This window comes from Pandoraea anapnoica (genome assembly GCF_902459765.1).
Taxonomy (GTDB): Bacteria; Pseudomonadota; Gammaproteobacteria; order Burkholderiales; family Burkholderiaceae; genus Pandoraea; species Pandoraea anapnoica.
Genome location: NZ_CABPSP010000001.1, coordinates 450,408 through 565,221 on the forward strand (window position 1 = coordinate 450,408; position 114,814 = coordinate 565,221).

The window sequence follows — 114,814 nt, forward strand, 5'->3', positions numbered from 1 at the left end:
TGAGCGTGGCTGACATCGCGCAGGCCGTCACGTTGCAGGAGTCCGGACGTCTGACCAAGATCCCGGGCATCGGCAAGAAGACGGCCGAGCGTCTGCTGCTCGAACTCAAGGGCAAGCTCGGCGCGCAACTCGGCACCGTCGCCGGGGCCGCAGCACCGCACGATCACAAGAGCGATGTCGTCAACGCGCTGCTCGCGCTGGGCTATTCCGACAAGGAAGCGCTCGCAGCGGTCAAGACAGTGCCCGACGGCACGAGCGTGTCGGACGGCATCAAGCACGCGCTCAAGTCGCTGTCGAAGGCCTGAGCGGTTCGCCTGGGCGAGCGCGCACGGGCCGGACACGATTCGTCTGACGCAAGCACGGGAGCGGCAAGGGAGTGAACAGAGAGTGAGGAGGCGGCATGCAACTGCGATGGCTTGAAGACTTCGTCGAACTGGCACGCACGCGCAGCTTCACGCGGGCGGCGGAGAACCGATTCGTCACGCATCCGGCATTCGGTCGACGCATTCGCGCGCTCGAAGAGTGGGTGGGCACGCGTCTCGTCGAGCGGAGCAAACCGCTCGAACTCACGGCCGCTGGTACCGTATTTCTCGACGCGGCCACCAACGCGCTCGACATTCTTCACAGCGCTCGCACGCAATTGCAGGACGCCGCGCCTACGCTTGAAAACAACCTGAAGATCGCCACCGGTCGCACCTTGGCCGCGACGTTCTTCCCGGATTGGTACGACGAGACCGTTTCGCGCATCGGCTTCTTCACGGCTACGCTGTCCACTGGCGGGGCAGAGGAGGCCATCCTTCGGCTGGCTGCGGGCGAGGTCGATCTGCTGATCGTCTATTCCAGCGCCCACACGCGGCTGCTGATCGATCAGGACCGTTTCGACTGGCTGAGCGTGGCGCGCGAGGTGCTGGTGCCGGTCAGTGCGCTCGATGCCAAGGGGCGGGCGAAGTATCGGCTCGCGGCCGGACCGTCACCCATTCCGTGGTTGGCATTCACCCGTACGCTGACGCTGCGCGCCGTGCTCGCGCGGCATCTCGCGGAGATGCCGAACCGTCCGACGCTCAAGCCGGTTTATCAGGCCGATTCATACGAAGCGATTCTCGCTATGGCGCGGCGCGGTGCGGGCATCGCCTGGCTGCCGCAGCGTCTGGTGGCCGACGACGTCTCACGTGGCACGCTCGCCATCGTCGGCGGAAAGGACTGGCAGATCGGCTTCGACATCGCGCTCTACCGGCGTCGCCATCAGCCGCACCACGTGCTCGACGCCATCTGGCAGAGCGCGCGCCTTGCCGCTGGCGAAGACGCCTGATCGTGCGGCTTACCTCACGCTCATCGCCGCCGCCACGCCCTGCTTCACGTATTCCAGCAGGGGCATGTCGATGAACGACCCTTCCATCAGTTCGGGTTCGAGACGATGTGCTTCGCGGATCTTCATATGCGTGGCGGGGTTGTCTCCGGCGTAGGAGCGGAAGTACGTCAGCCATTGACGGATGAGCGCCTGCACTTCCGGCGCCTCGGGCGGCGTGCCAGCTTCCATTTGGTCGCGCATCGCCCCGATGAGGATTGGCCAGTCGTTGGTATGGTTGAGGTAATTGGCCGCGAGGAAGCGGTATTCGGCGTCGTCGAGATACTTTCGGTAGATCCGCAGCTTGCTCTGTCCGAAAGCTTCCTTGACGTACTGCATCACATCGTTTGTGATGCCCGTCTGCGATTGCATCGACGGCTCGCTGAGGTGCATCAGATTGAGCTTGGCGAGCAGACGCGCATCTCCGCCCGTATCGCGCTTGATCATCGCCATCCACCGGCGAGCGACCGCCTGCGCCGTCTCTCCCGTCGAGGGCTCACCCCGTGCTATCAGATCCCTCACCTCGGCCACGATGGCTGGCCAGTCGGATTCGTGCGCCTGCTTGTTCTGATACAGCGGGAAGCGGGCGAGTTCGTCTTGCGAGAAGTATTTGTCGTACATGTTCATCAGCTCCAGCGTCGACAACCATTCGGCAAGTTCCGGGGCTTCGCCCGACGCCAACTGCGATTGCAGTCGGACGAGGCGTTCGCGCAGGCGGCTCGCATCGTCGATCTGATGCGTGAGCATGTCGATCTGTCGCGCGATAAGCGCATCAAGCCCGTCATAGGCGCTTTGCCTGTCGCTGCTGCCGTTCGATGCATCCCGGCTTGCCAGCCATTGGCCGATGTCGGCGAGCGACATACCGAAGCGACGCAGCGCCTGAATCTCATGCAGACGGGCGATGTCGCTCAGGTCATAGAGTCGATAACCGGCATCGGAGCGCGCCGAAGGCGGGAGCAGGCCGAGCGTGTCGTAGTGGTGAAGCGCGCGCACCGTCAGGCCGCTACGTTTGGCTAATTCACCGACTTTGAGCCGCATGGAAACTCCCGTGATCTTCTGGCGTGTGACAAGGCTGAAGCCTCACGCAACGTGAGGGTCAAGCGATTTTAAGCGGGACGGGGGGATGTGTGGCTCTCACCGGACGTGGTGGAATTCAAGACGTTGCGCGTCTTGCGCAAAGCGCAGGCCTGAAAGCAAAGGAGGCGCAATATTGCGCCTCCCTCGTATTACCGCTGTATCAGCACACGATCAATGCTCGTGATGCAGATACTTCGCCTGACGCGGCAGGCGCAAGCTCACAACGAATGCCAGCACCATCATGCCGGTGACGTACCAGTAGAACGTCGGCTCCATGCCCGCCTTCTTCAGACCCAGCGCCACATACTCTGCCGAGCCACCGAAGATCGCGTTGGCGACCGCGTAGGCCAGCCCCACGCCCAGTGCGCGCACCTCGATCGGGAACATCTCGGCCTTCACGATGCCGCTGATCGACGTATAGAAGCTCACAATGGCAAGCGCCAGACAGATCAGCACGCCCGCAGCGATCGGGCTTTGCACCGTCTTGAGCGCCGTCAGGATCGGTACCGTGGCGATGGCGCCGAGTGCACCGAACAGCAGCATGTTGTTGCGACGGCCAATCTTGTCCGAGAGCATGCCGAAGATCGGCTGCATGCACATGTACACGAACAGGCAGACGGTCATGATGTAGCTCGCCGTCTTGATCGGCATGCCCGCGGTGTTCACCAGATACTTCTGCATATAAGTGGTGAACGTGTAGAAGATCAGCGAACCGCCAGCCGTATAGCCCAGCACGGTGAAGAACGCGGCCTTGTGATGACGGAACAGACCGGCGATGGAACCTGCATCGCGGTTGTTTCGGCTCGCGCTCGTCGACGTCTCGTGCAGCGTACGACGCAGCATCAGTGCCACCACCGCCGTGATCGCGCCGACCACGAACGGAATACGCCAGCCCCACGCCTTGAGTTCGGCTTCGCTGAGCAACTGCTGAAGAATCACAACCACGAGCACCGCGAGCAACTGACCGCCGATGAGCGTGACGTACTGGAACGACGAGAAGAAGCCGCGACGGCCCTTGAGCGCCACTTCACTCATGTACGTTGCCGTCGTGCCGTATTCGCCACCAACCGACAGACCTTGCAGCAAACGCGCGAACAGCAGCAGCGCGGGCGCCCAGTTGCCGATGCTGGCGTACGTCGGCAGCGCAGCGATCAGCAGCGAGCCCAGGCACATCATCATCACGGAGATGACCATCGAGTTCTTCCGGCCATTACGGTCGGCAATACGGCCAAAGATCCAGCCGCCGATGGGGCGCATCAGGAAGCCGGCCGCGAACACGCCAGCCGTGTTGAGCAACTGTGCGGTCGGGTCCGAGCTGGGGAAGAACGCAGGCGCGAAGTAGATCGCGCAGAAGGCATAGATGTAAAAGTCGAACCACTCGACCAGATTCCCGGACGACGCCGCGACAATTGCGAACACGCGTTTGCGGACTTCTTCGGGGGTGGGTGGCTTGTTGTCGATTCCGGCGTTGGATGTAGCTGTGTCTCTCATTTCTACTGACGATGGGGGCATCGCATTGATAACTACGTTTACAACATGACGCAGATCCGCTCGTTCGCCTCGATAACACTTCATATACGAAGGAATAAGCTTATCGCGTCGCGGGGGCGGGCCAACTATAGCGGGTCACAGCGGGAACAGACAATGCCCGGACGCCGGATTGATTATTGTGAATATAGAAACAATCGGGTGAATTGTTGCGTCGCAGCATGGTGATGACGCCCGCCGGGCGGTCGTTTGCGCAACGTTTTGAGCGTTTCGGCAGATGGGACGAAGCCCTGAAAATCCCCAAAATATTTTTACGCACGGGAAGTGACCCGATGTATCGGCGGTTCCCGTCCGGTGAGATCGCGCCCGGGCGGTGTCATCCGCACGACCTTATGCTTCGCCGCCGACGTGCATTCCCGTCGTGTCGTCATAAGCTATTCGATAACAAATGCTTAGTGGCGCGCGACACGCCCGGTAGGATGGGCTGCCGCTCTCTCCTGAAGCCCTGGCGTCCGACGTACCGACGCGAGGCACCCTCCCCCGAAGTCATGCAAGGCGACACGTTATTGATCAAGTCGGGCGGCGCTGCCGCCCTGACCGAATGGCAACACCATTTCGCGCGGCTGATGCCGGGCCTGCGCGTGTACGGCTGGGACGATCCGTTCGTCGATGCGCGCAACGTCAAGTACGCGCTCGTCTATCAGCCCGATCATGGACGTCTCGCCCACTACCCGCGCTTGAGACTGATCCTTAGCGCGGCGGCGGGCGTCGATCACATTCTGGCCGATCCTGCCTTGCCCACAGGGGTGCCCATCGTGCGCATGGTGACGGACGAAACGCGCGAGCGCATGAGCGACTTCGTCGCGTTCGCTGCACTGGCCATCGTTCGGGATATACCGGCGCTGATCACTGCGCAGCGCGACGGACGCTGGGCTAACGACCTCACCGGACGCCTCGCACGCGACACACGCGTGAGTGTGCTCGGACTCGGCGAGTTGGGAAGTGCCGTCGCCACGCGTCTGCGCGCGAACGGCTTTCAGGTGAACGGCTGGGCGAGGACGCCGCGATCGCTGGCAGGCGTCAAAGTCTTTGCGGGCGAAGCGCAGCTCGACGCGTTGCTCGCCGAGACCGACATTCTCGTGAATCTGCTGCCCGATACCCATGCAACGCGAGGCATTCTCGGGCGTAAGCTGTTTGCGCAACTTCCGGCCGGGGCCAGTCTGATACAGGTCGGACGCGGCGTGCATCTCGACCGGCAGGCGCTGCTCGATGCGCTCGATAGCGGCCGTCTGCGCTCAGCGGTCGTCGATGTCTTCGACGTCGAACCGTTACCATCGGACGACGCGCTGCGCCGTCACCCGAAGGTCCTCGTTACGCCGCACATCGCGTCGACGGTGTCGTATGCGGCGAGAGCACGTCAGGTGGCCGACGTGCTCGGCGCACATCTGCGCGGCGCACCGTTGCCATTCGTCTACGACGCCGAAAGAGGGTACTGAACATCATGGTTCCCGCCTCCCGCGACACCGAGGACACCGTTGCGATTGCACGCGGCGACGATGCCTACGAACGCATCCGGCACGATGTGCTGACTTGCGTCATCATGCCGGGCGCCATCATCACCGAGGCGGAGCTGATGCGTCGCTACGACATTGCGCGCACGAGTTGCCGCGTGGCGCTGGTGCGGCTGGTCCACGAGGGATTCGCGCGCGCCATCCCGCGACAGGGGTATCGGATCTCGCCGGTCACGCTGGCGGACGTCGAGGAGATTTTCAACTTGCGAGGGCAACTTGAACCGATGGCCGCGCGTCTGGCGTGCGGCAACGTCGACACCGAGCTCTTGCAACGACTTAACGAAGCGTGCGAGGTGCCATTTGCGCATGAACCCATCGACCATCAGATCGAGTGGTTTCTGCACACGAACCGCAAATTCCATCTGACGATTGCTGCGGCAAGTGGCAACGCACGTCTGTACCGCACGCTGGCCGGTCTCATGGACGACATGGCCCGTCTCGTCTCACTGGGTTTCGGGGTGCAGGGCATCCGGCCGCGCATCGAACACGATCACGAGAGCATCATCTCCGCGCTCGTGACGGGCAACGCGCCGCGCGCCGAAGCGCTCGCACGTCAGCACATCGAAACCTTCCTCCAACAGACGAAAGAGCACGTGTTCGCGAGCCTGTCGGCGTCGGGCACATGGTTGCCCTATCTGTCCATTGCCGATCTGCGTAAGTAGCGAGTGGTCGGAAGTCAGGCGGCAGACAGGGCCTGTGTGTCATTGCGAAGCTCGCGATTGCGGCCGGGAATCGCGTCGAGCAGCGCACGCGTGTACGGGTGCGAAGGCGCACGGAAGATCGCCGCCGTATCGCCATATTCGACCACGCTGCCCGATTTCATGACGGCGAGCGTGTCGCACAGTTGCGCGGCGATGCGCAGATCGTGCGTAATGAAAATCATCGACAGACCCAATTCGGCCTTCAACCTGGCGAGCAGTCGCAGCACTTGCGCCTGTACGGAGACGTCTAGCGCAGAGACGGGTTCGTCCGCGACCAGTACCTTCGGACGCATCGCGAGCGCTCGCGCCAGTCCGATGCGCTGACGTTGACCGCCAGAGAACTCGTGAGGGAAGCGGTCGAGCGAGTCTGCGCTCAGGCCGACGAGTTTGAACAGTTCGAGCGCATGCGCATACGCCTGACCCGGTGGCTCGCCGCGGGCTATCGGCCCCTGCGTGACGATGTCTCCGACGCGCCGACGCGGGTTGAGCGAGCTGAACGGGTCCTGAAATACCATCTGAATGTCTTGCGCGTCGCGACGCGACTGCGCATCGAGTGTTCCGTTGGCGAGGTCGATGTCGCGATAGAGAATGCGTCCGGCATCGGGTGTCATCAGCCGAAGGATCGAGCGCGCGAGCGTCGACTTGCCGGAGCCACTTTCTCCCACGATCCCCAGCGTCTTGCCGTTGCCGACGTCGAGACTAACGTCGCGCAACGCAGCCGTGCAGGCGTGCGTCTTCTTGCTGAGCCAGCTACGTTTCGCGTAGGTCTTTTGGACCTGCTCGATCCGTAACACGGGCGGTGCGGTGTCTTTCGGTATGGGCAACGTCACACTCTCGCGCGACGAGATCGATGCTGCCGATGGCAATGACGGCACCGCCGCGATCAGCGCGCGCGTGTACTCGTGCGATGGCCGCCGCAGAATCGTTTGCGCCTCGCCCTGTTCAACGATCTCCCCATGACGCATGACGGCCACGCGGTCTGCGATTTCCGCCACAACACCGAAGTCGTGCGTGATGAACAGTACGCCGGTCCCTTTGCGCTGTTGCAAGTCGCGAATGAGCGTGAGGATCTGCGCCTGTGTCGTCACGTCGAGCGCCGTTGTCGGTTCGTCGGCAATCAGCAATTCGGGCTCCAGCGCGAGCGCCATGGCGATCATGGCGCGCTGTCGCTGCCCGCCGGACAACTCGTGAGGATAGCGTTTTGCCGTTTCGTTCGGCGACGGAATCTGCACAGCGTCGAGCCATTCCAGCGTGCGTGCACGAATGGCGCTACCGGTCAATCGCGTATGCGTGCGATACACCTCGCCGATCTGGTCGCCGATGGTGCGCAGCGGATTGAGTGCTGTCATCGGTTCCTGAAAGATCATGCCGATGCGCGAACCGCGCCAGCGGCGGCGCTCGGCGTCGGGCAGCGCCAGCAGGTTGCCTGCGCCTTCCCAAGCGATGCGTCCCGAGCTCACTTGCACACCGGGCGGCAACAGGCCGAGCAGTGCGCTGGCGGTCATCGATTTGCCCGAGCCGCTTTCCCCGACCATACACAGGATCTCGCCACGCGCGAGCGAGAACGAGATGTCATGAAGCGCGTGCGCGCGATCGGCATTGGGCGGCAGATCGAGCGTAAGGTGTTCGACGTCGAGCAAGGGAGTCATTGGACGTGTCCGGGCAGTAGGCGTCAGTTTGGGAGTGCAGTGGGCTTGTGGTGGCGATGGGGATCAAAGACGCTGACCGCCGCTGGCATCGATGGCTTGTCCCGTGACCCAGCGGGCGGCGTCGCTGGCAAGAAAGGCGACGATGTCCGCGATGTCTCGGGGTTGTCCGACGCGTCCCAGGGCGACTGTCCGGGCGATGGCCTGACTGGCGACGGGATCGCTCGCGCGCTGGTTCAGATCCGTTGCCGTCGCGCCGGGTAACACGGCGTTGACGGTGATGCCTCGCGCCCCGAGATCGGCCGCCAGCGAAAGCGTCAGTGCTTCGAGGGCGGCCTTGGCGGGGGCGTAGACGCTCATCTCCGGATAGGCCGCACGTGTCCCGATGGACGAGACGTTGACGATGCGTGCGCCGTCCCCCAGATGCTTCAACGCGTGCTGGATCAGGAAGAACGGCGACTTGAGGTTGACTTGCAGTACCCGGTCGAAGTCCTCCGGTGTTACTGCGTCGATGCGTGCCCGGAGACCCACGCCAGCGTTGTTCACGAGAATATCCAATTGCGGCGGTAGGTCGTGTGCCGCCAGGGCGCCGATGAAGCGTTCGACCAGTGCACCTGCGCCGTCCTGCGATGACAGGTCGGCCTGCACCGCAAACGCCCGGGCACCGCTCGCACGCAGTTGCGAGACGAGTGTGTCGGCATCGGCGGACGCGGCGTTGTAGTGCACTGCAACGGTCGCGCCACGCGCGGCCAGCGCTGTTGCAATGGCGCGGCCAATGCCACGGCTCGCCCCGGTGACAAGGGCGACTTTGCCGTCGAGGCGAATCGGATCCTGAAGGTCGGACAGTTGAGTCATGATGCGATGGTTCCGGTAAGTGAGGCTGAGTTCTGACGTTGATCGCTCCATCCTTGCGTCGCTTCGAGGGATCGCGCCTGTTGGAGCAGGGAATGACGGTCGACCTTGTTGGTCCCCGCCCACGGCAGCTCGGTGACGAACGCTACACGACGCGGATGCTGATACGCGGGGCCGTTCGCGAGCGCATGCTGTCTGAGCGCCTCGACGCTCAGCGTGCTGCCGGGCTGACGCACCACGAAGGCGACCGGCACGGCGGCGCGCTCCTCGTCGGGGAGCGGCACCACGCTGGCCTGGCGGACTTCCGGATGCGCTTCGAGCACTTTCTCCACTTCCACCGGATAGATGTTCTCGCCCGCGCAGACGAACATGTCATCGGCGCGTCCCACGAAATAGAAGAAGCCGTTGGCATCGCGTCGCATCACGTCGCCGCTGTAGTACCACCCATCACTCAGTACTTGCGCCGATTTCTCCGGCAGACGGTGATATCCGTGCATGACCGCCGGGTTGCGCATGCACAGCACGCCCTCGTTGGCGTCGGGACCCTCAACGAGCTTCACCGTATCGGGAAAGAGTGGATAGCCCAGCGCCAGCGGTGGCAGAGGAATGCCATCCGGATGCGGGCCAAAGATGCTCGGTCCCGCTTCCGTCGTGCCGTAGCCGTGATGAATATGCGTGTTGGGAAACGCGGCCTGAATGCGGGCAAGCAGGGCGGCGCTCATCGGTGCGGAGCCGAGCATCAGGCGGGCGAGCGACGAGACGTCGCGACCCGCGAGCGTATGCGGATCTTTCACGATGCGCGCGAACATGGTCGGTACGGCGGCCAGCACGGTGATGCGGTAGCGCTCCAGCGCGTCGACGTACGTCGACACATCGAAGGACGGCAGGATCACCAGCGTGCCGTTCACGGAGAATGCGCGCTTGGCCATGAACAGCCCGTTCATGTGAAACAGCGGCTGCGCAAGTAGGAAACGCTCCGTCGACGGATGTGTCGGTTGGACGTACGTCGCGCCCAGCGCCCATAGCTGCCCGGCGTGGGTGAGCGGCACGCCTTTCGGTTTGCCCGTCGAGCCCGATGTATAGAGCATTTGTGCGACATCGTCGTGAGCAGGACGCACGGCATCGAAATCCGCAAGCTGAATCTGCGCAGCGAAGCCATCTGCACCTTCGTCATCGAAGTCGATGACCGGCACGCGTGCGCTCAGGGCGTCTCGACGCGGACCGTCGACGAACGCCAGCGAGATGCCCGCATCGTCGATAACGTAATCGAGGATCTCGCGCGATTGCTTGATGTTGATGGGCACCGCGACATATCCCCCTCGCATAATGCCGAAGTAGGCGATCAGATATTCCGCGCGATTAAGCGACGCGATCGCGACATGCGCGCCTTGCGGCAGACCGCGCGCACGCAGGGCCGTCGCCACGCCGTTCGCCAGGCGATCGATGTCGGTGTGCGTGTAGGTGCGCGGGTGGTCGCCGTCGCGCAAGTCGACGATAGCCGCTGCGTCGAGACTGAGGGATCGGTCGACGAGGTCGCCGAGGTTATGCCAACGGTGCGTCATAGCGTTTAGTGAAGCAAAAAGTGTTCTTGAGTGGTCGATCGACGGCGCTGGCGATCAGCGCTTGCGAAGCACCGGATTCAGCGCGTCGTTCAGGCCATCGCCCACGAGGTTGAGCGCGAGCACGGCAAGCATGATGGCGATGCCGGGTTCGGCGCACAGGTACCAGGACGAGCGGATCAACGTGCGGCCTTCGCCGATCTGGCGTCCCCAGCTGGCGACGTTCGGATCGCCAAGCCCGAGGAAGGACACGACCGACTCGTAGAGGATGGCGCCTGCGACGACCAGCGTGCCCATCACGAGCACCGGTGGCAACGCGTTCGGCAGCACCTCCCGCAGGGCGATGCGCCACGACGACAGTCCCACCGTTCGACACGCCTGTACGAATTCCCGCGACTTGAACGAGAGGCATTCGGCGCGCGTGAGTCGGGCAATTGCAGGCCACGACACGAGCGCCACGGCGATCACCGTGTTCTCGATGCGCGGCCCGAGGATGGCGACGACTGTCAGCACAAATACGACGTTCGGCACGATCTGGAACAGTTCGGTGAAGCGCATGAGCACCTCGTCGATCCATCCGCCCCACCACGCGGCGATGGCGCCTATCGACACACCGATGACCGTCGCGGCCACACTCGCGACCAGTCCGATGGCCAGCGTTGCGCGCGCGCCGTGCGCGAGCATGGCGGCGATGTCACGTCCCAATGCATCGGTGCCGAGGGGGTATTGCCACTGCTCGAACGGCCAGATTTCCGGTGTGGCCACGATGCGCAGCGGGTCGCCGGGATACCACCAACCAGCGCACAAGGCGACGATCACGACCAGCGTGAGCACCACCGCACCGGCGGCGGCCCCGCCATGTCGGGCGAATTGCTGCCACGTGCGCGAGCCACGGCGTGCCGGGCGTGCAAAGGCGGAGGGTGCGCTGGCATCAAGCGCGTCAGGAGTCGGAAGAGCGGGTTCGGCGGAAGACGTCATGTTGCAGACCAGTTCATTGCGGTAAGGCGAGACGAAGGCTCACGAGGCGTGTGTGCGGATACGAGGATCGAGGCGCGTGTAGATGAGATCGACGGCAATATTCGCGACGATGACCAGCGCCGAGCTGAGCACGAGCAGTCCCAGCACGACCGGGTAGTTGCGACTCATCACGCTGTCGAAAAGCACCCCGCCGATGCCCGGCCAGCTGAAGACCGCTTCTACGACGATGCTCCCGCCGAGGACGGTGCCGATTTGCAGTCCGAGTAGCGTGACGACCGGCAACATCGCGTTGCGCACCATGTGACGGGTGATGACCGCGCGACGCGTGAGCCCTTTCGCCTGCGCGGTGCGCACGTGATCCTGACGCGCCACCTCAAGCATCGACGCTCGCATGACGCGCGCATACGTCGCCGCGTAAAACAGTCCGAGGGTAAGCGCCGGTAGCGTGAGGTGGTGAAGCACGTCCAGCGAGGCATGCCACGCGCCGACAATGCCGGTGCCGTAGTCCATCCCGATGGTGGTCATGCCACCCACCGGGAACCACCCCAGCTTCACGGAGAACAGGATGATGAGCATGATCCCGAGCCAGAAGCTCGGCGCAGCGAAGCACACGACGGCTGCGACCGAGACGAACGTGTCGCGCCATGTGTTCACGTTCACGGCCGCCACAACGCCAGCGGCCACGCCCACGATCACAGCGACGAGCAGACTCGCGAGCATCAGCACGAGCGTTGCGGGAAGGTGCGCCATGATGACGTCGAACACTGGCAGGTTGTGCCGATACGAATAGCCGAGATCGAGGTGCGCCACAGCGTTGATGTAGTGAAGCAACTGCTGCCACAGCGGCTTATCCATCCCATATGTCACCCGCAGACGTTCGATGAGCGCGGGGTCGGTGACCTGCTGTTCGGCCGTCATCACGTCGAGCAACGTACCGGGCACCGACTGAATCAGGCAGAAATTCATGACGATCACCCCGAGCAGCAATGGAATGGCCTGAAGGACCCGGCGTAACAATAGACGCATCACCATGACAGCCGTCTCCTCATCCGATCACGAGGCCAGCCAGACGTCGGCCAATGCGTCGCCCTGCACGTTGGCGCTTGTCGTCGCATTGCGCACGTTAGTGCGCGAGAGCGTGAACGATTCCATCTCGACGAGCGGCACGAGAGGCACTTCGGTCGCGGCTAGTCGGGCGAAGTCGTGCGCGAGTTTCTGACGCTTCGCGTTGTCGGTTTCCACAGTCAGGCGGTCCACGAGCGCGTCCATGGCTGGATTCGAATAGCCGGTCGCGTTGCGGAAGGCCGCACCCTTGACGATGCCGTCCGTCGTGAAAAACTGCGTGACCACGGGGACGAGCTCCAGCGGCGCGGTGAAGTTCGAGATGGCGATGTCGTAGTCGTAATCGCTGTAAATGCGCTTGAGCGATGTCGCGCGGTCGAGAGAGTCGAGCTTTACGGCGATACCCACATCCTGAAGCGCCTGCTTGAGGTACTGCCCGAGCTTGGCGTTCTCCTCGAACCACGCGGCAGCCACGAGATTGACGGAGAAACGCGTGCCGTTCTTACGCGGCAGACCGGCGGCGTCGAGCAACGCGTTGGCCTTGGCGGGATCGAACGGGTACTTCGGGACGTCGTCCGTGAAGAACAGCGCGTTGGTGCGGAAGATCGGAGAGACGGCAGGCTTGCCGCGACCGAAGTAGACCGTGTCGATGATGAACTTGCGATCGATGGCATGCAGGATCGCCTGACGCACTTCCCGGCGTTTGACGTGATCGCGTCGCTGGTTGAATTCGACGGTCACGGTCCAGGCGGCATTTTCGTAACCGCGCGTGTCGACGGCGATCTTGCCCGTCTTTACGAGGCGGTCGATATCGCGCGCTGGCACCGGGTTCGAGAAGGCGACGCCGAGCTCACCCGTCTCGAGTGCGGCCGAACGCGAAGCGGGGTCGCCCCACCAGCGAACGATGAGCTTATCGGGGTACGGTTGTGCGACGTTCCAGTATTGCTCGTTGCGCGTGTACGAGACGTGGCTGCCGCGCACCCACTGACCATACTTCCACGGGCCGGTGCCCACCGGCGCGTTGTTGAGCGGGTTGGTGATGATGTCCTTGCCTGCGTATAGATGCTTCGGCACGACCACCTGATACTGCCCCGCAAGAATCGACTTGAAGAAGAACTCCGGCACCGGCGTGGAGAATTCGAGTTTGACGGTGTGTGCATCGGGCGCGCTCACGCGCTTGAGTGCCTTGAGCGCGACACCCGCCGAGATGGGCTTCCAGTGCTCTTGCACGTTGTAGACGACATCGTCCGCGGTGAACGGTTTGCCGTCGTGCCAGAGCACGTTCTTGCGCAGGGCGACGGTGTATGTTCTGAAGTCGGCCGACGCTTTGACGTCGGTCGCAAGCACGGGCTGAAAGGCGAGCTTTTCGTCGATCTTGAGCAGACGTTCGAGAATCTTGGTCGACGTCATGAACGGGCTGGAGCCGCCGCCGCCCGGCACGAACAGCGCCTGCGGTTCCAGTCCGCCCCAACTGGCCACGAGCGTGCCGCCGCGACGAGGCGTGGCGGCACTGGACGCATCTGCCGCGAAAGCGCGCGTCGGAGAGACGAGCCAGCCGGTCGTCCCCGCGAGGGCGGCGGAGGTGGCGGCCAGGGCGCTGCCAGCGCTGCGATACAGGAACTGACGACGTGAACGGGAATGGGACGAACCCCGGAACTTGCGCATGATGAACTCCGAAAAACGCGACGCCGGTGCGATCTCGCCGACGTCTTCAATCTGATGTCTTCAACCTGCTAAGCGGTAATGACCTGTGACCGGCGTAAAGCCGACGCCTGACATTTTTTACGCGGGCGGCAACGTGGCATAACTCGCGCGACCGATGGCGACGAGCGCGCCTTGCGCATTGACCAGATCGACGTCCGCCACGCCGATGCTCTTGCCGAGCCGTCGCACGCGGGCGATGGCGCGCAGATCGGTGTCGATGGCCGGGCGAAGGTAGTCGACGCGGAAGTTGACGGTCGGCAGGCCACGGCCGACGAGCATGCCGACGGCGAAGTCACCGACCGTGTCGATCACGGCGGCAAGCGGGCCACCGTGCCACTGACGCGTACCCGCGCCACGCTCGAACGCGTTCTGAAAGGGAATGTCGACTTCGATGGTCTGCGCATCGTGGTCGAGCGACGTGACGCGCATCCCGAGCCATGCGATGAACGTCGAGTTATCGAAGGCTTGCTGGACCTGTTCGACAGACAGGGTGAGGGTCGTCGTGCTCATGCGCCCACCAGTACCTTGCCGACGATCTGGCGGTTTTCGAGCGACGCGAGCGCCTGTGCGCCGTCTTCCAGCGGCCACTTCTTGTCGACCAGCACGCGCAGCTTGCCGCTGGCGACCAGTTCGAGCAGTTCGTGGAGGTCTTCGCGATCCCAGCCGTTCGAGCCGCGAATCTGCAACTCGAAGGTCCAGATGAAGCGCAGGTCTTCCTTCGGATCGAAGCCAGCCGTAGCGCCACACGTCAGCACGCGCCCGCCCTGACGCAGGGTGCGCAGCGAGCGTGTCCACGTGTCGCCGCCGGTGAAGTTCACGACGACATCGACGCCGCCGTTGTTGGCGGCGCCGCGACGACGAGCTGCCTTGCCGTAGCGCGCACGCACAACTTCGACGAAGTCTTCCTCGGTGTAATAGATGATGTCGTCCGCGCCCAGTTCGCGCAGGCGTTCGCCCTTTTCACGCGACCCGGCACAGGCGATGACTTCGGCGCCAGCGAGCTTGGCCAGTTGCACGGCACACACGCCCACGCCGCCACTCGCGCCGAGAATCAGCACCCGTTCACCGGCCTTGACCTGACCGATGCGCTGCATCATGCGCAGCGCCGTGCCATAGGCGACCGGCAACGCGGCGGCGTCGTCGAACGACACCTCGTCGGGCAGCCGCACGAGCTGGTGTTCGGGTACACGGCAAAGTTCGGCCAGACCGCCGTGCGTTGTCTCACCGACGAGGCCTCCCGTCACCCGGTTGATGGGATCGACGAGCACGCGATCGCCGACGGACCAGCCCTGCACACCGGGGCCGATGCTGGCGATCTCGCCCGCGACGTCCAGACCGATGATGACGGGGAACGGCAGCTTGATACCGGGCATGCCGCGGCGGGTGAACACGTCGTGGTAGTTCAGCGACGACGCGCGCACGCGCAGCACGACTTCGCCTTCGCCCGCGACGGGATCCGGGAAGTCGGTTTCGAGTTTGAGTGCACTGTTGTCGCCGTGCTCGCGCAATACGATGGCTTTCATGCTGGGTCTTCGGTCGATTTCAGGATGAACGAGCCCCTCGGGCCGCGCCGATCCTTGTTGATGAATGGAAAGAGGTGAGTGGCTTCGGGTGCTTACGCGTTCATACGCTCAGCGCCCGTTGGCCTAACCGGACGTCGCGAGGCCTTGCAGCGCCTGCGCCGTGATATGCAGCCCATGCGTGAGCACGCTGGTACGCCACACTGACGAGACGGGAACGAAAGCGTCCAGCACGTCAGCGCGCAGCAGGCGGTCACGTGCCGCGTCCGGATGGGCCGGTGCGCGTGAGCGCAGCCACTGGTCGAGGCGGTTGGCGACGCTTGCATTCGAGCCGCGCGTACCGAATTCGACGACAGCGCCGATCACCGGGCGTCCCTTGGCGAATTGTTCGACGCCACGGAACACGAGCCCCTGGTAGTCGGGACGCTGCAAGCCATGCGGGCGTTGATTCAGCACACGCTCGGCATTCCACCAGCGGGCGGCCTCGCGTTGTTCGTCACTACCCTCCGCGTTGAAGCACAGGAAGAACGGCTCGCCGTACTCGCCGATGCCCGTGTGCCAGTCGATCAGGCCGATGCGCTGCGCTTGCGACAGTTCGCGCTCGACGATGGTCTGCAAGGTGACGTTCGACCATTCGCGCGAGCGTCCGCCGTAGATGAGGCCGTCGGCGTGCGTGTGCTGACCGCTGGCGAGCGTGTTGAATAGCGCGTCGGCACCGTGCTCGGTGCGAAAGGCGTCGATGGCGCGCGCACTTTGCGCCAGTGCGTCGGACGTCCACTCAGCCGGAATCAGATGATCGTGCAGCGACGCATAGTGCGCGTTAACCGGATGTGGCTTGTCGTGGTCGATGAAGTTGCGATTCAGATCGACGTTGTGTTCGGTCGTGCGTGTGGCGTGTGCGAAGCCGTAGGGATTGATGGCGTGCACGAAGGTCACGGCGACGTCGGGCGGCAACGTTTGCGCCGCATGGGTCAGCCAGGCCGTCTGAACGGCCGATCCCGCCCCGCCTTCCAGGCCGTGAGTGCCGCTGATGGCAAGCAACTGATGCGGTGCGTGCGCCGGACCAAGTCGCGCGACGTCGACGGTCAGTTCGCTGCCGTCCGGGGCTTTGGCATTGGGGTGGACATATGAGGTCAGGCTCGCGCCGGCGTGGTCGGCAGCGGTGCGAAAGCGTTGACGGGCGTCTGCATAGTCGACGCCGAACGCCTGCCACCAGGTGGGCTGACGGCTCATGCTGCGTCCCCTTCGACGAACTGAAGCGCGACGTGGAAGCCGTCGGCGGCGGCCACGAGCACTGCGCCGTCGTCGAGCGTCGTCCAGGGCACGCCGTTTTCGCGCAGGGTGGCCTGGGTCTGGGCAAGGGAGCGGGTGCGCAGGATCAGTGCGACGCTGCGCTCGCTGCCGTCGTCCGTCGTCTCGACTTTGCCGAAGCGTTGCGCCGCTTCTGCGGGGGTGACGAAGTGGACGCGGGCGCGGCCAGCGGTGAAGGTATAGCCCTTGTCACCGGTTACGCTCAGGATGCCCGGGCCGAAGACACGGTCGTAAAGGGCGGCGGTGACTGCCGGATTCGGCGTCGAAACGACATAGCCGACGATGTCCGTCACGCCATTCGGGTGATCGCGCCATTCGTCGCGCCAGACATGCTCCGGCGTGAAGTGATGGCAGAAGAACGTGCGGCCGTTGCGAACCAGTTCGCTGGCGAGTCGCACGGTGCGAAAGCGGGCGTCTTGCGTAGTGCCGTCGGGCAGACGCACCGGGCGGAAGAACTCGGCCGGTGTCTCTACGCCAATACCGCGCTCCTGCAATGCGGTGAAGAGAGCGTGCGAGTCCTGCGTCTTGAAGACGAGACCGGTCAGCCCGAGCGGGGCTTGCGTCACGTCGGGGCGTGCGGTCGATTTGCCAGCTTCGAAGCCGAGCAGCTCAAGATAGTTTTCGCCGAAGATCGCCAGGTGGTTGCTGGTGCCGAGCGAGTGATGGCCACGCTCGGTCAGGGCGAAGCCCAGACGGCGATAAGTGTCGACAGAGGCTTCGAGCTCGCCCTTGACGTTGATGACGACGTGATCGAGAACCGGTGCGGGAATCTGACTCATGCCTGACCTCCGATGCGTTGATGAGAGAACGGGGCGAGGGAGGCGGTGGGGACGAAGGCGGACAAACGGCCCCCCGGGACATAACGACTGGACACGACAGCTCCCGACAGAAAATGGACGACCTGCCCATTCTAGAAGCGCGCCGGTCTTAGCCCAACTGATGCTTTTTGCTTTGCTTAGTGCGTGACGTGCGCTCGTGGGGGCCTCACGAGGCTGGCGTCGCATTGATGGGCTGCTCAGCCTTTCCTGACGGTCGTTCTCATCCTCTGAGACGTGGCAGTTTGGACCGGATCGGCGGAAGTTTCAATCACATTCAGAAGGTGATCCGAGAAGGCCTTGACCTTTTGCGTCAGGGCGCGCCGTGAAGGATAGACCAGATAAAGGCCCACCTGCGTATCGACGTCTGCGAACGGCAGGTCGACGAGCTTGCCGCTCGCGACGTCGGCGTCGCAGAGGTGCGCGGGGAGGACCGCTACCCCGGCGCCGTGCAGCGCCAACTGCTTGAGCAGGGCGAAGCTGTTGGTGGCGACCGCGTAGTCCGCTTGCGTCGCGATGAGCGCGGCCGAACGGGGGGACATTGTTGGGGCGCCGCGCGGTTTGAAGACGAGCGCCGGAATATTCTCTGGCACGCGTTTGCCTCGTCCGGGACCGAAGACGGGGCTGGCAAAGCGCGCGAAGCCGAACGTGGCGATGCGACGCGCAACGATGTGATCGCCGCCGGGCTGACCGCCGCGAATCGCCATGTCCAGATTGTCGTCGACGAAATCGCTCACGCTGTCGTCCACCAGCACGTCGAAGCGAACGCGCGGATGCGCTTCGCGGAATGTCGCGATGGCCTGACCAAGCGCATCGAACGGAAAGTCGAACGGCACGCCGATGCGTATCGATCCGCTCAGGGGACGGCGTCCGGTGGCATCGGTTTCATCAAATTGTTCGGCCTCGCGAAGCGTCCTGATCGCGGGGGCCGCACGCTCGAAGTAGTCTCGGCCGTCGTCCGTGAGCGCAATGCGCCGCGTGGTGCGTCGAAGCAATATCACGCCCAGATGCGCTTCGAGCGATGCGACGCGCGCACTGACCGTCGAGCGAGGAATTTCCAGCGCACGCGCGGCTGCCGAGAACGAGCCGCACTCGACGACGGTCACGAAAGCCAGCGTTCCATTGAGATCCATTGTCCATTCCATTGGCAAGTCTTGCCAATTTTAGACGTCTTTTCTCTCAGGTGAGCGGTCGCCAGAATGACGGCATTCCCCCTTATTTCAACCGTACGAAGGAGTTCCACGTCCCATGAAGTCCGAATTCAACCCGTCCGCCGATGTCGTGTCATTTGCCAACATGGATGTGCGGCTCATTGCCGGTGTGCGCGATCACGATGAGCGGGATCTCACGCTCATGGACATGACCGTGAACCCGCAAGGCGGCGCGCCGATGCACCGTTCGCTCGACGAGGAGAAGACATTTGTGATGACGCACGGGCGTTTGCGTTTCACCGTGGGCGACACGACGCGCGACGTTGTTGCGGGCGACACCGTGAACGTGGCAAAGGGCGACGTACATGGCTTCGTCAACGAGCAGGTCATGTTGGCGCGCATGCTGCTGGTGTCGACACCGGCGCGTCACGATGCGTTCTTCCGCGCCATGGCGGCGCTGCCCGTGCCGCACGACCCGCAGGCCGTGCGGGAGGTGTGCGAGACGTTCCGGCAGGAGATCGTCGGCCTCTGAGCACAGGGGGCGCAATGACGCCTTACCGGTCGAACGGCACCCCGGCGGCACGCAGACGTCGCATCGCGCTGTCCAGATGCGCGCGAGCGCTTTGCGGGTCGCCCGCGCGCATCTCCGCTGCAGTGCGTCGCGCAATGGCCTCGGGCACCGGGCGAAGCTCGCGCCCCGTGCTCATCGCCTTGCACTGCACTTCGCAGGCGCGCTCCAGATAGTAGAGGTCGTCCCATGCTTCGGCAATGTTCGGTCCCGCGACCATGACGCCGTGATGCTTCATGAAGACGATGTCGGCGTCGCCCATCGCCGCCGCGATGCGGTCACCTTCCTCGTTGCCGAGCGCGAGACCGTTGTAGTCGGTGTCGAGCACCGTTCGTCCGTAGAACTTGAGCGCCGTTTGTCCCGCCCAGACGAGCGGCTCGCCTTCGCTCATCGCCAGCGCCGTCGCCCAGGGCATGTGCGTGTGGAAGGCCGCCCGCACGCGCGGGTTCGCCTTGTGCAGGCGCGCGTGGATGTAGAACGCGGTGGCTTCCGGCACCCCGTCGCCCGCCACGACGTGACCGTCGAGATCGCAGACGAGCAGGCTCGACGCCGTGATCTCCTCGAAGGCCAGCCCGAACGGGTTCACCAGAAACCATCGGTCGCTGCCGGGCAACATCGCCGAGAAGTGATTGCAGATGCCTTCCTCGAAGCCATGCATTGCGGCTAGCCGGAAGCAGGCCGCGAGTTCTTCGCGCGCGGTGCGCACGGCGGGCGTGTCGAGATCCACGTCGTCGACGCGCAGCGACGCGTCGTCGGCGTTCAGCGAGAGGGTGTGCGCCATGTCGGTCTCCTCGTGATTGTCAGCGTTGGGCAGCGTTCGGTGGCGTTGAGCGCTTACCAGCCGAATCCGTCGAACAACGGTATCACGGTGTCGAGCGTGGCAATGGTCGCGTCCGGGGTGTAATCGGGCAGCGGCCGACGTCCCGTGCCGCGATCCACCCACACGCACCGGAAGCCGATGTCGCGCGCCGCCGCGTGGTCCAGATGCGGACTGGCGCAGATGTGGACGACGTCTTCCTTCGTCACGCCGAGTTGTTCGTGCGCGTAATCGAACAGGCGGCGATTGGGCTTGTACGCACCGGCTTGCTGCGCAGTGATGACACGATCGATGTGCCCGCCGAGTTGCGCGACATTGCCCGCGATGATGTCGTCGTCCGTGTTGGAGACGATGCACAGTCGATAGCCGCGCGCCTTGAGGGTCGCCAGCGTCGGCACGACTTCCGGGAACGGCGGCATGGCCGAGATGTTGTCCGTCAGCACGCCGATGTCCTGCGGCGATGCTCGCAAGCCGAGATCCTGCAACGCGAGACGAAGTCCCTCGCCTGCGACCTCGCGAAACGCGCGATGCGGTGGCGTCTGCTCGAGTGCGTGCTCGTGATGGTCGAACGTGGCGATCAGATCGGACGTGCCGATGTTGTGGCCGGGCTTACTTTGCAGGATGCGCGTGACCGCATCGCGTAGCCCTTCGTCCCATTGAATGAGCGTGCCATAGCAATCGAAGGTGAGCCATTGCGGACGTGGGCTGTGGCTCAACGACGCGGACGGTTGGGACATAACGAGTCTCCATGACGATAACGGGATGACGTCAGCGTAGTCGTTTCGACTCATATTCTGAAATTAAATTAAAATTCGATACTTATCGAAATTATAAATATGGTGCCGCCATGCTGGATCTCGGCTTACTCAAGACACTCGTTGCGGTCGTCGACGAAGGTAGTTTCACGCGTGCGGCGGAGCGTGTGCATCGCACGCAGTCGACCGTGAGTCAGCAGATCCGGCGTCTGGAAGACGAGCTTGGGCGGCAATTGCTCATGCGCGACCGCTCCGGGGTGAACGTCACGCCCACGCTTCATGGCGAACTCCTCGCACAGTACGCACGCAAGCTGCTTGCGCTGTCGATGGAAGCCGTCGACGCGATGGAGAATGACAGCCGTGTCTCGACGGTACGCGTGGGACTGCCCGAGGACATCGACGCGCGTCGCATGGCTGACATGCTCTCGCGCTTCGTTCAGGCGCACGGCGACATCCGTCTGGAGATCGTGGCGGGCATGAGTGCCGACTTGCGGGAGCGGTTGAGCGCGGGCGATCTGGACCTGGCGCTCGTCAAACGCGAACCCGGGCAGGGTGACTGTCTGATGGCGTGGCCGGAGACGCTGGTATGGGCGATGGCGGCGCAGTCGGCGGCGCGAGATGCAGACAGCCTGGCCCACGCGCCGGTGCCGCTGGCGCTGTTCCCGCAGGGTTGCATATACCGTCAGCGCGCGATTCGCAGCCTAGACGCCGCGCGACGTCCGTGGCGCATGGCGTTCGGCAGCCACAGCCTGACGGGTATTCAGGCGGCGGTGTCGTCAGGGCTTGGGGTGTCGGTCCTGCCGGAGATGGTGCTGTTACCGGACCACGCGGTTTGCGACACCTTGCCGCCACCGCCACCTTCGGAGATTGCGTTGGTGGATGGCGGCGGCCCGGCGTCGGCATCGCGTCGGGCGCTTGCCGACTTTCTCGCGGTGACTGTCGGCGAGACGCTGGGTGTCGCGACGGCGTAGTACGCCAAGACTTACGAAGCGCGGGACTCGGTGCAACGCTGGTTTCCTCGACCTCCGCACGACCCATGCTCAGATGCACCGCCAACGCGCACAGCACGGCGAATACACCGGCGGCGAGGAACGCGCCGCTGAAGCCGCTGGCGTACGCGCTGCGACCTGCGTCGAGCAGCGCATGGCCGAGCGAGTCGGGATAGAGATGCAACGCCTGCGAGAAGTCTCCGGCGGAGATCGCATCCGCGAAGTCGAGCCGTGTGGCCAGATCGCTTTGCGCGCTGCCGACCAGCGCAGGAACGTGCGCTGCGACGCTGCGATGCACCCCGGCACTCAGCACTGCACCAAGCGCCGTGTAGCCGAGCAGAATGCCGGAGAAGCGGAACGTCGTGCTGATGCCCGACGCCATCCCCGCGCGATCCCGGGCAATGGTCCCCATGATGGCTTTCTGCGTCTCACCGTTGAGCAACCCGCCGCCGCTGCCGAGCACGAACATCGCGCCGGTCAGCGACAGCGCCGAATGGGAAAGTCCCTGTACCGACACGTACGCCATGGCGGCATTGCCCAGCCCCGTCAGGGCGAGTCCCAGCACGAGAATCCGGTGCGACGGCAGACGTGCGGACAACCGCCTTCCGATCTGCGGAAGCAGCAACATGGCAATCGCGAAAGGCAGCATGGCGATGCCTGCACCGAGCACCGATTCCCCTCGCGCGTTCTGGAGAAACTGCGGCAGCAGCGAGGCCATTACTTGCGCACAGGCAGCGTACGAGAACATGGCGAGCGTTGCTCCGGCGAACGGCCACGAGCGGAACAGCGACAGATCGAGCATCGGCTGCGCACGCGAACGCTCCACGCCCGCGAAGATCGCGAAGAGCACGGCACCGGCGGCGAAGCGCGTCAGAATTCCCGGGCTGGTCCAGCCAGCGGCAGGCGCTGCGATCAGTGCCCACGTCACGCAGAACATTGCGCTCGCGAACAGAGCGATGCCGGGAATGTCGACACGCCGCTGGCCCTCCGCTTTCGACTCGGGAACGATACGAACCACGGCGAGTGCGAGCGCAGCGCAGATCGGCACATTGACGTGGAACGCCCAGCGCCAGCCGAGCGTGTCGCCAATCACGCCGCCGATGAGTGGCGAGAGCACCATCGTCAGGCCCATCACCATGCCCCACAGCCCCCACGCCCGGGCACGCGCCTCTTTTTCGTGGAAACCGTGGCCGATGATGGCGAGCGCCGGGGCCAGCAAAAACGCTGCACCGACGCCCTGCGCAGCACGCGCGATGTAGAGCCACTGTGCCGTGGGCGACAGACCGCACGCGAGCGATGCCGCCGCGAAGCCGGTGATGCCGCAGAGAAACACGCGACGGCGCCCGAAGCGATCAGCGATAGAGCCAGCGGGCAGTAGCAGCGCAGCGAAACACAGCACGTAAGCGCCGATTACCCACTGCACTTGCGCAAAGCTCGCATGCAATTGCGTCGAGATCGTCGGCAAAACGACACCAACGACGTTGGTGTCGAGCACCGTCATCGCGCAGCCAGTGGATGCGGTGAGTAGCAGCGCGAGGCTGCCCGTCGACGACGAGGCGGCGCTCGCGTTCGAAGCGTTATCGGGGTTTTGCGTTGACATAAATTCCACGTCGGACGACTGCGATTCGAGTGGGAGTATTCGACCACGCAGGGGGCTGCCGAGTCATTGCCGGGCATCGGCGAAGTTGTTAGGTAAAACCTAATGAAATCGACAATGACGCCCGCATGGCCGCGCGGTAGCATGGCCAGGCACGCTTAACAAACCGAGAGGATTTCGTGGAACTTCGGCACTTTCGCTACTTTGTGACGCTGGCGCAGACGCTGCACTTCGGACGCGCCGCGCAAGCGCTGGATATCGCGGCCCCGACGCTCACCGTGCAGATTCAGGACATCGAACGCATGCTGGGTGTGCAGTTGTTCGCGCGCAGCCGTCGCGATGTGCGCCTGACACCCGCCGGGGAGATGTTTCTGCTCGAAGCGAAGCAGGTGCTTGCGCAGGCCGAACGGGCCGTGCTGGCAGGACAGCGTGCCGGACGTGGCGAGACGGGGCGCGTCGAAATCAGCTACGTCGGCTCGGCGGTGTACTCGGGCGTTCTGCAATCGCAATTGGCCGCGTTCCGTCAGGCATGGCCGGGCGTAATCGTCACCGCGCGCGAGGTCTCGCAACACGAATCGCCCGCCATGCTCGTGGACAATCGTATCGATATTGCACTGGTTCGGATGCCGATCAATCTTCATAACCGGCATCGCGCGCACGTGTTGTTTCGGGACAGCTTCTGCGTGGCGCTTCCGGCAGGAAATCCATTGGTGAAGCAGTCCGGCGCGATCGATGCGGAGTCGCTCGACGGCGAGCGTTTCATCAATCCCGAACAAGCGCTGGGAACGTTCGAGGTGGCGCGTCGCGGGGGCTTCACGCCGGTGATCGGGTCCGCGCCGGGCTCGCTGGTCGCCGTGCTAACGGCCGTGGCGCTGGGCGAGGGCGTGGCCATCGTGCCGGACGTCCTCGTCGGTGCGACAGCGATTCCAGGCGTCGTCTTCAAGCCGCTGGCGGGGCCCCCGATCCATTCGGAAATCTCGGCGGTGTTCCGCAGCTTCGAGCCATCGCTGGCCGTCTCGAAACTCATCGCACAGATCACGCAGACCGCCGCTGTGACGTCGTACGCGCAATTCGATCAGCCGCAATGACTCACTCCCCCGGATGAAATTGCGCGAGCAGATCGAGAAAGAGATCCAGTGCTCGCGTGCGCGGCCGAGACGCTTCCGTGATCGCGCTGATCGCGTTCTCGTACTCCGGTCCTGAGGGCACGCGCGCCAGCGCATGCCGCTTCGAAAACGACGCTGCGTAGTACTGCGGCAACAGCCCCACGTAGTGACCCGACAGCACCAGCATCGCGACGGCTTCCAGCCCTGACGCCGTCGGTCCGCGCGTCAGTCCCAGCGTATTGAGCGCTTCGTGCACGAACGGCTGTGTCCGGTAGACGAGGGGCAACGTCGGGGCGTCCTTCATGCGGTGCCGCGCAACGTACAACTGGTGACGCTCGATAAACAACGGCTGGTAGTGAAAACCGGCTTCGCGCCGGTACATCCCGCGTATCGCGATCTGCACGCGACGCTCGCGCAGGGCGAGGTCGAGTTCGTTGAAGGTCATCACCGTCAACTCGACTTTCACGTCGGGCGCTTGCGTCTTGAGTGCGTCGAGCGCCTCGGCGATGTGGCAACCGACGTCCGACAGAATGTGTTCGACCATGCCGATTGAGAGCGTGCCCGAGAGCACGCCGCGCACGGCATCGATCTCCGGGCGGATGCGCTCCAGCGACTTCAGCGCATCGCGCGCCAACTCCAGTGCGACCTTGCCCGCGTGCGTCAGTACGAAGCCTGACGGCCCGCGCTCGCATAGCCGCGTGCCCAGCGTCTCCTCGACTTCGCGGATATGTCGACTGATCGATGCCTTTGACATGTTCAACTGCTTCTCCGCCGCAGCAAAGCCGCTCGCCTGCGCCACGGCACAGAAGATGCGCAACGAGCGCAGATCGCGCTCGCTGAAGTCCCTATTCGCCACTGTCTGCTCCCATTTGCCCTGTCGGTCGGCTCTGGCTGGCCCATGAAAACCCGCACAACCCGCGCCGGGCGGTCGGTTTCAAAAGGTTTCGTTTTTCGAAACCATACCAATAAAAAAATCATTTTTCATGATCTTTTTGCCCGCATACATTGAATTGCAGAGGCGCGACTTTCCCCGGACACAGACGCAACGACACCGACAGACCGGACGCGCCGGATCAAGACCCTACCCACATGACGCGAGGCAAGCTATGAAGACCTGGTCCAGACGATCCTTTGTAAAGGCGACGCTTGCATCGAGCGCCGCATTGGCGCTCCCAGTCGTGCCGACGCTGGCGTTCGCCGAAGGTGGCACGCTCGCCGACATCAAGAAGCGCGGCAAGTTGACGGTCGGCACCGAGGCGGCTTACGAGCCGTTCGAATATGTCGAAAACGGACAAGTGGTCGGGTATGGGCACGATGTCCTCGAACCGATGGCCGCGAAGCTCGGCGTCAAGCTCGAACAGATGAACCTGCCGTTCCAGGGCTTGCTGCCGGGCCTGATGTCGCACAAGTTCGACTTCGTAGCGACGAGCGTCGGCATCACGCCGGAGCGCGCCAAGCGCTTCGCGTTCAGCCAGCCGGTCGGCGTCGTGCGCTCGGTGCTGATGGTGCGCGTCGACGAGACCGGGATCAAGAGCGGCATGGATATCGCGGGCAAGACCATCGGCACACAGATGGGCTCGTCGTCCCAGCCGGTGGCGGACGAGTTCGAGAAGGAACTCAAGGAGAAGACGGGCAAGGGCTACGCGGGCACGCGTCTGTTCCAGGCCTATCCGGACGTCTCCAATGCGCTCGCCAACAAGACCATCGACGTGGCGCTGATGCCGTCGAACATCGCCGCTGTGCAGATGCGCAAGCAGCCGAATGCGTTCCGCATCGCGGGCACCATCGGTCAGCCGAAGCTGCTGGCATGGGTGGCGAATCCGAACGATCTCGAGATTCGCAAGTTCATCAACGACTCGCTCGACGAATTCCGCGCAAACGGCAAGCTCGCCGCGCTGCAGAAAAAGTGGTTCGGCGGCCCGATGGATACGCCGCGCGAGAACTACCTGCCGCAGGGGGCGATTTGACCTCCGCCGTCATCGTCGACGGCTTTGGCGGCATGGCCGGAGTGATTCAACCGTTTCTCGAAGGCGTAGTTTCGGGAACGGCGATCACGCTGGCCGCGTCGGCCGGTGCCTTCGCGATCGGGCTGGCGCTCGGGATCGTGCTGCTTCTCATGCGCATCTCGCCGTTTGCGCCGTTGCGCTCGCTGGTGGTGCTGTGGGTGAGTCTGATTCGCGGCACACCGGCGCTCATCCACATGCTCATTGCGTACTACATGGTGCCCGCGATATTCGATCTTTCGATCTCGCCCGTCACCGCCGGCGTGGCGGCGCTCGCCTGCAACACGAGCGCTTACATCGTCGAAATTCTGCGCGGTGCCCTCGGCACGATCTCTTATGGACAACGCGCCGCGGGTTACGCGATGGGCATGCGCGCGACGCAGGTGTGGCGACATGTGCTGCTGCCGCAGGTCATCTACCGCTCCATTCCGCCGCTGACCAGCGAGTTCACGATTCTGCTCAAGGCGTCGTCGCTGATGTCGATCATCGCCGTGCCGGAACTCGCGACGGTCGCACGCAATGCCACCTTGCAGACGGATCTGCCGTTGCAGGTCTTCGCGATCACGGCCGCCGTGTACTTCGTGTTGCTGTTCTGCATTTCGGCCGCGTCTCGTGTGTGCGAGCGCCGCGTATCGAGGATGTTGCCCCATGGCCATTGATTTCTCCATCGTCCGAGAAGCGATTCCCGTTCTGCTCGAAGGCCTGCGCGTCACTGCGCTCGTGAGCCTCGCCGGTATCCCCCTCGGCATCGTGATCGGCATTGCGGCCGCCTACGCCGCTCAGTCGCGCACGTTGCTGCGTCCGATAGCGCTCGGTTACGTCGAGCTGGTGCGCAACATCCCGTATCTGATCCTCGTCTATCTGTCGTTCTTCGGTTTGCCCAAGCTTGGCGTGAGCGCGTCGGCCATGACGGTCGCGGTGGGATGCACGGCGTTCTATACCGGCGGCTATTTCTGCGAAATCCTGCGTGCGGCCTTGCGCAGCGTGGCGCGCGGTCAGACGCATGCGGCGCTCTCGCTGGGCATGACTTACTGGCAGACGCAGCGTCACATCATCGCGCCGCAGTTGTTCGGCTTTCTGATTCCGCCGACGACAAGCCTCGTGATCATGATGTTCAAGGACTCGGCCATCTTCTCGGTGATGAGCCTGCCGGAGATGACCTATCAGAGCAATCTGCTCACCGCAAACACGTTCGCTTACGTCGAAGTGCTCGGCACGACGGCATTGATCTACTGGCTCAGCAGCGTCTTGCTGGCCGGTGTGGGGCGGCGTCTGGAAACCGTGGTCGGGCGACGTACCCGCACACCCGACGCCGTCGCTTTCTCGACACTCCCCGCCAAAGGAAAAGGACAACTCTCATGACGACTTACACCGTTGCCCCACGCACAGGCCATCCGACGCTGCTGTACTCGGAGCTTGATCTCGACATCGACAACCTGAAGGCCGATATCGCTGTGCTCGGTATGCCGTACGGCGCGCCGTATGCTGCGTCCGACTTCAGCAACGATCAGACGAATGCGCCGTCCGCAATTCGTCAGGCGACGGACCGTGTGGTGCGCCGTCCCGAACACTACGACTTCGATATCGACGGCCCGCTGCTGCAAGGACGCAAGGACATTCGTTTCGTCGACTGCGGCGACATCGTGCCCGACCTGTCGAAGCCGGGCGAACACTATGCACGCGCCGAAGCGGCGGTACGTCGTATCGCAGCGGGTGGTGCGATGCCCATTGTGCTCGGCGGCGACCACGGCATCACCACGCCCGTACTGCGCGGTCTCGATCAGAAAGGGCCGATCACGCTGGTGCACATCGATGCGCATCTGGACTGGCGCGACGAAGTGAACGGTGTGCGCGAAGGCTTGTCGAGCCCCATTCGCCGGGCGTCGGAAATGGCGCACGTGGATCGCATCATCCAGATCGGATTGCGTGCACAGGGCAGCGGCCGTCCGGCGGACCTGGCGGCGGCCCGCGAGTACGGTGCAGAGCTGGTGACGGCGTACGAATTGCACGACATCGGCATGGACGCCGTACTCGATCGCATTCCCGACGGCGGCAACTACTACCTCACCATCGACGCCGACGGACTCGATCCGTCGACCATGCCCGCGGTGGCCGGTCCGGCCCCGGGCGGCGTGACCTTCGTGCAGGCGCGCAAGCTGATTCACGGTCTGGTGCGCAAGGGGCGCGTGGTCGGCATGGACATCGTCGAGATTCAGCCGGAGAAGGATGACGCGAACCTGATTTCGTGCGTGACGGCCGGCCGTCTGATCCTCAACCTGATCGGCGCGTCGATTCGCGCAGGGCACTACGACAAATGAGCACCGCACAACCCATCATCGAGATTCGCGACGTCGACAAGTGGTACGGCGCGCACCACGTGCTCAAGCAATGCTCGACGCATGTCGGGAAAGGCGAGATCGTGGTGGTGTGCGGGCCATCCGGCTCGGGCAAGTCGACGCTGATCAAGACCGTCAACGCGCTGGAGCCGTTCCAGAAGGGCGACGTTGTGGTGGCGGGCACGTCGCTCACCGCGAAGTCGACCAATCTGCCGAAGCTGCGCAGCAAGGTCGGCATGGTCTTCCAGCATTTCGAGCTATTCCCGCATCTGGATCTGACGCGCAATCTCACGCTCGCGCAACAGATCGTGCTCGGGCGCGACGCCGATTCTGCGCGCACCAAGGCGCGGGCGTTGCTCGATCGCGTGGGGCTGTCGGCGCACGCGCACAAGTATCCGGGGCAATTATCGGGCGGTCAGCAGCAACGCGTCGCCATCGCGCGGGCGTTGTCGATGGACCCGATGGCCATGCTGTTCGATGAACCGACGTCGGCGCTCGATCCGGAAATGGTCAACGAAGTGCTCGACGTGATGGTCGAACTCGCCCGCGAGGGCATGACGATGATGGTCGTCACGCACGAGATGGGCTTCGCGCGACGCGTGGCGCATCGCGTGGTGTTCATGGAGGACGGCGCGATCATCGAGGACAGTCCGACCGACGTGTTTTTCAACGAAGCCGCCAGTCCTGCCGCAAAGCGCTTCCTCTCCAAGATTCTGGCGCACTGACTGCGCCGTCGACTTCAAACAGAAAGACGAGACAACATGACGCACACCCGCATCCGCAAGTTCAACACCCGCGAGACCTATCCGGAACAGAAGCTCGACAACGATCTATGTCAGGCGGTGATCGCCGGGGACACGATCTATCTGCGCGGGCAGATCGGACAGGATCTCGATACGCGCGAGTCCGTCGGCATTGGCGACGTGACGGCACAGACCGAACGCGCCATGGCTAACGTGAAGATGCTGCTGGACGAATGCGGCAGCCAGCTCGCGGATATCTGCAAGGTGACGGTGTATATCGTCGATCCGCGCTATCGCGAGGCCGTCTACAACGTCATGGGACGCTGGCTCAAGGGCGTGTTCCCGGTGTCGACGGGCATCGTGGTGCAGGCGCTGGCGCGTCCTGAGTGGTTGGTGGAGATCGATGTGACGGCGGTGAAAGCGTCCGCTTGAGTTGCAGGGGACGTATGAATGAAAAGCGGCCGACGCGTGTGCGTCGGCCGCTTTGCTTTGCGGGGTCAGACGGGCGGGCTAGAAGCGCCGTTTGACGTACACGGTCGCGCCGATGTCGTGTTGTCCGAGGAGTGGCACTTTAGCGCTGGCGGAAACTGTCCAGTCGTCGGTCTTCAGCGATATTCCACGCTTCGGGTCAGAGCCAAGCTTGTCGTCAACATTGTTCCATTCGACCATCGACAGACGCGGCGATCGGTTCGGGCCGATGGTTAGATAACTTTGTTGCGCCTTTCCGGCGGACGGGGCGGGCGACGTCTCGATCCAGTCCACACGCCGGCTGTCGTTGACAGGTGTCGCGCTGTTGATGGCCTCGATGCGCGTGTAGAGCAGAGCAGTGGCGTCGGCACGCGCCATCGCATCGATACGGTCTGGGGTTTCAGGCCCTTCGCGTCCGAAGGGATAGAGCGTGACGGGAACGGCCGGGACCGCTGCGACAGACACAGGGGGCGGTGGCGGCTCGACACGAACGGGCAGGGGAGACGGGCCAAGATTGGCCATCATCATCTGTTCGGATGAGCCCGTGCTGGCACCATCAGCAATCGCCACGCTGCTGAGCGTGGCGACACAGGCGCCGATCATCCATTTATTTAGGCACGTCATGGACATGCCTCCCGTGAAGGAATGGAAACGCTAGTTCGCTGGCCCCATTTTTACCTTCGGACGGCGTGCTTTTTTCACTTCACAAACTTTGTATTACGAACCGTCTTGCGCTGTTTGCCGCGCGCCGTATGCACTTAGGAAGTGTAGTCAGTCATTTGCATCGCGCTACCCCAATTTGTACGGGGTTCATGCTGCATTGCGGATAACGCCGTCGCTCAGGCCCGCCAGTCAAGACCCCGATGTATGAACTGTCAGAATGGCTTCGGGTATATCCCGACATTTTTCGGCTTCAGACCTTCTCGTCACGCGCCTTCAGCCAAAGCCCGAATTCCTTCATCACTTCGACCACGGGACGCAGTCGCTCGCCGTCGGTCGACAACGCATATTCGACTTTGACGGGCGAGGTCGGATACACGGTGCGAGTGATCAGTCCGGCGTCCTCCAGCGCACGAAGGTCGAGCGTGAGCATGCGCTGCGAAATGCCGGGGACATCGCGCCGCAGATCGTTGAACCGTTTGGGGCCGTCGAGCAGATACGACACGAGGAGCAGTCGCCATCTCCCGCCGAGAACACGCATGGATTCTTCCACCGAACAGCCGGACAGATTCTCTTTCATCAGGCACTCACATTTCTAAAAGTCGGTATATTTTTTGTACTTATATGACATTTTAGTGCCTTCTTTATTTTTTATACCATTTGCCTAGAATGACCCCCCGAACCACTACTTCGGGAATCCTCATGAAGCTTTATTACGTGCCGGGCGCTTGCTCGCTTTCGCCTCATATCGTGCTCAATGAACTGGAGGCGGATTTTTCTCTGGTGAAGGTCGACTACAAAACGCATACGACAGAAGACGGCCGGGACTTTTACGCACTCAGTCCCTTCGGCTATGTCCCGCTGCTGGAGTTGGCTGACGGCACCCGGCTTCGCGAAGGTCCGGCGATCGTGCAGTACCTGGCGGACCGCAAGCCTGAGCGGGCACTGGCACCCGCGAACGGATCGCTCGATCGCTACCGACTTCAGGAGTGGCTGAACTTCCTCAGCACGGAAATCCACAAGGGCTTCATTCCGCTGCTCTATGCTGTGCTCGCGGGGAAGTACGGCACCGAGTCGGCAAAGCCGAAGCTGGAGGCTCGCTTCAAATGGATCGACGAGCAGTTGGCGGAACGGGAATATCTGATGGGCGACGACTTCACCGTTGCCGATGCTTACCTGTTCACGCTCACGCAATGGGGGCAGGCGTCATGGCTTCAGTCCGTCTACAAGGCGAACATCCACTTCGACGATCTGCCCCATTTGCAGCGCTGGTACCGCCGCGTGCTGGCGCGTCCCGCCGTGCAGCGAGCGCTTGAGGCCGAGGGCCTCGCGATGAGGCCGCTGAATTTCGCTTAATGCCGCTTATTCAGCCGGTGCGACGCTCACGCCCGTGATGCTATGTCGCTTCATGGCGTTGGCCACGAAGCCTTCGCGCTTCATGTCTTCCACGAACGTTTTGAGGTAAGCCAACGCCGCTTCGCCGCGCGTGATCGGCACGCCCATCGCCTGACGAATGACCATGAAGCGTTCGTCCAGCAGGCGATAGCCGGTGAGGTCTGCCACATCCTGTTCCAATTGCTGCTTGACGCCGGCGGCCACTTCGCAGCCGGTGTCGATGAACGTCTTGATCACGCTCGGCGACGTCGGCGCACGCACGATTTCGGCGTGCTTGAGTTCGCGTGTCAGGAACAGGTCGTAGGCGCTGCCTTTTCCGACGACCACCCGAGTGCCTGCATGATCGACGTCCGCATTCGTTTTGAAGGGGGACGCGTCGCGCACAAGGTAATAGCCCTCGATGAGGACGTACGGCGAAGTGAAGCCGATCGTCGCAGCCCGGCGCGGATCGATGGCGAAGAAGCCCACGTCGGCCTGCTCGTTCGTGATCGTCTCCACGGATTTGGCTGCGGCGTCGACCACCACCAGTTTCAGTTCGACACCGAGCCGCTTTGCCAGTGCGCCCGCGAGATCGACCGAGATGCCAGCGGGACGCGATTGTGCATCGACACCCGCGAGAATCGGATTGCCGAGATTGATGCAGGCACGCAGCACGCCAGTCGGTGCAAACGCTTCGAGCAAAGTACGGTCAGGCGTCATGATGGACTCGGAAGAGGAAAGGAAACGTGAAAGGTGACGGTTCGAGAATATCGGCAATCATGCCGATGGCGTTACCTCATGCGCCGGTGAGCGCCTTTGGCACGACGTAGCGCGAACCGTCGTATTCGAGCGTGACGTTTGCGCCCTTGGCGGTGCGTTCTTTGCTGGCGCAATCGTTGCGCGTCGGCTTGTTGGTCGTGGTGGTGGTCTTCTCGCTCACGACAAGTTTCGCATAGCCGTTTTTGCCTTCAGGGCCGACAGACACCGCACGCGATGTGTCGTCGAAGCTGCCAGCACAGTTGCCGTCCCATTCGCCGCCGCTCTTTTGCGTGGCGAGGTTATCGACGACCTTGCGCAGCGTCGCGCCATCGATGACGTAAAGGCTGAGCGACGTCTGCGAGAACGGATTCACGCGCGACGACCCTTCGAAGTTCGTGCGCACACCGAACGCCACCGTCTGCGGCGTCAGACGCCAAGGCGCGGTGTCGAGGGCAATGCCGCGCAACATGATGGCGTCCGACGTAATCGCGGCCTTCTCGAAGCGGTGCGCCAGGATCTTGCCGCTCTGGCTGTCGGCGACGACGACTTCCACGTCATAGACCTTGTCGTCGTCTGTGCCGCCCGGCTGCGCCATCGGCAGGACGGCGAGCGTCTGTGCCGGGTTCGCGGGCCAGACCTTGCAAGTCGCGAAGTCAGCGTCGACGGTGCGTCCCGGTTGCAGCCTCTTTGCCCATTCGTTCAGACGATCCTTGCAGTCGGCATGGGCAAGCAGTGGCAGGCAGAACAGGGCGGCGGCCAGGGCACGGCGCGCCAGCGTGGGTGAAGTCAGGGCCATAGGGGCAGTTGGAGAAACGAAGAAGGGAAGATGCATCAATTCTACTGATACGGAGCGATGAACTCCGTAACTGTTTTCCAAGGCAAGCTTCCCCGTCAACGCGTACTCGGATCGATCAGTCAAGTTCGCTTACTGCAAGGTCGAAACCTTCGTCGAGCCATCCGGTAACACCGCCGATCATCACCTTCACTGGCCGTCCCAACTGGGCCAGCCGAATGGCGCCTCGCGTTGCACCATTGCAGTGCGGTCCCGCGCAGTAGGTGACGAAGAGCGTGTCGTGCGAATAGTCGGCGAGCTTCGACGCGATGATCTTGCCGTGCATCAAGTTCACGGCGCCAGGAAGGTGGCCGGAAGCAAACAGCGCCGGACTGCGAACATCGAGCAACACGAAGCCGGGCGATCCGCTTGCCAGCGCACTGGCAACATCGGAGCAATCGGTTTCGAATTGCAGCGACGCGCGAAAGTGGGTGAGTGCCGCAGTGCTCTCGGCGGCGGGGATGGCGGTAACGGCGTTATTCTCGATGAGGGTAGACATAGGTTTGGTCGAAAGAGGATGCGGTACGCGTGGTGCCCGGGGGGCGCGATTCGGGAGCCCTCATTTTGCCGTTTCACCGCTAAGCCGATAAGTGTCGCAAATGACAATAACCGGTAACATTACGCCATGGAAAATCGTCTTGTCGTTGCGCTGGCTTATGACCGGCTCTGTACGTTCGAATTTGGCTGCGTCACCGAATTGTTCGCTCTGGAGCGCCCCGAACTCGGCGTCGACTGGTACCGTTTCAGCGTTTGCGCTATCGAGCCCGGACCATTGCGTGCGGCCGGCGGCATCACCGTCACCGCGCCCTACGCGCTCAGGCGACTCGACAGTGCTGACACGATCGTGGTGCCCGGTTGGCGCGACCCGGATGAAGTGCCGCCTGAGGCACTGTTGAAAAAGATTCGAGCAGCTCATCGGCGCGGCGCACGTCTTTGCTCGATCTGTTCGGGCGTATTTGTATTGGCGGCGGCTGGCGTGCTCGACGGCAAGACGGTGACGACGCACTGGCGCTACGCCGAGAAGCTTCGGCAGCGCTACCCGAATGTGCGCGTGCAGTCGGACGCGTTGTATGTCGACGAAGGTCAGATCATTACGTCCGCCGGATCGGCGGCGGGGCTCGACATGCTCCTCCATCTGGTACGACGGGATTACGGCAGTGCAGTGGCCAATCGTGTTGCCCAGCGGCTTGTGGTGCCCCCGCACCGCGAGGGCGGTCAGGCACAGTTTGTGCCGCGGCCAATGCCACGCGACGAAAGCGGACGCCTGGCGAAGTTGATCGACTGGGCACGCCAACACCCGGCCTTACCGCACACTCTGCGCTCGCTTGCCGAGCGGGCGGCAATGAGTCCACGCACCTTACAGCGGCATTTTCAGGACGCTACCGGCATGGCGCCCTACGAATGGCTGACGCACGAGCGTGTGGCGGTGGCGCGAGAGTTGCTCGAAGCGCAGCCGTCCATGCCGATGCTGCGCATCGCCGAGCTGGCAGGTTTCGGGTCGGAAGAATCGATGCGCAGACACTTCCGACGCATCGCCCATACGAGTCCGGCCGCCTATCGGGAGAAGTTTGGCCACGACGCGCGGACGCGGAAGGTTTGATGGGTAAACCCCCGCCTTGCGCGGGCATGCCTTCCAGATCGCCCGCGCCGTGAGGGCGCAGGCCCGTTGTCGCTGGATCAGACGTTGTGCAGTACCTTGTCGAGTTCGAGCATGCTGTCGACGTTGAGGTCGAAGCGGCTATCGGGCGTGGCGTCCGGCTTCCCGTCCGGTCCCAGCTCCTTCGGGCGACGCAGGAACGCGGTCCGCATGCCGATGGCCTGTGCACCGGTCAGGTCGTTCTTGTGACAGGCGACCATCAGGATCTCTTCGGGTTTCAGGTTCAGGAAGCGCGGCGCCAGCTTGTACACGTCAGCGGCCGGTTTGAACTTCTCGACGATTTCACCGGTGAGCACCAGATCCCACGGCAGTTTGCGATAGCGCGACAACGCCACCATGCTGGCCATATCGGCGTTCGACAGGCTGGCGAGCGGGTAACGGGGATGCAGACGCTCAAGGCCGGGCAGCACGTCGTCCCACAGGCGCAGTTCGTTCCAGAGGGTATTGAATTCGGCGATCTGACGTGGTTCGAGCGAATAGCCCTGACGCTGCAATACGCGCGCAAGCGCCTCTTCGCGCAGCAGCGACGGACTTTGCCACGGACGCGCCCCGGAAACCACCTCGCGGAACGTGTCGGGGTACAGGCCGTACCACGCTTTGGCGACTGACGCCCAATCGACATCCACACCGTTCAAACGATTGAGTGCCTTGCCCTTGTCCAGAATCGTCGACCAGTAATCGGTGCATGTGCCATAAACGTCGAAGACCAGCGCTTTGACGCCAAGGCGATTCGGCGGCGGTGCATCTCTATGGGCGGGCGTGCCGGGCGACTCGGACGCAGCGACGACGACGGGTACGCAGGCGCTGGCTGCTGCGGCGCCAAGCCCCAGCAAGAAGGTGCGACGACGGTTGTTGTCCGGGAATGTGGACGAGGAAGGTGAGGCAAAGGCTGTGACGCGTTTCATGTTGCGCTGCTCGCTCGTGATTTGCCCTGAATGATCCTAAGACGCCCCCTTGCAAGGGGCACGATGACCGGGCGTAGTGACCCATTGCAGGAGCGTAGCGCGTGGGCGCGTCGTGCGTCGGACGGGGCCCCCACGTTTTCAGACACGGAGATAGGCGAGCTTTTGGGGCAACAGTTGAACCGCTTTGCCCGGCGACGTCCCGATCTGCTCGACGGCGTCAACCCGGTCCTTCGCTGCCTGCCGCGAGCAGCGGCACCAGCACGTTGCTAATAGGTGTAGCAATGCCGCTAAGGCGACCATAACGCTGTATCACGCCGTTACGGATATCCCACTCCAGAGGGCGGTTGGCCTGTCTGTCCGCGAGTATCGAAGTGCCCAAGTCCGCAGGGGCGTGTTGAAAGCCATCGACGATCTCTTTCGGAACACTATCGCTTAGTGATGCACCGCTCGCGCGCGCTACGGACAGGCACTCGTCAAGATAACTCAGGGCAAGTTCGGCTATGTCCTGACGCGAGAACATCCCGGCGCGGCGATTGGCGAGGACCATCAATCCCGCTGCCGCATTTTGCATCAGTTTGCGCCACGCGACGGACGCAAAGTCGTTGGACAACTCTACTGCGCAGCGTGTCCCGTCGAGAACGTCGGCCACCCGCCTTGCCTGGGGCAGATCCGGCAGGGTGAGGCGCGGCCTGGCGCGTAGGCGCACTGAAGCATCCGGCTCACGCTGCGCGGGGAACCATACGACCGATGGCAACACTGTGGCGCTGACGTAGGGGGCCAAGAGGGCTTCCTGCTCGATGCCGTTTTGCAGTGCGCACACTACGGTGTTTTCGTCGCATAGCGCCTTCAACCAGTCGGCGCAGTCGGATATCTGAGTGGCTTTCACTGCGATAAACACCAGACCGAACGGGCGACGTATCACCCTCGGGTCGACCAACACAGGACCGGGCACCACGATTTGACCGTCGTCGTGACGCAGTGTTAATTGCGAGTGCGCAGTGCGTCCGCAAAGCACGGGAGTCCGGCCGACCTCATGAAGTGCCGCAGCGATGGTGGTGCCGATTGCGCCCGGACCAATAAGTGCAACGGTGGCATGTTCAAGCATTGGTGTTCCCCGAATTTGATTAACCGATGATCAGCGTGCCGGTAGCGATCAGCGCGCAGGCCAGGATTTTTCTGCGCGTCAGCGTCTCGCCCAGAAACAAATAGCCCAACGCGGCAGCGAACAAAACGCTGGTTTCCCGCAGTGCAGAAACGGCGCCCATGGGGGCCTCGGTCATCGCATAGATCACGATGCCGTACGCGAGTAACGAAATCAGACCGCCGAGCGCCGCATGGACCATACCCGGGCGCCAGCGCAGCAAACTCCCGCTATCGCGCAACACGACATAGAGTGCGGGCATCAGAGCGCCCCAGAGTGCGCTCATCCATACGATGTAGGCAAGCGCGTTGCCGGCGATGCGTACGCCCATTCCATCCACCACGCTATAAGCAGCAATAAATGCGCCCGTCGCGAGGGTATATCGCAGGCCCGACGTCGCCAGCTTTCCCCCTTTCGTCGCAAGCATCAGAATGCCGCATGAGACCAGTGCGATGCCGCCAACGGTAGTGGCGCCGATGTTTTCTCCGGCAAAGAGTGCCGCTGCGCAGGTCACCATCAACGGCGAAGAACCCCTTGCAATCGGGTAAGTCTGCCCGAGATCCCCATGCTGATAACTGCGGACGAGACACAAGTTGTAGCCGACATGAAGCAAAGCGGAGAGAAGCGCGTATGGCCAACTGGCGCTTGCTGGCGTCGGGAAAAACAGCGCGATTGCCGCGCAGGTGACGGCAATCGTCAGACACATGACGGTCATCGACCACAATCGGTCGCTGCCACCACGCAACAACGTATTCCAGCCGGCATGCAGTAGCGCGGCAAACAACGTGAGGAAAATGACATATCTGGGCATGCGCCAATACTAGGTGTCACCTGCCCGGATGAAAAGTGAAGTGTCGTCATCATGGTATGAGCAAAAGCTCATGGCTTGTCATAGCTGTCTTGCGCTCGCTGTGACTCGGCCAATAGCCAGTTACGGAACGTCATGATGTGTGGCTGTGTTTCGATGCCTTTCGGGCACACGAAGTAATAGGCCGCCGGGGAAGGAAACGGGATGTTGAAAAGTCGCACCAGACTGCCGTCGCCGATCTCCTTTTCCACGTGTCCGCTGCGCGCCAATGCAATTCCCTGCCCGAGTAGCGCGGCCTCGATCGTCATATTTGTGTCGGCAAAGCGTACGCTTTCGTGCAGCACATCCGCATGGACGCCAATCAACTTGAACCAGACATCCCATTTCGGTACGAGGTCGGCGCCGTCTCGCGTCAGTAACGCATAGCGCAGCAGTTCAGCCGGTTCGGATGGTGTTCCGAAGCGCCCTAGCAGCGCCGGACTGGCGACGGGAAAAAGCTGTTCACGGAACATGAACTCGGTGTGCAGTGCGGGATAGTTGCCGTGGCCGAATCGGATCGCCACATCGGAGTCCCCATTGGCGAAGGTGATGGCTTTGTCCGAGCTCTCGAGTGTTACGAGAATCTCCGGATGCAAACGCGCCAGATCGGGCAGGCGTGGGAGTAGCCACTTCAACGCGAAGGAATAGGTGGTGTTGACGCGCAATCTCACCCGCCCTTTTTGCTCACGGAGTTCCGCAAGCGTTGCTTCCAGCTTGCCCAGGAACTCGCGAACCAAGGGGGCGAGCGCAGCACCGGCGGGCGTCAGCCTGAGCGTTTTGCCGCGCTCGAAAAGCGGTAAGCCCCAGCGTTCCTCCAGGTTCTTCAACTGATGGCTGACGGCGCTTTGGGTAATAGAAAGTTCCGCTGCGGCGGAAGTAAAGGTGGCGTGACGGGTGGCGACTTCGAAAGTACGCAGCGCAGCGGTTGCGGGAAGATCTCGCATCGTAGGCATCCTGTCGATGAGTTAATGCTCATGACACGATAGGTGGGAATGGATGAAAAAGATACCGATGCGAGATGAGTCGACAAATTTCTGCTGCGGCACCCGGGCGGACCGGCGGTGGCGCGCCGCATTGACGCAGGCTTCACTTCCCGAACGTGATATTGAGGCCGGCGAAGACTACGAACTGAGGGACTCCCCCGCCTTTGTGCGCCACCGTCCACTGTGGTTCGACAAAGGCGTTGAAGATATCTTTCCCGACTCGCCACGCTTTGCCGACGCCCAGGCCAAGTGGGATGTAATAGTTGTTTTTCTGCAAGTCAAAGGTCCATATTCCCGTCGAGCGCAAGTACCAGCCCTGAGGAAGGTTTCGAATGATAAAGGGCTGCAACGTCGCGGTGTGAACCGTCTCACGCTGGCTTTGACCCGCGAATGAATGTTGCCACTGAACAAGACCTCCCAGCAGTCCCTCCTTGCTGGCGTGCACGGCAACAGCGGCCAGTCCGCCCGACCACTTGCCTGTGCCCAGTTCGCGACTGGTGGCCGTTGGCAAAGTGATCAGCGGCCCTACGCCGATATCGAGCTCGCCCTGCTTTAGCAGGAGGATGTCGAATAGGTTGATGTCACCCAGGCCTGTTGTGTAGCCGCCATCGCCCGCAGGTCTTGTGCTGATAGGCACGGTCATTCGCAGAATCTGCGGATACCCGATGAGACCTCCGGGAGCAATTGGCAGCGTCGGGCGCACAAGAAAATCATTGGTGTGCGCCCGAGTGTCGAACAGCCTGGGCGTGTAGTAATTCTGAAAATTAAGCGAGGTAGCAAGGTTGAGCGGATTGTTGCTCTTGTTCGCATCGTCAGCCGACTGCGAAAACGCAGATTGGCAAAGGCTACTGACGAGGACCGCCATGATGCATCTGTTCAGCATTGCCGCACCTTGAAAAACGTCCGTCGTGCTCACGATGAACTCTCATGGCATTTGCCGGGGCAGGTTGCCCACTGATGCCCCGGAGAACTTGTGCCCAGGTGATTGAGCGGCCGGTTATGACTTATTTCACGGGCTCAAAGTCTCCCGGCTTCCAGCGCTTGTCGAAAGCGGCGGCTTCAGGGCCATAGATTCGGATGTAGGCGAACCAGCCTTTGCCCGGCGTCGTCTTTATCCAGCGTCCCTCGTTGCCCTTGGGGGCGGTCGGACCGAAGTAGAGATCGACCGGTTTCGAGGTGTCCACATCTTTCAATTCAAACAACGAACGCAAGGCCGCCTTGTCCTGATCGGTTTGCACTTGCGAGCGCGTCGCGGCGTCATACACCGTGACCGACCAAAACAGCTTGCCCGGCACGGGTTGAGGAATCGTCAACTTGTAAGTGCGGCCGCCTTCGAGGTATTTGCCGTCCTTGTCTCGTGCCCCCAACCAGTAGAGGGATCCTGCGCCAGCATCACGGCGAAACATCGCCGGGGATGCCACGATAGCCTGGGCGAACCATCGGTCCCGAGCATCCAGATCCATGCCGCCTGGCGTGGAGAACTGGGCATTGGTAGAAACCAGACTGGCCCACTCCCATTGGCGATCAGGCCAATTCTTGCGATCGGGGCGAGCGCTGGCAAAGGCGGAAACCAACATCTGTGCGCGACCGTCCTGCGCGGCGCGCGTCAGGATGGACTTCATCCGAGCATCCGGGGCAAAAGGCTTACCCTTCTCGATGCCAAGTTCCGCCAGCACGCCATACATCGGCAGGAACGACGGCACAGGAGGCTCTTCCTGAATCACCTTGTTGAGCACCTCCCAAAACTGCAAATTGTCTTCCCACTTGAGGGATGTGCTGTCCATCGCCCTTTGCGTCGTCTCGACGGCGGGCAGCGGTGTCGGATCGCTCGCCTGAGAGAGTGGATAGATCTTGATCGAGCGAAGACCATCAAGGGCCTTCTGGACATCGCCGCCCACCGGCAATGCGCGCACCGCCAAGAGATTCTTCAAAGACGGGGAGCGGCCGACGTAATAGCCATCGGGCACATTGCCCGTATATCCCGGGGGCAGCACCAGATGCTTGCCGCCCTTGCCGGCGTCCGGGCCGGGCAACCCCATATCCTGCACCCAGCCCTGGTTGTGATCGTCGATCAGGCCGATGAACTGGCCCGGCGGCAATTCGACCACCATTGGCCCGTTGGACAGATCCAGCACGCCTGAACCGTAGGGGGTGTCCGAATTCAGCGTGAACCCGACTTGTCGCGGGCCGGTCGATGCGATGCCCCATTGCTTGCCGTCTGCGATGCCCGCGACCCGATTGCCATTGAAGATGCCCTCTACCGACACCGTCGGGTACCAGAACCGGTAAGCGATCAATGCACGTTGAAAGTCCGCGTCATCGCTGGCTTGCTTCGCCGATTTCGCGGTAGGGAAGCCTTTCTCGAAAGGATAGGGGGTGCCACCGCCTGCGGCGGCAACGCCGGGGTTTGACACCAACGACAGTGCCAGACCGACTGTGCTAATGGAAGCGAGAATATGACGCATAGCGTGAGTTTCCGGTGAGGGGAGTGTGGCCATTTATCGAACCTTCTCTACGTCGCTGGGCTTCCATGTCTGGTCGAAGAATGCTTGCTTCGGCCCGTACAGTCGCAAGATCACGAAGAAGCCCTCGCCTGGCACCGTCTTCAGCCAATTCTTGCTTTGGTTGGAGGGCGGCGTCGGCCCGAAGTACATATCCAACGAACCGTCGGCGTTCATGTCGGGCTTGTCCATCGTGTTGATGGACGGGAAGGGCTGACCGTTAGCCAGTCCGGAGGCCGTGTCCGGTTTGTAGACGGTGACCGACCAGAAGATGCCCGCCGGAATATCCTTGGGCAGGTGAAGCTTGTACGATTTGCCGCCGGAGAGCGGATCACCGTCCGAGTCGGTAAATGCCACCGGATACTTCGCGCCCATGCCCGCCATGTTCACTGCCATTGCCGGACTCGCCGAATACGCCAGCGCAAAGAAGCCCGTGCGCAGGTCGAGATACTTGAACGACGGGCCGACAAAGTCGGTATTCGCGGGGAAGGGGTTCACCCATTTGCGATCGGGATACCAACGTGTGTTCGGCACGATCGGCGGCGGATCGTAGGCGATTGCACGACCGATTCGGAATGCCGTCTTACCGGCCTGATCCAGAATCTCGCGTGTATGGTCATCAGGTTTGAACGGCTGTCCCTTGATGATCCCGAGACTGGCCAGCATGCCTCGCATGTCCGCATCGGCCGGATCGACGTATTCGCTGTCGATAAAGCGCGAGAGCATATCGAACGCCGTGCCATCGGTGGGATAGAGCATGTACGGTGCTGCCGTCGATCCATCCGGGAATTGCATCGGCTTGGCGGTACTCTTCTTGCCAAGCGGATAAATTTTGGTTCGCATGATCAGATCGACCGGCTCCGACAAATTCGCCGGGTCTTTGAAGAACGCTCGCCAGAACACGAAAACGTTGTAGGTTCTGGACTTATAGACGATGTAACCCTTCGGAATTTCGCCTTGATAGTCCGGCGGGATGATAAGGTAGTTCGCCCCTTTTCCTTTGTCAGGTCCCGGCAAGCCAACGTCACCACACCAGATGTCCTTTGCATAGGGGGCGGGATACCAGGTTTTTTCCTTGACGGGGGCGGGATTGCAAATCGGGCGTTGGAAAAAATCGTCCAGAATGCCCTGCAATCCAGGCGGCACCTCAAGTACCATCGGACCATCCTGCTTCAGATCCAGATAACCCATCGCATAGATCACATCGGAGTTTGGCGTGGTGACCTGCGTCTTGGCATTCAGACGTTCTTTCCAGACCGGCAATATGTTGTAGCCCTTGCCGAATATCTTTTCCGATCCTTCCTTCATCGCAAAAATATTCAAGGCCGGCTGCGCCCAGAGATAAGACTGCACGGCACGCTGAAAAAGAAGTTCGTCTTTGAGTGTGCGCGAGTCGGCTTGCGATAGGTAACCCTCCGTGAGAGGAATACGAGCCAACGCGTCAAAACGTGAGGACTGCGCTTGCGCGCCGGCAGCGCCAGTCAAGATTGTGGAGACCATCAGCCAGCGGACAACCTTCGTCGTGTAAGACATGCTCACCCTCGAATATGTGACAGCAGACATATGAAGACGTACCGAGAAGTCACGGAATGCAAAGCGAACCATTGACCCCCCTTCGTCGATTGTTCCCGCGAATTAACCGGAACCTCGCCGTATTGCAAAGAGGCAATGGATCTTAGAAAGCTAACGTCGCAGTCGCCTGTACGGTGTTTGTGCTCTTCAAGCGATTGGTGCTCGATATGCTGGGAACCCATCGCAGACTCGCGGAGAGCGGATGTTTGCCCGCAATCTTTGTGTCGAACGTGATGATGGGACCCAACGTGAAATCTCGACCAACAAACCCGTTTAAACGGTCGGCAACCGGGCCGCTGTCGTTACCGAGCTGCTGAACAGTTCCCATCACGAGACCGAGACCAAGACCATTTGAGAATTTCTTGAGACCCATCAGGTCGAGCGTCATGAGTGGCGCATTTTGATAGTTCGTCGCGGTGTTTCGGGTATAAAACTGAAATCCCAGCACGGCATCGAACTCCCACCCATGCTGAGGAAAGAGCTTGGTGTAGGCAATTTACGGGACAAATGTCCAATTGTTCAGGCTGGGGTTTGCCAACGAATTGGAGTCATAGGTGCCCGTGGGCGCCCAAAAATTGAAGCTCAGAGCGATATGGTCTGTTTGGGAAAAATGATATCCGGCAACGACTGGCGTGAAGTACATATCGAACAGATTGGAAGCACGGTCGCTGTTCGAGCGATTCAGACCGCCGGCAGAGAAACTTGCCTTCGCCTCAGTCCAGACGTACGGAAGTGTCATCCCGCTGGCGAAGCTCCAGCCGCCCTTACTTCCCCATACCCGCAACACCGAGGCTAATGTAAAGGCAACTTTCGCATCAATTCCCAACGATGTCGTTCCTGCAATCGGAACTTGACGTCCCCCACTGACACTTCCATCGAGATAAATCTGCTGGAGGCTGAACAGAGTCATTGGCTCTGGCGGCACGATACCAACGCTCGAGAGCACGCTCGTGCCGGCTACGGGGCGCCCCAACGCGCCTTCTGTGGCTAACGCATGGGGTGCTAGAAGCGCCAGATCGATTGCAGCGAAAAGGGCGAATAGCCATCTCCGAAGAGACCGACTGCCGAATTGAGCGACGCGTCCAACATCCTCCACAAGCGGCCTCCACTGACCTCTACGCCTCACGAAAATGGGAGGCCGTTAAATGCCCCACTCATTAGAGATGGCCGAGGGGAACTCGCGCCAACAATAAATTCTTGCTGCTGCCAGAGGATTCAATCATTAGGGCAAATGGATTGCAATAATTTTTCATGCGGTATCTTCTGATGGTAATTTTTATTAATAATTTTCGATTTAAAAGATGAGCCTAAATCCGAGGAATATCAGGTGTGAGGAGTGAGTAATTTTAATTACCTGAGCATCGGAGTTTGCGTGACTGTGACTATGATTTCAGCGAGAGAAGAATTGGTTGGAATCTATCCGCGTCAAGGGGTGATATGACGGATTTTTTCGTGCCATTAACGATACGTTATGAAAATTGATGCGCCGCAATGAGCGCTCCGCCCTGGTACGGAGTTCATTGCTTTGCATCACGACCGGCGGTCCTCGCCCTCAATCAGCACCTTTGCGTGCCGAATCGGCACGGAGTTATATTTTTCGCCACCTACACTCCGCTTCCTGAGACTGGCAGATGGTCCCGGCTCGCCCTCGTTGCATGCTGTGCAACGGGCGTTTGCGGGGCGTCCAAACATCGACTTCCAACGCCAGCGATCCCGAGGAGCAGGAATGACCGGCAACACCAAACCCCACAACCCGTGGCGCGAAATCTGCGCGGCGAGTATCGGCAACGCACTAGAGTTCTACGATCTGCTGATCTATGGCTACTTCGCCATCGTGATCGGCCAGCTGTTCTTCCCCGCTCACGACGCCACGACCTCTCTGCTGCTCTCCGTGGGCACCTTCGGCATTTCGTTCGTCACGCGCCCTCTGGGCTCGATCATCCTTGGCAGCTACGCCGACCGTGCCGGTCGCAAGGCGTCGCTCACGGTGTCCATCGGCCTCATGATGGTCGGCACCGCCATGATCGCGTTCGCGCCCACGTATGCGCAGATCGGCATTTTCTCGCCGCTCATGATCATCGTCGCACGTATGCTGCAAGGCTTCTCGACGGGCGGTGAATTCGGCGCTGCCACAGCCTTCATGGTCGAACATGCCGACGCCAAGCGTCGCGGCTTCTTCGCCAGCTGGCAGATGTCCACGCAAGGTCTCGCAACGGTGCTCGCCGCCGGTGTTTCCGCACTGCTGAGCCTGCTGCTCACCGCCGACCAACTGAGCGCATGGGGCTGGCGTATCGCCTTCGCAGTCGGTCTGCTCATCGGCCCGGTTGGTCTGTACATTCGTCGCAACATCGACGAAACCGCCGACTTCAAGAAGCTCGGCGAAAAGCAACGCGAGAAGTCGCCGCTGCGCGAAGTGTTCGGGCGTGACCGCGCCAACATGCTGCTCGGCGCAGGCGTTGTGGCAGCGGCCACCGCGTTCAATTACGTCCACAAGCTCTACATGCCGACGTATGCCGTCAAGCAACTGCACATTCCGGCGACGTCGTCGTTCATCGGTGCGGTCGTGACCGGCGTGATGCTCATGATTGCTGCGCCCGTTGTCGGCCATCTTTCGGACCGCTTCGGCCGTATTCGCGTGATGCTCTACGCGCTGATCGCCGTGGGCGTGACGACCTATCCGTTGTTCGTGCTGCTCAACCGTTATCCGACGTTCCAGACGCTGCTGCTGGTGCAGGCACTGGTCGGTCTGCTGATCGCCGTGAGCCTCGCCCCGCTGCCCGCCCTGCTGGCGGACATCTTCCCGACGAGCACGCGTGGCACCGGTCTGGCGCTGTCGTACAACTTCTCGGTCACGCTGTTCGGCGGCTTTGCCCCGCTGATCGTGACCTGGCTGATCGACGCCACGCAGAACAAGCTCGCACCGAGCTTCTACGTGATGGCAACGGCAGTACTCAGCGTGACGGCCGTGACGGCGCTGGCCCGACGTGTGCGTGCTGGCAAGATCGCCGGGCTGACGAGCCAGCCGCACGCCTCGCCGCGTGCGACCAAGGCCTAAGGTTCGATTACGTAGTCCCGATATTCGATGTACTGATTTGAGCCGCAACGACGACGTCCGCCAATCCCCTAGGCAACGTCGTCTCTTTTTTTGCGGCATCCCTTGCGGAGCTTTACTCATGACCACGCTCGAAGCGATTCGCGCCGCCCTGCCGGCGTACCCCATCGAAGTCTCGTTCCCCGATATCGCCCGCTGGCGCGAAGGCAACACCGGCATCGACTATCTGCACACGTTCGATAGCGGCAAGCCCGGCAAGCACGTGATGATTCTCGCACTCACGCACGGCAACGAAGTGAGCGGCGCCATCGCCGTCGACGCGCTGCTCGCATCGGGACTGCGTCCGTCGTCGGGCCGCTTGTCGCTGGGCTTTGGCAACATCGGTGCGTACGAACAGTTCAGCGCAGAGAATGCGGACGCCACGCGCTTTCTCGACGAAGACATGAACCGTGTGTGGACGGCGTCGACGCTCGACGGCGAACGTCAGAGCCGTGAACTGACGCGCGCCCGTGCGATGCGTCCGTTCATCGATACGGTGGATTTGCTGCTCGACATCCATTCGATGCACGAAGCGTCGGCCCCGCTGATGATGACCGGTCCGCTGGAAAAGGCGATTGCGCTGGCGGCTGAACTCGGCACACCCGAGCACGTCATCATCGACAAGGGCCACGCCAATGGCACGCGCATGCGCGATTACGGTGGCTTTGGCGATCCCGCCAGCCCGAAGAACGCGCTGCTCATCGAGACGGGCCAGCACTTCGCCAAGAGCGCGCGCGATGTGGCGCTCGACAGCGCGGCTCGCTTCCTGTTGCATGCGGGTGTTGTGGCTGAGGCCGACGTCGCCCCGTTCCTCACGCAAACGCCCGCGCGTCAGAAGTTTGTGGAAATCACGCAGCCGGTCGTGGCGCGTTCGATGAACTTCCGCTTCTCGCAGCCGTTCACGGGACTGGAAGTGATCGAGAAGGCAGGCACCGAAATCGCCCGCGATGGCGACGAAGTGATCGTCACGCCGTACGACAACTGTGTGATCGTGCAGCCGTCGATGCGTCACCTCGGGGTGAACGTCACGATGATGCGTCTGGGACGTTTGCTGGATCGGTAAGACGGACGTTAGTTGCTGAGCAATTCCGCAAGGGCCGAGGATTCCCTCGGCCCTTTTTCGTGGGTATCGGAACGTTCAGAACGTCCCGACGAGCGAGCCGACGGCGATGACGGCGACGAGCGCGATCAGCGCACTGACGATGCTCGTCATGACGATGTCGAAGTAGCTCTCGCGGTGCGTGCTGCCGCACACCGCCAGCAACGTGACGACCGCGCCGTTGTGCGGCAGGCTGTCGAGCGTGCCGGACGCCATCACGGCCACACGGTGCATCAGCGCGGGATCGATGCCGTGCTGTGCCGCGAGGCTGACATAGGCGGGACCGAGCGCGTCGAGGGCAATCGTGAGGCCGCCCGAGGCGGAGCCGGTGATGGCAGCGAGCAGGTTGGCGGAAAGCGCCAGCGAAACGAGCGGACCGCCGTCGATGGACAGCACCCAGTCGCGTACCAGCTCGAAGCCGGGTAGCGCGGCAATCACGCCGCCATAGCCCACCAGACTCGCCGTACACATGATCGGCAGGACGGACGCGTTTGCACCTGCGTCCATCGTCTTGCGTAACGCGGGCAGGCGTCTCCATTGCAGGATCACGAGCACGAGGATCGCGCTCGCGAGTGCGACGCATACTCCCCACACCCCCGCCACGCTTTGCAGCGTGATGCCGCCCCATCTCGGCTCGGCGAGAAAGCTCGCGTTCAGACGCGGGAAGACGATCACGTTCATCACGAAGTTGCCGCCGATCACGACGAGCAGCGGCAAGGCGGCCGTCAGGATGCCCGGCAGCGCATCGTTGCGATGACCGGCTTCGATTTCCGCAGGATCGAATTCGCGCGCCACGCTGGCGCGTTCACGCACGACCGTCGGGTCCGCTTTCTTATCCCACACTTCGTTTTCCGCGTAACCGTGGCCTGCGCGACGCGCCTGTCCCTCTCGCCACGACAGCCACCAGAGGCCCACGCCGAGCATGATGGCCGAGGCCATCAGCCCCAGCCCCGGTGCGGCAAAGGGCGTGGTGCCGAAGAAGGGCATCGGAATGGCGTTCTGGATGGCAGGCGTGCCGGGCATTGCGGACATCGTGAAGGTGGACGTCCCCAAGGCAATCGCAGCGGGCATCAGTCGCACGGGAATGTTGGCTTCACGGAACAGCGCGTGCGCCATCGGTGCGAGGACGAAGAACGCCACGAAGAGACTCACGCCGCCGTACGTGACGAGCGCGCCGCCGAGCACCACCGCGAACATCGCGCGACGTGAACCCAGCTTGTCCGTGAGAAACGCGGCGATGGCGCGTACGGCCCCGCTGTCCTCCATCAACTTACCGAACAAGGCCCCGAGCAGGAACAGCGGGAAGAACTGCGCAATGAAGCGCGCGGCGTTCTGCATGAACGTCTGCGTCCAGTGTGCAAGGACGGGTTCGCCCGACAGCGCCGCAGCGAGCATGGCGGCGGCCGGGGCGAGCAGCAGGACGCTCCAACCGCGATAGGCCAGCCAGACGAGCAGCGCCAGGCCGATAAGAATGCCAGCAAGCTCCATTCAGAGGGTCTCCTGCAGCGCATCGAGATCGAGCGAGGAGCGTTTGCCCAGATCGGCGCCGTGTTCGTGCAGGAAGGCGTCGGCGCAGCGACGGCCCTCGTCGCGCAACATCACGAGGAAGTCCCATTCCGCCGAGAGCTTGGACGAGTAGCCGAGTGTCGTCATCATGTCGCTCGCGATCCGGTGCATGCGCATCTGCGCCCATCGCTTGCCTTCGTCACTCCCGGCATCCACGACCTGACGCAGCACCGCGATCATGCGCAACTCTTTGAGCAGCGTGGCGTTGAAGGAGACTTCGTTGACGCGATTAAGAATCTCGCGGGCCGAACGCGGTACCTCATTGCGTTCGACCGGATTGACCTGCACAAGGATGGTGTCGCACGACACGGTCTCGCGCACCAGCGGCGTGATCGACGGATTGCCCGCGTAACCGCCGTCCCAGTAGGGCTCGCCATCGATCTCGACGGCGCGATACAACATGGGCAGGCAGGCTGAGGCGAGCAGGACGTCAGGAGTGATCTCGGCGTTGCGGAAGACGCGACCTCGTCCGGTATGCACGTTGGTCGCTGTGATGAAGAGTTGAATCGCGTTGGCGTCGGCGGTTCCGGAGATGCCGTCGAAGTCGATGTGATCGGCCAGCAGGCGGCGCAGCGGGTTGAATTCGAGCGGCGCGAGGTCGTAGGGGGACACGACGCGGGCGGCGAGATCGAAGAACATGAAGAACGGCGAGTTATCGAGCGACCAGCGCCCGAGCACGATGTCGAGCGGCGTGCGACGCAACGGGCTGAAGCGTCCAGCATGCGCGACATCTCGCCAGAACTGTTCCAGCGCACCGCGTGCCGCATCGGGGCCGCCGCGTGCGTAACCGGTCGCAAGCACTGCGGCATTCATCGCACCAGCGGAGGTGCCGGAAATGCCCTCGATGCGGAAGGGGGCGTTGTCGGTGTCGTGAGAAACGGCTTCGAGCAGCCGGTCCAGCACGCCCCAGGTGAATGCGCCATGTGCGCCGCCGCCTTGCAGGGCGAGATCGACGGGGAGCGGGCCGCGGGAGGTGGCGCGTGCGCCGGACGGTGCGCGTGTGGCGCTAGCGGTCCGGCCAGATCGTGCGGCGGGGAGCGGTGGCTGCACCCGCGAGGTGGATTCGGAGCGTGGCATGATCCCTCGGCGATGCGGCGTCGCGCCGGTGGGCGTCAGCCGCGGGAGTCGTTACGAGAGTACGGTTGCAGAAGGTACGCAGTTTGCGCTGCAACATAACCACTGTCTCAGATAACCGTGAAATGGGCAACCTCGCCATCGGTGCCAACGTCGGCGAGGTCCTGCGACGGTTTGCCGCGACGCAGACTCAACTGCGCGAGCACGTCTGCATGCTGGTTGCCCCAGCGGTACAGCATCTCGATCGGCTCGATGAAAAGCTCGCCGAGCGGCGTCAGCGAGTATTCGACCTTGGGCGGCACCACGGGATACACCTCGCGATGAATCAGGCCATCGCGCTCAAGCTCGCGCAGCGTTTGCGTGAGCATCTTCTTCGAAATGCCCGGCAGACGGCGCTGGAGTTCGCCTGTGCGTGTCGTACCGCACTGCAACGCGTAGAGCACCATGCTCGTCCACTTCACGCTGAAGAGCTCCAGCACGCGGCGCGGCACGCAGGTTTCCTCGAAAACGAAGGGTTCGGGTTTGCTCATGGTAACCAAATGGTGACTATTCAACTAAAAGGTGCCTACTGGGGATTTTGACCCTTCGTCACTATACTTTGGCACCATAGTGCGCGTCACCTGGAGTGCGTCGATCAAACGCGATCTGGCACCGACCAACCGGCGGGCGACGCGCGCAAGCTAACGGAGAACCCCATGAGCAGTTTGTCGAAAACGGCTATCTCGATGCTGGATCTGGTGCCGGTGCGCGCTGGCGGCACGGTGGCTGAAGCCCTGAAGCAGTCCACGGAACTGGCCCAGCATGTCGAGCGTCTGGGCTTTACGCGTTTCTGGCTTGCGGAACACCACAACATGGATGGCATCGCCAGTTCCGCCACCGCGTTGCTGATCGGGCACATTGCCGACAAGACGTCGCGTATTCGCGTCGGTTCAGGTGGCGTGATGCTGCCGAATCACCCGCCGCTGGTCGTCGCCGAGAACTTCGGCACGCTCGCCGCGTTATACCCGGGACGCATCGACCTGGGCCTCGGACGCGCGCCGGGTGCCGATCAGGCGACGATGCGCGCACTGCGACGCGACCGTCTCGGCAATGGCGATGACTTCCCGGAACAGGTGGCCGAGTTGCGCGCGCTGCTCGCACCGTCGCAACCGGGGCAAAGACTGGTCGCCACGCCGGGCGCGGGCAGCGACATTCCTGTGTGGCTGCTGGGGTCATCGCTGTACTCGGCGCAGCTCGCGGCGCATCTCGGGCTGCCGTACGCCTTCGCATCGCACTTCGCGCCGCGTTTCCTGTTCGATGCGATCCGCATCTATCGCGAGATGTTCCGCCCGTCAGCCGTGCTCGATAAGCCGTACGTGATGGTTGGCGCACCTGTCGTCGCCGCGCCGACGGACGAGGAGGCGAAATTCCTCGCGACCTCGTCGCAGCAAAAGATCCTGGCACTGATGCGTGGGCAGAGCCTGAAGTTGCAGCCGCCGGTAAGCGATATGGACGAGCGCTGGGATCCGGCGGAGCAGCACTCGGTGGAGGCGTTCCTCGGCGTGGCCGTCGTCGGCGGGCCGGAGCGCATCAAATCAGGCCTGTCCGCTCTCGTCGAGCGCACGCAAGCCGACGAACTGATGCTCGTGACCGACATCTACGATCCGGCGCTTCGCCTGCGTTCGTGCGACATCGTCGCATCCGTCTGCAAGGGCTAAGCGCTCATCCAGCGCAAAGGCTGTGCCGCAGACGGTGCCGGATGGGACGGGGGCGACCGATGCGCTAGCGGAATCGCCCGATGGAGAACGGTGAGAGGTCGATGGACGGCCGCTCGCCGCTCACCAGCCCGGCGATCGTGCATCCTGTGGAGGCTGCCGCCGTGAGCCCTACATGGCCATGTCCGAAGGCGTAGAAGGCATTCGGCACTTTCGACGCCGCCCCCAGCACCGGTAGCGAATCCGGCGTGCTCGGGCGAAAACCCTGCCAGCGTGCACCGTCGACCGATTGCGTCGACTTCACGCCCTGCACCGCGCCAGGGAACATCTTGTGAAGCTGGCCCAGCAGCAGATCGGCACGTCGCCAATTCGGCGGCGCTTGCAGCCCTGCCAGCTCGACCGTGCCTGCCCCGCGAAGGCGGCCGTTCATCGGCGTCGCAAACAACTTTCCCTCCGCCCACATTACGGGACGCGACGGCATCTCGTGCGGCGTGGGAATCTCCACGTGATAGCCGCGCTCGGTGTCGAAGACGATGCTGTCGCCCAACTGCTGCACGAAGGGCGCCGACCACGCGCCGGCCGCGACGACGACGGCGCTTGCGGCTTCGCGCCCCTTGTCGGTATGCACTGCCACGGCCTGTGCGCCGTTGGTCTCGATGGCTGTCGCAGCGGCATCGACGAGGCGTCCGCCCCGCGCCACCACCTGAGCGGTCAGACGCGCCAGCAACGCGCCCGGGTCCGACGTGTGCCCTGTCTCGCTGATATAACGCGCGCCGATGAAATCGTTCGAGAGCGTGGGTTCGAACTCGCGAAGCGCTCCGGCGTCCAGCGTTTCAATCTGCACGCCGTTGTCACGCCGCAAGGCCATGCCGCCTTCATCGCCTGCCATGCCGCTCTGACTGGAGTAGGCAATGAGATACCCGCGACGGGTCACGAGGTCGTTGGCGTTGGCATCGTCAAGCAAAGGTTGATAGGCGTCGAGTGCCGGGCCGAGCAGGGCGCGCAACGCGCGTGCCTGTTGTGCCACCCGCGCGGGCTGACTCGCTGCGATAAAGCGCATCAACCACGGCACCATGCGAGGCAAATAGCCCCAGCGAAGCACCAGCGGGCCATCCGGTTGCATCAGCCATCCCGGCACTTGCCAGAGCACACCCGGCATGGCGATAGGGACGACCGACGAACCGTTGATACAACCGGCATTGCCCAGCGACGCCGCCTGACGCGCCGACTGCCGGTCGACGAGAGTCACGGCGTGCCCTGCGCGCTGAAGATATGCGGCGGTACACACGCCGACCAAACCGCCCCCGATAACGACGACGGGACGTGAATCGCTCATGAAGCCGTCCTGCGAAAATTCGAAAACACCTAGTGTACTGCGTCGAGCCTGCGCGACCGACGGCCCTCAAAATTCCCTTCCGTTCCCCCAGCCCACGCTCAGATCCGGCATCAGATCATTTCCAGCGGACGTTTGCGTGACGGCGCTTCGAAGTGGTGATCGAGCAGATTCAGTTCTTCGTCGCTCAGCTTGATGTCGTGCGCCGCACGGTTCGCACGCACGTGGGCCTCGGACCCGGCCTTCGGGATGGCGATGACGCCGGGACGGCTCAGCACCCAGGCCAGCGCAATCTGAAGCGGCTCGACGTGACGCTTTCGGGCGATCTCGCTAAGGACGCCGTTCGTCGGCAAGCGCCCTTGTTCGATAGGCGAGTAGGCCATCATCGGCAGTCGATTCGTCGCCAGCCACGGCATCAGGTCGTACTCGGGTCCGCGTCGCGAAAGATTGAATAGCACCTGATCCGTCGCGCACGCGGTGCCGCCCGGTGCGTCGAACAACTCGTCCATGTCGTCCGCATCGAAATTGCTCACTCCCCATTGGCGGATCTTGCCCGCGTCGATCAGCGCGTCGAAACCGGCGATCGTGTCTTCGAGCGGAACATCGCCGCGCCAATGCAAGAGGTACAAATCGATGCGGTCGGTACGCAGGCGCTTGAGGCTTCGTTCGCACGCCGCGATTACGCCACGTTGCGAGGCGTTATGCGGATACACCTTGCTCACGAGAAAAACCTCGTCGCGCAAGCCATCGAGCGCTTCGCCAACGAGGCTCTCCGTTGCGCCTTCGCCATACATCTCGGCGGTATCGATCAGCGTCATGCCAAGCGAAACACCCAGACGCAACGCGGCAATCTCGTCGCGACGGCGCTCGGGCTTCTCACCCATCATCCATGTGCCCTGCCCGAGCACCGGCACGGTGTCGCCTTGGGGGAAAGTGATGTTTCGCATGATCTGTCCTCCTGGATTTTGATAAACATTATCTGCCTGCAAGTCGAGCCGTGACCAGTGCTGTGAGGGCTTCACGCAACACTTCAAGGTGTCGTCCTATCTTTTCGATCGGATTCGTCCTAGACACGGTGCAGACGTTGCCGCTTCTGCATTCGTGCGCCCATTCTCTCGGATAGTTCACAAACCTTTCATGGCAGTGTCGCGATAGGCTGATCTCACCGATGCACATCGCGAATGTTGCTCCGCAGCGAGACGGCTCGGTGATGGCTCCTGCGATGTGTGTCGGGTCCCGTTAAGCGAAGCGGACGAATCAAATGAAAGATGGGAAGGAGAGAAAAAGAAAGCCCCGCGAACGGGGCTTTAAAGGCCGGCCGGGCGTGCGCCGGCCAAGGAGGTTCATCGATGTGGAACCGCAGCGAGTTTGTGCGCCGAGGGGGTATTGTCGGCACAGTCGGACGATCGATGGGAAGGAGGAATCCGAATGTCGAGGAGAATTTTTGCGTAACAAAATGTGACGATTTGCAGCCTGTTCGCGTCGGGAGGCGAGCGCGATAATGGGGGCTCGCCTAAAACAGCAGAGGAGTCCCCCCGAGATGGCCAAAGCGATCAAGTTCCGCTCACTCGGTTCACCGCTTTCTCCCGTTCAGCGCTACGCACCGCCTGCGATCTTTTTTCACTGGCTGGTGGTGCTGCTGATCGTGATTGCGTATGCCGCCGTGATCACGAAGGGATATCTGCCGAAAGGTAGTGGGCCGCGAGCGCTGAGTATGACGATCCACGAGTGGGCCGGAATCGCCGTCCTGGTCGTCGCCGTGCCGCGTTTGCTCTGGCGTCTGATCAAGGGATCTCCGGGGCCGCTACCCGGTCAGGGATGGCTGGTACGCATGGGGTCGTCACTCATGCATCTGTTGCTGTATCTGTTCATCTTCGTGCAGCCGGTGCTGGGCTATCTGACGCTGAACGCAGGTGGGCACGCGCTGACGATTCCGGGGCTGGATATTGCGCTGCCGCAGTTCATCGGCAAAGACGACGAGATGCTCCACTCCATCAAGGATATTCACGAAACGCTGGGAAGCGCGTTCTACTGGGTGATCGGTTTGCATGCGCTGGCGGCGTTGTGGCATCACTATTTCCGTCGTGACGACACGCTGCGTCGCATGCTGTGAGGGTTCGATCCGAGTTTATGCCTTCGACGCGAGAGGATCGCGCGCCCGAAGATTTTCCGAGCGCGCGTGAGGTCTGGTCAGGTTCGATCAGAACGCGAAGCGAACACCGGCAAACACGCTGCGGCCGTCACCCGGGTAGAACACGGCGGTGTTGGCCGTGCGGGCGTCGGTGACGGTGCTGAAATCCGACACATAACGCTTGTCGGTCAGATTGCGCGCATCGACGTAGAACGTCACGCCTCGCTGTATCAGATACGACGCCTGCAAGCCGATCAGTGTGTAGCTGGGCACGCGCATCGTGTTGGCGTAGTCGACCCACGCGCCAGTGGGCACCCAGTCGAGCGACGCCGCGATCTGGAATCGATTCGATAGCGCATAGCCGAGCGTTGTACGCAGCACATTGGTCGGCACGCCTGCAATGCGGTTGTTGCCGTATTGCGGATCGTCACGGAAGCGGAAGTCGCTGTAGTTCCAGATTTGCGTCAGTGTCACGCGGTCGCCGGTGGCCGCCACATTCCTGAACAGGTCGACGGACGCGCCGACTTCAAGACCCTGAAGCACGGTCTTGTTCGCATTGAAGGTCGATGCCGGAACGTCGGGAGACGTCGTGTACTGGAGCAGTTGGTCGCGCACCATCGAACGGTAGGCGGTGACGTCCCACGCCACGCGATCGAGCTTGCCGCGTGTGCCGACCTCGATCGTCCACGCATGTTGCGATGCCAGCGGCACGAATCGCGACGTCGCCCCGAACGTCTGCGACAGATCTGTGAAGTCGGGCACGTCTGCGCTGCGCGTGATGTCGATAAACGCCTGAACGTCCTTGCGCGGTTCCCAGAGCAGTCCGATCTTGGGATTCACGCCAGAGTAAGCGGCGCTGGTGGAGCGATAGTTGGCGTCGCCCGGCACACCGCCGTAATCGATGTACTGACGAACGTCGCGGTAAGCTTTCGCACCGACCATGAGGCCGAGCGTCGGCAGGAAGAACAGCCGGTTCTCGAAATATGCCTCGTAGTTGTAAGCGCTCTGACGCGAGTCGAGCGTCTGCGCGCCGCGATTACCGTTCACGTTGACGTATTGATCGGCCTTCGTATTGCCACCGAAGAAGCGCGCGCCCACGATCAGGTCGTTACGCATGCCCGCGAGCGTCAGGTTCGCCGTGTAGCGGGGGGCTATGCCGTAGGTCCAGCCATCCTGATCGATGACCTGGAAGATCGGGTGATACAGACTCTTGTGAATGACCCACGACGCGATATCGAGCTGGCCGACGTCGAAGCGAATCGTGGTCAGGTTGCCCAGTCGCTCGGTGCGGGTGTTGCGCGCTTGATCGCCTGAGACTGCGGAGGCCGCCGCCTTGGTGGGATTGTTCAGCGCGTCGAACAGCGACAACGTTCCCGGCAGCTTCTGGTCGACGATGTAAGCGCCGAAGAAGAAACGCGTTTCCACGCGCGGCGAGAATTTGTAGCCGATGTTCGCGTTGATCTGAGCATAGTTGCCCTTCGCGTGATCGCGATAACCGTCGGACCGGTTGAGCGTCACGGTCGCGAGCGCATCGAGCGGCCCGAAGATGCGCGACATCTGTCCGCTCGCGCGAACGGTGCCGAAGCTGCCGCCTTCGAGCCGGAACTGGTTGGGGGCCTCTGCCGTGTAGGCCGTGGGTGTGACGAAGTTCAGCGCACCGCCCAGTGTGGTCGAACCGTAGGTCAGACCGTTGCCACCCTTGTAGACCTCGGTGGAGCGCAGACCCATCGGGTCGATCTGATAGTAGTCACCACTGCCGTCGGCCGAGTTGGTGGGGATCCCGTCCTGCAGGATCTCGAGGCCGCGTACGTGATAACCGCGTGCGATACCGGAGCCGCGAATCGACACGCGCAGCTCTTGCCCATAGCGGTTCTGGGCATAGACGCCGGGACTGTCTTTGAGCACGTCGCGAAGGTTGAACGCGTAGGTGTTCTGGTAGCTGTCGGCGTCGACGAAGCCCACGGAGCCGGCGGTCTGGAAAAGGTTGGCCCTCTGCTCCTCCACGCTGGGGGACGTAAGCGACTCTGCAGGGGCGGTCACGTTGGTGACGGGCAACGTAGCGGTCGGTGCGGTCGTCGTGGCGACCGGGGAGGTGTCTGCAGCAAGGACCATGGGGGCCACGGGAGCCACAGGATTCACGGCAGCGGTGCCCGCTGAGGGCATCGATGCTGCGGGGTTCGAGGTGAGGGCGTGTGCTGCGCTGCCCAGCGAGGCGAAGGCGAGCGCGATGGCCGCTTGCAACGGCTTCTGCGTCATGAAACGTGACATGAATGTCTCTCTCGCGACCGGATGACGGCCGCCTGATGATCGTGAGTGCCGAACGTGTCCGTTGTCGGCCAGGCACGCACGACGCGCCACGCGTCCGCGAGACGAGCGCGAACGTCAGGGCAAGCCGGGAGATAGGCAGCGCAAAACGGGTTCGACAGGAGCCACCGGCATTGACAAGCAATGGCCGGAAGTCGGGAGGATCAGACGGCGAGGGACGGCGGAGCGCGCGCTAAGGCGTCGGAGAAACGGGCGCGCGGGAAATGCGGCACCGGAGCCCGGGGGGCGGCAACGATGCCAGCCGGCGCGGCAGGCGGGGGGAGATGGAAGGCAGTGGTGACGAGCGGCTGATGCGTCCACAAGGCGCAATAACCGCACTTCTCCCAGTGATCTGCGGAGTCGAGCGAGTGGCCGGCGTTGCCATGCTCGCTGTGCAGACCGGTGGGCTGGACGTGAGCGGGCGCGGGAGGTGCCTGCGCGTCGTCATGGCCGCTGTGGCCGTCATGCGACGGGTCGCGTTGGGCGTCGGCGCGCGGGGTGGTGTTCGTGCCCAGTGAGGCCTGCGTGCCCTGCACCGTGCAGTAGACCGCGAACGGATCCGTCTGCATCGCGGCACGCCATTGCGCAATCGCAGGCATGAGCGCAGCCAGCAGGATCGCCAGCAGGGCGATCCCGATTGCGACGCGATGCTGACGAAGCTTGCGCATGCTGGGCCGGATTAAACGGATTAAGTCGGATTAAGCGGACGGACGAAAAATACGGGAATCGCCGGGCTGTCGAGTGGATCAGCCCGCGAGAGCGTCCTGTGATTACGTCATAAGCTCATCACGTAATCAGCTAACCGCGCGGGTCGCCGCGAAGGCAAAGACGCGGATCAGGCGGCTCTCGGGAAAGCAGGCATTGTAGGGGGTCTTGTCGAGGGGCGTAAATGTTTTGCGTTCGCATGTAGGGATGACGCGACAATTTGCCGCATCATTTGATGGAACCAAAAAAAGGAGCGCCACGGCCCCCCGGCACGCGGCGCTCCACACTGGAATCAGAACTTCATGCCAACGCCGACGCCGACGATCAGCGGATCGATGTGCAACGTGCCGAGGTCGGTGCCCGCGAGCGACGTGTCGGTTTTCATCCAGATCTTCTTGATGTCGATGTTGAAGAAGAGGTTTTTCGTCATCTGAATGTCCACGCCAGCTTGTAGTGCAGGTCCGACGCTGTGGTTCTTGATCGAGATCGGTGTGCCGCCTGCATTCAGGCTGCTGTTCCAGAAGCGCGTGTAGTTGATGCCCGCGCCAACGTAGGGACGTACCTTCCCTGCGTGATTGAAGTGGTATTGCAGCAGGAGTGTCGGCGGCAGCACGTTCACGCCCCCGAGATGTCCGAGGCTCGACGTGAGTTGATGCCGGGACATGCCAAGAATGAGTTCGACGCCGACGTTGTCGAGAATCATGTACGTGAAGTCGAGTTCAGGCACGATGGCGTTGTTGACGGTGACGCCGAGCGTCGGCAGGACGCTGCCGCTCGCATGCGAGTCCGGCAGGATGCCGATGGCTCGCACGCGCGCAAGGATGTCGCCAGCGTAAATGCCCTGCGAGCTGTCCTTGATAAAGCCGAGCGTCTTTGCGGAGGCCGCATTGTCGGTGGCCGGTGTGGCGCTTTGTGCGAATGCAGATGCGCTGAAGAGGGCGGCACCGGTAGCCAGTGCGGCGGCGAGAACCGTGGCGCCGAGGGAGTGCTTCATGATGTTGTCCAAAGTCGTGTGTGAGCACGACCGATGGTAGAAGCACGATGCGCTGCGGAACTTGATGCGCGTCAAGCGAGAGACAGCGCGCACGCCAGATGCGACAAACTGTCGCGCGCCGAGGTTTTGGTAGGATGCGGACTTTGCCACGCATTCCCCCATCGTGAAGCGCCCGATTTCGTCGCTGTTTTCTTCGCTGCTGCAAGCCGTCGGCCAAGCGGGCCGGCGGGGTCTTCGCCTTTTGCAACCGCTGTCCCCGTATGCGGCGCGCGCCTGGCATCACCTGCGCCATCCCACGCGTCGCGGCGTGCTGATCGCCATGGCGGCGCTGCCTTGTCTGCTCGTCGCTTACACGCTGATTCTGATTCCGTTCACGCCGAGCATTCGTGACATCCGTCGGGCAAAAGTCGACCAGCCTGCGCAGGTCCTGTCCGCCGACGGGAAACTGCTGGCCGAGTTCCGTCCGTCGAATCGCGAGTGGGTGGCGTTGAAGGACATCTCGCCCAATGTCGTCAAGGCGCTCGTGTCGACGGAAGATCATCGCTTTTACGAACACCACGGCATCGATCTGAAGCGTACCGCGGGGGCGGCGCTGCGAACGTTCTCCGGCGACCGTCAGGGCGGCTCGACGATTACGCAACAGCTCGCCCGCAATTTGTACCCAGACGACATCGGCCGCGCTCCGACGCTCACTCGCAAACTCAAGGAAGCGATCACCGCGCTCAAGATCGAGGCGCTGTACACGAAGCCCGAGATTCTCGAGACGTACCTGAACACGGTGCCTTTCCTGTACAACGCGTACGGCATTGAAATGGCCGCGCGCACGTACTTCGACAAGTCTGCCGATCAGTTGGATGTCGTCGAAGCCGCCACGCTCGTCGGCATGCTCAAGGGCAACAGCTATTACAACCCGGTGATCAATCCCGAGCGCGCGCTGCAACGCCGTAACACGGTGCTCGCGCAGATGGTGAAGTTCGGTGACCTCGATGCATCGAAGCTCGCGGCGCTGCAAAAGCGGCCGTTGCGTGTCGACTTCGAACGTCAGACGGAAGAGCCGGGGCCTGCACCGCACTTCGCACAGCAATTGCGCAAGTGGCTCATCGGCTGGGCGGATCGGAACGACTACAACATCTACTCGGACGGTCTGGTGGTGCACACCACCATCGACGCACGCTTGCAGTCGATGGCGACGCAGGCGCTCACGCGTCAGGCGAATCAATTGCAAGGCATTGCCGACGCGAACTGGTCGGCACGCGGCGGTTGGCGCGACAGTACGGCGCTGGTCCAGTCGTTCGTGCGCGAGACGGCGGAATACCGCAATGCCGTGGCCGGGGGCGAAGCGCCCGAAGCGGCGATGAAGCGTCTGTTCGCCGACAAAACGTTCATGCAGAACCTGCGCACGACGAAGACGCGCGTGCAGGCCGGTTTCCTGGCCATCGATCCGCGTACTGGCGAAATTCGCGCGTGGGTCGGCAGCCGTGACTTCACGACCGACCCGTTCGATCACGTGCAGCAGGCGCGTCGTCAGCCGGGCTCGACGTTCAAGCCGTTCGTGTATGGTGCAGCTTTCGTCAAGGGGCGCAAGCCGGACGACACCATCGTCGATCAGGTGGTGGAGATTCCGCTCGCAGGCGGCGAAATCTGGCGACCCAGCGACGACACCACACCAACGAACAAGCCGATGAAACTGAGCGATGCGCTGGCGCAATCGCGCAACACCGTCACGGCGCAGTTGATGCAGGATGTCGGGCCGTCGCGCGTGGTCGGCCTCGCTCGCGCGATGGGCGTGCGCGAGAGCAAGCTCGATCCGGTGCCGTCGCTCGCGCTGGGCACGAGTCCCGTCTCGCTCAAGGAGATGGTCGCGGCCTACGGCACGATCGCCGATGGCGGCGAGTATCGCGAGCCGACGATGGTCACGGAGATCACGAACAGCGAAGGCGAAGTGCTGGCGACGTTTTCACCGGCGCGACCTGAGCGCGCGCTCTCGGAGAGCGACGATTACACGCTGCTCGACACCATGCGCGGTGTCATCAATCGCGGGACCGGCAATGCGATTCGCACGCGCTTCGGCATTCGGGCCGACGTCGCGGGCAAGACCGGTACCACGCAAGACAACGCCGACGGCTGGTTCATTCTGATGCAGCCGCAGTTGGTGGCGGGCGCATGGGTCGGCTTCAACGACAGCCGCATCACGTTGCGCAGCGATTACTGGGGACAGGGCGCACACAGTGCGTTGCCGATTGTCGGGGATGTCTTCTCGCGTGCGTTGCGCGCGAAGGTCATAGACGGCAGCGCGAAGTTCGAAGCCCCTGACAATCACCACTGGTACAGCGACTGGTGGACGCGCGCCTCGGACTGGGTGACGGGCCTCTTCGCCAAGAAGCCGGAGCCCAAGCCCCAAGCGCCGGTGAAGCGCCAACCGTCACCCGCTCCGGCCCCCACGCCGTCGGTCTCGACGCCGGATGCGGCCAGCGACAGCGGCCCGTTGCCGGTGCCGGTCGCATCCGCTGTGCTCGCTCAGCCGCAGTACATGCAACCCGCGAGTACTCCGCAAGGCACGACCATCCCGGGTGTGCCCGGCGAGTGGAACGGACCGGGCGGTTCGTCCGGGACGGGGGCGGGCGGGGCATCGATACCGGTCACGCCGTCGGTGCCTGCTGCACCGTCAACATCGCCCGGCGGGATCATGCTGTCCCCGTCGCCCGCACCGCAAAGCCCGGCCTCCACACAGTAACCGCTGCTCACCGGGCGGATTTTCCATAACAGTTATGCGCCTTTCTCATGACTGGTGTGTCATGGCTTGCGCTATATTCATCACGATATAGCGATGGCGGCAACTGTCGCCCGCAGCATCGGCGTCACTTTGAGGGCTGATGACAAGAGGAGGGGGGGCGCAAGCTATGTTCATCCGGCAATTGAGCTATCTCGTGGCGCTGTCGCAGGCGCGGCACTTTCGTCGTGCAGCGGAGCTATGCAACGTATCGCAACCAACGCTCTCCGGCGCGATCCGAAGCATCGAGGAAGAGTTCGGCCTGCCGATCGTGCGACGCGGACGCCGTTTCGAGGGCTTCACGCCGGAGGGCGAACGGGTGCTGGCGTGGGCGCGTCAGGTGCTGGCCGACTGCGAAGGGTTGCGTCAGGAGGCCAGTGCGAGTCGCCGCGAGGTCTCCGGATGCCTGCGCATCGGCGCGATCCCCACCGCGTTGCCGCTCGTCCCTCTGCTCACCGACGCTTGCCTGCGCGAGTTTCCCGGCATGCGTCATGAGGTCTACACGCTCTCTGCGACACAAGCACTGCGTCAACTCTCCGAACTCGATCTCGACGTCGGCCTGAGTTATCTCGATGATCCGCGCCTGCGCGAATTCGAAACCATCTCCCTGTTCCGCGAGCGCTACGTACTGATCGCGCGTGACGAGTCGGCGTTGTCGGGCAGCACGTCGCTGTCGTGGCACGAAGCGGCGAAGCTGCCGCTATGTCTGCTCACCGGCAACATGCAGTGTCGTCAGGGGATCGATGCAGCGCTGGCGCGCGCGGGCACGTCGGCGTCGCCGCGCGTGGAGACGGATTCGCTCATGGCGCTGTACGCGCACGTGCGCTGCGCGGGCCTGTTCAGCATCGTGCCGCACAGCGTGCTGTGTCTGGCGGAGATGCGCGACGAGTTGCACGCCGTGCCGTTGCAACCGGCGCTGCATCGCGAGATCGGTCTCATTCTGCGCGAGCGGCTGCCCCGTCCCCCCCTGCTGGACGCCGCCATCGCCGCCTTCCGTTCGGTGGATCTGCAAACTCGGCTGGATGCTTTGCTGCCTGCATAGCATTGCTCACATGGCAAGTGACCCGGCAAAAATCCCTTGACCTCAAGTCGGCTTGAATTGCCACACTGCGTGACATGCGCTACGCCGGGTGACGTTCGGGACATCGTGGGGATCGACCGACGTCCGCATTGGCATGCGCCACCATCGTATCGACGTGAGGAATGCCAATGACCGAAAACGCCAATCAGGATCAGTCCGAACTATGGAACGGCCGTTCGGGCAGTGCATGGGTGGACAACCGTGCCGCGCTCGACCAGATGTTCGTGCCGCTCGCGAGGTTTCTTATCGACCGCGCTCGCGACGTCGCGCGGCGCACGCCGTCGGGGCGCTTGCTCGACGTCGGATGCGGCACCGGCGGCGCTACGCTCGCGATGTCCACCACGCTGGGTCATTCCTGGCAACTCACGGGGGCCGACATCTCCGCACCAATGATCGAGACGGCGCGTACACGCGCGGCGAACGCCCGTGCACCGGTCGAATTTGTTTGCGCCGACGTGCAGACCCACGTGTTTCCGCAAGCCCACTTCGATCTCATCGTTTCGCGGCTTGGCGTCATGTTCTTCGACGATCCCATATCCGCCTTCGCAAATCTGCGCGTGTCGGCCCGCCCTGGCGCGACACTCCACACGCTCGTTTGGCGAGGGCCGTCGGAGAATCCTTTCATGACTGTGGCCGAGCGTGCCGCCGCACCGTTACTCCCCGGCGTGCCGCCCCGACAGCCGGGGGCGCCGGGGCAGTTCGGCTTCGCGGATCGTGAGCGCGTCGCGTCCATTCTGTCGTCGGCTGGCTGGGCGGATGTCCGGCTTGAGCCCGTGCACTTCGATTGCACGTTCGCGCAGGTCGATTTGCGCGACTACGCGTCGCGTCTCGGGCCGGTGGGACTGGCGCTCGCCGGTCTCGATCCGGCAAAGCGAGAGCCTGTCGTAGACGCCATCGTCGACGCCTACGCGCCCTTCGTCGAACAGGGCGAAGTGCGCTTCACCTCGGCGTGCTGGCACCTTGCGGCACGTGCACCGTCTGGCGACGTCTGACGCCATCGCGCGTCATCCACATCGCTTTGATAGGTCTCGCCGATCAACCGATCGACCGGAACGATTTTCCAGACGAAACGCATACACCGATCATTGGCCTCAATGCAGCGACGACAAGCGTCGCCAAGCAGACATCTTGCAGATAACCATTCAGGAGCGAGACACCATGGCCAAGATTGTTTGTGTACTGTACGACGACCCCGTTACCGGCTACCCGAAGACCTACGCCCGCGACGATCTGCCGAAGATCGAGTGCTACCCCGATGGCCAGACGCTGCCCACGCCGCGTGCCATCGACTTCCAGCCGGGCGCATTGCTCGGTAGCGTGTCGGGTGAGCTGGGCCTGCGCAAGTACCTCGAATCGAACGGCCATGAACTCGTCGTGACGTCGAGCAAGGACGGCGACAATAGCGTGCTCGACCGCGAACTGGCCGACGCCGAAATCGTAATCTCGCAGCCGTTCTGGCCCGCCTACATGACGGCCGAGCGCATCAAGCGTGCGAAGAAGCTGAAAATGATCGTGACCGCCGGCATCGGCTCGGATCACACCGATCTGCAAGCCGCGATGGAACACGGCATCACCGTCGCGGAAGTGACGTACTGCAACAGCAACAGCGTGGCCGAACACGTGATGATGACGACGCTGGCGCTGGTGCGTAACTACCTGCCGTCGTATCAGTGGGTGCTCAAGGGCGGCTGGAACATCGCTGATTGCGTCGAGCGTTCGTACGATCTGGAAGGCATGCACGTGGGCACGGTGGCAGCGGGGCGTATTGGCCTGCGCGTGCTGCGTCTGATGAAACCGTTCGGCACGCATCTGCACTACCTCGATCGTCACCGTCTGCCGGAATCGGTCGAGAAGGAACTCAACCTCACGCACCACACGAGTCTCGAGAGCCTCGCCAAGGTGTGCGACGTGGTCACGCTGAACTGCCCGCTGCACCCGGAAACGGAGCACATGATCAACGCCGACAGCCTGAAGCACTTCAAGCGCGGCGCGTACCTGATCAACACGGCGCGCGGCAAGCTGTGCGATCGCGATGCAGTCGCGGCGGCGCTCGAAAGCGGCCAGCTCGCGGGCTACGGCGGCGATGTCTGGTTCCCGCAACCGGCACCGGCCGATCACCCGTGGCGCAGCATGCCGCACCACGGCATGACCCCGCACATCTCGGGCACGAGCCTGTCGGCACAGACGCGCTACGCCGCTGGCACGCGCGAAATTCTGGAGTGCTACTTCGAGAACCGTCCGATCCGCAACGAGTACCTGATCGTGCAGAACGGCAAGCTCGCCGGCGTGGGCGCGCACTCGTACAGCGCAGGCAACGCCACGGGCGGTTCGGAAGAAGCCGCTCGCTTCAAGAAGTCGGCCTGATGCTCTTCATGCGTGAGCATCAGTCTTGCTGATTCACCGCAGTAGTACGGTTCCGGTAGTTCTTTTGCAGTTCCTGGCTGTACCCGCCGGGTCGTCGGTTCGACGCCCGGCGGGGTAGTACCTCCTCGTGCAACATCGCGATCTCAAACCGGTGCGTCTTCGGGATGCACCGGTCTTTTTTGACGTCGCGCTTTTTGACGTCGCGAAATGCACGTCACACCACGCTCAGGCAGGGCGCTTCGGAATCTCCAGTCCGCGAATCACCGCCGGACGCGCCACAAATGCCCCCAGCGCGCGCTGCACGCTCTTGAACTGATCGAAGCCGACGAGATCGCCCGCCTCGTAGAAGCCGACGAGGTTGCGAACCCACGGGAATGTGGCGATATCGGCGATGGTGTATTCGTCGCCCATCAGCCACTGATGGTCGGCCAGACGCGCATCGAGCACCGCGAGCAGGCGCTTCGACTCGGCGACGTAACGGTCGCGCGGACGCTTGTCCTCATACTCCTTACCCGCGAACTTGTTGAAGAAGCCCAACTGGCCGAACATCGGACCGATGCCGCCCATCTGGAACATCACCCATTGCAGCGTCTCGTAACGCGCGGCCGGATCGACGGGCAGCAGCTTGCCGGTTTTCTCGGCGAGGTACCAGAGGATCGCGCCCGACTCGAACAGCGGCAGCGGCTTGCCGCCGGGACCGTTCGGATCGAGGATCGCGGGAATCTTGTTGTTCGGGTTGAGCGAGAGGAATTCCGGCGTTAGCTGGTCGTTGGTCTGAAAATTCACCAGATGCACTTCGTACGGCAGCCCGATTTCTTCGAGCATGATCGACACCTTCACCCCGTTAGGCGTTGGCAGCGAATACAGTTGCAGGCGTTCCGGGTGCGCGGCAGGCCACTTGCGGGTGATGGGGAACTGGGACAACTCGGCGGATTGATCGGACATGGGGATCGACGCATTCGGGATGAGCGGCCAACAGCGCCGCGGGACGCCCAATATAACGCCAAGTGTCCGGACGTGCTGGCGGCTGCACCATCGGTGTGCGTGGCACGTGACACGCTGTCCTTCATGACAGCCGTGAGACTTGTTTCGTGAATGTGATTCACGCGCGCGTCAAAAAATCTCACCTTGTAATGGCGCTCATCGGGGCCTTAAATTAAAAGCCTTCGCTCACATCGGCCCTTTTGTTGGTGCACTAACTTTCCTCACCTAAGGATGACACCATGAGCACGTTCAAGACGAAGGATGGCACTGCGATTTTTTACAAAGACTGGGGCAAAGGCCGCCCGGTCGTGTTCTCCCACGGCTGGCCGCTGAGCGCCGACGCGTGGGACCCACAAATGCTGTTTCTGGTGCAGCACGGCTATCGCGTGATTGCGCACGACCGTCGCGGCCACGGCCGCTCGGACCAGCCCGGCACCGGTAACGACATGGACACCTACGCCGACGACCTCGCCGCCCTCGTCGAGCATCTCGATCTGCACAACGCCACGTTCGTCGGCCATTCGACCGGTGGTGGCGAAGTCGCGCATTACCTGGGCCGTCACGGCACGAAGCGCGCGGCGCAGGCCGTGCTCATCGGTGCCGTGCCGCCCGTCATGCTCAAGTCGGACAAAAACCCGGGCGGTCTGCCCATTGGCGTTTTCGACGACATTCGCGCGAATGTTGCCGCGAATCGTTCGCAGTTCTATCAGGATCTGGCGGTGCCCTTCTACGGCTACAACCGTCCGAACGCCAAGAAGTCGCAAGGCGTGATCGACGCCTTCTGGGCACAGGGCATGTGGGGTTCGCACCTCGGCCAGTACCTGTGCGTGAAGGAGTTCTCTGAGGTGGATTACACCGAAGACCTGAAGAAGATCGATGTCCCGACGCTCGTGCTGCATGGCGACGACGATCAGATCGTGCCGATCGACGATTCGGGCAAGCTCACCGCGCAGATCGTCAAGAACGCAACGCTGAAGATTTATCCGGGCGGCGCGCACGGCATGTGCACCGTCGAGGCGGACAAGGTGAACGCCGATCTTCTGGAATTCCTGAAGCAGGCGTCGTAAGCCTTTCGTCGCGTCAACGAAAAAGGGACGGCAATTGCCGTCCCTTTTCTATCTCAGCGAGCGCAAACTCAGCCGTTTCAGCCGTTCAGCACCTTGGCGATGCTATCGGCCACCACGGCAACGTTGCCCTCGTTCAGTCCGGCCACGCACATGCGGCCCGAGCGGATCAGATAGACGCCGTGGGCTTCACGCAGCACGTCGACCTGTGCGGCCGTCAGACCCGTGTACGTGAACATGCCGCGCTGCTCCAGATAACGCGAGAGCATGGTGTCCGGCACATGGCCGCGCAGACCGTCGTGAATCGCGCCGCGCATGCGCGTGATGCGCTGGCACATGGCCGAGAGTTCTTCTTCCCACGACTTGCGCAGTTCCGGCGTGCTCAGCACCTTGGCGACGATTTTCGCGCCGTGCGTCGGCGGGTTGCTGTAGTTCGAGCGCACGGCGCTCGTCAGCTGGCCCAGCACGCGATCCGCAGCTTCCGACGATTCGCAGATGACCGACAGGCCGCCGCAACGCTCGCCGTACAGCGAGAAGTTCTTCGAGAACGAGTTGGCGACGAACGCGGGCAGGCCCTGACGCGCCAGTTCGCGAATCACGAAGGCGTCGGCCTCGATGCCCGAGCCGAAACCCTGATACGCCATGTCGACGAAGGGCAGCAGTTCGCGCTTCTTGAGCACTTCGATCAGTTGCACCCATTGCGCGTCGTTCAGATCGACGCCGGTCGGGTTATGGCAGCAAGCGTGCAGCAGCACGACGCTTCGTGCGGGCAGCTTGTCGATGGCGTCGACCATCGCTTCGAATTGCAGGCCACCGGTCGCTTCGTCGTAATACGGGTACGTATTCACGGTGAAGCCGGCGCGCTCGAAGATGAAGCGATGGTTATCCCATGTCGGATCGCTCACCCACACTTGCGAGCCTGGGAAGTAACGCTTGATGAAATCTGCGCCGACCTTCAGGGCACCCGAGCCGCCGAGCGTCTGCACGGTGGCGATGCTGCCGTTCTTGCGCGCGGGCGAGTCTTCGCCGAACACGAGACCTTGCACGGCGTCGCGGTAGTTGGCAAAGCCCGCCATCGGCAAATACGGCTTCGGACCGACTTCGGCCAGCAGCAGCGCTTCGGCCTGACGAACCGCGTTCATGACCGGAAGACGGCCAGCGTCGTCGTAATAGATGCCGATGCTCAGGTTGACCTTGTTGGTACGCGGATCTTTCGCGAAATTCTCGTTGAGCGAGAGGATCGGGTCACCGGGATAGGCATCGATGTGTTCGAACATGGCAGTTCCTGGAATAGCGATGGAATAACGATGGGGTAACGTCTGATGATACCGCTAGTGCGGCACTGCCGGGTGTACGCCGGGCGTCGAAAGCCCGGCGTGCGGCGTTGACTTATTTAGCGCGTTGCGCTGGCCGGGACTGGCGCGGCCGCGTTTTTCTGACGCAGACGGTAGCCGACGGCCAGCACGACCAGCCACACGGGGATCAGATACACGGAGATGCGCAGATCCGGGATCAGATACATCACCACCAGAATGCCTGCAAGGAACGCCAGACACAGGTAGTTCGTGAGCGGGTAGCCGAGGCTCTTGAAGAGCGTGGTCTCACCGGCGCGTGCCTTGGCACGACGGAAGGCCAGATGGATCACGCTGATCATCGCCCAGTTGATGATCAGGGCCGACACGACCAGTCCCATCAGCAGTTCGAACGCCTTGCCCGGCATGAAGTAGTTAATCACCACGCACACGGCCGTCGCGGCTGCCGAGACGCCGAGGGCGGCCAGCGGAATACCACGCGAGTTCACCTTGAGCAGCGCGCGCGGCGCGTTGCCCTGACCGGCCAGACCGTACAGCATGCGGCTGTTGCAATACACGCAGCTGTTGTAGACGGACAGCGCGGCAGTCAGCACCACGGCGTTGAGCACGTGAGCGACGAAGTTGCTGTTCAGTTCATGGAAAATCAGCACGAATGGGCTGCCGCCTGACACGACCTTTTCCCACGGATACAGCGAGAGCAGCACGCCGAGTGCGCCGACGTAGAAAATCAGAATGCGGTAGATGACCTGATTGGTCGCACGCGGAATGGTGCGCGACGGGTCGTCCGCTTCCGCCGCCGTAATGCCGACCAGCTCAAGCCCGCCGAATGAGAACATGATGACCGCCATTGCCATGACGAGGCCGGACACGCCGTTCGGGAAGAAGCCGCCGTGCCGCCATAGGTTGGCCACGCTCGCTTCAGGGCCTGCATTGCCGGAGAAGAGCAGATAGCCGCCGAAGCCGATCATGCCGACGATGGCGGCGACTTTGACGATGGAGAACCAGAATTCCATCTCGCCATACGACTTCACGCTGGAGAGATTGATGGCGTTGATGACGCCGAAGCAAACGAGTGCCGAGACCCACGTGGGAATGCCGGGCCACCAGTACTGAACGTAGATCCCGACGGCGGAGAGTTCGGCCATCGAGACGAGGACGTAAAGCACCCAGTAATTCCAGCCGGAGACGAAGCCCGCGAACTGACCGCAATACTTGTTGGCGAAGTAGCTGAACGACCCTGCGACGGGTTCGTCCACGACCATTTCACCGAGTTGGCGCATGATGAAAAACGCGACGACGCCCGCAATAGCGTAGCCCAGCAAGACTGAGGGGCCAGCGGTTTTGATGGTTTGGGCGATGCCGAGAAAGAGGCCGGTGCCGATCGCGCCACCGAGCGCGATCAATTGGATGTGACGATTCTTCAGGCCGCGGTGGAGCGAGCCATCTTTTGCTGCGTTGGCGGACATGTCTGTTCCTTACCCTACCTTCGTATTCACGCGACGCGCTTCTCTGTTTTCATGCGGTGAGCACGAACCGGAAGCGTTGAGCCGCCACGGCGCGGTGCTTATGGCACCGTCGCCGTGTCCTTTGGGATCGTCCGTGCGAGCGGACGATCATGTCTCCCCGGAACTCAGACCTTGAGCGTGCCGCGCTCGATCTGGTCGCGCTCAAGCGATTCGAACAGCGCCTTGAAGTTGCCTTCGCCGAAGCCGTCGTCGCCTTCGCGCTGAATGAACTCGAAGAACACCGGGCCAAGCAACGTCTTCGAGAAGATCTGCAACAGCAGACGCGGCTTGCCGTTCTCGGTCGTACCGTCGAGCAGAATGCCGCGCGCCTTCAGTTCGCCCACCGGCTGACCGTGACCCGGCAAACGGGTCTCGAGCGCATCGTAGTAGAAGTCGTTCGGCGCGGTCATGAGATCGACGCCTGCCATTTGCAGGTTGTCGACGACCTGAAGCAGGTTGTCGGTGAGGAAGGCAATGTGCTGAATGCCTTCACCGTTGAAGGCCATCAGGAATTCCTCGATCTGGCCGCTGCCCTTTGCCGATTCCTCGTTCAGGGGAATGCGGATTTTACCATCGGGGGCGGTCATCGCCTTGGAGGTCAGGCCCGTGTACTCGCCGGAAATGTCGAAGTAGCGAATCTCGCGGAAGTTGAACAACTTCTCGTAGAAGTTGGCCCAGTAAGCCATGCGGCCACGATAGACGTTGTGCGTCAGGTGATCGATCAGGCGCAGGCCGTGACCGACCGGGTGACGGTCGACACCTTCGATGTATTCGAAGTCGATGTCATAGATCGACTTGCCTTCTTCGAAGCGGTCGATCAGATACAGCGGCGCGCCGCCAATGCCCTTGATCGCCGGAAGACGCAGTTCCATCGGGCCGGTTTCGATCTCGACGGGCTGTGCGCCGAGTTCCAGCGCGCGGGCGTAGGCCTTGTGCGAGTCTTTCACGCGGAAGGCCATGCCGCAGGCGCTCGGGCCGTGCTCGGCGGCGAAGTAGGCCGCTTCGCTGTTCGGCTCGCGGTTCACGATGAAGTTGACCTCGCCCTGACGGTACAGCACCACGTCTTTCGAGCGGTGACGCGCCACGAGCGTGAAGCCCATCTGTTCGAAAATGGGTTCGAGGACGTTCGGCGTAGGCGAAGCGAATTCCACGAATTCGAAGCCCATCAATTGCATCGGATTTTCAAACAGGTCGGCCATGATCGTCTCGGCTTGGTGAGGTGATTTGCAGGGATGACAGATTCATTGGGCGCGTGCACCGGCCGGAGGTTATGTCCCGGCAAGTACAGACGGCTTCGGATCGTGCAACAAAATTGTGCTTTATCGACCGATGGGTCGGGGTATCACAATCCGCTCGTTCCGTTCGTCGAAATCCTTGCTATTGCAAGTGTTTCGCGCACATTTGCGTCATTTCATGAGGGGCAGTGTAAGTGCGTCGGCACAAAATAGGATTTCGTAACTGCGCTAGGGAAACCCTATGTTATGCACTAATATTTCTAAAATCGTCTGAGATGGGAAATAAAAATGCATGACATTGAGATTGATCGGATTGACGTACGCTTGTTGGGGATATTGCAGAGCCACGGACGGATTTCGAATCTCGAACTGGCCGAAGCGATCAAGCTTTCGCCCGCGCAGACGCTGCGGCGTCACCGTCGTCTCGAAGAAATGGGCGTGATCAAGGGCTACGACACGCGGCTCGACGCGCAACGGCTCGGCTTCAGCGTGGTCGCGTTCGTCCATGTGACGATGGAGCGCGGCCATATCCGCGACCTGTCGAACTTCAAGGGACTGGTCGCGGAACTCGCGCAGATTCAGGAATGCTTTTCCGTGACGGGCGACATCGACTACGTGCTTAAGGTCGTGGCGCGCGATCTGAAGGCGCTGTCCGAGTTTCTGCTCGATACGCTGATGCGCATTCCGGGTGTGAGTGCCGTGAAGTCGAGTGTTTGTCTCGACGAGATCAAATGCACGTCGGCCGTGCCGCTTTGATGGTGTGACGATGCCCATCCCACATCGTGGGAAACTCGCGAGGCGACACATCATGGTTGACAGCGTCCGAAAATCTGTGATTTCATGTGCCACATGATCACCGCGCAATTCTCCCTCTCGCTACGACTACTAGCCCGCTCCACCGGGCTTGGTCCGTTGCTGCGCGCGTGCATCGTCTGAATTCCTCACTGAAGCACCGCTGATTTTCCCCAGTTACGCCGACCTGAGCCCCGGTTCATCCAACCGGAGGTCGTAGCTTATCTGCGTCTGTGCGTCGTCCGGTTGACACTTTTGCTGACAATCGAGACCCGCCATGTTGAAGAACCCTGCTACGAAGTACCGCCCGTTCACCCCGGTCAACATCCCCGACCGACAGTGGCCGAGCCGCACCATTACGCGTGCCCCGATCTGGATGAGCACCGACCTGCGCGACGGCAATCAGGCGCTCTTCGAGCCGATGGACGCCCAGCGCAAGATGCGCATGTTCAAGACGCTCGTCGCCATCGGCTTCAAGGAAATCGAAGTGGCGTTCCCGTCGGCCTCCGACACCGATTTCAACTTCGTGCGCGAGTTGATCGAAGGCGGTCACATTCCCGACGACGTCACCATCGAAGTGCTTACGCAAGCCCGCGACGACCTCATCGAACGCACCTTCGCCTCGCTCAAGGGTGCGCCGCGCGCCATCGTTCACCTCTACAACGCCACGGCCCCCGAATTCCGCCGCATCGTCTTCAATCTCGACCAGCCCGGCGTAAAGGCGCTCGCCGTGTCCGCCGCCAAGACGATCAAGCGCTGTGCCGATGCCGCGCCGGAAACGCAATGGACGTTGCAATACAGCCCGGAGACGTTCACGGGCACCGAACTCGATTTCGCCAAGGAAGTGTGCGACGCAGTCTTCGACGTATGGCAGCCGACGCCTGAGCGCAAGTGCATCGTCAACTTGCCCGCGACCGTCGAAATCGGCACGCCGAACTACTACGCCGACCAGATCGAGTGGATGCACCGTAACCTCGCGCGTCGCGACTCGCTGATCCTTTCCGTTCACCCGCACAACGACCGTGGCACGGCCGTCGCCGCCGCCGAGCTGGCCGTGATGGCCGGTGCCGATCGCATCGAAGGCTGCCTCTTCGGCAACGGCGAGCGCACGGGTAACGTCGATCTCGTCACGCTCGGCCTGAACCTGTACACGCAGGGCGTCGATCCCGGCCTCGACTTCTCGAACATCAACGAAATTGCACGCACGTCGGAAGAATGCACGCAATTGCCGGTGCACCCGCGTCACCCGTATGTCGGCGATCTCGTGTTCACCGCGTTCTCCGGCTCGCACCAGGATGCCATCAAGAAGGGCCTCGCCGCGCAGAAGTCGGATGCCGTCTGGGAAGTGCCGTATCTCCCCATCGACCCGAGCGATCTCGGCCGCACGTACGACTCGATCATTCGCGTGAACAGCCAGTCGGGCAAGGGCGGCATCGCTTACTTGCTGGAGCAGACGTACGGCGTGCAGATGCCGCGTCGCCTGCAAGTCGACTTCAGCTCGGCCGTGCAGCGCTACACCGATGAGACGGGTGCGGAAGTCACCGCCTCGCAGATCTGGCAACTGTTCCAGAAGGAGTACGTGGCGTCGACGGACCCGGTGGCGTACGTCGCCCACACGCTCTCCGAGCGCGACGGCCGTCAGCACATCGCCGTGACCATCGACGTGCATGGCCAGCGCACGACGGTGTCGGGGGCCGGTAACGGTCCGCTCGACGCGCTGATGAACGCCATGCGTACGCCGGTTCGCGTGCAGCACTACGAAGAGCGAGCACTGACGCAAGGCGCAGACGCGCGTGCCATCGCCATCGCGGAAATGGCGGGCGAAACGATTGTGGGTAGCGCGTTCGGTGTGGGTATCGACGCCAATCTGACGACGGCGTCGATCCGTGCGGTCATCAGTGGTATCAACCGTGCCTACGCACGCAGCGATGCCGACGCGCAAGGCAAGTTCTTCGACGCCGTGATGCGCGACGTGGCGAAGGCTGTCTGAGCGACGCGAGCGCTAAGGAATGACAGGAAGGACTGAAGGAGACATTGGGCAGAAGCGTCCCGCCCCGCACTGATCGTGCGGGCGGGACATCGGGAGCGGCGTGGCGGAACTTACCGGTGACCGCACGCACTCCCGGCCCGAAAACATCGGCGGTGAAGTTGTATTACACCGCTTCGATGGCGATAGCGATGCCTTGGCCGACCCCAATGCACATCGTACACAGCGCAAAGCGACCACCCGTACGCCCCAGCTGATACATCGCCGTCGTGACCAGACGCGCGCCGCTCATGCCGAGCGGATGGCCCAATGCAATGGCGCCACCGTTCGGATTGACGCGCAGATCGTCGTCGGCTACGCCGAGTTGTCGCAACACGGCCAGGCCCTGGCTCGCAAACGCTTCGTTGAGTTCGATGACGTCGAACTGATCGAGCGACATTCCGAGCCGCGCGAGCAGTTTTTGCGTTGCGGGAGCCGGACCGATGCCCATGATGCGCGGTGCCACCCCTGCCGTCGCCATGCCCAACACACGGGCACGCGGCGTCAGGCCATAGCGCGCCGCACTCGCCTCGTCTGCCAGCAGCAGAGCGCAGGCGCCGTCGTTGACGCCAGAAGCGTTACCGGCGGTCACGGTGCCATCAGGGCGTACCACGCCCTTGAGTCTGGCGAGCGCTTCCATGCTCGTCGCACGCGGGTGTTCGTCGCGATCCACAATGATCGCTTCGCCTTTCTTCTGGGTGATGGACACCGGCGTGATTTCCTCGGCCAGCGTGCCGTTTGCCTGAGCACGCGCCGCCTTCTCCTGCGAGCGCACGGCAAAGCGATCCTGATCTTCGCGGCTGATGCCGAAATCGGTCGCCACGTTCTCGCCCGTCTCGGGCATCGAATCCACGCCGTACTGCGCCTTCATCAGCGGATTGACGAAACGCCAGCCGATGGTCGTGTCGTACATCTCCGCCTGACGCGAAAACGCGCTGGCTGCCTTGCCCATCACGAACGGTGCGCGGCTCATGCTTTCCACGCCACCTGCAATCATCAGGCCTGCTTCGCCCGCTTTGATGGCGCGAGCGGCGGTGCCGATGGCGTCCATGCCCGAGCCGCACAGACGGTTGATCGTCGCACCCGGCACGTCCTGCGGCAGACCGGCGAGCAGCGACGACATGCGCGCCACATTGCGGTTGTCTTCGCCCGCCTGATTGGCGCAGCCATAGATCACGTCGACGACTTGCGTCCAGTCGACGTTTGCGTTGCGCGCCATGAGCGCCTTGAGGGGGATCGCACCGAGATCGTCGGCGCGCACCGACGACAGCGCGCCGCCGTAGCGGCCGATAGGGGTGCGAATTGCGTCGCAGATGAAGACTTCACTCATTTTTTACCTCAGGCAATGGAGGGGGACGGCAGCAGCGTCACACCGGTCAGGCGTTGTAGTTCGTCGAACGCGAGGCCCTCGACCATATCGACGACGCGCAGCCCGTCGGGGGTCACGTCGATGACCGCGAGGTCGGTGTAGATGCGCGTGACGCAGCCCACGCCGGTGAGCGGGTACGTGCACTGATCGACGATCTTGCTCTCACCCTGCTTGGTCTGATGTTCCATCATCACGAACACCTGCTTCGCGCCGCTCGCGAGGTCCATCGCACCGCCGACGGCCGGAATCGCATCGGGTGCGCCCGTGTGCCAGTTGGCGAGGTCGCCGGTCTTCGAGACCTGGAACGCGCCCAGCACGCAGAAGTCGAGGTGGCCGCCGCGCATCATCGCGAACGAGTCGGCGTGATGGAAGTACGCCCCCCCCGGCTTGAGCGTGACGGGTTGCTTACCGGCGTTGATGAGGTCTTCGTCCTCTTCGCCCTTGGCAGGGGCCGGGCCCATGCCGATCACGCCGTTCTCGCTCTGGAGAATGATTTCCTTCTCGGCGGGCAGATGATTGGCCACTGCCGTGGGCAGGCCGATGCCGAGGTTCACATAAGCGCCGTCGGGAATATCCTGGGCGACGCGGGCGGCCATCTGGTCGCGGGTCAGTCGGTTCATGTCTTGCTCCGGTTCAGATGGGGATCAGGCGGCGGTGGGCGGCACGGCGACCACACGCTGCACGAAGATGCCGGGCGTGACCACGGCTTCCGGATCGAGTTCGCCGAGTTCGACGACTTCGCTCACCTGAACGATGGCGCACTTTGCCGCGGTGGCCATGATCGGGCCGAAGTTGCGGGCGGTCTTGCGATACACGAGGTTGCCCCAGCGGTCGCCCTTGAGCGCCTTGATGAGCGCGAAATCGGCGTGGATGGGCGATTCCAGCACGTACGACTTGCCGTCGATCACGCGCGTTTCCTTACCTTCGGCGAGCAACGTGCCGTAGCCGGTCGGTGTGAAAAATCCGCCGATGCCCGCGCCTGCGGCACGAATGCGCTCGGCGAGGTTGCCCTGCGGCACCAGTTCCAGTTCGATCTTGCCAGCACGATACAGACCGTCGAACACCTGCGAGTCGGTCTGACGCGGGAACGAGCAAATGATTTTGCGTACGCGTCCGGCCTTGAGCAGGGCGGCGAGGCCCGTTTCGCCGTTACCGGCATTGTTGTTGACGATGGTCAGATCGCGAGCGCCTTGTTCGATCAGGGCGTCGATGAGCGCCGAAGGCATCCCGGCGTTGCCGAAGCCGCCAATCATGATAGTCGCGCCGTCGTGGACGTCTGCGACCGCGCTGGCGAGCGAGTCGTAAATCTTGTTGATCACACGTGCCTCCTGGGCATTTCCGTCAATTCGCAAATCCACATTCCAACCGGATGAACACGCGTGGCAATCGCGTTTCCGGTGGCTGTCTCCAAGCGATGACGTCTTGTGCGGCGGCATCGTTTGGTTCACAATGTTCTTATAGCGAACAAATATTCGCTATAAGAACAGCGTAAGCCTTCCGTTGTCGGGCGTCAAGCGAGGGACTGCCCGGAGTCTTTGCGATGCGCACGGCGTGAGAAGGCCCAGAGACGGATGTGAGCGGGACGAACTCGCGCGGTAGAACCGGCGGCGCAAATCCATTACGCTTGCCGTTCACGCAAAGCTCAACTTTCACCGACTTTCACCGATTACATGACCCCAGCGACGAACGACACCCCCGAAGCGACCGACAAGAAGCCGGGCGACTCCTATGTGCAGTCGTTTGCGCGCGGGCTGGCCGTGGTCAAGGCGTTCAACGCAACGCGTCCGGCGCAGACGCTCTCCGAAGTGGCGCAAGCGTCCGGTCTCACTCGCGCCGGGGCGCGCCGCATTCTGCTCACGCTCGAAGCACTGGGTTATGTGCGCAGCGAAGGGCGTTTATTTCGTCTGACGCCGCGCATTCTCGACCTCGGCTTTTCCTATCTGACGTCGATGCCGCTATGGAATCTGGCCGAGCCGTTCATGGAGGCGCTGGTCCAGGAGGTGCAGGAAAGTAGCTCGGCGTCGGTGCTCGACGGCGACGACATCGTCTACGTGCTGCGGGTGCCCGTGCGCAAAGTCATGTCGATCAACCTTTCCATCGGCAGCCGCCTGCCAGCGTGGTGCACGTCCATGGGCCGCGTGATGCTCTCCGCATTGCCGGACGACGAACTCGACGCCATCCTGCGCCGCGCCGATCTGCGTCAGCACACCGGCCGCACTGTCACCGACATCGACACGCTGCGCGCGCGAATTCTCGACGTGCGCGCGAAGGGCTGGGCGCTTGTCGATCAGGAACTGGAAGAGGGGCTGATTTCGATTGCTGCGCCGATTCGCAATCGCGGTGGGCAAGTGATCGCCGCCATGAACGTCAGCGGTCAGGCGAACCGGACGTCGGCCGCCGAGATGGAAACGAAGTTCCTCGCGCCGCTGCAACAGGCCGCGCAGAAGATCTCGCAGATGGTGGTGGTGTAACGATTACGCACGGCGAACGTCGTCGCAAGCAAAAAGGGGCACCCGATCACGGATGCCCCTTTTTGCTTTGACGAAGCTGAACGGCTAACGATCAGTGCGCCGCGTTGCCGAGCGCCCCGGCGCGCGCAAGACGAATCGCCGAGAGCAGCGTGTCGTGATCGCCGACCTGATTGGCGAGCAACAGAATCAATTGCGCGTTCGCCGCCTGACTCTGCGCTTCGTCGAGATCGCGATGCATGTCGATGAGCGCCTCGTAGAAGTCGTCGGGACGTGTGAGTCGCGGTTGAGTATCGAGTGCCATGAAATGTCTCCTTCCTGCTTTACTTGTGTCGTCGGATTGCTGTCAAGCACTCACGCTGCGCATTGCAGCGGCGCGACTTCCGGTGCAGTGCGTCCCAGCGCGCGTTCGCGTGCGGCAGCGATGGCCTTCGCGTCGACCGACCGCCAGCGGGCGCACACGTGCTGATCGGGACGAATCAGATACACGGTGCCGGGCGCGGCGTCGTAACGCTGCGCGGCAAGTCCCTGTGTGTCGTGCCAGACGCTGTGCGTGTCGTGGGTATCGCATGCCGCTTCGACATCCGGCGTGACGAACACCGGAATCACCGGCACGCTGTCGCCTGACAAGGCTTCGAGCGAGGCGAGCGATGACGCATCGAGCGACGACGGCGCACCGAACACGAGCGCGACGAAGCGTCCGCCCAGACGCGGCAGCAGCCAACCCTCTTGACCGTGACGCGCGAGCGGCGCATCGACACAGGCGGCACCCGGCGTCATGCGACCGGCGAACGTGTCGGTTTCCGCAGTGTTCAGCGTCGACTCGTGCAACACCGCGGGCACGGACAGACGTCCGCTATTGACCAGTTGACGCGCAAACGCATGATCGCGGGCGAGCGTCAGCACAGCGTCGCGGAACACGCGCGACACGGGGCTCTTCGGCGTAATGAAATCGGTGGAACGGGTGGAGTTGCGGATGTTCTCGTCGGCGGCGTACTCACGCTCGCGAGCGTACGTGTCGAGCAGCGTGTCGGGGGCCTGACCGGCCAGCACCAGCGCGAGCTTCCACGCGAGGTTCTCGGCGTCCTGCACACCGCTGTTTGCCCCGCGTGCACCGAACGGCGAAACGCCATGCGCGGAGTCACCGGCGAACAGCACGTGACCGTGTCGGAAGTCGTCCATGCGCAGACATGAGAACGTATAGACACTGACCCATTCCAGCGTGAACTTCGCGTCGGGGCCGAGCAACGCCTGCACGCGCGGGATGACGCGCTCGGGGGCTTTCTCGGCGACCGGGTCGGCGTCCCATCCCAATTGGAAATCGATGCGCCAGACGTCGTCCGGCTGACGATGCAGCAACACCGACTGATTGGGGTGGAACGGCGGATCGAACCAGAACCAGCGCTCGGCGGGGAAGTCCGCCGTCATCTTCACGTCGGCAATCAGGAAGCGGTCCTTGAACGTGCGTCCATGGCTGTCGACGCCGATCAGCTTGCGCACCGGGCTGCGTGAGCCGTCGGCCGCAACGACGTAGCGCGCGCTCGTCTGATACTCGCCATCCGGCGTCTCGACCGTGAGCGTGACGCTCGCATCGGCCGAGCCGGGCGTGCCCTGCTGCGTGAGACCGACGACTTTGTTCTTCCAGCGGATCTCGATGTTCGGTAGCTCGCGTGCGCGATCGAACAGATAGCCTTCGACGTAATACTGCTGGAGGTTGATGAACGCCGGGCGATGATGACCTGCTTCGGGCAGCAGATCGAAGTTATAGACCTCCTGATCTCGCAGGAACACGCGGCCTACATTCCAGCGCACGCCTTTTTCCACCATGCGCTCGCCGCAACCCAGACGGTCGAAGATATCGAGCGTGCGCTTGGCGAAGCAGATGGCGCGCGAACCGGTCGAGAGCGTGCAATCGTCGTCGAGCACGATCACGGACACGCCCTGCTGCGCGAGGTCGATGGCGGTGGCGAGGCCGATCGGACCTGCGCCGACCACGATGACGGGATGCGTGACGGGGGCGGCGTGCGTGGCCTGTTCTGCGCACGACCGGTATTCAAACGTCAGGCGCTGGTAATCGATGCTGCTCATGCAAAGTCTCCATCGTCGGCACCGCACCGGCACGCGAGCACCGGAGGGTGACGTTTTTCTACTTTTGCTTTGACTGCTGATTGCTATCTATTGCGGACGCAGCGTCCTTGGCTGCGCCCGGAACCAACACTGCGAACTCAGTTCTGCAGCGCGGCCCACATTTCCTTGTCGCGCTGCGCCGTCCAGATACGCGGATGCGTGATGCCGGACGCTTCGTCGAACGCGCGCGTCACGTCGAACGGCAGGCAGTGTTCGTAGATGAAGACGTGGCCGAACTTCGGATCCATCTGGCTACGCGTAAGCGCCATCGCGCCCTTCAGGTCGAGCTTCTGTTCGACGGCTTGCTTGCCCGCTTCGAACAGCGTCGTCACGAAATCCTTGGTGTAGGCGAGGCCCTTGGCCACTTCATCGGGCGTGGTCAGCGCGGGGCCGCGACCCGGCACGAGCTTCTCTGCGCCCAGCGCGGCGAGGGCGTCGAGCGTGGCCGGCCATTCGGCGAGTTGTGCGTCGCCGGTGTAGCAGGCGGCGTCGTACTCGACGAGGTCGCCCGAGAACAGCACCTTCTGCGACGGCAGCCACACCACCGTGTCGCCCTTCGTGTGACCCGAACCGAGGTGCGCGATCTTCACTTCGAGCTTGCCGAGGAACAGCGTCATTTCCTTTTCGAAGACGAGCGTCGGCCACGTGAGGCCGGGCACCGTCTCGACACCGGCGAACAGACGCGGGAAGCGCTCGATCTCCGACTTCATGTCGGCTTCGCCGCGCTCGACGATCATCTCGTACGTGCCGCGGCTGGCGATGACCTGTTGTGCACCTTCGGCGAAGTAGGCCGACGCGCCGAGCACGCGCACGGCGTGGTAGTGCGAGAGCACAACGTACTTGATCGGCTTGTCGGTGATGGTGCGGATCTTGGCGATCAGGTCCTGCGCCATGGCGGGCGTGGCCGTCGTGTCGACGATCATCACGCCGTCGTCGCCGATGATGACGCCCGAGTTCGGGTCGCCCTCGGCAGTGTAGGCCCAGGTGTTTTCAGACAGTTGGGTGAACGTGACCTTCTTGGCTTCCAGGTCGGCTTGCGAGGCGAATGCTTTGGCCATGCTTGTCTCTCTCTTATCTCGTCTGCGGGGATGGTGCTGCTAGATGAGGGCATCTTACGAAACGCTCAGATTATTTGTCAATGACAAATCTGATTGTTATTTGCTAATGTTGTAACGTGAGTGATCGAAGCGAGTTTTTGGTGCGGGTTAACCCTGCGGCATTGGATGGTTGTCCGGGAGTCTCGCGTCCGACCCGTTTAAAATCTAGGCCATTTTCCCGAGGGAGCGCGGCTCCCAGAACTGCATGAATCGAATTCCGATGGACGGCACGACCGACGCGACTGACGGCACAGAGGCGGCAGGCCAGTCCGGCCGTGCGTCGCGTGGTGTGCAAAGCGTGGATGTCGCGGCACGCGTGCTTCAGGCGCTGGCGCAGGCACGCCGCCCGCTGAGCCCCGGCGATATCGCCACCCTGGCGGGGCTGCCGCCTGCACAGGCGCATCCGTATCTCGTGAGTCTCACGCGACTGGGTTTGCTCAAGCGCGATCCCATGTCCGGCGATTACGCTCCGGGACCGATGACGCTGCGTCTCGCGCTCCTGCATCTCGAAAACGATCCGGCGTATCGCGCCGCCGTGCCGCGTGTGGTGGCGCTGGCGCGCGAGACGGGCTTCTGCGTGGCGATCTGCACCCGGGCGCCGCAAGGGCCGGTCGTCGTGCATTTCGAACGGGCGGCGTTTCCGTTGCATGTGAATTTGCACGTGGGCTCGGTCATGTCCCTGACGACGACGTCGACCGGCCGCGCGTTCTGCGCCTTTACACCGCAGACGCAATGGCCGCAGGCGTGGCACGAACAGATGGCGGGCGATACAGAAGAGCGGACGCGCTTCGACACCTTGCTCGGCGAGACGCGTGAGCATGGCATGTCGCGTAGCGTGAATACGCCCAGCCCGTCGGTGAGCAGTCTGTGTGCACCGGTGTTCGATGCGAGCGGGCGTTTGCGCCTCGCGCTAACGGCCATCGGTCCGACGGCGGCGCTCGACGTCGCGTGGGAAGGTGCCGCCGCGAGCGCGTTGCGGGCGACGGCCGCCGCTATCGCAGCGCAGATCGGGACGTCGGGGAGTGATGGCGAGGTGGCGGCATGAGTGCGACCCGGAACCGTAGCGAACCCAAGATGGAAAAGGACGAGATGGGAAGTGGTGCCGCAAAGCCGCAACGCGGCATTCAGGCGCTGGAGAGCACGGGCATGTTGCTAGAGGCGCTGGTGGCGGCGGGACGTCCGCTGCCGCTCAACGTGCTCGCGCGCGAAGCCGGAATGGCGGCCGCGAAGGCGCATCCGCATCTCGTCAGCCTGCAGCGGGCAGGCCTGCTTTCGCGCGACGCGAACGGCAACTTCGAAGCGGGCGCACTGAGTCTGGAGCTGGGGCTGATGGCGTTGCAGCGTCTGTCGCCGACCGGCGAAGCCGAGCCGGAAATTCTGGCGCTCGCGCAGGCGACAGGGCTGTCGGCCGCAATGGCGGTCCTGGGGCCGGTGGGACCGACGGTCGTGCGGCTTGAAGAGGCGATGCGTCCGCAGCACGTGAGCTTGCGCATCGGCACTGTGCTCTCGTTGGTGAACACGGCCATTGGACGCACGTTTGCAGCTTTTCTGCCTGAGGCCGTGCTCGACGGTCTCCTGGCGCAGGAGCCGGTGCGCATGGCGGGACTCGGCGCGGAAGGGTGTGCGACGAAGCCGCCCGCCGACTACAAGGCGCGTCTGAGCGCGATTCGCGAGCAGCAATTCGATACGGCGCTGAGCAATCCTGTACCCGGCATCGATACGATTGCGGTGCCGGTGTTCGATCACACCGGCGAGGTGACATTGGTGCTCGCGCTGATGGGATCGACGGGCAGTTTCGAAACCGCGCTCGACGCCGCACCCTCGCAAGCGTTGCGCGCCGCAGCGCATCGGTTGTCATGGCGATTCGGCGCGGTGGGCCGCGTGGACGAGGCGGCGGCATAGTCGTTGCGCCACACGGCGACGTATTTCCGCCACGCCGGGTAGATGGTCGACGACGGGACACGCACGCACGGTAAGATGAACGTCGGCGCCACCCGCGTGCCCCTCGTTTCCCTGTCACCCCGACCTGTTGCCATGACTGCTGCCATGACCCGCGTGATGACCCGTGAACCCGTTCGATCTCCCGAAGTTTTCAATGAAAGTGTTCCGGTCCGCCGGTGGCTCAGGCATAACGGCGCGCGGTGGCAGACATGTATTGCCGCGCTGACCGTCGTGGGTGCACTGAGCGCCTGCACGACGCCCGCCCCGCAGCAGCCGGGCCCCGCGAAGCCGCCCGAGTCTGCCGCTCGCATTGACGGCATGCCTGCCGACTGGACACTCGTCTCCACCGTGATCGTGAGCCGCCACGGTGTGCGATCCCCGACCCACGCCCATCCTCCACTGGACAAACTCAGCCCGGACGCCTGGCCCGGCTGGCCGGTGCCCGCCGGTTATCTGACGGCCCGCGGCGGGTCGCTGTCCGAGCGCATGGGCCGCTACTACGGCGACTGGCTGCGCGCGCGGCGCGTATTGCCGGAGAATGCCTGCCCGGCACCCGGTGCTGTCTACGGATGGGCCGACATCGATCAGCGCACGCGCGAATCCGGCAACGCGTTGCTGCAAGGTATCGCGCCGGGATGCGACATGCGTACGTCGCACCAGGCTGATCTCACGACGTACGACGCTGTCTTTCAGCCGGTCGCAGCAGGCGATTGCCCGCTCGATCCGGGCGCGGCGCGTGGCGCCATCGAGTCGCGTCTGGCGCCGGAGGGCGTCGCTGGTCTGAACAAGCGCTACTCCGCGACACTCGCGCGTATGGGCGAGGTGCTCGACTACGCGCACAGTCCTGCCTGCGGCGCGCCGGGCGGATGCAAGCTGGAGGAGGTGCCGACGCGTCTGCGGGTCGAAGGCGATGGCAGCGGGGTAACGCTGCGTGGCGCACTGGGCAGCGCGGCGAAGGCGTCGGAGGTTTTCCTGCTGCAAGCGGGCGAGGGCTTGCCCGACAATCAGGTCGCGTGGGGACGCATTCGTGACGACAAGGATTGGGCGCTGCTGCTCGAAGCGCATAACGCACAGCGCGATCTGCTGAACAAGACCCCGTATCTCGCCACGACGAACGGCACGCCGCTACTCGCGACGGTGCTCGATGCGCTCACGCGTGCCGAGGCAACGAGTGCACCTTCTACGTCAGCCGCGCGCGGCCCGGCGCTGCCGAGCGGCAACCGCGTCTTCGTGCTGACGGGTCACGACACAAACCTTGCCAACCTCGCAGGCATGTTGAAGCTCGACTGGCAACTACCGGACCAGCCGGACAACACGCCGCCCGACGGCGCGCTTGTCTTCTCGTTGTGGCGCAATCCGGCGGGCGAGCCGTTCGTTCGCGTGGAGCTTGTGTATCAGTCGATGCAGCAACTGCGTCAACTGACGTCGCTGTCGCTGGACGAGCCCGCCAAACGCGTCGCCCTCGCACTGCCCGATTGCAACGACGGACCGGACGCCAAAGCCTGTCGCTGGCCCGCGTTCTCGCAGCGCGTGAAGTCGGCGCTGTCGCCAGCGTGTCTGGCGGGCGTTCAGTGACGGGTGCGGTGACGAGCGCGCCACTGGCGCGAACCTGAATAAATCACGGGAACTTCGGTTCCCGTTTTTTATTGCGCAGATTCCGTGACGGTGCGCCGCGCGGACGTCTTTCTCTAATTTATTTCGTGCACGAAATAAAAATTAAAATATACTTCGTGTGCGAACTATGTGTGTCTTCGAAATAAGTTACTGAGAGGCGCTGCACATTCCCCCCCGGGCATGCGAGTGCCGGGGAGTCGTGTCGTGACGTCACTTGCAGCTGAGATTCCTGCCGTCGACGGTTATCCGCTCGGCGCGCATGTCTGGTATCCCGAGGAGTTGCCTGCGAAGGGGCTTGTGCTGGTGCATCCGGCGACGGCCGTGCCGGAGCGGCTTTACTTCGCGTTTGCGAAATACGTTGCCGAGCGCGGATTGATTGCCGTTACTTACAGTTATCGGGGCATCGACGGGTCGCGCCCCTCATCGCTCAGAGGATTTCAGGCGCGTATGCGCGACTGGGCGGATCTGGATGTCGAGGGTGTAACGCGCTGGGCTTGCACCCATTACCCGTCGTTGCCGCTTTATGCCGTCGGCCATAGCTTCGGCGGGCACGCCATCGGACTGTGCGAAAGCTCGAACCTGCTGCGCGCGGCCGTTCAGGTGGCGTCGCATGCGGGGGCGATGCGCGTTGTCACGAACCGTCGCGAACGCACACGCGTCACATTGCTGATGCACTGGCTCGCACCGCCGCTCGCGCGTCTCGTGGGCTACATGCCGGGCAGCCACCTCGGCATCGGCGAGGACCTGCCAAAAGACGTTCTGCTCGAATGGAGTGGCTGGACGCGCTTGCCGAATTACTTCTTCGACGATCCGACGCTGGACGCCGACGCCCGGTTCGCTCGCGTGCGCACGCCGATCCTCTCGCTCGGTTTCGACGACGACCTCTGGGCGACGCCCGTGGGGCTCGACATCCTCGTATCACGGTTTCGTCACGCGAACGTGACACGTCGGGAGATTTCGGCAAGTCTTTCGGACACCGGATCGATCGGGCATATGGGATACTTCCGCCAGCGTTCCGGCGCGTTCGCGTGGCCGGAAACCATCGACTGGTTGTTGTCGACGGGCGCAGTGAATGCCGGGGAGCGTCGCACAGGAGCGGGTGTGTCGACGCACGACGGCATGACCGCCCGCGATCCCTTGATCCCGAATCCCTCAGACTGACGAAACGGCATGCCCAAACGCCAGGCGTCCCCTGCGACTGAAAAATCTGTCAAACAAAGCAAGTCGACGACCGAAGCGGCCGACCGACGCCTGTTCTTCCTGCTCAATGTCGGACAACGTCGTGTGCAGCAGTGGATCGACGCACGCTCATCGGAAAACGCGGGCGTGAGCGCCGCGCAGGCGGGCGTGCTCTTTTACCTGCTGCATCATGAAGACGCGCTCGTCGGCGAAGTCGGGGCGGCGCTGCAACTCTCCCCGTCATCCATGACAGGGCTGGCAAACCGTATGGTCGTCGCCGGTCTGCTCACGCGCTGGGCCGATGCCAGCGATGGCCGTGCCACGCGTTTGCGCATCACGGCCGCCGGGCACAAAGCCATCGCACGTGCGCGCGATGTGCTGGCCGAACTCAACGACCTGTTACACGACGATTTCACCGAGGCCGAGCTGCGCGTCGTAGCGCGCTGGCTCGGGAATCTGCAAAAGCAGTTCCCGGCAGAAGGCTGACGCGCGCTTAGGGTGTCAGTGAATCGCCAGCGCGTTCGACTGCGCGTTCGCGATACCTGCTGCCACGTTCACGCCGATGTTGCCTGCGGCACCCATCAGCGCACGGTCGCCGAGCGACGCATTCATTGCGCCCGTCACCGTCGCCGCATTGCGGATCGTCTGGGTCGTGTCGATCGACACGTGGCTCGCTTGCGCCACCACGATCTGATTCGACTGCGCGTTGAGCGCGCCGGCGGCGATGTTCACCCCGAAGCTGCCGTGGGCGTCGCGCAGCGCATCAGCGCCGAGCGTAGCGACGACTGTCGGATGGCCGTTGAACACGGCGTCGGTGGCAATGGACTGCCGAGTGGAGAGCTGGACGACGTTGGCGCCGTCGGGCGTGGCAGCGGAGGCGGACAGGGTGACGGAAGCACTGGCAACGGCCAGCACGACAGCACTCAGCGAAGCGAGACGCGGCATATTGGTCTTCCCCAGATCGTCCGTTGGGACGGATATCTGGATAACGGCGCCTGAGGCGCTCGGGTTGAATGTTTTTTCGTATGTCGCGTGCGCGCTTGGCTGTTGTTAATGTGCCCCGCTCCGGCGTGCCGCTTCATCGAAAGCCGCAGTCGTTCCCGTGACCGCTGCGGCGCGCATTTTCGCATGACGACACGTCGCCGTACCGTCATGCCTGTGCGTGAAAATTCACCCGAACCGCTCTTGACGCGCGAGATTACGCAGGTTCTCCCGCGCCGTTCGCCAATCCCGTCGAATGCCCCTGCGACTGCATCGCGGCCTGCTGCTGTACCGACGCCGATTTCTTGTGGTCGATGAGCAACACGGCGATCACCGCAATGACGGCAGGAATCGCGATTGCCGTAAAGTTTTGCTGCAACGGCAGCGACATGCTCACGAGCACACCGATCACGATGGGCGCGAGAATCGCACCGCTGCGTCCCACGCCGGAAGCCCAGCCGATCCCCGTGCCACGTGCCGCCATCGGATAAAACTGACCCGCGTAGGCGTACGTCACGATCTGCGTGCCGATGGTCGATGCGCCAGCCAGTCCGACGAGCACGAAGAGCGCCGGCGTCGGCACCTTTACGCCGAGCAACGTGATCGACACGGCGGCGAGTGCGTACATCCCTACGAGCACGTATTTGATGTTGAAGCGATCTGCGAGCCAGCCGCCGCCGATCGCGCCGAGCATCGCGCCGAAGTTCAGCACGAGCACGAACGTGAGCGCCGAGCCGAGGCTGTAACCGGCGCTGGCCATGAGCTTCGCGAGCCACGAGCTGAGTGCGTACACCATGAACAGACACATGAAGAACGCGACCCACAGCATGACGGTGCTAAAGCCACGACCGTCCTGGAACAGACGCGAGAGCGGCGCGGCTTGCTTGCGGTCCGTGCCCGGCAGAGCAAATTGATCACTCGGTTGCGCAACATAGTCCGGCGAGAGGCGGCCGAGGACCTGTTTGAGCGTGTCGAGACGTCCGTTACGAATGAGGAACGGCATCGATTCGGGGAGCGCCTTCATCGCGAACGGCACGAGCAGCGCGGGCACGCTGGCCGCGAGAAACACGGACTGCCAGCCGTACGACTCGATCAGCCCCTTGCCGAGCAGCGCAGCGAGCATGCCGCCGACCGAATAGCCTGAGAACATAAGCGTGACGAGTGTGCCGCGCAGACGTCGCGGTGAGTATTCCGTCATTTGCGCCACGACAATCGGCATCACGCCGCCGATGCCGACGCCAGCCAGAAAACGGGTGACGGAAAAACTGATCGGCTCATGGGTGAGGCCGGCGGCTGCGGTGAACAGCGAGAACATCAGCACGCAGATGGCGATGGCTTTGCGACGGCCGATGCTGTCCGCGACCATGCCCATCACGATGGCACCGAACATCATGCCGAAGAGTGCGGAGCTGACCATGAAACCGGCGCTGGTCGCGTCGACGTTCATCGCCTTCATGATCGACGGCAGCGCAATGCCCGCGACCGCGAGGTCGTAGCCGTCGAAGATGATGATGAGTGCGCACCAGAGCAGGATGCGTCCGTGATAGCCGTTGAAGCGCGCTTCGTCGGCCAGATGATGTACATCGATGTGTCGCATGCGGGTGTCTCCATAAACGAATCCGCCCTCCGTCGGATCGCGGAGAGTCTTTGGGTATTCCTTTATGACCGACGCACGCGGCATTGAGGCCGGGCTCCAGCGGCGCTGCCTGAGGCCGTCACCGACGAAGCAGACCACCTCTGTGTCCTGCGATGGGTGGCTGTTCATGCAATATCGTGCATGCAGTAAACGCGAAACGGACGTCGACTGCAAGGCGAATTTGACGTTTCTAGGGTTTTACATGAGAAAACGCCACTCGTAAGTGTCTGTTTAATTGCGACGAGGGGCGTGTTGGGAGAGGTGAGGTGTGCGGCGGCAGAACACCACCGCACGGACTGAATCAATGCAACTTATTGCTTGGCGACCGAGAAGGGCGGGAGCTGATAGCTCCAGGTCTCGCTGATGGCCTTCCCGCCGGCGACGAGCGCGGCGCGAAGTTCGACGACCTTGGCCGGGTCCTTGACCATCACGCGCAGGTTCAGGCGCATGCCGTGCGTGACCGGGTTCGGTTGCAGCGTCTGCTCGATGATCGTGGCGTTATCGCTCACGCTAATCTGCGGCGTGACCGAGCCGGGCGGCAGCGTGGCGAGCGGACCGCCGTCGAAGTCCACGATCAGGCCCGTGCTGCCGTCGAAGTGACGAATCAGATTGGCCTGCGTGATCTCGCCTGCGGTGCGCAGCGTCTGCTTCACCCATGCCAGATTGCGCTCGACGATGCCGCGCTCGTTCATCGTCCAGCGGATGTTGTAGTCGGCCTGCAACGGCGTGCCCTTGGGCGGCAACTGGTCAGGCGTCCAGAACGCGCCGATGTTGTCGTTGGTTTCGTCCGGCGACGGAAGCTCGACCAGTTCGACATGTCCCTTGCCCCAGTCGCCCTGCGGCTCGACCCACGCACTCGGGCGCAGATCGTAGCGGTCCTTCAGGTCTTCGTACTGTGAGAAGTCGCGCCCCCGCTGAAGCAGGCCGAAGCCGCGCGGATTGGTCACCTGGAACTGGCTGATGGCGACGTTGCGCGGATTGTTCAACGGACGCCAGATCCATTCGCCATTGCCCGCGTGAATCGCGAGACCGTTCGAATCGTGCAGCGCCGGACGGAAGTTGTACGGGTCGCGCTGCTGGTTCGGTCCGAACAGGAACATGCTGGTGAGCGGCGCGATGCCGAGCTTCGTCACCTTGTCGCGCATGAACACGCGCGCCTGCACCTTCAGTAGCGAATCTTCGCCCGGCGTCAGATCGAAGCGATAAGCGCCCGTCGCGCGCTTCGAATCGAGCAATGCGTAGAAGACGAGATGCTTGTCGCCCGCGTTCGGGCGTTCGATCCAGAACTCGCGAAACGCGGGGAATTCTTCGGCGATGGGCAGGCCGGTGTCGATGGCAAGACCGCGCGCGGACAGACCGTAGATCTGGCCTTTGCCGATCACGCGGAAATAGCTCGCGCCGAGCACGCTCATGACTTCGTCGAGCTTGCCGGGTTCGTTGATCGGATAGAGCACCCGAAAGCCCGCATAGCCGAGGTCGTGCGTCGCGCTGCGATCGAGCTTGAGATCGCCAAAGTCGAAGCGTTTGCTGTCGTACTTGATCTCATCGATCTTCGCGTTGCTGCCGGTGCCGACGATCTCGTTGATCTTCACCGGCGTGCTGAACTGCATGCCCTGATGATAGAAGCCGAGCTTGAACGCAGTTGGCTGATCGTTCCATTCGAACGCTTCGCGGCGCGGCTGAATCTTGATGTAGTCGCCGAACTGCATCTTCGCGAAGACCGGTGTGAGGTTGCTCGCTGGAGCCGCGTAAGGCTTGTCGGCGAGCGCCTTCGCGCGGGCGGTCACGTCGTCGAGGGAGAACGCGTTGGCATGCGCGGCACCCAGCAGGGCGGCGCCCATGACGACCCATGATGCGCATCGGCGCCACGACACAATCTGAGAAAACAAAACCAAAAGTCGCTCCTGAAGTGAAGGGGCAGGTTGCCTCAGCGCCGACTTCGGGGCGGCGCCGTACCGCATTGAGGCACAGAAATCTTTCAAAAAACGCCAATTGTGGCAAAGTATCGCACTTCGTGTTGCGAGTTCGACGTTTTGCGGCCCTCGCAACGCCCGCCGATACGACGACCCAGACGTTTTGGCGCACGACGCTGCTGTGCGCGCCACATGTCGCCTTCAATTGGATCGCCATCAGATGCGAATGCTCTCCGTACTGGCGCTTGCCGCCAGTTTCGCAGTCGCGCCGGCCTTTGCCAGCGCCGCTCAAGCCTCCGACAACGTGAGCAACGGCGGTGTTCCCGTCGCCATGCCCTCGGCGTCCGCCAAGCAACGCTTTATCGACGATCTCATCGCGCGCATGACGCTCGAAGAGAAGATCGGTCAACTGCGCCTGATCAGCATCGGCGCGGACATGCCGCAGCCGAAACTCATCAAGGAAATCGCCGCCGGTCGCGTCGGCGGCACGTTCAACTCGGTCACGCGCAGCGAGAATCGTCCGCTGCAAGAGGCTGCCGTCAAGCAAAGCCGTCTGAAGATTCCGATCTTCTTCGCCTACGACATCGTGCACGGCCATCGCACCGTGTTCCCGATCAGCCTCGGCCTCGCGTCGAGCTGGGACATGGCGGCAGTCAAGCAGGCGGCACGCGTGGCCGCGCAGGAAGCGAGCGCGGACGGTCTTGACGCCACGTTCGCACCGATGGTCGACATCTCCCGCGACCCGCGCTGGGGCCGCACCTCGGAAGGCTTCGGCGAAGACCCCTATCTGGTGTCGCAGAGCGCGCGCGCCAGCGTGCAGGGCTTTCAGGGCACCTCGCCCGCCAATCCGGACAGCCTGATGGCGTTCGTGAAACACTTCGCGCTGTATGGCGCAGTGGAAGGCGGACGCGATTACAACGTCGTCGACATGAGCCCGATGCGCATGTATCAGGACTATCTGCCGCCGTATCGCGCCGGTATCGATGCCGGTGCAGGCGGGGTGATGATCGCGCTGAACTCCGTGAACGGCACGCCTGCAACGTCGAACAAGTGGCTGTTGCGCGACCTGCTGCGCGACGAATGGGGCTTCAAGGGCGTGACGGTGAGCGATCACGGCGCGATTGAGGAGCTGATGCGTCACGGCGTGGCGAAGGATGGCCGTGAAGCCGCTAAACTCGCCATCGAAGCGGGCGTCGACATGAGCATGGCGGATCAGCAATACCTCAAGCAGTTGCCGGATCTCGTGAAGTCGGGCGACGTGCCGATTCGCTTCATCGACGATGCCGTGCGCGAAGTGCTCGGCGCGAAGTACGACATGGGCCTCTTCGCCGATCCCTATCGTCGTATCGGCAACGCCGCGCAGGACCCGAAGGATGTGTACGCCGACGACCGTCTGCATCGCGACGCCGCACGCGATATCGCTCGCAAGTCCATCGTAATGCTCGAAAACCAGCACGACGCACTGCCGCTGAAGAAGGCAGGCAAAGTCGCTGTGATCGGGCCGCTCGCCGATTCGAAGCTCGACATGATGGGCAGCTGGTCGGCAGCGGGCAAGCCGGCGCAGGCCGTCTCGCTGTTGCAAGGCGTGCGCGACACGCTTGGCGACAAGGCACAGGTGACGTACGCGCGCGGTGCGAACATCACCGACGATCCGCGTGTGGTCGAGTACCTGAACTTCCTCGACTGGGACAATCCGGAAGTCGTGCAGGACAAGCGCACGCCGCAGCAGATGATCGACGAAGCCGTGCAGGTCGCACGCAACGCCGACACGCTGATTGTGGCCGTGGGCGAATCGCGCGGTATGTCACATGAAGCGTCCAGCCGCACGAGCCTGATGTTGCCGGGCAGCCAGCTGGCGTTGTTGCAGGCGCTCAAGGCGACAGGCAAGCCGCTTGTCGTGGTGCTGATGAACGGCCGCCCGCTCGATCTGAACTGGGCGAAGGTCAATGCCGACGCGATGCTGGAGACGTGGTACGCGGGCACCGAGGGCGGTCATGCGATTGCCGACGTGCTGTTCGGCGACTACAACCCGTCGGGCAAGCTGCCGATCTCGTTCCCGCGCTCCATCGGTCAGATCCCGACGTACTACAACCAGTTGCGCATCGGCCGTCCGTTCACGCCGGGCAAGCCTGCGAACTACACGTCGCAATACTTCGAGGAAGATTCCGGACCGCTGTACGCGTTCGGATACGGTCTGAGCTACACGACGTTCGACGTCTCGAAGGTCAAGCTCTCGGCGAAGACGATGACGAGCGGCGGCAAGGTGGAGGCGAGCGTGACGGTGCGCAACACCGGCAAACGAGAAGGCGAGACGGTCGTGCAGTTGTATTTGCAGGACGTGGCGGCGTCGATCGTGCGTCCGATCAAGGAACTGAAAGGCTTCCAGAAGGTGAGCCTGAAGCCGGGCGAGTCGCGCACCGTGCAGTTCGCTATCGACGAGAGTCTGCTGAAGTTCTACAACGCGAAGCTGCAGTACGTGGCGGAGCCGGGCGACTTCAATGTGCAGATCGGACTCGATTCGCAGAACGTCCAGCAAGCGACGTTCACGCTTCAATAACGCTAAGTTTCACGTCTGCGTCTGGAATTCCCCTGCAAGGAATTCCACGCAGGCGCGCACTTTGGCCGACGACGCCACGCGCGACGGATATACGGCCCAGACATTGGCCGGTTGCGTGACGTCCGGCAGCACCTGCACCAGTTCTCCGCGCGCGATCAGCGCACCCACATCCCACATCGACCGCAGCACGATGCCCTGACCGTCGAGCGCCCACTGCACCGCGACTTCGCCGTGATTCGTCGAGAGCGGCCCCGTCACCTTGAGCGAGACGGACTCGCCGCGCTGCTGCAACCGCCACATGCCGAACGGGTGATCGCGTTCCTTGATGACGATGCACGCATGCCCCGCGAGATCGCTTAACTGGCGCGGCGTGCCGTGCGCTTCCAGATACGCCGCCGACGCGCACAACACGCGATGGTTATCCGCGAGCTTGCGCGCAATGAGATGCGGTGCAATCTCGTCGCCGATGCGCACGTCGAGGTCGTAACCCTCTGCCGCAACGTCGACGATGCGGTCGAACAGGTCCAGCCGGACATTGAGTTGCGGGTGCAGCGCACGGAGCCGCGACATCGCCGGGGCCACGACGTGCCGCCCAAAGCCAAAACTGCTCGACACCCGCAGCGTGCCGCGCGGTACCTGCCGCGTACTCGACACGTCCTCCATCAGATGGCTCACGTCGTCGAGAATCTCCTCCGCCCACGCGTAGACTCGCTCGCCGGCGTCGGTGATCGCTACGCGGCGCGTCGAGCGGTGCAGTAAGCGTGTCCCGAGATCGGCCTCCAGCATGCCCACACGCTTACTCACGTAGGCTGGCGAGACGCCCAGCGCCTCGGCCGCCGCCGAGAAGCTCGCGCGGCGCGCGACCTGACAGAACACGCGCAGATCGTCGAGATTGGGGCTGACGGGTAAGGGTTTGTTCACGATTCGTGGATAGTGGATTAACCGATTGGGGGATTTTATCCGCGATGGAATGGAATAACCTAGTGCCATTCGTCAAACGTTCAGGAGACAGACCATGACCGAAACATCCCAACGCCCCCAGCGTCCGTTCAAGATCGCCGTGATCCCGGGCGATGGCATTGGTAAAGAGGTGATGCCCGAAGGCCTGCGCGTGCTCGACGCCGCCAGCAAGCGCTTCGGCATCCCCGTCGAGTATCGGCACATCGAGTGGGCGAGTTGTGACTACTACATCCAGCACGGTCAGATGATGCCGGATGACTGGAAGCAGCAGCTCGACGGTGTGGACGCGATTCTGTTCGGTGCGGTGGGCTGGCCCGAGACGGTGCCCGATCACATTTCGCTGTGGGGCTCGTTGCTGAAGTTCCGTCGCGAATTCGATCAGTACATCAACCTGCGCCCGGCGCGCCTGTTCGACGGGGTGCCGTCGCCGCTCGCGAATCGCAAAGCGGGTGACATCGATTTCATGATCGTGCGCGAGAACACCGAAGGTGAGTATTCGTCGATTGGCGGCGTGATGTTCGAAGGCACGGAGCGTGAGTTCGTCGTGCAGGAGTCGGTGTTCACGCGTCAGGGCACGGAGCGCGTGCTGAAGTTCGCGTTCGATCTCGCGCAGCAACGCGAGCGCAAGCATGTGACGGTCGCAACGAAGAGCAACGGCATTTCGATCTCCATGCCGTGGTGGGACAAGCGCGCGGCCGAGACGGCGGCGAAGTATCCCGACATCACATGGGACAAGCAGCACATCGACATTCTGTGCGCGCGCTTCGTGCTGAATCCGGATCGCTTCGACGTGGTCGTGGCCTCGAATCTGTTCGGCGACATTCTGTCGGACCTCGGCCCGGCGTGTACCGGCACCATCGGCATTGCGCCATCAGGCAACCTGAACCCCGAAGGCAAGTTCCCGTCGCTGTTCGAACCGGTGCACGGCTCGGCACCGGATATCGCGGGTAAGAACATTGCCAACCCCATCGGCATGATCTGGACCGCCGCGATGATGCTCGACTTCATCGGCCGCGGCGACACGCGCACGCGTGCCGCCCACGACGCGATCCTCGCCGCCATCACGCAGATCATCAAAGACGGTCCGCGCACCGGCGACATGGGCGGGTGCGCGAACACGACCGAAGTGGGTCAGGCGATTGCGGCCGTCGTCTCGGCGGGTTGATCCGTTGCGTCGGTTTGCGCTGCCGAAGCAACGTCGCGCGGCGCAAAGTACCGGTTGGGTACGGCCGGAACGCCGAGATTCTCGCGGAAGGTGCGGCCTTCGTACTGCGTGTGAAACAGGCCGCGCCGCTGCAACTCCGGCACCACCAGATCCACGAACGACGTAATGCCTGCGGGCGCGCTCGGGAACATGATGTTGAAGCCATCGGCCGCGCCCGTCTCGAACCAGTGCTGAAAGTCGTCGGCAATCGATGCCGGTGTGCCGACCAGCACGCGGTGTCCGCCACCGGTAAAGCGTGTGTATAGCTCGCGCACGGTCGGCTGTTCGCGTCGTATCCAGTCCACCAGCAGTTTCTGACGGCTCTTGTGCGAGTTCGTCTCCGGCACGTGTTCGGGCAGCGGCACCTTCGCGTCGAATGGCAGGCTGCCGAGATCGATGCCGAGGCTCGCGTAGTTCGTCAGCGCATTCAGCACGACCGCCGGATCGCGGTGCGACAGCAGGCTGTCGTAGAGGTCTTCGGCTTCCGCTTGCGTGCGTCCCACGATGGGTGAGACGCCCGGCAGGATGAAGATGTGTTCCGGCCTACGTCCGTACTTCAACGCGCGTGTCTTCACGTCGGCATAAAACGCGCGGGCGTCCTCGATATCCTGCGCCGCCGTGTAGAGCAGTTCGCCCGCACGTGCGGCCAGCTCACGTCCCGCCTCGCTCGACCCAGCCTGAGCGATTACCGGCCATCCTTGCACCGGACGCGGCGCACTGAGCGGTCCGCGCACGCGGAAGTGCTTGCCCCGATGATCGAGTGTTCGGATGCGCGACGGATCGGCCCACTGGCCGGTTGCCTTGTTGCGGGGGAAGGCGTCGTCGGCGTGGCTGTCCCAGAGGCCGGTGACGACGTCGTAAAACTCGTTCGCACGCTCGTAGCGCTCGGCATGGTCGACGTGATCGTCGCGGTTGAAGTTCTCGCCACCCCCGGTGGACGTCACGAGATTCCATCCGGCACGCCCGCCCGACAGATGGTCGAGCGACGCGAACGCTCGCGCCACGTTGTACGGCTCGCTGTAGGTGGTACTGACGGAGGCGACGAGGCCGATGTGCTTGGTCGCCCCGGCCAGTCCTGCGAGCAGTACGACCGGGTCCCAGCGCGGTGCGCCAGGGCTGTGAGCGAGCGCAACCGGGTCCGTCGACACGAAGAGGTTGTCGAAGAAGAATAGCGCGTCGAACAGGCCGCGTTCCAGTTCCTGCGCGTAGTGCCGGTAGCACGCGAAATGTGAATAGGCGTGCGTGTCGGTGTCGGGGTGGCGCCAGCTATCGCCTTGCACGCCGGAACCCGACATGTAGGCGCCCAGCCGGAGTTTGCGGGCAGGTTGCGTCATGGGCTTGCTCTCGTTCGATTTCGGTAGACGACCACGATAGGCGCACGACACACGTCACGACAAACAACGAAATCAGATAAGCAAACCGCCATAAGCAAACTCGCGTCGCGCGGGCTATGGATCGCATCAATCGATGGTTGGGAATGCGATGGGGCGTGCCTAGACTGGCACATCCTCCCACTCTCAAAGCTGCGCCGACGCGCGGCGACATGCCATGACGAACACTGCCTCTCATGCCGCCCCTACGGCCCAGCCTGTCAGTCCCGTGCTCGACGCATTCATCGCGGCGTCGGCGATTGCCTTCGGGCTTTATGTTTCCGCGCCATCGCGTGCCGCGATAGTGCGTGCCACGCTGGCACGCTCGGCGAAGCGCGACCTGCAAGCGCGTGCACAAGAGAGCTGGCCGACGTGGCGTGCACGCTTGCGTCGTGGGGTGGCGGTGGCACTGAGCGTCGCGGCGATCCTTCCGTTCGCCAGTAGCGCAGCGGATAAGCCCGTGCTCGTAGTCGGTGATCAGGCCTATAACGCGCAGAGTCTTTTCGAAGCGTCGGGCGCGTTGCAGGATGCACCCTACACCGTCTCATGGAAGCAGTTTCCCGCTGGCACACCCGTCGTCGAAGCGGTGAACGCTGGTGCACTCGACATCGGGTTACAGGGCGATGGCCCGGTGCTGTTCCTCGCCGCGCAGGGGGCGCCGGTCAAGGTCATCGGCATCTATCGCGATAGTCCGGACAGCGTGGTACTGCTCGCGGGACCGCACACGCAAATCAAAACCGTTGCCGATCTGAAGGGTAAGACCGTGGCGATCACGCGTGGCGGCTGGTCGCAGCAGTTGGTGCAGGCGGCGCTGGTGTCTGCCGGGCTGCCGCTCGATTCGGTGAAGTATTCGTATCTGGCGTCGGTCGATTCGGCCGCCGCGTTACAGGCGGGCAAGGTCGACGCGACGGCGACGTGGGAGCCGTATGTCACGCGATTGCGTCAGGCGGGCGCGCGCACCGTCGTGACGGCGCGTGGCCTGATTGCGGCGCAGAGCTATCTATCCACGACGCAGAAGGTGATCGACAGCAAGCGTGAATTGCTGGGCGACTTCGTGCAGCGCTATCAACGTGCGCGCGAATGGTCTCTGGCGGACGCGAAGCACATCGAGCGGTACGCAGACGTATGGGCCGCGAAGTCGCGCGTCGATCCGAAGCTGGCGCATCAATGGTTCAGCACGTCGCGCATTCGCTATGAACCGCTGACAGATGCCGCCATTGCCGAAGCGCAGAAGAGTGTCGACGACTTTGTCAAAACCGGCACGCTGACGAAGGGCTTCGACGTGCGCGGTCTCTTCGATACGTCGTTCAACAAGTTCACTCAGGCGGCGCGCTAACGTCAGGCGCTCGCGCGCTGCAACACCTTCTCGCCACCGAACGCACGCGGGCGCGGCGCATCGACGCGCTCGCGCAGCAACTCGACCGCCCGTTGCGCGCGCGCCGACAGTGGCCACTCTGCGCGATGGATCAGCCACAGCGTGTCCACGACCGGCGGGCCGCAATCGACGACACGAATGGCGTCCTGTGACGCGAAGGCCTGCCGTGCGTACTGCGGGATGACGGTGAACCCAAGCCCACGCGCGACGTATTCGAGAATCAGGCTGATCTGATTCGTGCATCCCTTGCACGGCAGACTCTGCACGCCCGGATTGCCCGGAAAACGGCGACTCAGCAAGCGCGTCGACATCGCCTCGCCATCGGGGTGATCGATGAAGCCGATGCGCTTGAGATCCTCCCACTTGTGCACGTCCTCGCCGGCGGGCACCACGAGTTCGAGCGGCTCTTGCGTGAAAGGCGTCGCCGTGAGACGGGGATCGTCGGGGCGCAGTGTTACGAGGCCGAGTTCGAAGTGATTCTGAAGAATGCCTTCGAGCACTTCGCGATCGGGCGCGAAACGATGACGCACGGCCATCGCGGGATTCGCCTGCTGCATGTCGAGCAGGATCGGACATAGATACAGCCCGATGCTTCCAGGCGTGATGAGGTTGATGTTGCCGCACTCCTCGTTCGCATCTTCCAGACTGGAGCGCAAGTGCCGCCCCGCGCACTCGACCTGTTCGCAATAAACGAGCAGCGCCTGACCGGCGGGTGTGAGTTCCACGGCACGCGGGCGTCGCACGAGCAAGGGTCCGAATTCCTCTTCGAGATGCTTGATGTGCTGGCTGACCGCTGCCTGCGTCAGCCCCAGCTGGTCGGCTGTGCGGGTGAAATTACCCAGCTCGGCGAGCGTGGCGAAGGATTTGAGCCACTGGGGATTGACCATAATGAAGTGTTATCGAATCGATAATTTGCAGATAGTTTCCATTATAGCGATGTAGGGCTACCATTGCTTGCGTCGACCGAGCCGGTCGAGATGCCATGAAGACCGCCCTGAGCCGCAGGCTCCGCCGGCCGGCAATGCTGTGCCCTGACAATGCCCCCCCATTAGAGAAACCTCATGTCTGCCCTGTTTTCCCCGTTCGAACTGAAGAGCGCCAAGTTGCGCAACCGCATTGCGATCCCGCCGATGTGCCAATACAGCGCCGTCGACGGCGTGACCAACGACTGGCACCTTGCCCACTACGCCAGCCTGGCGCGCGGTGGCGCGGGTCTGGTGATCGTCGAAGCGACCGCCGTGTCGCCCGAAGGCCGTATTTCGCCGGGATGCACCGGTCTGTGGAACGACGAGCAAACGGCTGGCATGGCGCGTATTGCCGCGGCCATCAAGTCGCACGGCGCGGTGCCGGGCATTCAGATTGCTCACGCGGGCCGCAAGGCCAGTGCCAACCGCCCGTGGGAAGGCGACGATCATATCGGTGAAGACGACCCGCGCGGCTGGCCGACGATCTCGCCGTCCGCCGTCGCCTTCGGCGGTGATCTCGGCAAGGTGCCGAAGGCCATGACGCTCGACGACATCGCCCGCGTGAAGGCGGACTTTGTGGCCGCCGCACGTCGTGCGCTTGCTGCAGGCTTCGAATGGCTCGAACTGCACTTTGCCCACGGCTATCTGGCGCAGAGCTTCTTCTCGCTGCACGCCAACCATCGCGAAGACAATTACGGTGGCGACCTCGCTGGCCGTAGCCGATTCCTGCTGGAGACGCTGGCTGCCGTGCGCGAAGTGTGGCCTGAGCATCTGCCGCTCACCGCGCGTTTCGGCGTCATCGAATACGACGGCCGCGACGAAGAAACGCTGACGGAATCGATCACGCTCGTGCGTCAGATGCGCGAAGGCGGTCTGGATCTGCTGAGCGTGAGCGTCGGTTTCTCGACGCCGAACGCCAACATCCCATGGGGTACGCCGTTCCTCGCACCGATTTCGGAGCGCGTGAAAAAGGAAGCGGGTATTCCGGTGGCATCGGCCTGGGGCATCGACGATCCGGTCGTTGCGAACCGCATCGTGGCAGACGGCCAACTGGATCTCGTGATGGTGGGCCGCGCCCATCTGGCGAACCCGCACTGGCCTTACTTCGCTGCGCGCGAACTCGACGAGAAGCGTCCGACGTGGGTGCTGCCCGCGCCGTACGCTCATTGGCTTGAGCGCTATCGCGCACCGCGCGCTGCTTAAGTCGGACAAACTCAGTCGTAAGCGTCGCCTGAAACGCAACGCCCCCGGACGTCACAAGACGCCGGGGGCGTTGTCATTCGAGACGATCAGGCGCGCTTGAACGGCAATTCGACTTCCGGCGGAATCGGGCAGACATACGGTTTGCCATGACGGCGTTCATGCAGCTCGGCCTTCGCCTTCTCAAGCGTTTCAGGCGAACGGAACAGGTCGATGGCGGACGCGGCCATTGTCTTGGCGGCCAGCACCATGCCCTTGTGCGCGAGCGAACTCTTGCCCTGCGCGACCAGTTGCCACGAGTGGAACGGCGTGCCGAAGGCATAGCATGCGGTAAAGCACTGCGCGGTCGGCGTAATCCAGCTGACGTCGCCCACGTCGGTCGATCCGTACAGCGTAGGTTCCTTGCCAGCCTGGAACAAGGCGACGTGATCGAACAACGGCTTCGGATTGCGCCATGCCTGACCGAGCGTGCGGGTCGCGCCCTCAATGTCCTCCGTCGAGAGCGACGTGTCCTGCACATGCTTCGCGTATGCCATCTCGGCGTCGTCGTACTCGGGCGCACCGAAGGCTTCCAGATTGCGATAGACCACCTCGTTCAGCACGGTGTTCTGCACGAGGTTAGAGCAAGCCTTGTCGAACACGACTTCCATGCGGCACTCGGTCATGAGGGCCGCGCCTCGTGCGATGTTCGTCACTCGCTCGAACAGGTCCGAGGCCTGATCGTTGCGCGGCGCGCGCACGAGGTAAAGCACTTCGGCATTGGCCTGCACCACGTTCGGTGACGTTCCGCCGGTCTGCGTGATGGCGCTGTGCACGCGCGCGTCGGGGAGCATGTGTTCGCGCATGTAGTTCACGCCGACGCTCATCAGTTCGACGGCGTCGAGCGCACTGCGTCCGAGGTGCGGCGAGCTGGCGGCGTGCGATGCCTTGCCGTGGAAGCGGAAGTACGCCTGCACGTTGGCAAGCGACTGCCCGGAAAACACGCCGTTGTGCACGGCGGGGTGCCACGAGATCGCCGCGTCCAGATCGTCGAAGAGGCCTGCCCGCGCCATGAACGTCTTACCTGAACCGCCTTCCTCTGCGGGGCAGCCGTAGAAGCGCACTGTGCCCGGCTGTCCGGTGGCTTCGAGATGCGATTTCACGGCGGCGGCTGCCAGATGCGCGGCAGTACCGAGCAGATGGTGACCGCATCCGTGACCGTTGCCATTGCCGATTTCCGTGGACGGCTGGCACGTCATGACATCGGCTTCCTGACTGAGGCCGGACAAGGCGTCGTACTCGCCGAGAATGCCGATGATCGGACCGCCGTGACCGGCTTCGGCGATAAACGCCGTGGGGATATCGGCGACACCGCGCGTCACGCGGAAGCCCGCCGCTTCGAGTGCTTCGATATGCAGGTCGCTCGACGCGAATTCCTCATAGCGAAGTTCCGCCAGATTCCAGATCTTGTCGGCGAGTTCGGTGAACTGCGGACTGCGCGCATCGATGAAGTCGGCGACAGAAGCGTTCGGAGATGCGATTTCAGACATGGTGTCCTCCAGGAGAGAGTGGGGCGATGGCGACGTCAGAACTTCTGACGAAAACCGAGTGCGAACACAACCGGATTGATGCCGGGCGCGCTGAGCGGATCGGCGCCAAACGAAATAGCCGATTGGCCGTAATTGCGGAAACCGCCCACGCGGGCGTACACGCCGGTGAGCTTCGAGAACTGGTAGTCGTAGCCGAGCAGCGCACCGAAGGCGTGATCGAACTTGCCGGAGACGTTGCGGTAGACAGCGCCCGCACGAATCACGTGTGGACCGCGCTGCCAGACCAGCCCGAGCGAATACACCTGAGCGTTGAAGGTGCCCGGGCCGTTCGGACGGTTCAGCACATAGCTGAGCGATCCCATCGTTTCGCCGAACTGATACGTCGCGCTGAGCATGTAGGCGTCGGTGCGCGGGCCGTCAGGTGCGCCGCCGGGCACGGTGCTCGTACCGGACCACACCGCGTTGTACGAGCCGGACAGCATCAGCGGGCCGCGTCCGTAGTTCACGACCGTGCCGATGTTGCTGGCGTTCGGACTCGAACCCGCCACGTTTCGTGTGGCGTACAGCACCGTGGCGCTGAGTCCGGCGATGTCGGGTGTTTCATAGCTCACTGCGTTGTCCACGCGCGCCTGAATCGCCGCCGCGCCGGGACCGAGGTCGGAGACGACGAGTGCGCTGGTGGCATAGGGCGAGAGTTGCCCGACGGAATAAAACGGATCGATACCTTCCGGGCCGATGGCCGGGTACTGTTTGCCAAGCTTGATCGTCCCCCAGCGTGCAGACGACAGCGATACGTTTGCTTCACGGTTGTAAAACGACGTGCTGCTTTGTGCGCGTCCGCTCATGAGGTCGAAGCCGCTCTCCAGGCGGAACGACGCACGTGTGCCGCCGCCGAGATCTTCCGTGCCGGTGAACCCCCAGCGTGATGTCGAGGCACCGCCCGAGAGCAGTTGCAGGTTCTGCTGCCCGCTGTTGCGCGAGTACATGAGAAAGCTGTCGACGGCACCGTAGATCTGAACGGAAGCACCGGCGGTGCTGGCGGCCGTCAGGGTGGTCAGCGCGACGGCCAGCGCGAGGGAATTGCGTGATTTCATGTGTCTCCGGATGTTCTTTTTGGTATGGCGGGCAATGGGCATGCGCAGATCGCAGGTACGCGTCATCCCCGGCCGCTTCACCGAAGTGTCGGCCTGTGTCTGTCTGTCGTTTGCGAGAAGCTCCGTGAGCGAGACGGGGCGGCTAGCGGGTCGTCATCACGGGGAAAGACTTGCGCTCAGGATTTCGGCGCAGCATCGGAGGGGCGTTCAGGGAACGACCAAAGCGCGATCTGGCTGACGATGCCGCAGGCGAGGAGGTACCAGGCAGGGGACATGGCGTCGCCCGTGCGATGCAACAGCCACGTGACGTTGAACTGGGCAAAGCCGCCGAAGATCGTCACGCCGAAGCTGTAGATCATGGCCAGCGCCGTGGCGCGCACACGCTTCGGAAACGCTTCCATAATCAGCAGAAAATACGAACCGGTGCCCAGCGTCGCGATGCCCATCACCAGGGTCACGATGCCGATCATCAGCGGCACCGACGGGGCCGTCGTCAGCCATTTGAACGCGGGATAGACGCACAACAGCGTGGCGAGCGACGTCACGATGACGATCGGCTTGCGACGCGAGAGACGGTCGGTGATCCACAGACCCGAGATCAGCGACGACACCATGATGATGCCGCCCGATGCGCAGCCCGCAAGGAACGACGTTGCGACCGGCAGATGCAGCGTGCGCACGCCGTAAGCCGGCATGAAGAAGACGATGATGTAGAGCATGGTCGTGCCGCCCACAAGCATCAGCGTGCCGAGTACGACGCGACCGAAATAGTGCTGCATGATTTCGGCCAGCGCGCTTTGCTCACGCTCGGGCGCTTCGAACGTTTCGTCGAGATGGCGTCGGATGTACATGCCGACAGGACCGACGAGCAAGCCCAGCAGGAACGGAATACGCCAGCCCCAGCTTTCCAGCGCGGTGGGTGTGAGCGTTGCGGACAGCAGTGCCCCGCACAGCGCGCCGCACAGGGCCGCCGCGCCCTGACTGATCATCTGCCAGCTCACCATGAAGCCACGGCGCGACATCGGCCCGGATTCCATCAGGAACGTCGTGGCCGCGCCGATTTCACCCCCGGCGGACAGTCCTTGAAGCAGGCGTCCCACGACGATGAGCACGGGGGCGGCGATACCAAGCGTGGCGTAGCCCGGCGTGAGTGCAATTAGCGCGGTGCCGACCATCATCAGCGCGATGGTGAGCGTAAGCGCTGCGCGACGTCCTGCGCGGTCCGCATAGTTGCCGATCAGAATCCCGCCGAGCGGACGCATGACGAAGCCCACGCCGAATGTCGCCATCGCCAGCAGCAACGGACCGGCACCCGAATCGACGGGGAAGAAGTTCTTGCCGATGATCGCGGCGAAGAAGCTGAAGACGGTGAAGTCGAACATCTCCAGCCCGTTGCCGACAGAGGTGGCGACAATCGTGCGGCGTCGCGCGCGACGCGCAGCGACGGTCTCTGCGGGACTTGCCTGACTGGCAGCAGGTCGGGCAGAACCGGCAGGCGTGGCGAGAGCGCCAGACAGGGGCGGGGCGGCGTCGTGCGTCATACAGGATGTCTCCATGCGAAGGGGGTGTCGTTCTGTCTATGCGCGCGACGATAAAAGGAGGGACGTTCGCGCGCATGCAACGATTCGGGCCGATCTTAATCAAGCCGTAATAATCCCGATACGCATAAATTCTTATCCTGATAACCTTTATTTATCCGTCATAACCCTTAGTTTGCTGCGATGAAACTGCATCAATTGCGCGCGTTACTGGCCGTCGCCGACACCGGGAGCATTCACGAAGCAGCGCGCACCCTGCACGTCACGCAGCCGGCCGTCACCCGCGCCTTGCGCGACCTTGAGACAGACATCGGCTTGATGCTGATTCTGAGAAGCTCGTCGGGGGTGTCGCTGACGGAGGAGGGGCGGGCGTTGCGCCAGCGTGCCGAGCTGATCGTCAACGAGATGGCGCGCACCGAAGCGGAGATGATGCGGTTGCGAGATACGCGTCAGGGGCGCGTGTCGATTGGCGTGACACCGCTCTCGGCGATTACCGTGCTGCCCAAGGCGTACAACCGCTTTCGGCAGACGATGCCCGACGTCGCATTGGAATTCTCGGAGTTCAGCGCGCCGCAACTGGTGGAGCAACTCAAGAGCGGCGCGATCGATTTTGCGCTGGGATCGGGGGTTGACGGACGCGAGTTCGGCACGGTGCGCGCGGTCCATCTGGCGACGTTTCCCATGTGGTTTGCCGTTGCCCGGCGTGGGCAATTGGCGAACGCGACGTCGCTGGCGGATTTGCAGAACGGCGAATGGCTGCATACGGGGCCATCCAGCGAATTTCAGGCGTTCCTGACCGAACTGTTCGCGCGTCAGGGGCTTGCGCCGCCGCGCCGCATCACGCGATGCGCCTCGCAAACGCTCTTCTATAGTCTGGCGGTCAACAGCAACGTCGTGACGTCATGGACGCATCTGGCTTTGCGGACCGAAGGCGCTGCCGAAGAGCTGAAGACCCTCGACCTCCTCGAACAGCCGCCCGCGCGCAATCTGTTCCTGCTGTTTCGCGACAGCGCGATTCTTACGGCCCCGGCAGAATACTTCGTGCGCTGCATCGAAGACATCGTCAAAGCCGAGCGGGTCGCACAGCGTTCACGTAAATCGAAGTCGTTGTAGGGCCTTGCCGCTTACCAGTTGATATCGACGCAAAGCACATGAAGCCCTTGCTTCGCGGGCGACGCGATAGAGGCCGTCACGCACAAATGCGCTTCGTTGATCGAGAGATAAGGCGGCGTGAAATGCACTTCGCCAGGCGCGCGCATGGCTTCGATGAAGTACGGACGCCGTGCCCAGTTCGCGCCTTCCGAATGCAGGAGCGGACGAAAACGTTTGGCGCGTTGCGACGAATGGCTGTGCGGCAGCACGTTGTCGCCGATCTGGCGGCCGACCGCGTCGAGCAGGAAGCAGCGTGCGGCGTCGGGCAGGGCGAGCAGGTCGTGCGTCGCCTGACGAATGTCCTGTCCCTGAGCGATGCGCGCGGCCGCCGATTCGATCCCGGCGACGTACGGCGCGAGTCGCGCATGCTGTGCCCGCTCGCGCTCGACGATCTGGGTGCGCAGCGCGGATGAGAGCGCGTCCATGCGCTCGGCCGCTACCTTCGGCGGCACGGGGTCGAAATCCGGCGCGGCGAAATACTGGCCTTGCACGAAATCGACATTACATTCCAGCGCGATCAGCGCCTCGCGATCTGTTGTGAGGCCGCCCATCATCACTAACTGTCCCGATTCGTGCAGCAACGACACGAGACCGGGCAGTACGCGCGCCAGATGCGATTGCTCCGCCGCCTGCGCCAGAATGCCGCGATCCAGCACCACGATATCCGGACGCAGATCCCACACACGGTCGATGTTCGAGTGCTTTGCGCCGAAGCCGCCCAAAGCGATCAGGAAACCCGCCTTGCGCAGGCTGCCGACGATTGCGCCAAAGCGCGGTGTGTCGCCGCCGGCCTGTTCGGGCACCTCAAGCACAACGCGTTGCGGCGACAGACCGGTTGCCTTGAGCGTGGCGATCAGCGCGTCGCCGTAAACCGTATCCATCAGCGCGGCGGGGTGCAGATTCAGAAAGAGCCACGCATCGCGGCTGTCGAATTCATGGAAGTTGCCCAGGTGCAGCGACTCCGCGAGTCGCCCCAGCTCCAGCATGTCGCCATGACGCGCGGCCATCGTGAACACTTCGTGCGACGGCGCGTGACGGCCCTGCGCGTCGTGCGCGCGCAGCGAAGCGTGATAGCCGATGGCGCGCCGGTGCGAGACCGAGAACACCGGCTGGAAGACGCTGGAGATCGTGAAATCCCCGTATATGACGATGCGCCGACTGTCGTCGGCCGCCGTCATTCGTGGCGGCAGGAGTCCGGGGGCGTCGAGATCGATGGTCATGGTCGTGACAGGTGCAGACTCTAAGGATATGTACAGAATAGGAGAGCAAGAAGCGTGCTCAAAGGCGCGCGCTATTGTCCCCGATTTTCAGGGCGTTTTTCGTGCGTCTTGTGACGCGACGCACCAGAGAATGCCGCCCGCGCCCCAAAGTGGGGCGTGGATGCTGGGGATGGCGACACTCGCGCGCGCGGCATTGCCTTCCCGCGGGCTGCGTAGCTGAACTAGGGTGCCAGCACCTGCGCCCGCCGGGCCACGCGTGCGAGCGCCAGCGCACAGACCGCGTTGAACACGTGCAGGCCGCCTGGGCCGAGCAGCGTCACGGCTAGCGAGGCGATCATCGGCCCGAGCAGGCCGCCGACCGAAAAGAGGATGAGCAGCGTAGCGCTCACGCCGATACGTCGCTCCGGCTCGGTGCGGTCGTTCACATGGGACACGATCAGCCCGTACTGCGTGAAGTTCACGGCCGAGAACAGGAACATCAGCACGAAGACCAGCCAGTGCGCCTGAATGAAGATGAGCGGTGCGCAGAACGCGACCGACGCCAGCGCCAGACGCCGCGACACCGTGCGCCGGTCCATGCGGTCGGACAGACGTCCCACCGGCCATTGCATGAGCAGTGCGCCGAAGAGCGCCACGCCCATTAGCGTCGACAGACTGCCGATGGAAAAGCCGATGCGCGTGAGATAGACCGGCATCATCGCGTAGAACGCGCTGTACAGGAACCCCGCGAGAACGCAGCCCGGAATGGCAATCGGCGTGGCGCGCGCCATTTCCGTGACGCTGTCGAACAAACTCATCGCCGGTTGTTTGACGAGACGCTCGTCGGCCACGCGCGTGGGCCAGCCCTGCATCAGCGTGATCGGCAGAATGGCAGCGACGAACAATCCGGCGACGAGCAGCAACTGCCCTTCGCTACCGGCCTCGCCGATATTGAGCAGGAACTGGCCGGTGCTCACCGCGAGGTAGTTGATCGTGAGGTACGAGCCGAACACGCGCCCGCGCATGGTGTTCGGCACCGACCCGTTGAGCCAGCTTTCCACCGTGGTGTACATGCCCATCAGCGCGAGGCCGGTGCCCACGCGAAGCAGACAAAGCAACAGCATCGACTCGGAGACCGCGAAGCCCATCACGAAGAGGGCGCCCAGCGCCGTGAACGCCACGAACGCGCGATGCTGCCCGATGCGCTCGATCAGCGACCGGTTGTAGAACGCTCCGAGCAGGAAGCCCGCGTAGTAGCACGACTGGATCACCCCGATGGTGAACGTCGATGCGCCGAACTTCAGGGCATGGAAAGGCACGGCAGTGACGAACAGTCCGTTGCCCACGACCAGCACGCCGTAGCCCAGCAGAATGCCCATGAGCGCGGGATAGATGCTGATGGGCAGGGGAACGGTGTCGGCCGGGGCAGGGCCGGGTGGCGTCGACGGCGCACCCAGCAGCGAGGCTTCGGACAGCGGGCCGGGACGATCGGGCTCGTCTTCGGCAATGGCAGGATCTAGCGACGGATCGCGTTGCATTCGATTTCGAGGGCTCGCGGGCCAGAGAATTGGGGGCAAAGGCTTGCACGAGCGTTCATCATCGCACGATGAAGACACTTAGGCGAACTGATCACGGTGACGCGTGTACCGTCGAACCCAAAAAACAAAGGCGTGTCCCGATGCAGGACACGCCTTTCACGTCTTCCTTCAACGCCGCTCCCTCGTAAGTGGCGTCATGCGTCAGACAGCAATCAGTGCTCCGTCACCCCAGCGCCGTGCCACACTTGCTGTCGACGCTTGCGACTGCCGATCCACGCGGCGGACAGCGCACTGATGAGTCCCGCCACCAGCACGTAGATGCAGATCATCCACGGCTCGCCACCGTTCTTCTGCAACAGGTACGTGGCGATGATCGGGCTCAGGCCGCTCGCGAAGATGCCCGAGAACTGATAGACGAACGAGATGCCGGTGTAGCGAACCTTGGCGTCGAACAGTTCGGAGAAGAGCGCGGCTTCGGGGCCGTAGACCGACGCGTAGATCACACCCAGCGGAATGACGATGGACAGCCACACGAGCATCACGTTGCCACCGCTCGCCTTCATCAGCCAGAACCCGCCGAACGACGACAGGCCGGTCGCGAGCGAACCCCAGAAGTAGATGCGCGTGCGCCCGATGCGGTCGGAGAGCTTGCCGAAGAACGGAATGGTGAAGATCATCACGAACGCGGCCGCCATCACGCCGGTCAGTGCCTCGGTCTGCGAGAGCTTGAGCGTCTGCGTCAGGTAGGCAATCGAGAACACACCGAAGATGTTGAAGAATACGCCGTCGATGAAGCGCGCACCCATACCGGCCAGCACGTTGCCCGGGCTCTTCGTGAGCACTTCCGCAATCGGAATCTTGATCTCGGCGCCCGCCTTCTTGATCTTCGCGAACTCCGGCGTTTCCATCACGTTCAGGCGAATGTACATGCCGATGGCGACGAGCCCGACTGACAGGAAAAACGCCACACGCCAGCCCCACGCGAGAAACTGCGCGTTCGTCAGCGTGTACGACAGCACGGCCACTACGCCCGAGGCGAGACACAGACCGAGCGCGAGACCGACCTGCGGAATGCTCGCGTAATAGCCACGCTTTTCCTTCGGCGCGTATTCGAACGCCATGAGCACCGCCCCACCCCATTCGCCGCCGAGACCAATGCCTTGCATCACGCGCAGCAACAGCAGCAGAATCGGCGCCCACAATCCGATCTGCGCATAGGTGGGCACCAGCCCGATCAGCATGGTGGCGATACCCATGATGGTGAGCGTCATCACGAGCATGCTCTTGCGTCCGAGCTTGTCGCCGAAGTGACCGAAGATCACACCGCCGAGCGGACGGCTCAGGAAGCCCACCGCGAACGTGCCGTAGGCGAGCATTGTCGAGATGAGCGGGTCGCTGCCGGGGAAGTACAGCTTATTGAACACTATGCCGGCGACGACGCCGTACAGAAAGAAGTCGTACCACTCGATGGTGGCGCCGATGAGGCTGGCGACGACGACACGGCGCATCTGCCGCGCGTCGGTCCTGGTCGATGCATTCATGGTTGTCTCCGAATCTTGTATTGGTTAGGGGCTAACGTGACTGATGCGCCTTACGCGACTGACTAAACCGTCAGGGCGACTTCCGCCGGTGCCTCCTCGCAACCGCGGAAGTCTTCCTGCATGCCCGACGCGCGCTTCCTGTCTTCGAGAATCATGTCGGCCGCCTTCTCGGCAATCATGATGGTCGGTGCATTCGTGTTGCCCGACACCAGCTCGGGCATGATCGACGCGTCCACGACGCGCAACCCCGCGAGTCCATGCACGCGCAGACGATCGTCGACGACGGCCATGCTGTCGTCGCCCATCTTGCAAGTGCCCGCCGGGTGATAGATCGATTGGCTGAACTGGCGCGCGGCCTGAAGCAATTCGTCGTCACTCTGGTACTGCGCGCCAGGAATGAATTCGCTGATGATGTGCGGCGAGAGCGACGGAGCGGCCGCGATGCGACGCGCCACCTTGATGCCGTCGATCACAACACGATGGTCGCGCTCGTCGGACAGATAGTTCGCGTGAATCACTGGGTATTGCAGCGGATCGTTGGAGCGGATCTCGACGCTGCCCCGGCTGAACGGCCGCAACTGGCAGACGGACGACGTAAAGGCGGAGAAGCGATGCGCGCCCTGTCCGGGTTTGTCCGCCGACAACGGTTGCATGTGGAACTGAATGTCGGGGCGCGTGACGTCAGGCCGCGAGCGCGTGAAGATCGTCACCTGACTGGCGGCCAGTGTGAGCGGACCTGTGCGGAACAGCGCGTATTGCAAGCCGATGAGCGCTTTGCGCAGCGGGTTGTTTACCTCGTCGTTGAGCGTGCGCTCGCGGGTCTTGAAGACGAGCCGCACTTGCAGATGGTCCTGAAGATTCTGGCCGACGCCTGGCAACACATGCCGTAACGCGACACCGGCCTTCGCGAGAACCGTCGTCGGCCCGACGCCGGAGTTCTGCAACAACTGCGGCGAACCGATGGCCCCTGCGGCGAGAATTACTTCCACTCTGGCCCGTGCCTTCTTGCGCTGGCCGCCCTGCAGGTACTCGACGCCCACCGCGCGCTTGCCTTCAAACAACACACGGCAAGTTTGTGCGCGCGTCTCCACGATCAGATTGCGACGCTCGCGTACCGGCTTGAGAAAGCCCTTGGCCGTGCTCCAGCGAAAGCCCTTGAAGGCCGTCTGCTGAAAGTATCCGACGCCTTCCTGCGTCGCGCCGTTGTAGTCCTCGTTGAAGGGAATGCCGATGTCCTTCGCGGCGGCGATGAAGTGCTCCGCGATGGGGCGGCGCAGCCGCAGGTCCGAGACCTTCAGCGGTCCGCCGACACCGTGGTACTCGCTCGCGCCGTGTTCCTGATCTTCCGACTTGCGGAAGTAGGGCAGCACGTCCGCGTAACCCCAACCGCGATTGCCGAGATCCGCCCAATGATCGTAGTCCTCACGCTGACCGCGCACGTACAGCAGGCCGTTGAGCGAACTGGAGCCACCGAGTACCTTGCCGCGCGGCCAGTCGATCTGGCGATCCGCCACGTTGGCGTCGGCTTCGGTGCGATAGCACCAGTCCAGCGCCGGGTTGTGCATGGTCTTGAAGTAACCGACCGGCACGTGAATCCAGGGATTGCTATCGGGGCCGCCGGCTTCGAGCAGCAGCACCCGGTTCGCGGGATCTGCGCTCAGACGATTGGCGAGCACGCATCCGGCAGAGCCCGCACCGACGATCAGATAGTCCACCTCGTGTTCCATACCGCCTGTCTCCTGCTAAGCAATTCACGACGTTTCTCCCGAGGGATGAAACGATTCGTTTCGGTTTGTTTCGATTCAATGTCGGCGAGCAATCGGCAAATGCCAAGCGAAAAAAAGCCGGGAAACGGAAACTGAAACGGAATTCGCGCTTGGCGTCTCAGAACGAGGCGATTGTTGCGGCGCATCTGCGGGGTTTCACTGAGTCGGAGCGAAGGCGAGGTGCGGGATAAGAGGGACACCGATTTCATGACGTCGAAGAATCTCACGGGTAATCCCGAGGCTGATCGACGTCAATTAATTGGTATATTTTGTTTCTTTTATTGATCGTGGAGAATTTCGGACGACGTGAATCGTCAGACTCCGGGAGTCGATTCGACGCGATGAGAGCAGGAGGCGGAATGCACGGAACGCAAGGGGCGCGCGAGGGCGTACGTGAGGGGGCTCGGGAGGCGGGCGCGCTCGACGACGCCGAGTTGCGCGCGAGCGACGAAGCGAGAAATCTGCGCGCGCTGGCCGTCATCGAACGGCTCGCCATGGCCGGACAACCCTACACCTTGTCACAGCTTGCCACGCGTCTGTCGATTCCGAAGGCCACGCTGATGCGCCTGATCGAAGCGCTGGAAGTCTGTGGCTACGTCTCGCATGTGCCCGATTCGCGCGGCTCGGAGCGCGGGCTGTCGCTAGGCCCGCGTGCGGCGCGGCTCGCCCTCGTCACGCTGGCGAACAACAACTTCACGCGCGCGGCGCGCTCGCTGCTGCGTGCGCTCGTCGATCGAGTCGGCGAAACCGTCAACCTCACGGCGCTCGACGGCGACGAGGTGCTCTACATCGAGCGTGTGGAAACGAACGAGCCGCTACGCATGCAGATGCATCCCGGCATGCGCGTGCCGCTGCACTGCACAGCGAGCGGCAAATTGTTCCTGTCGCAAATGCCGGTGGTGGAGCGTCGCGCGGTGATTTCGCGACTGTCGCTCAAACGCATGACGCCGCGCACGATCACCGACGCGAGCCTGCTTGAAGCGGAACTCGACCGGCTAGCGGCGCGCGGCATCGGCATCGACAACGAAGAGTTCGTGCGCGGCATGGTGGCCGTGGGCGTGCCCGTGCGCGCGCCGGAGGACGGACATGTGCGCGCGGTACTCGCCGTGCATGGCCCGACGGCGCGCGTCACGCCGGAACAACTGATGGGATTGGTGCCGACGCTGCGTGAAACGGCGACGGCGCTCGCGCCGCTGCTCGACTGGCAGCGGGCAAGCAAGGTAGAGGCGTTGGCGAAGCGGGCGGAAGCGGAAGACGGGAAGGCCGTTCAGGCGACCGAGAAGACAGAAAGCTAACGCGTCAGAACGTCTTCGCCAGTTCCTTGGCCGCTTCTTGCAGGCGCGGCACGAACTCCATCGCCTTGGAGAGTGACGTGCGCGACACCGGCGCGTGCACGGCCACGGCGGCGATACATGCGCCGTCTTCCTTGAGGACAGGCGCGGCCACGCAGGCAATCCCCAGCACGAACTCCTCGTTATCGACGGCAATGCCTTTGTGCGCAATGCGGTCGAGTTCGCTTTCCAGCAGTTCGGGATCGGTGAGCGTGTTGGGCGTGAAGCGTTGCAGCTTCATCGCACGCAGTAGTGCTGCGCGTTGCTCGCGGGGCATCATAGCCAGCAGCAGCTTGCCGCTTGCGCTGCTGTGCGCGGGCACGTGCGAGCCGGGCTTGAGATCGAGACGTAGCGGCCACGGCGCTTCCATGCGGTCGAGATACAGCACCTCGGTCTCATGCAGCATCGTGAGGTTGCACGTCTCGCCGAGATCGGCCACGAGACGGCCGAGAATCGCGTGACGCATTCGGCGCGCGCCCGCTTGCATCATCACTCCAAGGCTCAGCTGCGCAAGGCGCGGGCCGATCACATAAGCGTTCTTCTGCCCCGGTTCGCGAATCACGAGACCACCGGCTTCAAGCGAGCCGAGCATGCGATGCAGCGACGCCTTGGGCATCTGGATATCGTGCGCCATGTCGGCGAGCGAGACGGGCGCGTCGGCGGCCACGAGGTACTCCAGCAGTGCGAATGCCCGCAGGGTCGGGGTGTCCGCCTTGTTGTCTGAGGGGGAGTCGTGGGCAATCGCTACGTCGTTCATATGCGCCGTTCCGGAAAATGGATCAGCGGTATTGTACCCAAACAGGTTATCGACCGGCATTGGCAGGGTCCAGATACTTAAAGTTCGGTTAGGTTCGGTTTCAGTTCATTCAAATCTAGTCGACGCCATAGGGCACCGTCAATCAGTGTTTTAGTTATTCGGAACGAATTGTATCTAAAAATTGTTAACGCTATGATGCGCTGAAACGGCCCTGCATCTCGACGGGGCCTATTGCCTTGGTATGGCCTTGCCCTTTGGAGACGTCGTGATGGAGATCGCAACTCAACAGCCGGATCGCATGGTCGATGCCCGCACCGTATTCGGCATCGATACCGATCTTCAGGTGCCGGCATTCAGCGAGCGCGACGATCACGTGCCCGAGATCGACACGGCGTACCGCTTCAATCCGGACGTCACGCTGGCGATTCTGGCCGGGTTCACGAACAACCGGCGCGTGATGGTGCAGGGCATGCACGGCACGGGCAAGTCCACCCACATCGAACAGGTGGCAGCGCGGCTGAACTGGCCGTGCGTGCGCGTGAACCTCGACGGCCACATCAGTCGCCTCGACCTTGTCGGCAAGGACGCCATCGTCGTGCGTGACGGTCATCAGATCACCGAATTTCAGGAGGGTATCGTGCCGTGGGCGTTGCAACGCCCCGTCGCGCTGATCTTCGACGAGTACGACGCCGGACGTCCCGATGTCATGTTCGTCATTCAGCGCATTCTGGAGCGCGATGGCAAATTCACGCTGCTCGACCAGAACCGTGTGATCCATCCGCATCCCGGCTTTCGCATGTTCGCGACGACCAACACCGTCGGTCTGGGCAATCTCAATGGGCTCTACCACGGCACGCAGGTACTGAATCACGCGCAGATCGACCGCTGGAATGTG

General features: G+C 62.8%; 99 protein-coding genes and 2 pseudogenes (2 of these 101 only partly in view). 39 read left to right on the forward strand and 62 right to left on the reverse strand.

What is annotated here, in order from left to right:
• Window positions 1-305 carry the 3' portion of a Holliday junction branch migration protein RuvA gene (gene ruvA / locus PAN31117_RS02175; protein ID WP_150736728.1) on the forward strand. It extends 277 nt beyond the left edge of the window, so only the last 305 of its 582 coding nucleotides appear in the window; its start codon lies off the left edge, out of view; its stop codon occupies window positions 303-305.
• 95 nt (window positions 306-400) lie between these two features.
• Complete coding sequence (locus PAN31117_RS02180; RefSeq protein ID WP_150736729.1) at window positions 401-1,309, forward strand: LysR family transcriptional regulator; 909 nt, start codon at window positions 401-403, stop codon at window positions 1,307-1,309.
• Between the two features lie 9 nt (window positions 1,310-1,318).
• Here PAN31117_RS02180 and PAN31117_RS02185 read toward each other — a convergent pair whose 3' ends face one another.
• Both PAN31117_RS02185 and PAN31117_RS02190 read right to left on the reverse strand, forming a co-directional pair.
• Window positions 1,319-2,383: a MerR family transcriptional regulator gene (locus PAN31117_RS02185; protein WP_150736730.1), complete on the reverse strand. Its 1,065-nt coding sequence runs from the start codon at window positions 2,381-2,383 to the stop codon at window positions 1,319-1,321.
• A 210-nt stretch (window positions 2,384-2,593) separates the two neighbouring features.
• Window positions 2,594-3,913, reverse strand: coding sequence for an MFS family transporter (locus PAN31117_RS02190; RefSeq protein ID WP_150665429.1), 1,320 nt, complete (start codon window positions 3,911-3,913; stop codon window positions 2,594-2,596).
• A gap of 545 nt (window positions 3,914-4,458) precedes the next feature.
• On the opposite strand from PAN31117_RS02190, the gene PAN31117_RS02195 reads away from it, so the two are divergent.
• On the forward strand, window positions 4,459-5,406 hold the full coding sequence (locus PAN31117_RS02195; RefSeq protein WP_150736731.1) for a 2-hydroxyacid dehydrogenase: 948 nt from the start codon (window positions 4,459-4,461) through the stop codon (window positions 5,404-5,406).
• 5 nt (window positions 5,407-5,411) lie between these two features.
• Window positions 5,412-6,143, forward strand: a complete 732-nt coding sequence (locus tag PAN31117_RS02200; protein WP_150736732.1) for a GntR family transcriptional regulator — start codon at window positions 5,412-5,414, stop codon at window positions 6,141-6,143.
• Between the two features lie 14 nt (window positions 6,144-6,157).
• Here the strand turns inward: PAN31117_RS02200 and PAN31117_RS02205 are convergent, their stop codons facing one another.
• The 11 genes from PAN31117_RS02205 to PAN31117_RS02255 all read right to left on the reverse strand — a co-directional run bounded on the left by PAN31117_RS02205 (window position 6,158) and on the right by PAN31117_RS02255 (window position 18,762).
• Window positions 6,158-7,831, reverse strand: a complete 1,674-nt coding sequence (locus PAN31117_RS02205; protein WP_150736733.1) for an ABC transporter ATP-binding protein — start codon at window positions 7,829-7,831, stop codon at window positions 6,158-6,160.
• A gap of 63 nt (window positions 7,832-7,894) precedes the next feature.
• Complete coding sequence (locus PAN31117_RS02210) at window positions 7,895-8,674, reverse strand: SDR family oxidoreductase (RefSeq protein ID WP_370855717.1); 780 nt, start codon at window positions 8,672-8,674, stop codon at window positions 7,895-7,897.
• A gap of 5 nt (window positions 8,675-8,679) precedes the next feature.
• Complete coding sequence (locus PAN31117_RS02215) at window positions 8,680-10,242, reverse strand: class I adenylate-forming enzyme family protein (protein ID WP_150736735.1); 1,563 nt, start codon at window positions 10,240-10,242, stop codon at window positions 8,680-8,682.
• A gap of 54 nt (window positions 10,243-10,296) precedes the next feature.
• On the reverse strand, window positions 10,297-11,217 hold the full coding sequence (locus PAN31117_RS02220) for an ABC transporter permease (protein WP_150736736.1): 921 nt from the start codon (window positions 11,215-11,217) through the stop codon (window positions 10,297-10,299).
• Between the two features lie 39 nt (window positions 11,218-11,256).
• Window positions 11,257-12,249 carry an ABC transporter permease gene (locus PAN31117_RS02225; protein ID WP_150736737.1) on the reverse strand — a complete coding sequence of 331 codons (993 nt, stop codon included), beginning with the start codon at window positions 12,247-12,249 and terminating at the stop codon, window positions 11,257-11,259.
• Window positions 12,250-12,270: 21 nt separating this feature from the next.
• Entirely contained in the window at window positions 12,271-13,944 is a 1,674-nt protein-coding gene (locus tag PAN31117_RS02230) for an ABC transporter substrate-binding protein (protein ID WP_150736738.1), read from the reverse strand.
• A 117-nt stretch (window positions 13,945-14,061) separates the two neighbouring features.
• Window positions 14,062-14,493 carry a PaaI family thioesterase gene (locus PAN31117_RS02235; protein ID WP_150736739.1) on the reverse strand — a complete coding sequence of 144 codons (432 nt, stop codon included), beginning with the start codon at window positions 14,491-14,493 and terminating at the stop codon, window positions 14,062-14,064.
• Window positions 14,490-15,506, reverse strand: coding sequence for a quinone oxidoreductase family protein (locus PAN31117_RS02240; protein WP_150736740.1), 1,017 nt, complete (start codon window positions 15,504-15,506; stop codon window positions 14,490-14,492). The genes PAN31117_RS02235 and PAN31117_RS02240 overlap by 4 nt, the downstream gene beginning before the upstream one ends.
• Before the next feature lie 123 nt (window positions 15,507-15,629).
• A complete protein-coding gene (locus tag PAN31117_RS02245) occupies window positions 15,630-16,736 on the reverse strand; it encodes a M14 family metallopeptidase (RefSeq protein ID WP_150736741.1) in 1,107 nt (368 codons plus the stop codon).
• A complete protein-coding gene (locus tag PAN31117_RS02250; RefSeq protein WP_150736742.1) occupies window positions 16,733-17,593 on the reverse strand; it encodes a VOC family protein in 861 nt (286 codons plus the stop codon). The genes PAN31117_RS02245 and PAN31117_RS02250 overlap by 4 nt, the downstream gene beginning before the upstream one ends.
• Before the next feature lie 236 nt (window positions 17,594-17,829).
• Window positions 17,830-18,762, reverse strand: coding sequence for a LysR family transcriptional regulator (locus tag PAN31117_RS02255; RefSeq protein ID WP_174990766.1), 933 nt, complete (start codon window positions 18,760-18,762; stop codon window positions 17,830-17,832).
• Window positions 18,763-18,877: 115 nt separating this feature from the next.
• On the opposite strand from PAN31117_RS02255, the gene PAN31117_RS02260 reads away from it, so the two are divergent.
• The gene (locus PAN31117_RS02260) at window positions 18,878-19,312 is read left to right on the forward strand and encodes a cupin domain-containing protein (protein ID WP_150736744.1); all 435 of its coding nucleotides are present in this window, start codon (window positions 18,878-18,880) and stop codon (window positions 19,310-19,312) included.
• Window positions 19,313-19,334: 22 nt separating this feature from the next.
• Here the strand turns inward: PAN31117_RS02260 and PAN31117_RS02265 are convergent, their stop codons facing one another.
• Both PAN31117_RS02265 and PAN31117_RS02270 read right to left on the reverse strand, forming a co-directional pair.
• A complete protein-coding gene (locus PAN31117_RS02265; RefSeq protein WP_150736745.1) occupies window positions 19,335-20,129 on the reverse strand; it encodes an aldolase in 795 nt (264 codons plus the stop codon).
• 53 nt (window positions 20,130-20,182) lie between these two features.
• Entirely contained in the window at window positions 20,183-20,902 is a 720-nt protein-coding gene (locus PAN31117_RS02270; RefSeq protein ID WP_150736746.1) for a haloacid dehalogenase type II, read from the reverse strand.
• Window positions 20,903-21,012: 110 nt separating this feature from the next.
• Here PAN31117_RS02270 and PAN31117_RS02275 point away from each other — a divergent pair, with 110 nt between their 5' ends.
• Window positions 21,013-21,891: a LysR family transcriptional regulator gene (locus PAN31117_RS02275; RefSeq protein ID WP_150736747.1), complete on the forward strand. Its 879-nt coding sequence runs from the start codon at window positions 21,013-21,015 to the stop codon at window positions 21,889-21,891.
• Window positions 21,892-22,252: 361 nt separating this feature from the next.
• On the opposite strand, the pseudogene PAN31117_RS02280 reads toward PAN31117_RS02275, so the two are convergent.
• Window positions 22,253-23,509 (reverse strand): annotated as a pseudogene (locus tag PAN31117_RS02280) (MFS transporter); the annotation flags it as partial.
• 176 nt (window positions 23,510-23,685) lie between these two features.
• On the opposite strand from PAN31117_RS02280, the gene PAN31117_RS02285 reads away from it, so the two are divergent.
• Window positions 23,686-24,594, forward strand: a complete 909-nt coding sequence (locus PAN31117_RS02285) for a LysR family transcriptional regulator (RefSeq protein WP_150736748.1) — start codon at window positions 23,686-23,688, stop codon at window positions 24,592-24,594.
• 1 nt (window position 24,595) lies between these two features.
• Here the strand turns inward: PAN31117_RS02285 and PAN31117_RS02290 are convergent, their stop codons facing one another.
• Window positions 24,596-25,468 (reverse strand): LysR family transcriptional regulator, encoded by an 873-nt coding sequence (locus PAN31117_RS02290; RefSeq protein ID WP_150736749.1) that lies wholly within the window; start codon window positions 25,466-25,468, stop codon window positions 24,596-24,598.
• A 250-nt stretch (window positions 25,469-25,718) separates the two neighbouring features.
• Here PAN31117_RS02290 and PAN31117_RS02295 point away from each other — a divergent pair, with 250 nt between their 5' ends.
• From PAN31117_RS02295 to PAN31117_RS02320, 6 genes are read left to right on the forward strand one after another with little or no spacing between them, the layout of a single operon-like run.
• The gene (locus PAN31117_RS02295; RefSeq protein WP_150736750.1) at window positions 25,719-26,579 is read left to right on the forward strand and encodes a transporter substrate-binding domain-containing protein; all 861 of its coding nucleotides are present in this window, start codon (window positions 25,719-25,721) and stop codon (window positions 26,577-26,579) included.
• 32 nt (window positions 26,580-26,611) lie between these two features.
• Complete coding sequence (locus PAN31117_RS02300) at window positions 26,612-27,274, forward strand: amino acid ABC transporter permease (protein WP_150736921.1); 663 nt, start codon at window positions 26,612-26,614, stop codon at window positions 27,272-27,274.
• Window positions 27,264-27,977 (forward strand): amino acid ABC transporter permease, encoded by a 714-nt coding sequence (locus PAN31117_RS02305; protein ID WP_150736751.1) that lies wholly within the window; start codon window positions 27,264-27,266, stop codon window positions 27,975-27,977. The genes PAN31117_RS02300 and PAN31117_RS02305 overlap by 11 nt, the downstream gene beginning before the upstream one ends.
• Window positions 27,974-28,933: an agmatinase gene (locus tag PAN31117_RS02310; RefSeq protein WP_150736752.1), complete on the forward strand. Its 960-nt coding sequence runs from the start codon at window positions 27,974-27,976 to the stop codon at window positions 28,931-28,933. Before PAN31117_RS02305 ends, PAN31117_RS02310 begins: the two co-directional genes overlap by 4 nt.
• Before the next feature lie 14 nt (window positions 28,934-28,947).
• On the forward strand, window positions 28,948-29,676 hold the full coding sequence (locus PAN31117_RS02315) for an amino acid ABC transporter ATP-binding protein (RefSeq protein WP_150575826.1): 729 nt from the start codon (window positions 28,948-28,950) through the stop codon (window positions 29,674-29,676).
• A 36-nt stretch (window positions 29,677-29,712) separates the two neighbouring features.
• Window positions 29,713-30,126 carry a RidA family protein gene (locus tag PAN31117_RS02320; protein WP_150736753.1) on the forward strand — a complete coding sequence of 138 codons (414 nt, stop codon included), beginning with the start codon at window positions 29,713-29,715 and terminating at the stop codon, window positions 30,124-30,126.
• A 78-nt stretch (window positions 30,127-30,204) separates the two neighbouring features.
• Here the strand turns inward: PAN31117_RS02320 and PAN31117_RS02325 are convergent, their stop codons facing one another.
• On the reverse strand, window positions 30,205-30,786 hold the full coding sequence (locus tag PAN31117_RS02325) for a hypothetical protein (RefSeq protein WP_150736754.1): 582 nt from the start codon (window positions 30,784-30,786) through the stop codon (window positions 30,205-30,207).
• A gap of 289 nt (window positions 30,787-31,075) precedes the next feature.
• Window positions 31,076-31,402: a winged helix-turn-helix transcriptional regulator gene (locus PAN31117_RS02330; protein WP_150736755.1), complete on the reverse strand. Its 327-nt coding sequence runs from the start codon at window positions 31,400-31,402 to the stop codon at window positions 31,076-31,078.
• Between the two features lie 122 nt (window positions 31,403-31,524).
• On the opposite strand from PAN31117_RS02330, the gene gstA reads away from it, so the two are divergent.
• Window positions 31,525-32,178 carry a glutathione transferase GstA gene (gene gstA / locus PAN31117_RS02335; RefSeq protein ID WP_150736756.1) on the forward strand — a complete coding sequence of 218 codons (654 nt, stop codon included), beginning with the start codon at window positions 31,525-31,527 and terminating at the stop codon, window positions 32,176-32,178.
• Window positions 32,179-32,184: 6 nt separating this feature from the next.
• On the opposite strand, the gene PAN31117_RS02340 is transcribed toward gstA, so the two are convergent.
• The 3 genes from PAN31117_RS02340 to PAN31117_RS02350 all read right to left on the reverse strand — a co-directional run bounded on the left by PAN31117_RS02340 (window position 32,185) and on the right by PAN31117_RS02350 (window position 34,286).
• Entirely contained in the window at window positions 32,185-32,916 is a 732-nt protein-coding gene (locus PAN31117_RS02340; protein WP_150736757.1) for an ABC transporter substrate-binding protein, read from the reverse strand.
• Between the two features lie 76 nt (window positions 32,917-32,992).
• Complete coding sequence (locus PAN31117_RS02345; RefSeq protein ID WP_150736758.1) at window positions 32,993-33,751, reverse strand: PA3715 family protein; 759 nt, start codon at window positions 33,749-33,751, stop codon at window positions 32,993-32,995.
• A 115-nt stretch (window positions 33,752-33,866) separates the two neighbouring features.
• Window positions 33,867-34,286, reverse strand: a complete 420-nt coding sequence (locus tag PAN31117_RS02350) for a rhodanese-like domain-containing protein (protein WP_150736759.1) — start codon at window positions 34,284-34,286, stop codon at window positions 33,867-33,869.
• Window positions 34,287-34,412: 126 nt separating this feature from the next.
• Between PAN31117_RS02350 and ftrA the strand changes: the two genes are divergently transcribed.
• Window positions 34,413-35,387 (forward strand): transcriptional regulator FtrA, encoded by a 975-nt coding sequence (gene ftrA, locus PAN31117_RS02355; RefSeq protein ID WP_150736760.1) that lies wholly within the window; start codon window positions 34,413-34,415, stop codon window positions 35,385-35,387.
• A gap of 77 nt (window positions 35,388-35,464) precedes the next feature.
• On the opposite strand, the gene PAN31117_RS02360 is transcribed toward ftrA, so the two are convergent.
• The 8 genes and pseudogenes from PAN31117_RS02360 to PAN31117_RS02395 all read right to left on the reverse strand — a co-directional run bounded on the left by PAN31117_RS02360 (window position 35,465) and on the right by PAN31117_RS02395 (window position 44,414).
• A complete protein-coding gene (locus tag PAN31117_RS02360) occupies window positions 35,465-36,349 on the reverse strand; it encodes a haloacid dehalogenase type II (RefSeq protein ID WP_150736761.1) in 885 nt (294 codons plus the stop codon).
• 217 nt (window positions 36,350-36,566) lie between these two features.
• On the reverse strand, window positions 36,567-37,454 hold the full coding sequence (locus tag PAN31117_RS02365; protein ID WP_150736762.1) for an oxidoreductase: 888 nt from the start codon (window positions 37,452-37,454) through the stop codon (window positions 36,567-36,569).
• Between the two features lie 19 nt (window positions 37,455-37,473).
• Window positions 37,474-38,301, reverse strand: a complete 828-nt coding sequence (locus tag PAN31117_RS02370; RefSeq protein ID WP_150736763.1) for a DMT family transporter — start codon at window positions 38,299-38,301, stop codon at window positions 37,474-37,476.
• A gap of 68 nt (window positions 38,302-38,369) precedes the next feature.
• Window positions 38,370-39,281 carry a transcriptional regulator GcvA gene (gene gcvA / locus PAN31117_RS02375; RefSeq protein WP_150736764.1) on the reverse strand — a complete coding sequence of 304 codons (912 nt, stop codon included), beginning with the start codon at window positions 39,279-39,281 and terminating at the stop codon, window positions 38,370-38,372.
• 142 nt (window positions 39,282-39,423) lie between these two features.
• Window positions 39,424-40,236, reverse strand: coding sequence for a hypothetical protein (locus tag PAN31117_RS02380; protein ID WP_246188869.1), 813 nt, complete (start codon window positions 40,234-40,236; stop codon window positions 39,424-39,426).
• An 88-nt stretch (window positions 40,237-40,324) separates the two neighbouring features.
• Window positions 40,325-41,785, reverse strand: coding sequence for a DUF1254 domain-containing protein (locus PAN31117_RS02385; RefSeq protein WP_150736765.1), 1,461 nt, complete (start codon window positions 41,783-41,785; stop codon window positions 40,325-40,327).
• Window positions 41,786-41,818: 33 nt separating this feature from the next.
• Window positions 41,819-43,426 (reverse strand): DUF1254 domain-containing protein, encoded by a 1,608-nt coding sequence (locus tag PAN31117_RS02390; protein WP_246188870.1) that lies wholly within the window; start codon window positions 43,424-43,426, stop codon window positions 41,819-41,821.
• Window positions 43,427-43,496: 70 nt separating this feature from the next.
• Window positions 43,497-44,414: pseudogene (locus PAN31117_RS02395) on the reverse strand (SphA family protein).
• A 705-nt stretch (window positions 44,415-45,119) separates the two neighbouring features.
• Here PAN31117_RS02395 and PAN31117_RS02400 point away from each other — a divergent pair.
• On the forward strand, window positions 45,120-46,448 hold the full coding sequence (locus PAN31117_RS02400) for an MFS transporter (protein WP_150575522.1): 1,329 nt from the start codon (window positions 45,120-45,122) through the stop codon (window positions 46,446-46,448).
• 118 nt (window positions 46,449-46,566) lie between these two features.
• Complete coding sequence (locus tag PAN31117_RS02405; RefSeq protein ID WP_150736766.1) at window positions 46,567-47,547, forward strand: M14 family metallopeptidase; 981 nt, start codon at window positions 46,567-46,569, stop codon at window positions 47,545-47,547.
• A gap of 75 nt (window positions 47,548-47,622) precedes the next feature.
• Here PAN31117_RS02405 and PAN31117_RS27000 read toward each other — a convergent pair whose 3' ends face one another.
• From PAN31117_RS27000 to PAN31117_RS02415, 3 genes are all read right to left on the reverse strand, one after another.
• Window positions 47,623-49,071 (reverse strand): GntP family permease, encoded by a 1,449-nt coding sequence (locus PAN31117_RS27000; RefSeq protein WP_039395855.1) that lies wholly within the window; start codon window positions 49,069-49,071, stop codon window positions 47,623-47,625.
• Window positions 49,072-50,091, reverse strand: coding sequence for a patatin-like phospholipase family protein (locus PAN31117_RS27005; RefSeq protein ID WP_246188888.1), 1,020 nt, complete (start codon window positions 50,089-50,091; stop codon window positions 49,072-49,074). It lies immediately after the preceding gene.
• Between the two features lie 242 nt (window positions 50,092-50,333).
• Window positions 50,334-50,753 carry a winged helix-turn-helix transcriptional regulator gene (locus tag PAN31117_RS02415; RefSeq protein WP_150736767.1) on the reverse strand — a complete coding sequence of 140 codons (420 nt, stop codon included), beginning with the start codon at window positions 50,751-50,753 and terminating at the stop codon, window positions 50,334-50,336.
• A gap of 165 nt (window positions 50,754-50,918) precedes the next feature.
• On the opposite strand from PAN31117_RS02415, the gene PAN31117_RS02420 reads away from it, so the two are divergent.
• Complete coding sequence (locus PAN31117_RS02420; protein WP_150736768.1) at window positions 50,919-51,920, forward strand: LLM class flavin-dependent oxidoreductase; 1,002 nt, start codon at window positions 50,919-50,921, stop codon at window positions 51,918-51,920.
• A gap of 64 nt (window positions 51,921-51,984) precedes the next feature.
• Here the strand turns inward: PAN31117_RS02420 and PAN31117_RS02425 are convergent, their stop codons facing one another.
• Together PAN31117_RS02425 and PAN31117_RS02430 are read right to left on the reverse strand one after the other, a co-directional pair.
• Window positions 51,985-53,253 carry an NAD(P)/FAD-dependent oxidoreductase gene (locus tag PAN31117_RS02425; RefSeq protein WP_150736769.1) on the reverse strand — a complete coding sequence of 423 codons (1,269 nt, stop codon included), beginning with the start codon at window positions 53,251-53,253 and terminating at the stop codon, window positions 51,985-51,987.
• A 110-nt stretch (window positions 53,254-53,363) separates the two neighbouring features.
• Window positions 53,364-54,197, reverse strand: a complete 834-nt coding sequence (locus tag PAN31117_RS02430; RefSeq protein WP_150736770.1) for an aldo/keto reductase — start codon at window positions 54,195-54,197, stop codon at window positions 53,364-53,366.
• Between the two features lie 593 nt (window positions 54,198-54,790).
• Between PAN31117_RS02430 and PAN31117_RS02435 the strand changes: the two genes are divergently transcribed.
• Window positions 54,791-55,363, forward strand: coding sequence for a cytochrome b (locus PAN31117_RS02435; protein WP_150736771.1), 573 nt, complete (start codon window positions 54,791-54,793; stop codon window positions 55,361-55,363).
• 87 nt (window positions 55,364-55,450) lie between these two features.
• Here the strand turns inward: PAN31117_RS02435 and PAN31117_RS02440 are convergent, their stop codons facing one another.
• The 3 genes from PAN31117_RS02440 to PAN31117_RS02450 all read right to left on the reverse strand — a co-directional run bounded on the left by PAN31117_RS02440 (window position 55,451) and on the right by PAN31117_RS02450 (window position 59,384).
• Entirely contained in the window at window positions 55,451-57,493 is a 2,043-nt protein-coding gene (locus PAN31117_RS02440; RefSeq protein WP_370855718.1) for a TonB-dependent receptor family protein, read from the reverse strand.
• A 356-nt stretch (window positions 57,494-57,849) separates the two neighbouring features.
• Window positions 57,850-58,353 carry a DUF2946 family protein gene (locus tag PAN31117_RS02445; RefSeq protein WP_150736773.1) on the reverse strand — a complete coding sequence of 168 codons (504 nt, stop codon included), beginning with the start codon at window positions 58,351-58,353 and terminating at the stop codon, window positions 57,850-57,852.
• Between the two features lie 329 nt (window positions 58,354-58,682).
• Window positions 58,683-59,384: an OmpW/AlkL family protein gene (locus PAN31117_RS02450; protein WP_150736774.1), complete on the reverse strand. Its 702-nt coding sequence runs from the start codon at window positions 59,382-59,384 to the stop codon at window positions 58,683-58,685.
• A 241-nt stretch (window positions 59,385-59,625) separates the two neighbouring features.
• Here PAN31117_RS02450 and PAN31117_RS02455 point away from each other — a divergent pair, with 241 nt between their 5' ends.
• From PAN31117_RS02455 to PAN31117_RS02470, 4 genes are all read left to right on the forward strand, one after another.
• The gene (locus PAN31117_RS02455) at window positions 59,626-62,118 is read left to right on the forward strand and encodes a transglycosylase domain-containing protein (protein ID WP_246188871.1); all 2,493 of its coding nucleotides are present in this window, start codon (window positions 59,626-59,628) and stop codon (window positions 62,116-62,118) included.
• Between the two features lie 166 nt (window positions 62,119-62,284).
• Complete coding sequence (locus tag PAN31117_RS02460; protein ID WP_150736775.1) at window positions 62,285-63,196, forward strand: LysR family transcriptional regulator; 912 nt, start codon at window positions 62,285-62,287, stop codon at window positions 63,194-63,196.
• Window positions 63,197-63,357: 161 nt separating this feature from the next.
• Window positions 63,358-64,227: a class I SAM-dependent methyltransferase gene (locus tag PAN31117_RS02465; RefSeq protein WP_370855710.1), complete on the forward strand. Its 870-nt coding sequence runs from the start codon at window positions 63,358-63,360 to the stop codon at window positions 64,225-64,227.
• 166 nt (window positions 64,228-64,393) lie between these two features.
• On the forward strand, window positions 64,394-65,599 hold the full coding sequence (locus PAN31117_RS02470) for an NAD-dependent formate dehydrogenase (RefSeq protein WP_150665465.1): 1,206 nt from the start codon (window positions 64,394-64,396) through the stop codon (window positions 65,597-65,599).
• Window positions 65,600-65,824: 225 nt separating this feature from the next.
• Here the strand turns inward: PAN31117_RS02470 and PAN31117_RS02475 are convergent, their stop codons facing one another.
• Window positions 65,825-66,544: a glutathione S-transferase N-terminal domain-containing protein gene (locus PAN31117_RS02475; protein WP_150736777.1), complete on the reverse strand. Its 720-nt coding sequence runs from the start codon at window positions 66,542-66,544 to the stop codon at window positions 65,825-65,827.
• A 278-nt stretch (window positions 66,545-66,822) separates the two neighbouring features.
• Here PAN31117_RS02475 and PAN31117_RS02480 point away from each other — a divergent pair, with 278 nt between their 5' ends.
• Complete coding sequence (locus tag PAN31117_RS02480) at window positions 66,823-67,650, forward strand: alpha/beta fold hydrolase (RefSeq protein WP_150736778.1); 828 nt, start codon at window positions 66,823-66,825, stop codon at window positions 67,648-67,650.
• Window positions 67,651-67,727: 77 nt separating this feature from the next.
• Here PAN31117_RS02480 and PAN31117_RS02485 read toward each other — a convergent pair whose 3' ends face one another.
• The 3 genes from PAN31117_RS02485 to hppD all read right to left on the reverse strand — a co-directional run bounded on the left by PAN31117_RS02485 (window position 67,728) and on the right by hppD (window position 71,664).
• Window positions 67,728-68,924 (reverse strand): amino acid aminotransferase, encoded by a 1,197-nt coding sequence (locus tag PAN31117_RS02485; RefSeq protein WP_150736779.1) that lies wholly within the window; start codon window positions 68,922-68,924, stop codon window positions 67,728-67,730.
• Window positions 68,925-69,040: 116 nt separating this feature from the next.
• The gene (locus tag PAN31117_RS02490) at window positions 69,041-70,426 is read right to left on the reverse strand and encodes an amino acid permease (RefSeq protein WP_150736780.1); all 1,386 of its coding nucleotides are present in this window, start codon (window positions 70,424-70,426) and stop codon (window positions 69,041-69,043) included.
• Window positions 70,427-70,590: 164 nt separating this feature from the next.
• A complete protein-coding gene (gene hppD / locus PAN31117_RS02495) occupies window positions 70,591-71,664 on the reverse strand; it encodes a 4-hydroxyphenylpyruvate dioxygenase (RefSeq protein WP_150736781.1) in 1,074 nt (357 codons plus the stop codon).
• A gap of 324 nt (window positions 71,665-71,988) precedes the next feature.
• Here hppD and PAN31117_RS02500 point away from each other — a divergent pair, with 324 nt between their 5' ends.
• Entirely contained in the window at window positions 71,989-72,456 is a 468-nt protein-coding gene (locus PAN31117_RS02500; RefSeq protein WP_039395891.1) for an Lrp/AsnC family transcriptional regulator, read from the forward strand.
• Between the two features lie 313 nt (window positions 72,457-72,769).
• Window positions 72,770-74,482 carry a 2-isopropylmalate synthase gene (leuA, locus tag PAN31117_RS02505; protein ID WP_150736782.1) on the forward strand — a complete coding sequence of 571 codons (1,713 nt, stop codon included), beginning with the start codon at window positions 72,770-72,772 and terminating at the stop codon, window positions 74,480-74,482.
• A 163-nt stretch (window positions 74,483-74,645) separates the two neighbouring features.
• Here leuA and pcaF read toward each other — a convergent pair whose 3' ends face one another.
• The 3 genes from pcaF to PAN31117_RS02520 are packed head-to-tail and all read right to left on the reverse strand — an operon-like array spanning window position 74,646 to window position 77,206.
• The gene (pcaF, locus tag PAN31117_RS02510) at window positions 74,646-75,848 is read right to left on the reverse strand and encodes a 3-oxoadipyl-CoA thiolase (protein ID WP_150736783.1); all 1,203 of its coding nucleotides are present in this window, start codon (window positions 75,846-75,848) and stop codon (window positions 74,646-74,648) included.
• Window positions 75,849-75,856: 8 nt separating this feature from the next.
• Window positions 75,857-76,507 carry a 3-oxoacid CoA-transferase subunit B gene (locus tag PAN31117_RS02515; RefSeq protein ID WP_150736784.1) on the reverse strand — a complete coding sequence of 217 codons (651 nt, stop codon included), beginning with the start codon at window positions 76,505-76,507 and terminating at the stop codon, window positions 75,857-75,859.
• 24 nt (window positions 76,508-76,531) lie between these two features.
• Complete coding sequence (locus tag PAN31117_RS02520) at window positions 76,532-77,206, reverse strand: 3-oxoacid CoA-transferase subunit A (RefSeq protein WP_150661247.1); 675 nt, start codon at window positions 77,204-77,206, stop codon at window positions 76,532-76,534.
• A 351-nt stretch (window positions 77,207-77,557) separates the two neighbouring features.
• Here PAN31117_RS02520 and PAN31117_RS02525 point away from each other — a divergent pair, with 351 nt between their 5' ends.
• Window positions 77,558-78,358: an IclR family transcriptional regulator gene (locus tag PAN31117_RS02525; RefSeq protein ID WP_150736785.1), complete on the forward strand. Its 801-nt coding sequence runs from the start codon at window positions 77,558-77,560 to the stop codon at window positions 78,356-78,358.
• Between the two features lie 91 nt (window positions 78,359-78,449).
• Here the strand turns inward: PAN31117_RS02525 and PAN31117_RS02530 are convergent, their stop codons facing one another.
• The 3 genes from PAN31117_RS02530 to PAN31117_RS02540 form a co-directional block, all read right to left on the reverse strand.
• The gene (locus PAN31117_RS02530; RefSeq protein WP_044454076.1) at window positions 78,450-78,659 is read right to left on the reverse strand and encodes a DUF2783 domain-containing protein; all 210 of its coding nucleotides are present in this window, start codon (window positions 78,657-78,659) and stop codon (window positions 78,450-78,452) included.
• Between the two features lie 50 nt (window positions 78,660-78,709).
• Window positions 78,710-80,443 carry an FAD-dependent oxidoreductase gene (locus tag PAN31117_RS02535; protein WP_150736786.1) on the reverse strand — a complete coding sequence of 578 codons (1,734 nt, stop codon included), beginning with the start codon at window positions 80,441-80,443 and terminating at the stop codon, window positions 78,710-78,712.
• A gap of 137 nt (window positions 80,444-80,580) precedes the next feature.
• Window positions 80,581-81,540, reverse strand: a complete 960-nt coding sequence (locus PAN31117_RS02540) for an MBL fold metallo-hydrolase (protein WP_150736787.1) — start codon at window positions 81,538-81,540, stop codon at window positions 80,581-80,583.
• A gap of 244 nt (window positions 81,541-81,784) precedes the next feature.
• On the opposite strand from PAN31117_RS02540, the gene PAN31117_RS02545 reads away from it, so the two are divergent.
• The 5 genes from PAN31117_RS02545 to PAN31117_RS02565 all read left to right on the forward strand — a co-directional run bounded on the left by PAN31117_RS02545 (window position 81,785) and on the right by PAN31117_RS02565 (window position 86,799).
• Window positions 81,785-82,624 (forward strand): IclR family transcriptional regulator, encoded by an 840-nt coding sequence (locus PAN31117_RS02545; RefSeq protein WP_246188872.1) that lies wholly within the window; start codon window positions 81,785-81,787, stop codon window positions 82,622-82,624.
• The gene (locus PAN31117_RS02550; RefSeq protein WP_150736788.1) at window positions 82,621-83,481 is read left to right on the forward strand and encodes an IclR family transcriptional regulator; all 861 of its coding nucleotides are present in this window, start codon (window positions 82,621-82,623) and stop codon (window positions 83,479-83,481) included. Before PAN31117_RS02545 ends, PAN31117_RS02550 begins: the two co-directional genes overlap by 4 nt.
• A 270-nt stretch (window positions 83,482-83,751) precedes the next feature.
• A complete protein-coding gene (locus PAN31117_RS02555) occupies window positions 83,752-85,095 on the forward strand; it encodes a histidine-type phosphatase (protein ID WP_150736789.1) in 1,344 nt (447 codons plus the stop codon).
• 243 nt (window positions 85,096-85,338) lie between these two features.
• On the forward strand, window positions 85,339-86,295 hold the full coding sequence (locus PAN31117_RS02560) for an alpha/beta hydrolase family protein (RefSeq protein WP_174990769.1): 957 nt from the start codon (window positions 85,339-85,341) through the stop codon (window positions 86,293-86,295).
• 9 nt (window positions 86,296-86,304) lie between these two features.
• A complete protein-coding gene (locus PAN31117_RS02565) occupies window positions 86,305-86,799 on the forward strand; it encodes a MarR family winged helix-turn-helix transcriptional regulator (RefSeq protein WP_150736790.1) in 495 nt (164 codons plus the stop codon).
• A 15-nt stretch (window positions 86,800-86,814) separates the two neighbouring features.
• On the opposite strand, the gene PAN31117_RS02570 is transcribed toward PAN31117_RS02565, so the two are convergent.
• The 3 genes from PAN31117_RS02570 to PAN31117_RS02580 all read right to left on the reverse strand — a co-directional run bounded on the left by PAN31117_RS02570 (window position 86,815) and on the right by PAN31117_RS02580 (window position 90,771).
• The gene (locus PAN31117_RS02570; RefSeq protein WP_150736791.1) at window positions 86,815-87,258 is read right to left on the reverse strand and encodes a FapB/FapC family functional amyloid domain-containing protein; all 444 of its coding nucleotides are present in this window, start codon (window positions 87,256-87,258) and stop codon (window positions 86,815-86,817) included.
• Window positions 87,259-87,511: 253 nt separating this feature from the next.
• The gene (locus PAN31117_RS02575; RefSeq protein ID WP_150736792.1) at window positions 87,512-88,891 is read right to left on the reverse strand and encodes an MFS transporter; all 1,380 of its coding nucleotides are present in this window, start codon (window positions 88,889-88,891) and stop codon (window positions 87,512-87,514) included.
• Window positions 88,892-89,241: 350 nt separating this feature from the next.
• Window positions 89,242-90,771 carry a glucan biosynthesis protein G gene (locus PAN31117_RS02580; protein ID WP_150736793.1) on the reverse strand — a complete coding sequence of 510 codons (1,530 nt, stop codon included), beginning with the start codon at window positions 90,769-90,771 and terminating at the stop codon, window positions 89,242-89,244.
• A 292-nt stretch (window positions 90,772-91,063) separates the two neighbouring features.
• Here PAN31117_RS02580 and bglX point away from each other — a divergent pair, with 292 nt between their 5' ends.
• Window positions 91,064-93,400, forward strand: coding sequence for a beta-glucosidase BglX (bglX, locus tag PAN31117_RS02585; RefSeq protein WP_370855711.1), 2,337 nt, complete (start codon window positions 91,064-91,066; stop codon window positions 93,398-93,400).
• Window positions 93,401-93,409: 9 nt separating this feature from the next.
• Here the strand turns inward: bglX and PAN31117_RS02590 are convergent, their stop codons facing one another.
• On the reverse strand, window positions 93,410-94,321 hold the full coding sequence (locus PAN31117_RS02590) for a LysR family transcriptional regulator (protein ID WP_150736794.1): 912 nt from the start codon (window positions 94,319-94,321) through the stop codon (window positions 93,410-93,412).
• Window positions 94,322-94,415: 94 nt separating this feature from the next.
• On the opposite strand from PAN31117_RS02590, the gene PAN31117_RS02595 reads away from it, so the two are divergent.
• On the forward strand, window positions 94,416-95,525 hold the full coding sequence (locus PAN31117_RS02595) for a tartrate dehydrogenase (protein WP_150736795.1): 1,110 nt from the start codon (window positions 94,416-94,418) through the stop codon (window positions 95,523-95,525).
• Here the strand turns inward: PAN31117_RS02595 and PAN31117_RS02600 are convergent.
• Window positions 95,492-96,898: an LLM class flavin-dependent oxidoreductase gene (locus tag PAN31117_RS02600; protein ID WP_150736796.1), complete on the reverse strand. Its 1,407-nt coding sequence runs from the start codon at window positions 96,896-96,898 to the stop codon at window positions 95,492-95,494. The two genes, PAN31117_RS02595 and PAN31117_RS02600, sit on opposite strands and share 34 nt — an antisense overlap.
• 214 nt (window positions 96,899-97,112) lie before the next feature.
• On the opposite strand from PAN31117_RS02600, the gene PAN31117_RS02605 reads away from it, so the two are divergent.
• On the forward strand, window positions 97,113-98,270 hold the full coding sequence (locus PAN31117_RS02605) for an ABC transporter substrate-binding protein (RefSeq protein ID WP_150736797.1): 1,158 nt from the start codon (window positions 97,113-97,115) through the stop codon (window positions 98,268-98,270).
• A gap of 2 nt (window positions 98,271-98,272) precedes the next feature.
• Here PAN31117_RS02605 and PAN31117_RS02610 read toward each other — a convergent pair whose 3' ends face one another.
• Complete coding sequence (locus PAN31117_RS02610) at window positions 98,273-99,196, reverse strand: LysR family transcriptional regulator (RefSeq protein WP_046290809.1); 924 nt, start codon at window positions 99,194-99,196, stop codon at window positions 98,273-98,275.
• Window positions 99,197-99,370: 174 nt separating this feature from the next.
• Between PAN31117_RS02610 and PAN31117_RS02615 the strand changes: the two genes are divergently transcribed.
• Window positions 99,371-100,477 carry an NADH:flavin oxidoreductase/NADH oxidase gene (locus PAN31117_RS02615; protein WP_150736798.1) on the forward strand — a complete coding sequence of 369 codons (1,107 nt, stop codon included), beginning with the start codon at window positions 99,371-99,373 and terminating at the stop codon, window positions 100,475-100,477.
• Window positions 100,478-100,563: 86 nt separating this feature from the next.
• Here the strand turns inward: PAN31117_RS02615 and PAN31117_RS02620 are convergent, their stop codons facing one another.
• From PAN31117_RS02620 to PAN31117_RS02630, 3 genes are all read right to left on the reverse strand, one after another.
• Window positions 100,564-102,003 (reverse strand): M20 family metallopeptidase, encoded by a 1,440-nt coding sequence (locus PAN31117_RS02620; RefSeq protein WP_150736799.1) that lies wholly within the window; start codon window positions 102,001-102,003, stop codon window positions 100,564-100,566.
• Between the two features lie 35 nt (window positions 102,004-102,038).
• Window positions 102,039-103,097, reverse strand: a complete 1,059-nt coding sequence (locus PAN31117_RS02625; protein WP_174990771.1) for a porin — start codon at window positions 103,095-103,097, stop codon at window positions 102,039-102,041.
• Between the two features lie 176 nt (window positions 103,098-103,273).
• Complete coding sequence (locus PAN31117_RS02630) at window positions 103,274-104,638, reverse strand: MFS transporter (protein ID WP_150736801.1); 1,365 nt, start codon at window positions 104,636-104,638, stop codon at window positions 103,274-103,276.
• Between the two features lie 180 nt (window positions 104,639-104,818).
• Between PAN31117_RS02630 and PAN31117_RS02635 the strand changes: the two genes are divergently transcribed.
• The gene (locus PAN31117_RS02635; protein WP_150736802.1) at window positions 104,819-105,748 is read left to right on the forward strand and encodes a LysR family transcriptional regulator; all 930 of its coding nucleotides are present in this window, start codon (window positions 104,819-104,821) and stop codon (window positions 105,746-105,748) included.
• A gap of 11 nt (window positions 105,749-105,759) precedes the next feature.
• Here PAN31117_RS02635 and PAN31117_RS02640 read toward each other — a convergent pair whose 3' ends face one another.
• From PAN31117_RS02640 to PAN31117_RS02655, 4 genes are all read right to left on the reverse strand, one after another.
• Window positions 105,760-107,007, reverse strand: coding sequence for a sensor domain-containing phosphodiesterase (locus PAN31117_RS02640; RefSeq protein ID WP_150736803.1), 1,248 nt, complete (start codon window positions 107,005-107,007; stop codon window positions 105,760-105,762).
• Between the two features lie 221 nt (window positions 107,008-107,228).
• Window positions 107,229-108,524 (reverse strand): MFS transporter, encoded by a 1,296-nt coding sequence (locus tag PAN31117_RS02645; protein WP_150736804.1) that lies wholly within the window; start codon window positions 108,522-108,524, stop codon window positions 107,229-107,231.
• A gap of 212 nt (window positions 108,525-108,736) precedes the next feature.
• The gene (locus PAN31117_RS02650; protein ID WP_150736805.1) at window positions 108,737-110,065 is read right to left on the reverse strand and encodes an MFS transporter; all 1,329 of its coding nucleotides are present in this window, start codon (window positions 110,063-110,065) and stop codon (window positions 108,737-108,739) included.
• Window positions 110,066-110,127: 62 nt separating this feature from the next.
• Entirely contained in the window at window positions 110,128-111,792 is a 1,665-nt protein-coding gene (locus PAN31117_RS02655) for a GMC family oxidoreductase (protein ID WP_150736806.1), read from the reverse strand.
• Window positions 111,793-112,190: 398 nt separating this feature from the next.
• Between PAN31117_RS02655 and PAN31117_RS02660 the strand changes: the two genes are divergently transcribed.
• Window positions 112,191-113,126 (forward strand): IclR family transcriptional regulator, encoded by a 936-nt coding sequence (locus PAN31117_RS02660; protein WP_150736807.1) that lies wholly within the window; start codon window positions 112,191-112,193, stop codon window positions 113,124-113,126.
• 4 nt (window positions 113,127-113,130) lie between these two features.
• Here the strand turns inward: PAN31117_RS02660 and PAN31117_RS02665 are convergent, their stop codons facing one another.
• Complete coding sequence (locus PAN31117_RS02665; RefSeq protein WP_150736808.1) at window positions 113,131-113,919, reverse strand: IclR family transcriptional regulator; 789 nt, start codon at window positions 113,917-113,919, stop codon at window positions 113,131-113,133.
• Between the two features lie 268 nt (window positions 113,920-114,187).
• Between PAN31117_RS02665 and PAN31117_RS02670 the strand changes: the two genes are divergently transcribed.
• Window positions 114,188-114,814, forward strand: the 5' portion of a protein-coding gene (locus PAN31117_RS02670) for an AAA family ATPase (RefSeq protein ID WP_150736809.1). 360 nt of this gene lie beyond the right edge of the window; the window shows 627 of its 987 coding nt (coding positions 1-627); its start codon is at window positions 114,188-114,190; its stop codon lies off the right edge, out of view.

Bases quoted from the DNA above. Each gene is read 5' to 3' on its own strand.
- PAN31117_RS02550 (WP_150736788.1), top strand. From the start codon at position 82,621: ATGAGTGCGACCCGGAACCGTAGCGAACCCAAGATGGAAAAGGACGAG.
- PAN31117_RS02190 (WP_150665429.1), bottom strand. From the start codon at position 3,913: ATGAGAGACACAGCTACATCCAACGCCGGAATCGACAACAAGCCACCC.
- PAN31117_RS02420 (WP_150736768.1), top strand. From the start codon at position 50,919: ATGAGCAGTTTGTCGAAAACGGCTATCTCGATGCTGGATCTGGTGCCG.
- PAN31117_RS02565 (WP_150736790.1), top strand. From the start codon at position 86,305: ATGCCCAAACGCCAGGCGTCCCCTGCGACTGAAAAATCTGTCAAACAA.
- PAN31117_RS02500 (WP_039395891.1), top strand. From the start codon at position 71,989: ATGCATGACATTGAGATTGATCGGATTGACGTACGCTTGTTGGGGATA.
- PAN31117_RS02465 (WP_370855710.1), top strand. From the start codon at position 63,358: ATGCCAATGACCGAAAACGCCAATCAGGATCAGTCCGAACTATGGAAC.
- PAN31117_RS02270 (WP_150736746.1), bottom strand. From the start codon at position 20,902: ATGTCCCAACCGTCCGCGTCGTTGAGCCACAGCCCACGTCCGCAATGG.
- PAN31117_RS02440 (WP_370855718.1), bottom strand. From the start codon at position 57,493: ATGGTCCTTGCTGCAGACACCTCCCCGGTCGCCACGACGACCGCACCG.
- PAN31117_RS02260 (WP_150736744.1), top strand. From the start codon at position 18,878: ATGAAGTCCGAATTCAACCCGTCCGCCGATGTCGTGTCATTTGCCAAC.
- ftrA (WP_150736760.1), top strand. From the start codon at position 34,413: ATGGAAAATCGTCTTGTCGTTGCGCTGGCTTATGACCGGCTCTGTACG.
- PAN31117_RS02255 (WP_174990766.1), bottom strand. From the start codon at position 18,762: ATGGATCTCAATGGAACGCTGGCTTTCGTGACCGTCGTCGAGTGCGGC.
- PAN31117_RS02405 (WP_150736766.1), top strand. From the start codon at position 46,567: ATGACCACGCTCGAAGCGATTCGCGCCGCCCTGCCGGCGTACCCCATC.
- PAN31117_RS02220 (WP_150736736.1), bottom strand. From the start codon at position 11,217: ATGACGTCTTCCGCCGAACCCGCTCTTCCGACTCCTGACGCGCTTGAT.
- PAN31117_RS02655 (WP_150736806.1), bottom strand. From the start codon at position 111,792: ATGGAACACGAGGTGGACTATCTGATCGTCGGTGCGGGCTCTGCCGGA.
- PAN31117_RS02650 (WP_150736805.1), bottom strand. From the start codon at position 110,065: ATGAATGCATCGACCAGGACCGACGCGCGGCAGATGCGCCGTGTCGTC.
- PAN31117_RS02445 (WP_150736773.1), bottom strand. From the start codon at position 58,353: ATGCGCAAGCTTCGTCAGCATCGCGTCGCAATCGGGATCGCCCTGCTG.
- PAN31117_RS02365 (WP_150736762.1), bottom strand. From the start codon at position 37,454: ATGCTTGAACATGCCACCGTTGCACTTATTGGTCCGGGCGCAATCGGC.
- PAN31117_RS02275 (WP_150736747.1), top strand. From the start codon at position 21,013: ATGCTGGATCTCGGCTTACTCAAGACACTCGTTGCGGTCGTCGACGAA.
- PAN31117_RS02385 (WP_150736765.1), bottom strand. From the start codon at position 41,785: ATGCGTCATATTCTCGCTTCCATTAGCACAGTCGGTCTGGCACTGTCG.
- PAN31117_RS02215 (WP_150736735.1), bottom strand. From the start codon at position 10,242: ATGACGCACCGTTGGCATAACCTCGGCGACCTCGTCGACCGATCCCTC.
- PAN31117_RS02330 (WP_150736755.1), bottom strand. From the start codon at position 31,402: ATGAAAGAGAATCTGTCCGGCTGTTCGGTGGAAGAATCCATGCGTGTT.
- hppD (WP_150736781.1), bottom strand. From the start codon at position 71,664: ATGGCCGACCTGTTTGAAAATCCGATGCAATTGATGGGCTTCGAATTC.
- PAN31117_RS02305 (WP_150736751.1), top strand. From the start codon at position 27,264: ATGGCCATTGATTTCTCCATCGTCCGAGAAGCGATTCCCGTTCTGCTC.
- PAN31117_RS02295 (WP_150736750.1), top strand. From the start codon at position 25,719: ATGAAGACCTGGTCCAGACGATCCTTTGTAAAGGCGACGCTTGCATCG.
- PAN31117_RS02540 (WP_150736787.1), bottom strand. From the start codon at position 81,540: ATGGCCAAAGCATTCGCCTCGCAAGCCGACCTGGAAGCCAAGAAGGTC.
- PAN31117_RS02350 (WP_150736759.1), bottom strand. From the start codon at position 34,286: ATGTCTACCCTCATCGAGAATAACGCCGTTACCGCCATCCCCGCCGCC.
- PAN31117_RS02250 (WP_150736742.1), bottom strand. From the start codon at position 17,593: ATGAGTCAGATTCCCGCACCGGTTCTCGATCACGTCGTCATCAACGTC.
- PAN31117_RS02470 (WP_150665465.1), top strand. From the start codon at position 64,394: ATGGCCAAGATTGTTTGTGTACTGTACGACGACCCCGTTACCGGCTAC.
- PAN31117_RS02645 (WP_150736804.1), bottom strand. From the start codon at position 108,524: ATGCAACGCGATCCGTCGCTAGATCCTGCCATTGCCGAAGACGAGCCC.
- pcaF (WP_150736783.1), bottom strand. From the start codon at position 75,848: ATGAGTGAAGTCTTCATCTGCGACGCAATTCGCACCCCTATCGGCCGC.
- PAN31117_RS02200 (WP_150736732.1), top strand. From the start codon at position 5,412: ATGGTTCCCGCCTCCCGCGACACCGAGGACACCGTTGCGATTGCACGC.
- PAN31117_RS02415 (WP_150736767.1), bottom strand. From the start codon at position 50,753: ATGAGCAAACCCGAACCCTTCGTTTTCGAGGAAACCTGCGTGCCGCGC.
- PAN31117_RS02310 (WP_150736752.1), top strand. From the start codon at position 27,974: ATGACGACTTACACCGTTGCCCCACGCACAGGCCATCCGACGCTGCTG.
- PAN31117_RS02605 (WP_150736797.1), top strand. From the start codon at position 97,113: ATGACGAACACTGCCTCTCATGCCGCCCCTACGGCCCAGCCTGTCAGT.
- PAN31117_RS02265 (WP_150736745.1), bottom strand. From the start codon at position 20,129: ATGGCGCACACCCTCTCGCTGAACGCCGACGACGCGTCGCTGCGCGTC.
- PAN31117_RS02485 (WP_150736779.1), bottom strand. From the start codon at position 68,924: ATGTTCGAACACATCGATGCCTATCCCGGTGACCCGATCCTCTCGCTC.
- PAN31117_RS02475 (WP_150736777.1), bottom strand. From the start codon at position 66,544: ATGTCCGATCAATCCGCCGAGTTGTCCCAGTTCCCCATCACCCGCAAG.
- PAN31117_RS02390 (WP_246188870.1), bottom strand. From the start codon at position 43,426: ATGGTTCGCTTTGCATTCCGTGACTTCTCGGTACGTCTTCATATGTCT.
- PAN31117_RS27000 (WP_039395855.1), bottom strand. From the start codon at position 49,071: ATGGAGCTTGCTGGCATTCTTATCGGCCTGGCGCTGCTCGTCTGGCTG.
- PAN31117_RS02360 (WP_150736761.1), bottom strand. From the start codon at position 36,349: ATGAAACGCGTCACAGCCTTTGCCTCACCTTCCTCGTCCACATTCCCG.
- PAN31117_RS02575 (WP_150736792.1), bottom strand. From the start codon at position 88,891: ATGCGACACATCGATGTACATCATCTGGCCGACGAAGCGCGCTTCAAC.
- gstA (WP_150736756.1), top strand. From the start codon at position 31,525: ATGAAGCTTTATTACGTGCCGGGCGCTTGCTCGCTTTCGCCTCATATC.
- PAN31117_RS02435 (WP_150736771.1), top strand. From the start codon at position 54,791: ATGGCCAAAGCGATCAAGTTCCGCTCACTCGGTTCACCGCTTTCTCCC.
- PAN31117_RS02615 (WP_150736798.1), top strand. From the start codon at position 99,371: ATGTCTGCCCTGTTTTCCCCGTTCGAACTGAAGAGCGCCAAGTTGCGC.
- PAN31117_RS02625 (WP_174990771.1), bottom strand. From the start codon at position 103,097: ATGAAATCACGCAATTCCCTCGCGCTGGCCGTCGCGCTGACCACCCTG.
- gcvA (WP_150736764.1), bottom strand. From the start codon at position 39,281: ATGCGAGATCTTCCCGCAACCGCTGCGCTGCGTACTTTCGAAGTCGCC.
- PAN31117_RS02610 (WP_046290809.1), bottom strand. From the start codon at position 99,196: ATGGTCAATCCCCAGTGGCTCAAATCCTTCGCCACGCTCGCCGAGCTG.
- PAN31117_RS02300 (WP_150736921.1), top strand. From the start codon at position 26,612: ATGGCCGGAGTGATTCAACCGTTTCTCGAAGGCGTAGTTTCGGGAACG.
- PAN31117_RS02345 (WP_150736758.1), bottom strand. From the start codon at position 33,751: ATGGCCCTGACTTCACCCACGCTGGCGCGCCGTGCCCTGGCCGCCGCC.
- PAN31117_RS02400 (WP_150575522.1), top strand. From the start codon at position 45,120: ATGACCGGCAACACCAAACCCCACAACCCGTGGCGCGAAATCTGCGCG.
- PAN31117_RS02425 (WP_150736769.1), bottom strand. From the start codon at position 53,253: ATGAGCGATTCACGTCCCGTCGTCGTTATCGGGGGCGGTTTGGTCGGC.
- PAN31117_RS02370 (WP_150736763.1), bottom strand. From the start codon at position 38,301: ATGCCCAGATATGTCATTTTCCTCACGTTGTTTGCCGCGCTACTGCAT.
- PAN31117_RS02245 (WP_150736741.1), bottom strand. From the start codon at position 16,736: ATGAGCCGTCAGCCCACCTGGTGGCAGGCGTTCGGCGTCGACTATGCA.
- PAN31117_RS02635 (WP_150736802.1), top strand. From the start codon at position 104,819: ATGAAACTGCATCAATTGCGCGCGTTACTGGCCGTCGCCGACACCGGG.
- PAN31117_RS02620 (WP_150736799.1), bottom strand. From the start codon at position 102,003: ATGTCTGAAATCGCATCTCCGAACGCTTCTGTCGCCGACTTCATCGAT.
- PAN31117_RS02570 (WP_150736791.1), bottom strand. From the start codon at position 87,258: ATGCCGCGTCTCGCTTCGCTGAGTGCTGTCGTGCTGGCCGTTGCCAGT.
- PAN31117_RS02545 (WP_246188872.1), top strand. From the start codon at position 81,785: ATGAATCGAATTCCGATGGACGGCACGACCGACGCGACTGACGGCACA.
- PAN31117_RS02320 (WP_150736753.1), top strand. From the start codon at position 29,713: ATGACGCACACCCGCATCCGCAAGTTCAACACCCGCGAGACCTATCCG.
- PAN31117_RS02630 (WP_150736801.1), bottom strand. From the start codon at position 104,638: ATGACGCACGACGCCGCCCCGCCCCTGTCTGGCGCTCTCGCCACGCCT.
- bglX (WP_370855711.1), top strand. From the start codon at position 91,064: ATGCGAATGCTCTCCGTACTGGCGCTTGCCGCCAGTTTCGCAGTCGCG.
- PAN31117_RS02535 (WP_150736786.1), bottom strand. From the start codon at position 80,443: ATGAGCAGCATCGATTACCAGCGCCTGACGTTTGAATACCGGTCGTGC.
- PAN31117_RS02235 (WP_150736739.1), bottom strand. From the start codon at position 14,493: ATGAGCACGACGACCCTCACCCTGTCTGTCGAACAGGTCCAGCAAGCC.
- PAN31117_RS02185 (WP_150736730.1), bottom strand. From the start codon at position 2,383: ATGCGGCTCAAAGTCGGTGAATTAGCCAAACGTAGCGGCCTGACGGTG.
- PAN31117_RS02430 (WP_150736770.1), bottom strand. From the start codon at position 54,197: ATGCGAAACATCACTTTCCCCCAAGGCGACACCGTGCCGGTGCTCGGG.
- PAN31117_RS02665 (WP_150736808.1), bottom strand. From the start codon at position 113,919: ATGAACGACGTAGCGATTGCCCACGACTCCCCCTCAGACAACAAGGCG.
- PAN31117_RS02460 (WP_150736775.1), top strand. From the start codon at position 62,285: ATGTTCATCCGGCAATTGAGCTATCTCGTGGCGCTGTCGCAGGCGCGG.
- PAN31117_RS02515 (WP_150736784.1), bottom strand. From the start codon at position 76,507: ATGAACCGACTGACCCGCGACCAGATGGCCGCCCGCGTCGCCCAGGAT.
- PAN31117_RS02640 (WP_150736803.1), bottom strand. From the start codon at position 107,007: ATGACCATCGATCTCGACGCCCCCGGACTCCTGCCGCCACGAATGACG.
- PAN31117_RS02450 (WP_150736774.1), bottom strand. From the start codon at position 59,384: ATGAAGCACTCCCTCGGCGCCACGGTTCTCGCCGCCGCACTGGCTACC.
- PAN31117_RS02340 (WP_150736757.1), bottom strand. From the start codon at position 32,916: ATGACGCCTGACCGTACTTTGCTCGAAGCGTTTGCACCGACTGGCGTG.
- PAN31117_RS02530 (WP_044454076.1), bottom strand. From the start codon at position 78,659: ATGGCACTCGATACTCAACCGCGACTCACACGTCCCGACGACTTCTAC.
- PAN31117_RS02205 (WP_150736733.1), bottom strand. From the start codon at position 7,831: ATGACTCCCTTGCTCGACGTCGAACACCTTACGCTCGATCTGCCGCCC.
- PAN31117_RS02225 (WP_150736737.1), bottom strand. From the start codon at position 12,249: ATGGTGATGCGTCTATTGTTACGCCGGGTCCTTCAGGCCATTCCATTG.
- PAN31117_RS02580 (WP_150736793.1), bottom strand. From the start codon at position 90,771: ATGGGCGCCGCCCTGCTGGGTGCCGCGCATGCCAACGCGTTCTCCCTC.
- PAN31117_RS02180 (WP_150736729.1), top strand. From the start codon at position 401: ATGCAACTGCGATGGCTTGAAGACTTCGTCGAACTGGCACGCACGCGC.
- PAN31117_RS02600 (WP_150736796.1), bottom strand. From the start codon at position 96,898: ATGACGCAACCTGCCCGCAAACTCCGGCTGGGCGCCTACATGTCGGGT.
- PAN31117_RS02490 (WP_150736780.1), bottom strand. From the start codon at position 70,426: ATGTCCGCCAACGCAGCAAAAGATGGCTCGCTCCACCGCGGCCTGAAG.
- PAN31117_RS02480 (WP_150736778.1), top strand. From the start codon at position 66,823: ATGAGCACGTTCAAGACGAAGGATGGCACTGCGATTTTTTACAAAGAC.
- PAN31117_RS02325 (WP_150736754.1), bottom strand. From the start codon at position 30,786: ATGACGTGCCTAAATAAATGGATGATCGGCGCCTGTGTCGCCACGCTC.
- PAN31117_RS02595 (WP_150736795.1), top strand. From the start codon at position 94,416: ATGACCGAAACATCCCAACGCCCCCAGCGTCCGTTCAAGATCGCCGTG.
- PAN31117_RS02660 (WP_150736807.1), top strand. From the start codon at position 112,191: ATGCACGGAACGCAAGGGGCGCGCGAGGGCGTACGTGAGGGGGCTCGG.
- PAN31117_RS02240 (WP_150736740.1), bottom strand. From the start codon at position 15,506: ATGAAAGCCATCGTATTGCGCGAGCACGGCGACAACAGTGCACTCAAA.
- leuA (WP_150736782.1), top strand. From the start codon at position 72,770: ATGTTGAAGAACCCTGCTACGAAGTACCGCCCGTTCACCCCGGTCAAC.
- PAN31117_RS02195 (WP_150736731.1), top strand. From the start codon at position 4,459: ATGCAAGGCGACACGTTATTGATCAAGTCGGGCGGCGCTGCCGCCCTG.
- PAN31117_RS02525 (WP_150736785.1), top strand. From the start codon at position 77,558: ATGACCCCAGCGACGAACGACACCCCCGAAGCGACCGACAAGAAGCCG.
- PAN31117_RS02230 (WP_150736738.1), bottom strand. From the start codon at position 13,944: ATGCGCAAGTTCCGGGGTTCGTCCCATTCCCGTTCACGTCGTCAGTTC.